Here is a 115,343-nt window from a genome sequence, read left to right as displayed (position 1 = left end):
GTTGCGCACCTTACCGGTAAAGGTGACTACCGCACCGTCTTCATCACGCTCCGCCAGCCACGGATACTCTTCTCCTACGCTGAATGGCTGCGGGCCGACAACAATTTTGGTTTCTGCCATCTTAACCTCCGGTTACCGGCGGGAAGAAAGCCACTTCGTCGCCGTCAGTCAGCGGATGGTCAAAACTCACCAGCGTCTGGTTGACGGCAGCCAGCAATTTGCCATCTTCCAGCGCCAGCGCCCAGCGATCGCTCTGCGCAGCCAGATGTTGGCGTAACGCTTCAACGGTTGGGAAATCCGCAGCCACTTCGCTTGCATCTGTTCCCACCAACTCGCGCACCTGGGCGAAAAAAAGAACTTTAATCATCCGCTTCCACCTTAAAGTCACCTGACTTGCCGCCGCTCTTCGCCAGCAAACGTACCGGACCAATTACCATATCTTTTTGCACCGCTTTGCACATGTCATAAATGGTCAGCGCCGCCACGGAGGCCGCGGTTAACGCTTCCATTTCAACGCCGGTTTTCCCGGTCAGGCGGCATAAGGTTTCTATACGCACCCGATTGTGCTCCGGCTCGGCCTGCAAATTGACTTCAACTTTACTGAGCATCAGCGGATGACACAGCGGGATCAAATCCCATGTGCGTTTTGCTGCCTGAATACCGGCGATACGCGCAGTGGCAAATACGTCGCCTTTGTGGTGGCGACCATCAATAATCATCGCCAGCGTCTCGCTGCGCATGGTGACAAAGGCTTCGGCGCGCGCTTCACGCACGGTTTCTGCTTTGGCGGAGACATCCACCATGTGCGCTTCGCCAGCGGCGTTGATATGGGTCAGTTGCGACATACTTATTTCTTCAAATGTGGATGGAAATTACACGGACGCGTACGGGCATCCAGCTGCGGTGCGATGATATTTTCCCAAGCGGTACGGCACGCTTTGGTTGAACCGGGCATGGCGAAAATCAGCGTTTTGTTAGCAACACCCGCTACCGCACGAGATTGCAACGTTGAGGTGCCAATCTCTTCGAACGACAACATCCGGAACACTTCACCAAAACCTTCAACTTCACGGTCGAACAACGGCAGCAGTGCTTCGGGAGCCTGATCACCTTCCGTCAGGCCAGTCCCCCCCGTAATCAACACCACTTGTACATCGTCGCTGGCGATCCACGCAGATACCTGAGCGCGAATAGCGTAGCGGTTTTCTTTCACAATGGCTTTATCGACAACGTGATGGCCCGCTTCTTGCGCCGAATCGCGCAGATAGTGACCGGAGGTATCGTCTTCTTCACCGCGACGATTAGAAACCGTAAGAATAGCAATACGGGTCGGGATAAATTCAGTGCTTACCTGACTCATCTGATCTCTCCTTTTGACGTTTTAGCCGCCAATGTACGATAAGTTTTGCGTAATACCGGTGTTGTTTTGATGCAGGAAATGGGTCTGTTTCTTCTCCCGCAGCGCCGCTGAAATACGCGCTTCCAGCGCCTGTTGCTGGGTATCGTCTTCCAGTAAATCGCGCAGGTTAACGCCGCCTTCACCGAACAGGCAGAGATGGAGTTTACCAATGGAGGAGACGCGCAGGCGGTTGCAAGTGGCGCAGAAGTCTTTTTCATACGGCATGATAAGGCCAATCTCTCCGGCGTAATCCGGATGACAAAAGACTTGCGCGGGACCGTCGCTGCGTTGACGTAATTGGTGGATCCAACCGCGACGCAGTAGCTCGTCACGCAGAACCTGCCCAGAGATATGATGCTTGCGGAAAAGCTCGCTGCCCTCGCCCGTTTCCATCAGTTCGATGAAACGCAGCTGGATAGGGCGATGCTGGATCCAGTTCAGAAAGGTGTCGAGCTGATGATGATTAACATCACGCATCAGCACGGTATTGACTTTGACCTTCTCAAAACCGGCCTCAAATGCAGCATCGATCCCTGCCATGACCTGGTTGAATTTATCCTGTCCGGTAATAGCATGAAACTGGCGAGCGTCGAGGCTATCGACACTCACGTTGATACCAGTAAGACCAGCATCACGCCAGTTCGCCACGTCGCGTTCCAGACGGTAACCATTGGTGGTGACCGCTATCTGGCGAATAGCGTCGTTTTCTCGCACAGCGGCGATGATATCGGTAAAGTCGCGACGCAAAGACGGCTCTCCGCCCGTCAGACGGACTTTTTCGGTGCCCAGACTGGCGAAGGCGCGCGTAACCCGGCGAATTTCATCGACGGTCAGAAAGCCTTTATTGGTGACGCCGCTCGGTTTGTAGCCATCCGGCAGGCAGTAGGTGCAACGGAAGTTGCACACATCGGTAATCGACAGGCGCAAGTAGTAAAACTTACGCGCAAATGCATCAGTCAGTTGTGAAGCCATGTACACCTTTCCAGATACGGGAGGCGAAGTCATTTCTTCCTTCGCCCTGGTGGCAATCTTTGTAAGCATTGTCACGGCCAAAGCACCGTATCAGTTGACCCAGGTGCAGAGGCTAGAGTGTTTAGTGGTTAAGCCGATACTAGCGTGTAAACAGGATTTTTACCATCCACACTTTCGCTATGTAATCATATATATAGCGTCATGATCGTGCTATTTCGCTACAGAATAAGGGAAAATAGCGGTTTTACTTTGATATACATCATCACGGATGCATAGCGTACATCGTCCTTTAGAGGTAGAAGAAAATAGTTTGTATCCTCAATATTGGCAGGTTAATTGCTGTTTCCCCGCAATTTGCGCTACTGTAACGCGGAAAATCTGACTCCAGGAAACTATAATGCGCAATCGTACGTTGGCTGACCTTGATCGTGTCGTTGCTCTCGGCGGAGGGCATGGACTGGGACGCGTTCTCTCATCACTTTCATCTTTGGGTTCTCGTTTAACGGGTATCGTGACCACCACGGATAACGGTGGTTCAACGGGGCGTATTCGCCGCTCAGAAGGTGGAATTGCCTGGGGCGATATGCGCAATTGCCTTAACCAGTTGATAACGGAACCCAGCGTCGCTTCCGCAATGTTTGAATATCGTTTCGGCGGTAATGGCGAACTTTCCGGGCACAACCTTGGAAACCTGATGTTGAAGGCACTGGATCACCTTAGCGTGCGGCCTCTTGAAGCGATTAATCTGATTCGCAATCTGTTGAAAGTGGACGCACATTTGATTCCGATGTCGGAGCATCCTGTTGATTTAATGGCGATTGACGATCAGGGGCATGAAGTTTACGGCGAGGTCAATATTGACCAGCTCACCGCGCCGATACAGGAGCTACTCTTAACCCCCAACGTACCTGCCACACGTGAAGCGGTGCTGGCGATTAATGAGGCGGATCTGATCATTATTGGGCCAGGGAGTTTTTATACTAGTCTTATGCCCATTCTGCTGCTCAAGGAAATGGCTCAGGCATTACGCCGAACGCCTGCCCCGATGGTGTATATCGGTAATTTGGGGCGAGAATTAAGCCTGCCTGCTGCAAATCTCAAGCTGGAAAATAAGCTGGCGATTATGGAGCAGTATGTTGGTAAAAAAGTGATTGATGCGGTAGTTGTTGGACCGAAAGCTGATGTATCCGCAGTTAACAACAGAATTGTGATTCAGGAAGTACTGGAGGCCAGCGATATTCCTTATCGTCATGACCGCCAGTTGCTGCATAACGCACTGGAAAAGGCATTACAGGCACTAGGTTAAGCGCCTGTGCCGGGGGCAGAAAAATACGACTGTGACTATGGCGTTTTAAATTATAGAAGGCCATAGTCACCTTTTTTTGGCACAACCCCATTGTTAGCAGCTCATTTATCTTTCCACTTTCTGGAATTTAGTTTTGCTTCTTGATGTTTCTTGTGCCATGCCTATTCTAAAAATGTTATAATCCCCATGCTTTGGGAGCCACCGAATCTAAATATTTATCAATATGATGAGAACGAGTATAATCTGCTATATTTTTTGATAAAATGGCCGTGCAATTTAAACCAGAGCCTAATCCCAGTAGTACCGTTAACCAGTTATCCAGAGCTTCAGATTCAACAATCGAGTTTTCCAGTTCATATGCTTTTAGTAAAAGAGCAGCAGAGTAAACTCTGAGGATTTGCGGAGAATTGTATTCCGTTCCTAAACTTGAAGCTGAAGAATATCTTGCGAACACGACAGCAAAACTTATCAGAAGCATTGCTTGTTCCGTTTTATTTGCATTTTCCATTCTGCAAGCCTTCATTAAATCTTTATAATGGTTTCCCTTAATATTTAAACAAGACTTATACTTCACTAGTTCGCTAACATTCTTTTTTTGTTTTATCTTTTTATTTTTACTTAACATTTCATAACCCGCACCTTCTATAGATTGCGCCTGCAATGAGTAATTATCTATGAGTTTCATAAGAGGCGCAAAAATTTCATTTAATTTTATTTGTTCATCAATACCATCCATTTTGGTTTGAGAACAACAACTTTGTGATGCAGTGACAAATGGTTCGTATAGATCACCAAGCTGAAGGATTTTGAGATAATTTTTTAATAAAATATTATGTTGTGACCGTTTCCATGGGTAGGAAAACACTGGGAATTCGGTCATCAATACGGTATTAAGATTAATATCTGCAAGCGAGCACACTTGTTCTGGTGCTGCATATAGATAAAAATGGTCCCAGTCCTTATTTTTAATAGTGGTATCCAACATTTTATTTAAGGCATTAGATGAAAGACGCATTGCACGATTATTTTGCTGTGCTGAAAACAATACGTACCAAGCATCATCATGATCTTGTTGTTTACGCCATTCCGAGAAGTCTGGATAATCATTTCCTTCAGTATAAGGTTTAACATCCTTATGTTGTAAATATGTTTTATAAATATTATATGCTTTTTCTGCCAATATATTATTTTTACTTTTTAGTGCCAGGTCAGTCATCATTACATATGCAGTACTAAATGATAACATTAATGTAGGTTGTTCTGTAAAGCGATCTAAATAATAATTAATCCTCTCTTCACTAAGATTAAACAAAAAAGAAGAAGAGATACAGCAATCAACTGTAATTAATGACAAAATAAAGTTATCAAATATATTTATATCATCATTTTGCAATATATCATTTAATCCCTCTGGTGGTCTGTTAGACGTATAGTATTTTGCTAAGCAATTAATTTCTGATACATCCTTTTTTAATTTTGCAAGGTCATAGATACAATTTTTTGTACTCAGTTCGTTGGCGAGGATTTTTTTTATTTCAGGCATTGAATCTTCAGAGATATCTTCAAAGATTTGATAAATTTTCTGGATATGTTCTTTTGCTTTACATATATCAACCCTGATTAAATCTTGTAATGGAGGAGTATCGTCAAAGAAAAATTTCCGCATAGATCCCGTATGCATTTTTATTATTTTCGCTTCACGCAACACTATATTTTTTAAAATACAAGTACTAAAGTCACCTCTCTCTATAGTTGCGTATTCAAAATTTACCCCCGACATATTCGTACCAGCAACATCACAGGAAAATAAAGTGGCATTCTTGAATGAACTATTTTCAAACTGTGCGCCATTCAATATGGCATACTCCATATAACATCCTGAAAAATCTGCACAACCCTTGGCTTCTGTTAGATCTGTCCTTACAAAACTAGCACCGCTCAATTTGCAATCCATGAGTGTTGCTCTCTTCATATTAGCATCATTAAAATTAACGTTAGAAAAATTTGATTCACCGAATTCAGTATCTTCAAAATTGAGCCTCGAAAAATCAAAGCGCCCATTGGGATCCTGCAAAATAATTAGTTGTCGAGTTCTGACTGGTTTATCTCCAATAAAATAAGTTGTTGTCATCACACTGTCTGAAAATTCTATCTTGCACTTAAAAAGCTCATGCATGTGCGGAGGACAAAAATTTTTCAGGGTCAAAAACTCATTACGTTCTTTATTATATTCTTTTTTTTCATCGGTAAGGTAAGGTGATAAAAACAATCCATAGCGAGAATGGATATCATTATACATTCTACTTAAAAAATCTTTTTTCGTTTCGAAACCCAAAATGAATCGCAGCACATCAAAAAGCCGCTCCCATTTACTCATATAAAAAGTATGGTCATTGTCAGCAAGAAGCAATTGCTCTGCGCGCTTTTCATCAATTTCAAAAGATGACTGTCGATGATTAACTGATAACATCATGCTGCCTCCATCAGATAAACAATTAATTGCTGCAGTCTTCCTGAATACAGTTTATTTACTATCAAAAATCGCTCATTTCAAATAGGCTTGTTCCCGATTACACAAATAAAAGCATATTATTTATTAACTTTTAAATAATTACACCTATAATTATAACAATTAATATATATGCATTATCATTATATTAAACTTAAGATAATTGAGATAAAGAGTATTGTCGTTAATATAAATTGAGTCCATTGGATAAACTTGACTCATGTTATGTCTTGCGTAGAAGGATCTAAACACACTTAACTTCGAACTTTCATTAACACATTAATTTTGTCCGACTAAATGAGCGATTTTTGATAGAAAAATATCTTTACTTGTTTAAAAAATTACTCAATTTGATAACAAACGATTGAGTAAGTAAGTACCCTCAAAAAGCAACGATTATCTTATTATGCGGCGAATTTAGTACTTTAACATTAAAAGGAAATAATTATGCACCCTAGATTTTTTACATCATGCACTCCCCGTCTTCCGGAAAGATTTCCAGAAAAATGCCCCCCAAAAGTTTTGCATTCATGGTTTGATAATGGCGCAAAAAAATTTAATGAGGAATTTGCACGCTGGAAAGAGCTCGGGCGTGAAAATGATTTCAATAATCAGTTTATAAGTTCATATATAAATAATAATATCAGCACCTACCAGAATATATCAAATGGTTTACATAATAATATTAATACAATACATGATTTATTAATTGAAAACACATCAAGAATGCCGCTTTCGGAAAGTTTAGACACATTATTAGTTATGGGACAGTTATTTGAAAGTGAATATAACAGAATATTCGCAAATATACCTTTGTTTGCAAACCTCTTTAAAGCAGCCCTAATACAATATATAACAAACAATAACACACTACTAATTGAAATATATAAAAACGCTCTAAATAAAATTCATAATAAAGAGGCCATAAGTTTCATTATTCAGAATATTTTTACTCAATCGATAGATGATCCCTGCTTTTACGAACCGTGCAATTTACATTTTTTACTTGATATCGCTAACAATTATGTCTTTTCTTTTAAAAAAGAGATGTTATTATCAGAACCACACTTACAAAACTCATTCCTGGAAATAATCAATCATTTTAATAATGATGAAGACAAAATAAGAGGTATTATTTTATTTATTTCTTATCTTGAAAATCTAGCTATTAAAATCAAGATTAACTTAAAGGATTTCCTGGAGAAGCTAAGATTTTCTAATATAAAAATTAAGATTGAACTCTATACCCATTTATTCAAAGCATTACCTGAAATAAAAGGGAGCGATATTATATCACTATATTTTACTATTGAATCAGCCTATAAAGAAGATATGCCAAAACAATTAACTGAACTATTAAATTTAGTTACAAACATTCCTGACATTGAAGATAAATTTCAATTCATAACTAAATTGGGTCATGCATACTGCCTCTCCGGAATTAATCTTTCAGATTACTCAACCTTTCTTTTAAAATTATTTCAGGATACTAAAGTAAACAGATTATGTGATTATTATAAGTTAAGAGTTCCTGGTGAACCAGAGTATAAACTTAGAATACCTTTAGATGGGTTGACATTTCAAATGCTTAGTGAACTGTACAGAGTATCGCCAGAAAACGTTTTCATTTTCGATGAACTTTTTCGAGAAATGATTGATTTCAGCACATTCGAAGGACGAGTGAGTTATTACAACACCATACTTTATTTAATAAACCAGAATACCGAAAGCATCAATAAAATAAATCTATTTAGCCATTTGATTAAACGTCTTCCATTATGTAATTTCAAAACTCAAGACTTTGAAACAAGATTAATACTTGCATTGCCTGAGTTAACAATCGAGCATGTGAATAAAACCGTATTAGAATATTTAAACGAGCTTACTGATATGTACAAAAGAAAACCATATTTAATTCTCACTGACCATGATAAATATTTTAGCTTTATCAAATATGCATTTAACAATGGAAATATTAAGATATCAAATGCCTTGATTGACGTCATAGAGAAAATAAATACAGAAAATCCTACTTCCCAGAGAACAAAAAGAAATCTTTCTGTATTAACGCAACCATTCAAAACATGCCAAATTTTATGAATAACGTAAATAAGTAATGAGTTTTAGTTTAGCACATCAACGTACCAGAGCCGCTTGCAACTCTGGTACGCTTCCTTTTTCACCAGTGTAACTGCACTATGCATGTTAACTGCTTTTGAACATAACAAGCGAAACCGAGCATTTTCCCATCTCCAACATCACGAAGCCGCAATGAACAACTCACGTAGCTGATGCAACTGGTCACGAATTTGCGCCGCTTCTTCGAACTCCAGATTTTGCGCGTGTTGCATCATCAGCCCTTCCAGTTCATGGATTTTCTGCTGCAACGCCTTCGGCGACATATCCATCGGCACATTATCCGGCTCAACAATCGGTCGTGATTTTCCTCTGCCCTTCGCTTTGGTTTTGGCAATGTTCTGCCCCAGCGCCAGGATATCGACCACTTTCTTGTTTAATCCTTGTGGCGTAATGCCGTGCTCTTCGTTGTAGCGTTGCTGTTTCTCGCGGCGACGTTCGGTTTCGCCAATCGCTTTCGCCATTGATGGGGTGATCTTATCGCCGTAGAGAATCGCTTTACCGTTAACGTTACGTGCCGCACGACCAATGGTCTGGATCAACGAACGTTCAGAACGCAGGAAGCCTTCTTTGTCGGCGTCGAGGATCGCCACCAGCGAAACTTCCGGCATATCCAGACCTTCGCGCAGTAAGTTGATCCCTACCAGCACGTCGAACTCACCCAGACGCAAGTCGCGGATGATTTCCATGCGCTCGACGGTATCGATATCTGAGTGAAGATAACGCACACGCTCGCCGTGTTCTTCGAGATATTCCGTAAGATCTTCCGCCATCCGCTTAGTCAATGTTGTGACCAGTACACGCTCGTTAATTGCCGCTCGCTGGCGAATCTCCGAAAGAAGATCATCAACCTGTGTTGCCACCGGTCGCACTTCGATAATCGGGTCAAGCAATCCGGTTGGACGTACGACCTGATCCACCACATCACCACCGGATTTTTCCAGCTCGTAATTACCCGGCGTCGCCGAAACATAGATGGTTTGTGGCGCTAATGCTTCGAACTCTTCAAACTTCAGCGGACGGTTATCCAGCGCTGATGGTAGGCGGAAACCGTACTCCACCAGCGTCTCTTTACGCGCCCGGTCACCGCGATACATACCGCCAATTTGTGGAATGGTGACGTGAGATTCATCGACGACCAGCAACCCATCGGCAGGCAGGTAATCAAACAGCGTCGGCGGTGGCTCACCTGGTCCACGGCCGGAGAGGAAGCGTGAGTAGTTTTCAATGCCCGAGCAATATCCCAGTTCGTTCATCATCTCCAGGTCAAACTGGGTTCGCTGAGTCAGCCGCTGCTCTTCCAGAAGTTTGTTGTTCTCTAACAGCACTTTGCGTCTGGCGGCCAGTTCTTCTTTGATCTCTTCCATCGCCTGTACGATGCGCTCGCGCGGCGTGACGTAGTGCGTTTTCGGGTAGATGGTAAAACGTGGAATAGTAGAAACAATCTGCCCGGTTAGCGGGTCAAATAACGACAATCGTTCAACTTCCTCATCAAACAGCTCCACGCGAAGTGCAATGTCATCCGATTCTGCCGGGAAGATATCAATCACCTCGCCACGAACGCGGAAAGTACCGCGCTGGAAGGCTTGATCATTCCGGGTGTATTGCAGCTCCGCCAGTCGACGCAGGATCGCGCGCTGATCGATAATCATACCGACCGTAAGATGGAGCATCATCTTGAGATATAAATCAGGATCGCCCAGACCATAAATCGCGGAAACCGATGCCACCACAACCACATCACGCCGCTCCAGCATCGCTTTGGTGGCGGACAAACGCATCTGCTCGATATGTTCGTTTACCGAGGCATCTTTCTCAATGAAGGTGTCGGAACTCGGAACATAGGCTTCCGGCTGATAATAGTCGTAGTAGGAGACGAAATATTCCACCGCGTTTTCCGGGAAGAACTCTTTCATTTCGCCGTACAGCTGGGCCGCCAGCGTTTTGTTGGGCGCCAGTACCATGGTTGGGCGCTGAAGGTCAGCAATGACATTGGCGATGGTGAAGGTTTTCCCGGAGCCAGTTACACCGAGTAACGTCTGGTGCGCCAGGCCATCTTCCAGCCCCTCTTCGAGACGTCGAATCGCCTCTGGCTGATCGCCAGAAGGTTTAAAAGCGGAATTCAGTTTGAACGGTTTACTCATGAGTCGCTACCTGAAGGAGTTGGGCGGGCAGGTATGTAATTTTACTCGTCGTACTTAATTATGCCAACAAATTATACTGGATAAAAAAACAGTTCCCCACCATAATATTTCTGTTACAGCGTAAACTCTGCTGTCAATCATGAGCAAAATTTACTCTGTGGCGAGATAAAACTCCGGCCTTACGGGGTTATCCCCAAAGCAACGGCTTTTTTAACATTTGTCAAGATGAGTGATGACAGTTTTATGGCAAGAGATGCCTCTTCAGTGACTGCCATTGCAATTATCTAACCAGTTAAAAAATAAAAGATATTTCTTTGAGCCGTCTTTAACGCCAATTCGCGTGCAAGCCGCGTATTCTCTCGCTTGCCTCGTGTTTTCTAACTCTAATACACATGGTTATCCACAGGAATAGTGGATAACTGTCTGCAGCCCCTATCCCCCGCCGCCTGGGCAATTCCCACATTCACCGCATGATGCGGAAGTAAAATTTTTTTCGTGATTATTTTAGAATTTAATTGGTTAAATTGCAGTCAACCGAAGACGCGATCTCGCTCGCAATTTAACCAAATACAGGATGGCTACAACAAGGCAAGGTTTATGTACTTTCCGGTTGCCGCATTTTCTGGATTTTCTGCAAGCCAGGGAATTTCGCCCAGCAGCGGCGCGGGAATCATGCGGGTGAGCGTGGTCATATATTCAGCGTGACGTTTTCCAGGAGGCGTGACATCATTCGCCACCCAACCCGCCAGAGTGAGTCCGGCGTGTTGTATTGCCTGTGCCGTCAACATCGCGTGATTAATACAGCCGAGTTTCACACCAACTACCAGTATCACCGGCAGTTGTTCCTGTGTTACCCAATCCGCAAAAGTGAAAGTGTCAGAAAGCGGCGTAAACCAGCCGCCAGCACCTTCCACTAACACCCAGTCAGCCTGTTGTTCAAGCGCGCGTAATCCGGCGCTCATTACCAATGATTCTATCGGCCTGCCCTCTTGCGCGCTGATGATGTGCGGCGAAGTGGGTTCTGCGAAGGTGTAAGGATTTACCGTTGCGTAATCCAGCTGCAGGCTGCCGTTGTGCTGTAACGCCAGCGCGTCACTATTACGTAAGCCGTCCGGGGTCTTTTCGCTGCCAGAGGCGACCGGTTTATAACCTGCCGTCCGATAACCTGCTGCCTTCGCGGCTTGTAAAAGTGCACAACTGGCGACAGTTTTCCCCACTTCGGTATCCGTTCCGGTGACAAAATAACGTTTACTCACGAGCAATCACTCCCAAAAAAAGATGATACGTCAGAGGATATCGCCCCTGTTGTTGCGGCCAGGCCAGTTGCAATCGCTGCAACTGCGAACGCGTTAATATTCGTGGGTAGCGCCCTTCATGAAGATGCGTGGCACCGATGCCTTTCAGCGAACGCATGGCACTGAGCGCATCAGCAAACCACAGCGTGATGGGCTGAATATGATGTTGATAATGCACGCTGTTCAGCGACTGTTCGATTTCATCTGGCGGTAAAAAGCGATTAGCATGCGGGCGCTCGTCCACCGCCTGCCACGCCTGATGCAATTCAGGGAGCGATCCCTGCACCAGCGTGGTAAACGCGACCACGCCTCCGGGGCGCACCACGCGATACAGCTCGCGAAGTGCCGTGGATAAATTACCGCACCACTGCACCGCGAGATTGCTCCATGCAAGATCGAAGGTTGCAGTCGCTAACGGCAGGGATTCGATATCTCCCGCCAGATAATGGTCTGCGGCATCCTTCTGGCGTGCCTGAACAAGCATTGGCGGCGAGAGATCTAACGCTGTCACCTGCGCGTGACGTTCCCGCCAGTGGCGACTCATCCAGCCAGGTCCACAACCCGCATCCAGTACGTGGGTGTATTTACGCTGTGGGAGCATTGCCAGTAAGACGTCAGCACTCTGGCGCTGTAGATCCGCATGTTGCTCATAATGTGCGGCTGCCCGACCAAATGCCGCAGCAATGGCTTGTTTATTAACCGTTGCCATGCAGCACCTCCAGCAGACGGTCGATATCCTGCATTTCATGCGCGGCGGTTAGCGTTAAGCGCAGTCGCGCAGTACCAGCGGGTACGGTTGGCGGGCGAATCGCCGTGACCCAGCAGCCTTGCTGGCGCAGTTTTTCTGCCAGTTGTAACGCACGGCTGTTATCACCGACAATCAATGGCTGGATGGCGCTGTATGAATCAGCAAGCGTAAACGGCAAATCCTGTACTCCGGCACGAAAACGCGTGATGAGTGCCGCCAGTTTTTCGCGCCGTGCATCACCCTCATCACGGCGAATGACCGCCAGCGACGCACGTAATGCCTGCGCCTGAGCGGGCGGCATACTGGTGCTGTAAATAAGATGGCGGGCAAATTGCAGTAGATAATCCGCCACCGTATCGGAGCAAAGCACCGCTGCCCCGCTGACGCCAAATCCTTTGCCAAAAGTCACCACCAGCAATTCTGGTTTTACCTTTTGCAGCCAGCAGTTGCCGCGCCCCTGTTCACCGATAACACCCGTGCCGTGGGCATCATCGACCATCAACCAGCCATTGTGCTGTTGCGTTACCTGCTGGATTTCCGCCAGTGGCGCACTATCGCCGTCCATGCTGAACACGCCTTCTGTCACCACCAGTTGCTGCCCCGGACAGGGGGAAGCAAGCAGTCGCGCCAGATGAGCGACATCGTTATGGGTAAAACGGCGAAGCTGCGACGGGCTTAAACTGGCAGCTTCAAGCAATGAGGCGTGACTCAGCCGATCGGCAACAATACGGTCCTCTTTCGCCGTCATCGCGGTAATGACTGCCTGGTTAGCGGCAAAACCAGAGATAAACAGCAGTGCCCGCGAATAGCCCAGCCACTCGGCCAGTTCTTCTTCCAGCGCCTGATGCGCCATGCTATAACCGCTGACGTGACCGGAACCGCCACTACCGACGCCAAATTGTTCCGCACCCTGCTTCCATGCACGAATGATGTCCGGATGATGGCTTAAGCCGAGGTAATCATTGCTGGAAAAGTTCAGATACTGGCGATCATCCACCACCAGCCAGCGTCCGGCCCCTTGCGCCACCGGATAACGGCGACGCAGGGCATCGGCAGTACGCCGCGCATCGAGCGCCGCGTTGATTTTCTCCTGCCAGCTCATAGTGCTGCCGCGTTGTAATATTCGTCAGTGTCCGGGGTCATCAGCGCCTGTTCAAGACGTTGCTGTTGTTCGTTATCGCCCGCCAGCACGGCGGTTTGCTGCGGATTTAACCCCAGTTTGCGGAACAGTTGCAGGTCTTTATCTTCTTCCGGATTCGGTGTGGTCAGCAATTTGCAACCGTAGAAAATCGAGTTTGCGCCAGCCATAAAGCACATCGCCTGAGTCTGTTCGTTCATCTGCTCGCGTCCGGCAGAAAGGCGCACGTATGAGGTCGGCATCATGATCCGCGCTACGGCAATGGTGCGAATAAAATCAAAGGCATCGACATCATCGTTATCCGCCAGCGGCGTGCCTTTCACCTTCACCAGCATGTTGATTGGTACGCTTTCCGGCGGCGTCGGCAGGTTTGCCAGTTGCAGCAATAATCCGGCGCGATCTTTTACCGTTTCGCCTAAGCCAACAATGCCACCTGAGCAGACTTTGATCCCGGCATCGCGCACTTTTTCCAGCGTGTCGAGACGTTCCTGATAAGTGCGTGTGGTGATGATATTGCCGTAAAACTCCGGCGAGGTGTCGAGGTTGTGGTTGTAGTAATCCAGGCCGGCGTTCGCGAGGCGCTGCGCCTGAGATTCACTCAACGTGCCCAGCGTCATACACGCCTCCAGGCCCATCGCTTTTACCCCCTGCACCATCTGTTCCAGGTACGGCATATCGCGTTCGTGGGGGTTCTTCCACGCCGCGCCCATGCAAAAACGCGTCGATCCCGCCGCTTTCGCTTTACGCGCCGACTCCAGCACCTGTTCAACTTCCATCAACCGCTCAGCTTCCAGTCCGGTTTTATAACGCGAGCTTTGCGGGCAGTATTTGCAATCTTCCGGACAAGCTCCGGTTTTAATTGACAGCAAAGTACTGACCTGCACCTGACGAGGATCGAAATGCTGACGATGCACCTGCTGCGCTTCAAACAGCAGATCCAGCAACGGTTTTTCAAATAATTCTGTGACTTGCGACAATGTCCAGCGTGGGTGGTGAGCCATGGGGCTTCTCCAAAACGTGTTTTTTGTTGTTAATTCGGTGTAGACTTGTAAACCTAAATCTTTTCAATTTGGTTTACAAGTCGATTATGACAACGGACGATCTTGCCTTTGACCAACGCCATATCTGGCACCCATACACATCCATGACCTCCCCGCTACCGGTTTATCCGGTGGCGAGCGCCGAAGGTTGCGAGCTAATTTTGTCTGACGGCAGACGCCTGGTTGACGGTATGTCGTCCTGGTGGGCGGCGATCCACGGCTACAATCACCCGCAGCTCAATGCGGCAATGAAGTCGCAAATTGATGCCATGTCGCATGTGATGTTTGGCGGTATCACCCATGCGCCCGCTGTCGAGCTGTGCCGCAAACTGGTGGCAATGACGCCGCAACCGCTGGAATGCGTTTTTCTCGCGGACTCCGGCTCCGTAGCGGTGGAAGTGGCGATGAAAATGGCGTTGCAGTACTGGCAAGCCAAAGGCGAAGCGCGCCAGCGTTTTCTGACCTTCCGCAATGGTTATCATGGCGATACCTTTGGCGCGATGTCGGTGTGCGATCCAGACAACTCAATGCACAGCCTGTGGAAAGGCTATCTGCCAGAAAACCTGTTTGCTCCCGCGCCGCAAAGCCGCATGGATGGCGAATGGGATGAACGCGATATGGTGGGCTTCGCACGTCTGATGGCGGCGCATCGTCATGAAATCGCGGCGGTGATCATTGAACCGATTGTTCAGGGCGCTGGCGGAATGCGCATGTACCATCCGGAATGGTTAAAACGAATCCGCAAAATGTGCGATCGTGAAGGTATCTTGCTGATTGCTGACGAGATAGCCACCGGTTTTGGTCGTACCGGCAAACTGTTTGCCTGCGAACATGCGGGGATCGCGCCGGACATTTTGTGCCTCGGTAAAGCCTTAACCGGCGGTACGATGACCCTTTCCGCCACGCTCACTACACGCGAGGTTGCGGAAACCATCAGTAACGGTGAAGCTGGCTGCTTTATGCATGGGCCTACTTTTATGGGCAATCCACTGGCCTGCGCGGCAGCAAACGCCAGCCTGGCCATTATCGAATCTGGCGACTGGCAGCAGCAGGTAGCGACTATTGAAGTACAGCTGCGCGAGCAACTCACACCCGCACGTGACGCCGAAATGGTTGCCGATGTGCGCGTACTGGGGGCAATCGGCGTGGTCGAAACCACTCATCCGGTGAATATGGCGGCGCTGCAAAAATTCTTTGTCGAACAGGGTGTCTGGATCCGGCCTTTTGGCAAACTGATTTACCTGATGCCGCCCTATATTATTCTCCCGCAACAGTTGCAACGTCTGACCGCAGCGGTTAACCGCGCGGTACAGGATGAAACATTTTTTTGCCAATAACGGGAAGTCAACGTGAGGGTTTCTGGCTACACTTTCTGCAAAAAAGAAAGGAGGTTTCATGAAACTCATCAGTAATGATCTGCGCGATGGCGATAAATTGCCGCATCGTCATGTCTTTAACGGCATGGGTTACGATGGCGATAATATTTCGCCGCATCTGGCATGGGATGATGTTCCTGCGGGAACGAAAAGTTTTGTCGTCACCTGCTACGACCCGGATGCGCCAACCGGCTCCGGCTGGTGGCACTGGGTAGTTGTTAACTTACCCGCTGATACCCGCGTATTGCCGCAGGGGTTTGGCTCTGGTCTGGTGGCAATCCCTGATGGCGTGCTCCAGACACGTACCGATTTTGGTAAAGCCGGATACGGTGGCGCAGCGCCGCCGAAAGGCGAAACCCATCGCTACATCTTTACCGTTCACGCGCTGGATGTAGAACGTATTGATGTCGATGAAGGAGCCAGCGGCGCGATGGTCGGGTTTAACGTTCATTTCCACTCTCTGGCAAGCGCCTCGATTACTGCGATGTTTAGTTAATCACTCTGCCAGATGGCGCTATGCCATCTGGTATCACTTAAAGGTATTAAAAACAACTTTTTGTCTTTTTACCTTCCCGTTTCGCTCAAGTTAGTATAAAAAAGCAGGCTTCAACGGATTCATTTTTCTATTTCATAGCCCGGAGCAACCTGTGAATACATTTTCAGTTTCCCGTCTGGCGCTGGCATTGGCTTTTGGCGTGACGCTGACCGCCTGTAGCTCAACACCACCCGATCAACGTCCTTCTGATCAAACCGCGCCTGGTACCTCTTCTCGCCCGATTCTGTCGGCAAAAGAAGCGCAGAATTTCGATGCTCAACACTATTTTGCGTCCCTGACGCCGGGCGCAGCATCATGGAATCCATCACCGATTACTCTGCCTGCACAACCTGACTTTGTTGTCGGCCCGGCGGGTACTCCGGGTGTAACGCATACCACGATTCAGGCGGCGGTAGATGCGGCAATTATCAAGCGCACCAACAAGCGCCAGTATATTGCCGTGATGCCTGGTGAATATCAGGGAACGGTGTATGTCCCTGCCGCTCCGGGTGGAATTACTCTGTACGGTACAGGTGAAAAACCGATTGATGTGAAGATTGGGCTTTCCCTTGATGGGGGCATGAGCCCTGCCGACTGGCGTCACGACGTCAACCCGCGCGGCAAATATATGCCAGGTAAACCAGCGTGGTATATGTACGATAGCTGCCAGAGCAAACGCAGCGACAGTATCGGCGTTCTCTGCTCTGCGGTCTTCTGGTCACAAAACAATGGCCTGCAACTGCAAAACCTGACCATCGAAAACACGCTGGGTGATAGCGTAGATGCGGGTAACCATCCGGCGGTGGCACTGCGTACTGATGGCGACAAAGTGCAGATCAATAACGTCAACATTCTCGGTCGTCAGAATACATTCTTTGTCACCAACAGTGGTGTGCAAAACCGTCTGGAAACCAACCGTCAGCCGCGTACTCTGGTGACCAACAGTTACATTGAAGGGGATGTGGATATCGTTTCTGGTCGCGGCGCAGTGGTGTTCGATAATACCGAATTCCGCGTGGTGAACTCACGTACTCAGCAAGAAGCGTATGTGTTTGCACCGGCTACGCTGTCTAACATCTATTACGGTTTCCTCGCCGTAAACAGCCGTTTCAATGCTTCCGGTGATGGCGTGGCGCAACTGGGCCGCTCGCTGGATGTTGATGCCAATACCAACGGTCAGGTGGTGATCCGTGATAGCGCCATCAACGAAGGTTTTAACACGGCTAAACCGTGGGCCGATGCGGTGATTTCCAATCGTCCGTTTGCGGGTAATACTGGCAACGTTGATGATAACGACGAAGTACAGCGTAATCTGAATGACACTAACTACAACCGCATGTGGGAATACAATAACCGCGGCGTGGGTAGCAAAGTGGTTGCAGAGGCGAAGAAGTAAAAGCGATTAACTTTTTGCCGGATGCGGCGTAAACGCCTTATCCGGCCTACGGTTCGATGCGATTTGTAGGTCGGATAAGATGCGTCAGCATCGCATCCGACAATAAGTGCCGGATGCGACCAACATTCACATGGCGCTTTTTACATCTGACGGTTTTTATTGAAGTTAATCAAACTACCCGCCTTGATAATCTCGCGCTCTTCAGCAGTCAGACTTTCCATATAGAGCGTAATCTCTGTTACCGGCGCATCTTCATGGATCACATAACCTTTAAACGTCGTCCCCGGATTATCCAGCGCCGCTTTAATGCCAAGGATGTAAATGTAATCCCCCACTTCAAACGTTGGTGCTTCCGCCATTTGCAGCGGTAACATCCCCCAGTTGATGACGTTAGAACGGTAGCGTTTAGTCGCGTATTCCTCGGCAATATTCGCCAGACCGCCAATCACACGCTGGCAGCTCGCCGCCTGCTCACGCGCAGACCCATCGCCTGGTTTCACCGCATAGACCATGCTGCCAATTTCAGTTTGCAGCGGATCAATATGCTCCTGACCAGCAATCTGCTTAATGCGCGCAAACACCTCTGTCAGCTCGCTGACATTGCCCGCCAGACGCTGATTTTCCAGCTCGGCAGTCGCTTTACTTCTGCCAACATAACCTGGATCGCGGCGTGACAGGGTAAACTCCGCCAAACCAATCGGATTTGAACGATAAGAAGAGGTTTCACCGGAAGGAATCAATTCGTCGGTGGTGGTCACTTCGTCGAGGATCTTCGAGCACACTTTGAGGACGATATTGTCAGTCAGCGCCCCCAATTCCGGCCAGTCTTTGATGTTCGGTCCGTAGATCAGCGATTGCTGGGTCGCCCCTTTCACAAAGCCCTGATAGACGCGATTTTTATACAGCGTGACATCGAAGGCATACTCCGGCACGATGTCCCAGCAGTCCAATTCACTTGCAGAGGTTAAATAACCACCGTTTGCGGCTGTTGCAGCGATAGAACGGGCATCCATCAACGCCACCGCTGACATCTGACCGTTGGCTGGCTTAGAGCCTTCGCGGTTCGGGAAGTTACGCGTGGTGTGGCGAATACTCAAACCGTTGTTGATTGGCGTGTCGCCCGCGCCAAAGCATGGGCCGCAAAACGCAGTTCTGATGATTGCACCTGCGCCAATCAAATCTGCTACCACGCCTTTTTTGGCTAAATCCATAAACACCGGCTGTGATGATGGATAAACCGCCAGCGAGAAGGTGTCATTGCCACAGGATTGACCGCGCAGCGCATTAGCTGCAGCGATAACGTTTTCATAGTTACCGCCAGAACAGCCCGCGATAATCCCCTGCTGCACTTTCAGGCGACCATTTTCGACTTTATCCAGCAATGAGAGTTTGGCTTTCCCGTGCGCCACGCGCTCGGACTCAATTTCAATCTCACGCAGAATGTCAGTCAGGTTCTGGTTCAGCATGTCGATTTCATACACGTTGCTCGGGTGGAACGGCAGCGCAATCATTGGTTTGATGGCACTCAAATCAACGCTGATGCAGCCATCGTAGTACGCCATCGGTTGAGGGTTAAGCTGACAATAATCCTGGCCGCGACCGTGCAGCGCCAGCCAGTTATGGACTTCTTCATCAGTTTGCCAGACAGAACTTAAACAGGTAGTTTCAGTGGTCATCACGTCAACGCTGTTACGGAAATCGGTAGAGAGCGCTGCAACACCGGGCCCCACGAATTCCATCACTTTGTTTTTGACGTAGCCGTTTTTGAACACGGCACCAATGATAGCCAGCGCCACATCCTGCGGCCCCACATACGGCGCAGGTTTTCCGGTCAAATGCACCGCAACAACTCCCGGATAGTCGATATCCCAGGTGTCATTAAGCAGCTGTTTTACCAACTCACCGCCACCCTCACCGACTGCCATTGTCCCTAATGCACCGTAACGGGTGTGGCTGTCTGACCCGAGGATCATTTTGCCGCCTCCTGCCATCATCTCACGCATATATTGATGGATGACCGCAATATGCGGAGGCACAAAAATACCGCCATAACGCTGCGCTGCCGATAAACCAAAAACATGGTCATCACCGTTAATGGTGCCGCCGACGGCGCAGAGTGAGTTATGGCAGTTGGTCAGCACATACGGCAGCGGGAAACGTTCCATACCGGACGCTTTAGCGGTCTGTACAATACCAACAAAGGTAATATCGTGAGAGGCTAATGAATCAAACTTAATTTTAAGTTTATCCATATTTCCGGACGTATTATGAGAAGAGAGAATAGACCAGGCAATAGTGCCTTTTTTTGCTTCTTCTTTTTTAATTTCGCCTCTGAAATGTTCTTCGGCAATTATTTCGTTATTACTGGCGAGAAATACGCCTTTTTCAGATAACTTGATCATCAAATGCTCCAGATATCTGCGCACCGTTAAGTGCGCAGAAAGATAATAAATGGATATACTCTAAATAATTCGAGTTGCAGGAAGGCGGCAAGCGAGTGAATCCCCAGGAGCTTACATAAGTAAGTGACTGGGGTGAGCGAACGCAGACGCAGCACATGCAACTTGAAGTATGACGAGTATATTTACAGCATGTTCCAGCCGATCAGCATATTCCACCACCACACGCCGAGGGTGATATGTACCAGGAAGGTTAATATCGTCAGTACCGCACCGACCAACCACCAGGATTTAATATCGTTATAGCCTACGCCGAAGATGACCGGACCTGCCGCACCGCCATAGTGAGTAACCATGCCGCCATAGGAGTTGGAGAAAAGCAGCGCCAGCGCAGTTAACATTAACGGTGCGCCGGAGACGTTCGCCAGCATGGCAAATACCGGTAACATGGCAACGATATAGGCACTACCGGAAGCAAAGAAATAACGCACGATGATGCTAAGGAAAATAATAACGAAGAAAGCTACGTTACCATGACCGTCAAATGCCAGGTTATTTTTAAAGACTTCAGCTAACCATTCGAAGAATTTAACTTTCGATAATAAGGAGCTTAAGCCGATAATACCGCCGTACCAGATTAAGGTATTCCAGCCGCCTTTATTTTTCACCACGTCTTCCCAGGTAACGATCCCCAGCAGCAGCATGGTCGCCATAACAACGATTGCCACAGTGGATTCATCTACCCCGAGCGTTTTACTGAAAATCCAGCCCAGCAGCGCCAGCACGAAGACACCGAGCAGCATTTTTTCGCGGATTTTCATCGGCCCCAGCTCAGCAAGGCCCGCTTTGGCGATGGTTTTGTTATCCACTTTCTTAATTTCTGGCGGATACATGGTGTAAATCACCAGCGGAGTGACCAGTAGCATAATGATGCCAGGCAATCCAGCAGCCAGCGCCCATCCACCCCAACTAATTTGTAGGTGCAGAATATCATTGATCATTTTCAGCGCCAGAATGTTCCCCGCCATTGCGGTAAAGAACATATAGCTGGTGGTTTTAGTGACCATGTAAATGGACATCATCAGGTAATGTCCAACACGACGTGGGCTTTTTTCAGGTTCTGACCCCAAAGCCACCGCCACGCTGTTGATGATCGGTAACACAATGCCGCCCGCACGCGCGGTGTTAGACGGTGTTGCCGGAGCCAGTACCAGATCGAGGAATACCGTAACGTAACCCAGCCCCAGGGTAGTGCTACCAATTTTGCCAATCAATAAATAGGCAATACGTTTACCTAACCCTGTGGTCACAAATGCGGCACTTAAGGTAAACGCCGAGAATACCAGCCAGGTGGTACCTGAAGAGTAACCGCTTAATACGGCGGTAGTCTTAAATGCACCATCGGATAAATTACCGACCACCACCATGGAGGCAGCAACGGCAATTAACAGTACGACAGGTTCCGGGAAAGGCTTGATAACCAGCCCCACAATGGCCGCCAGGTAAATACCAAAAAGCACCCACGCCAGTTCGCTTAATCCTGCCGGAGCTGGCATAAAGCCAATAATACATGGGATCGCTAATATCAGAATTAGCTTCCATAACGATTTCTTATTCATTTAAAATCCTGTTCTTTCTGTATGACTCATACAGAAGTCCTTTATTGATTGTCCTTATCCTGACAACGAATATTTTCAGGGAAGATAAACTTCACCGGAAAATATTTTTCTGGTTGTCCGAATAACAGATGCGCGTAACGTCGTGGCATCCTGACCTTCATTACTTAAATGAACGTCGAGTGCACCACTGGGGTGTTCAATATTGATATTGCCGTATCCTACAGAAGGGACGATTTGTCGGGTGACGGTGCCTTCCAATGCACAACTACTGGAAATAGCAATAGCACCGGTTATCGCCAGCGCGCGATGGCAAGAATGCGGCATAAAATAACGCACATTAATTGCCCCGCCTTTCTGCGCAGGAGAAATAAGCACAGGTTTAGGGATAACCATATTACTGACATCGCCTAAGCCCATTGCTTTACCCGCTTGTAGGCGGATAGATTCAATGCGGGCTAATAATGTTTTGTCGGCATCCAGTTCCGCCGGTAATTCATAGCCTGTTTTACCCAAATAATCAGCCGGAATAATGACGACTGGCATCGCCATATCGATACAAGTCACTGGAACATCGTCAAAATAATCAATCTGATTATCAGTCGGGAAGACTTTTCCGGTTTTGGTTCCAGCGGCATTCAGGAAAGTGAGCGCAACCGGTGCGGCAGTACCCGGTACGCCGTCAATTCTGGCGCTACCCTCGTACTCGACAACACCATTTGGCGTTTGCACATCAGCTTCGATGAACGTACCCGTATTGACGTTGCGGATACATACGCGGGTAACTGGCGAAGTCGCTGCAATCAAACCATTTTCAATGGCGAATGCCCCAACGCCAGACAGCATATTGCCGCAGTTAGGCGTGGTATCGACACGTTGCTCATGGACGATAACCTGAGCAAACAGATAATCGACGTCAGCACGCGGATCGCTGGAACGGCTAATTATGGCGACTTTACTGGTCAGTGGATTACCGCCGCCAATACCGTCAATTTCCAGATCGTTACCGGAACCCATAATTGCCATCAATATTTTATCGCGCTGCGTTTGATCTTCGGGTAGATGTTCCGCTAACAGGAACGCGCCCCTCGAGGTTCCACCTCGCATCATCACGCAGGGTATTTTTTTCATAATAATGCCCTCAATTTAAAAACATAACTTATTGCGATATGGTTACATTAAGGGCAAAGCATCTCTAATGACTTTAGCTCAACGATTAATAACATTTTTTCATTAATTTAAGTTGGCTAAATGCAGTTAAAATTTTTAACTGCCTGTCATCCAAAATCGTCGCATCCATTTTTCGGAGTAATAATGAAGCATGAATTATCAAGTATGAAGGCATTTGTCATACTGGCAGAGTCCAGTTCATTTAACAATGCTGCTAAATTACTCAATATTACGCAACCTGCATTAACGCGAAGAATAAAAAAGATGGAAGAGGATTTACATATTCAACTATTTGAGCGTACAACTCGCAAGGTTACGTTAACAAAAGCAGGAAAAAGGTTGCTCCCGGAGGCGCGGGAATTAATAAAGAAATTCGATGAAACGCTTTTTAATATTCGTGATATGAATGCTTATCATCGTGGTATGGTGACGTTAGCGTGTATTCCGACCGCAGTATTTTATTTTTTACCACTGGCAATCGGTAAATTTAATGAGCTGTATCCCAATATTAAAGTGCGGATTCTGGAACAAGGCACGAATAATTGCATGGAATCGGTGCTGTGTAACGAATCAGACTTTGGCATAAACATGAACAACGTCACAAATTCATCCATTGATTTTACCCCACTGGTCAACGAGCCGTTTGTGCTGGCCTGTCGGCGTGACCACCCATTAGCCAAAAAGCAGCTTGTAGAATGGCAGGAGTTAGTGGGTTACAAAATGATTGGCGTACGCTCCTCCAGCGGCAACCGACTTTTGATAGAACAACAGCTGGCCGACAAGCCCTGGAAGCTGGACTGGTTTTACGAAGTGCGTCATCTTTCGACGTCATTAGGACTGGTGGAGGCGGGACTGGGGATTTCGGCGCTTCCTGGTCTGGCAATGCCCCATGCACCCTATTCTTCGATTATTGGTATCCCGCTGGTGGAACCGGTTATACGTCGGACATTGGGGATTATTCGCCGCAAAGATGCCGTGCTTTCTCCGGCTGCAGAACGCTTTTTTGCCTTGCTGATTAATTTATGGACCGACGATAAAGACAACTTGTGGACCAATATCGTCGAACGCCAGAGACATGCGTTACAGGAAATAGGTTAATACACCGGCGCAGGAGAGACTGCGCCGGGTGAATCAGCGGTTAGTGTGCGTTCACCACTACCCACATTGGCCCCTGCCCGACCGCATAACGGCCTTTTTCATGCAGTAGACCCTGCTCGCCGACAATTTCGTAAACTGAGATGTGGTGAGATTTTTGCCCGGCGGCAATCAGATACTTGCCGCTGTGATCAACATTGAAGCCGCGCGGCTGGGTTTCCGTTGGCTGGAAGCCTTCTTTACTCAACACGCTGCCATCTTCCGAAACGCTGAAAACGGTAATCAGGCTGGCGGTACGGTCGCAGGCGTATAAATGACGACCATCCGGGGTGATATGAATATCAGCCGCCCAACGGGTATCGGAGAAGTCTTCCGGCATCATATCCAGCGTCTGGACACATTCGATATTGCCGTGCGGATCTTTCAGTTCCCAGACATCCACTGAGCTGTTTAACTCATTGACACAATACGCATATTGTTCGTTTGGATGGAATACCATATGACGCGGGCCGGCCCCTTCAACGGTAGTCACTTCCGCAGGGTCCTGCGCCACCAGATGACCATCATCGCTGACCGTAAACAGGCAAATGCGATCCTGCTTTAATGCCGGAACCCACAGCGTACGATTATCCGGTGAGATATTGGCAGAATGGCAACCGTCCAGCCCCTCGACCACATCGACGACGCCCACTGGCAGGCCATCTTCCAGACGCGTTACGCTCACGTTACCCGCATTGTAAGAACCTACAAAGACAAACTGCCCCTGGTGATCGGTGGAAATATGCGTCGGGCTACCCGGCAGCGCAGACTCTGCGGCAAAGGTCAGTGCGCCATCGTCCGGGGCGATACGATACGCCAGGACGCGAAACTCAGGGCGAACACCAACATAGAGATAACGTTTGTCCGGGCTGACCACCATCGGCTGCACCTGCCCCGGCACATCGACAACCTGTGTCAGCGTCAGTGCGCCTTCATGATTCAGGTTCCAGACGTGAATTTGCTGGCTCTCAGGGCTGGCGATATAAACTGTTTGCTTCATGAATGCTCCTTTGCATTTAGCAACTGACTGTAACAGCTAAAATTAGTCGCTTTTGGCGGTGAATGCTGAATTAAAACGCAGAATTTTGTCCGATAGTGGTATCGGTGTACCATTCGCGCAGACGAAAATTCTTAACCTTAATCTGGAATACGCCATGACCACACGCGTGATTGCACTCGACTTAGACGGCACCTTATTGACCCCGAAAAAAACCTTGCTTCCTTCATCGATAGAAGCCCTGGCCCGCGCTCGCGAAGCAGGCTATCAATTAATCATCGTCACGGGCCGCCATCATGTCGCTATTCATCCTTTTTATCAGGCGCTGGCGCTGGATACACCTGCTATTTGCTGTAATGGCACCTATTTGTATGATTATCATGCAAAAACAGTGCTTGAAGCCGATCCAATGCCCGTTAATAAAGCCCTGCAACTCATTGAGATGCTGAATGAACACCACATTCACGGTCTGATGTATGTGGATGATGCAATGGTCTATGAGCACCCGACCGGGCATGTCATTCGCACGTCTAACTGGGCGCAAACCCTGCCGCCGGAACAGCGTCCGACCTTTACCCAGGTTGCTTCACTGGCCGAGACAGCGCAGGAAGTTAACGCAGTATGGAAGTTCGCCCTGACACACGATGACCTGCCGCAATTGCAGCATTTTGGTAAGCATGTTGAACATGAATTGGGACTGGAGTGTGAATGGTCCTGGCACGATCAGGTTGATATTGCCCGCGGTGGTAACAGCAAAGGTAAACGCCTGACGAAATGGGTTGAGGCGCAAGGCTGGTCGATGGAAAACGTCGTCGCATTCGGCGATAATTTTAATGATATCAGTATGCTGGAAGCCGCTGGTACAGGCGTGGCGATGGGCAACGCTGATGACGCAGTAAAAGCGCGTGCCAACATTGTGATTGGTGATAACACCACCGACAGCATTGCCCGGTTCATTTATAACCACCTGATTTAATCAGGCGGTTATCGAGACACTTTTAATTTGCGCGTATAGCCATAGGCCAGGTTTGATCGCCAGTTCATCCCTGGCCCACGGGCTTATTCGCGCCCACAGCGTTTTACCGCCGACTTCCAATTCCACTTCCACCTGACCGTTGTCGTCATAGCTATTGACGACTTTGGCGCGCAATACGTTACGAATGCTGGTTTGTTGCGGCGGTTGTAAAACCAGAGAAACATCGGAAGCCTGGATGCGGATGCGTAGCGCGGCTTGCAGCGGTTCATCCAGCTTATTAACCCACAAATGCTGATCGCCCAGCGCCAGCGCGGTCATCGCGTAACGCGGATGATGTTCCAGTACCGTTACTTTCAGAATGCTGCTTTGTTGCTCTTTCGGCAACCATGGATTCATTACGCTACTGCCCCAGACTTCTTCCAGCGCACCGAACGCTTTCACCTGGCCGTTTTCCAGTACCATCACTCGGTCTGCCAGATGGAGGATCTCATCCAGCGAATGGCTGACATAGAGCATCGGAATGTTGATTTCCCGCGTCAACCGTTGCAGATAAGGCAATAGCTCGCGTTTTCGCGGAAGATCCAGCGAGGCCAGTGGTTCATCCAGCAATAATAATTCCGGTGCCGTCAGCAATGCCCGGCCAATTGCCACACGCTGTTTTTCGCCTCCGGACAGGCTGCCCGGTAAACGCTCAAGCAACGGATCAATGCCTAAAAGCGCCACCAGCTTATCGAACTGATCGACCATGCTTTTCGCCATGCCGTAGCGCAGATTTCCACGTACTTTGTAATGCGGAAACAGCCGCGCATCCTGAAACACATAACCAACGCGACGCTTTTCTGGCGAAAGGCAGATCCCTTTTTCGGCGTCATTTAGTACCCGACCATTGAGGACAATCCGCCCTTTTTGCGGACGTGTCAGCCCACTGATGGCATTAATCAGCGAGGTTTTTCCAGCTCCGGAGACACCAAAGATAGCGGTGATACCATTGGCGGGCAGCGTTTCATTAATGGCCAGGCAATGATTGCCCAACGTCTGGGAAAAATTCAGTTCCAGCATGATTAGCGCCCCGCCCGTTCACGGCTGATTCTGGCCAGCCATTCAGAAATCAACAGGGAGATCATCGCCAGCGCAATAGAGATAATGCACAGTCTCGCCGCACCACTTTCCCCGCCGGGGGTCTGGATCAGGGTATACATGGCTGAAGGAATGGTTCGCGTTTCGCCAGGAATGTTAGAAACAAAGGTGATCGTTGCCCCAAACTCACCAAGCGAACGAGCGAATGCCAGTACCGTACCGACGATAATTCCCGGTAAGGTCAGCGGTAACGTGATAGTAAAGAACACGCGCCAGCGCCCTGCCCCCAATGTTCTTGCGGCCTGTTCCAGTTTGACATCAACCCCTTCCAGCGCCAGACGAATTGCCCGCACCATCAACGGAAACGACATCACGGCGGCAGCGAGAACCGCGCCACGCCAGCTAAAGGCGAAGGTAATGCCAAACCAGTCATACAGACGTTCACCGATAAATCCGCGCCGTCCCATCGAAACTAATAACAAGTAACCGACGACCACGGGCGGTAACACCAGCGGTAGATGCAGTACGCTGTCGAGCAGAGCTTTGCCCGGAAATGTGCAACGCACCAGTAACCAGGCAAAAAAGATCCCAAACGGCAGGCTAAACAGCACAGCCAGGGAAGAAACTTTCAGGCTTAATAAAACCGCCTGCCATTCTGGATCGGTCAGTATCATTACTTGGTTGTAAATCCGTAGCGTTTAAAAATTTCCGCAGCCTGCGGTCCCTTCAGATAATCATAAAATGCTTTTACTGTCGCATTGTTATGTCCTTCCACAACAGCAACCGGATATTCCACTTTTTTATGTGAATCTTCCGGGAAGGTGGCAACCACTTTTACCCCTTTGCTGGCAACTGCGTCAGAACCGTAAACAATACCCAGCGGCGCTTCATTGCGTTCGACCAACGCCAGCGCGCCACGAACATCTTCCGCCGGAGCCAGTTTCGGGGAGAGCGTATCCCATGCGCCCAGTTTTTGCAGTGCTTCTTTTGCATAAATGCCAGCGGGAACATGTTCCGGATCACCAACCGCCAGGCGACCGCCATTCAGCAGCGAAGTCCAGTTGGTTTTGCTGTCAATGGAGAAATCTTTCTGCTCGCTGGCTTTCGGTGCTACAACAACCAGGCTATTACCGAGTAGAGTCTGACGCGAGGCCGTATCGATCGCTTTTTTATCAACCGCATAATCCATCCATTTCTGATCGGCAGAAATAAACAGATCCGCAGGCGCACCCGCTTCAATCTGACGGGCCAGGGTAGAAGACGAGGCGAAAGAAGAGACGACATCTACGCCTTTCTCTTTTTTATACTGCGTAGCGATGTCCTGCATTGCGTTAGTCAGTGATGCGGCGGCGAATACCGTGATTTTCCCTTCATCTGCCAGTACATTGCCAGCAGCAGCGAAAGAGAGTGCCGCCCCGGCAAACAAGTTCAACCATTTACGAGCCATTGGTAACCCCTTAATGCAACGTTATGTAGGCGATAATATAACGGCTAGCTCAGAATTTTCCCAGCAGTTATTGCTAACCTTTGTGAGGTAGATGAGAAAAATATCGGCAGGAAAAGCAGGAAGTTGAGAACAAGAAAATGCCCGACTAAGCGGGCATTCAGGGAATCAATGATTTTGTCCGGGCTGGTCTTTTTTACCAACACCAGAAAAGATGTTGAATACTTCACCAAGACCGTAAATCAGACCCAGGATGATGGCCATCACGACAGGTACCATGATTACGGCGAATACCAGACTTTTTAATAACTCTAACATGGTCAACTCCAGATATAGTCATGAGACTATTCTAACCGCTAAGCACAGAAAAGCACTCCCCTTTTGTGCGGTCAGCTTTGCGTGGCGTTCGTTTTCCGTCACAATAAGACTTTTGCCAGGACATTGTTATGCAGGCCGAAATCCTTCTCACCCTTAAGCTCCAACAAAAATTATTCGCCGACCCGCGCCGCATTTCGTTACTAAAACACATTGCGCTTTCCGGTTCCATTAGCCAGGGAGCGAAAGATGCCGGTATCAGCTATAAAAGCGCCTGGGATGCCATTAACGAGATGAATCAGTTAAGTGAGCATATTCTGGTTGAGCGCGCAACAGGCGGTAAAGGTGGCGGCGGCGCAGTACTGACCCGCTATGGTCAGCGACTGATTCAGCTCTATGATTTACTGGCGCAAATCCAGCAAAAAGCCTTTGATGTGTTAAGTGACGATGACGCCTTGCCGCTGAACAGCCTGCTGGCCGCGATCTCACGTTTTTCACTGCAGACCAGTGCCCGTAACCAGTGGTTTGGCACCATCACCGCCCGCGATCATGATGACATTCAACAACATGTTGATGTCTTACTGGCCGATGGCAAAACACGCCTTAAAGTCGCGATTACCGCACAAAGTGGCGCACGTCTGGGACTGGATGAAGGCAAAGAAGTGTTGATTCTGCTGAAAGCGCCGTGGGTGAACATTACTCAGGATGACACTGTCGCCCAGGGTGCCGACAACCAATTGCCGGGCATTATTCGTCATATAGAGCGCGGTGCAGAACAGTGCGAAGTATTAATGGCGTTACCTGACGGGCAAACTCTGTGCGCCACGGTGCCGATAAATGAAGCAGCTTCTCTTGAACAAGGGCAGAATGCCACGGCTTACTTTAACGCCGACAGCGTGATTATCGCTACGCTTTGCTAAGCGTGTTGACAATTTGTTATGAAACACGTATCCCTGTCAGTAATCGCTGCAAAAAATGGGATATAAAATGTCATCGTTGCAAATTTTGCAAGGCACGTTTCGTCTTAGCGACACAAAAACGCTGCAATTGTCTCAGCTAACGTTAAACGCGGGTGATAGTTGGGCGTTTGTCGGTTCGAATGGAAGCGGGAAGTCGGCGCTGGCCCGCGCGCTGGCGGGGGAACTTCCGTTTTTGAAAGGTGAACGACAAAGTCAGTTTTCCCACATCACTCGTCTCTCCTTCGAGCAATTGCAAAAGCTCGTCAGCGACGAATGGCAACGGAATAACACCGATATGCTCGGCCCTGGCGAAGATGACACCGGACGCACTACGGCTGAAATCATTCAGGATGAAATTAAGGATGCACAGCGTTGTGCGCAGTTGGCGCAGCAGTTCGGCATTACCGCCCTTCTCGACCGACGCTTTAAATACCTTTCCACTGGCGAGACGCGAAAAACCCTGCTGTGTCAGGCGCTGATGTCGGAGCCAGACTTGTTGATTCTTGATGAGCCGTTCGATGGCCTGGATGTTGCCTCACGTCAGCAGCTGGCTGAGCTGCTCGCCTCGTTACATCAGTCCGGTATTACCCTGGTACTGGTGCTCAATCGCTTCGATGAGATCCCGGAATTTGTCCAGTTTGCTGGCGTGCTGGCGGATTGCACGTTAGCGGAAACTGGCGCTAAAGAGGAACTGCTCCAACAAGCACTCGTCGCGCAACTGGCGCATAGCGAACAGCTTGAAGGTGTGCAACTGCCGGAGCCAGATGAACCTTCAGCACGTCACGCCTTACCCGCCAACGAACCGCGCATTGTGCTGAAAAATGGCGTGGTTTCTTATAACGATCGCCCCATTCTTAATAACCTTAGCTGGCAGGTGAATCCAGGCGAGCACTGGCAAATTGTCGGGCCAAATGGCGCGGGAAAATCGACGCTATTAAGCCTGATTACAGGCGATCATCCGCAAGGTTACAGCAACGATTTGACGCTTTTTGGACGACGTCGCGGCAGCGGCGAAACCATCTGGGACATCAAAAAGCATATCGGTTACGTCAGCAGTAGTTTGCATCTGGATTACCGGGTCAGCACTACCGTGCGTAATGTGATCCTTTCTGGCTATTTTGATTCGATTGGCATTTATCAGGCCGTTTCAGATCGCCAGCAAAAACTGGTGCAGCAGTGGCTGGATATTCTCGGCATTGATAAACGCACGGCTGACGCTCCTTTCCATAGTCTTTCCTGGGGACAGCAGCGTCTGGCGCTGATCGTTCGCGCACTGGTGAAGCATCCGACTTTGCTTATTCTTGATGAACCTTTACAGGGCCTTGATCCACTCAATCGCCAGCTTATCCGCCGTTTTGTTGATGTGCTGATTAGCGAAGGTGAAACGCAATTATTGTTTGTTTCACACCACGCCGAAGATGCGCCCGCCTGTATTTCCCATCGTCTTGAGTTCGTGCCGGACGGTGACCTCTATCGTTATGCGCTGACAAAAATAAACTGAGTCGGTAATGCTGACTGTACCGGAGGCGGCCTTAGCGCCCTCTCCGGCCTAAAGTTCGACGCATCCAGGCATGAAACCGCGACTTTTTTCAGATAAAAAGCGCAATCATTCATAAACCCTCTGTTTTATAATCACTTAATCGTGCATAAAGAACGGCTAAATTCTTGTGTAAACGATTCCACTAATTTATTCCATGTCACACTTTTCGCATCTTTGTTATGCTATGGTTATTTCATACCATAAGCCTAATGGAGCGAATTATGAGAGTTCTGGTTACCGGTGGTAGCGGTTACATTGGAAGTCATACCTGTGTGCAATTACTGCAAAACGGTCATGATGTCATCATTCTTGATAACCTCTGTAACAGTAAGCGCAGCGTACTGCCTGTTATCGAGCGTTTAGGCGGCAAACATCCAACGTTTGTTGAAGGTGATATCCGTAACGAAGCGTTGATGACCGAGATCCTGCACGATCACGCTATCGACACCGTGATCCACTTCGCCGGGCTGAAAGCCGTTGGCGAATCGGTACAAAAACCGCTGGAATATTACGACAACAATGTCAACGGCACCCTGCGCCTGATTAGCGCCATGCGCGCCGCTAACGTCAAAAACTTTATCTTCAGCTCCTCCGCCACCGTTTATGGCGATCAGCCCAAAATTCCATACGTTGAAAGCTTCCCGACCGGCACGCCACAAAGTCCTTACGGCAAAAGCAAGCTGATGGTGGAACAGATCCTCACCGATCTGCAAAAAGCCCAGCCGGACTGGAGCATTGCCCTGCTGCGCTACTTCAACCCAGTTGGCGCGCATCCGTCGGGCGATATGGGCGAAGATCCGCAAGGTATTCCGAATAACCTGATGCCATACATCGCCCAGGTTGCCGTAGGCCGTCGCGACTCGCTGGCTATTTTTGGTAACGATTATCCGACCGAAGACGGTACTGGCGTACGCGATTACATCCACGTAATGGACCTGGCAGACGGCCACGTCGTGGCAATGGAAAAACTGGCGAACAAGCCAGGCGTACACATCTACAACCTCGGCGCAGGCGTAGGCAGCAGCGTGCTGGATGTGGTTAATGCCTTCAGTAAAGCTTGCGGCAAACCGGTTAATTATCATTTTGCACCGCGTCGCGAGGGCGACCTTCCGGCCTACTGGGCTGACGCCAGCAAAGCCGACCGTGAACTGAACTGGCGCGTAACGCGCACACTCGATGAAATGGCACAGGACACCTGGCACTGGCAGTCACGCCATCCACAGGGATATCCCGATTAAGGAACGACCATGACGCAATTTAATCCCGTTGATCATCCACATCGCCGCTACAACCCGCTCACCGGGCAATGGATTCTGGTTTCACCGCACCGCGCCAAGCGCCCCTGGCAGGGGGCGCAGGAAACGCCAGCCAAACAGGTGTTACCTGCGCACGATCCAGATTGCTTCCTCTGCGCAGGTAATGTGCGGGTGACAGGCGATAAAAACCCCGATTACACCGGGACTTACGTTTTCACTAATGACTTTGCGGCCTTGATGTCTGACACGCCAGATGCGCCAGAAAGCAACGATCCTTTGATGCGTTGTCAGAGCGCGCGCGGTACCAGCCGGGTGATCTGCTTTTCACCGGATCACAGTAAAACGCTGCCAGAACTGGGCGTTGCGGCATTGACGGAAATCGTCAAAACCTGGCAGGAGCAAACCGCAGAACTGGGGAAAACATACCCGTGGGTGCAGGTCTTTGAAAACAAAGGCGCGGCGATGGGCTGCTCTAACCCGCATCCGCACGGACAGATTTGGGCAAATAGCTTCCTGCCTAACGAAGCTGAGCGCGAAGACCGCCTGCAAAAAGAATATTTCGCCGGGCAGAAATCACCAATGCTGGTGGATTATGTTCAGCGCGAGCTGGCAGACGGTAGCCGTACCGTTGTCGAAACCGAACACTGGTTAGCCGTTGTGCCTTACTGGGCTGCCTGGCCGTTCGAAACGCTACTGCTGCCCAAAGCCCACGTTTTGCGAATCACCGATTTGACCGACGCCCAACGCAGCGATTTGGCGCTGGCGTTGAAAAAGCTGACCAGTCGTTATGACAACCTCTTCCAGTGCTCCTTCCCCTACTCTATGGGCTGGCACGGCGCACCGTTTAATGGCGAAGAGAATAAACACTGGCAGCTGCACGCGCACTTTTATCCGCCTCTGCTGCGCTCCGCCACCGTACGTAAATTTATGGTTGGTTATGAAATGCTGGCAGAGACCCAGCGAGACCTGACCGCAGAACAGGCAGCAGAGCGTTTACGCGCAGTCAGCGATATCCATTTTCGCGAATCCGGAGTGTAAGTAATGAGTCTGAAAGAAAAAACACAATCTCTGTTTGCCAATGCATTTGGCTACCCTGCCACTCATACCATTCAGGCGCCTGGCCGCGTGAATCTTATTGGCGAACACACCGACTACAACGACGGTTTCGTTCTGCCCTGCGCAATTGATTATCAAACCGTCATTAGTTGTGCGCCACGTGATGACCGTAACGTTCGCGTGATGGCAGCCGATTATGAAAATCAGCTCGACGAGTTTTCCCTCGATGCGCCCATTGTCGCGCATGAAAACTATCAATGGGCTAACTACGTTCGTGGCGTGGTGAAACATCTGCAACTGCGTAACAACAGCTTCGGCGGCGTGGACATGGTGATCAGCGGCAATGTGCCGCAGGGGGCCGGGTTAAGTTCTTCCGCTTCACTGGAAGTCGCGGTCGGAACCGTATTGCAGCAGCTTTATCATCTGCCGCTGGACGGCGCACAAATCGCACTTAACGGCCAGGAAGCAGAAAACCAGTTTGTTGGCTGTAACTGTGGGATCATGGATCAGCTGATTTCCGCGCTCGGCAAAAAAGATCATGCCTTGCTGATCGATTGCCGCTCACTGGGCACCAAAGCGGTTTCCATGCCGAAAGGTGTGGCTGTCGTCATCATCAACAGTAACTTCAAACGTACCCTGGTTGGCAGCGAATACAACACCCGTCGTGAACAGTGCGAAACCGGTGCGCGTTTCTTCCAGCAGCCAGCCCTGCGCGATGTCACCATTGAAGAGTTCAACGCTGTTGCGCATGAACTGGACCCGATCGTGGCGAAACGCGTGCGTCATATCCTGACTGAAAACGCCCGTACCGTTGAAGCAGCCAGCGCACTGGAGCAAGGCGACCTGAAACGTATGGGCGAGTTGATGGCGGAGTCTCATGCTTCTATGCGAGATGATTTCGAAATCACCGTGCCGCAAATTGACACTCTGGTAGAAATCGTCAAAGCTGTGATTGGCGACAAAGGTGGCGTACGCATGACCGGCGGCGGATTTGGCGGCTGTATCGTCGCACTGATCCCGGAAGAGCTGGTGCCTGCCGTACAGCAAGCTGTCGCTGAACAATATGAAGCAAAAACAGGTATTAAAGAGACTTTTTACGTTTGTAAACCATCACAAGGAGCAGGACAGTGCTGAACGAAACTCCCGCACTGGCACCCGATGGTCAGCCGTACCGACTGTTAACTTTGCGTAACAACGCAGGGATGGTAGTCACGCTGATGGACTGGGGTGCGACTTTACTTTCCGCCCGTATTCCGCTTTCCGATGGCAGCGTCCGCGAGGCGCTGCTTGGCTGCGCCAGCCCGGAATGCTATCAGGATCAGGCCGCATTTCTTGGGGCCTCTATTGGTCGTTATGCAAACCGTATCGCCAATAGTCGTTATACCTTTGACGATGAAACCGTAACGCTTTCGCCAAGTCAGGGCGTCAACCAGCTGCACGGCGGCCCGGAAGGGTTCGACAAACATCGCTGGCAGATTGTGAACCAGAACGATCGTCAGGTGCTGTTTGCCTTGAGTTCAGATGATGGCGATCAGGGCTTTCCGGGGAATCTCGGCGCGACAGTGCAGTATCGTCTGACCGACGATAACCGTATCTCTATTACTTATCGCGCCACGGTTGATAAACCTTGCCCGGTGAATATGACTAACCACGTCTATTTCAACCTCGACGGCGAACAGTCTGACGTACGCAATCACAAGCTGCAGATTCTGGCAGACGAATATCTGCCGGTTGATGAAGGCGGCATTCCGCACGACGGCCTGAAATCTGTCGCCGGAACGTCTTTTGATTTCCGCAGCGCCAAAATCATCGCCAGTGAATTTCTTGCCGACGATGATCAGCGCAAAGTGAAAGGTTACGATCATGCGTTCTTGTTACAGGCTAAAGGTGATGGCAAGAAAGTGGCGGCGCATGTCTGGTCAGCAGATGAAAAATTGCAACTGAAGGTCTACACCACCGCTCCGGCTCTGCAATTTTACTCCGGCAACTTCCTTGGTGGCACGCCGTCACGGGGAACTGAACCTTACGCTGACTGGCAGGGACTGGCTCTGGAAAGCGAGTTTCTGCCGGACAGCCCAAACCACCCTGAATGGCCGCAACCGGACTGCTTCCTGCGTCCTGGCGAAGAGTATTCCAGCCTGACTGAATATCAGTTTATTGCTGAATAACTTTAAGCCCTCGTCATGAGGGCTTTATCCTTATATTGCTCAAATCACCAGCAAACACCGACATATTTGCAACTCAATATTCACAACAACCTTACACTGCGACACTATTTTCGCTATGGTTATGCGTAAGCATTGCCGTTGCTTCGTCACGGCAATATAATGAGAATTATTATCATTAAAAGATGGTTTGAGGAGTAAGTATATGGCTGTAACTAAGCTGGTTCTGGTTCGTCATGGCGAAAGTCAGTGGAACAAAGAAAACCGTTTTACCGGTTGGTACGACGTGGATCTGTCTGAGAAAGGCGTAAGCGAAGCAAAAGCAGCTGGTAAGCTGCTGAAAGAGGAAGGTTACAGCTTTGATTTTGCTTACACCTCTGTGCTGAAACGCGCTATCCATACCCTGTGGAATGTGCTGGACGAACTGGATCAGGCATGGCTGCCCGTTGAGAAATCCTGGAAACTGAACGAACGTCACTACGGTGCGTTGCAGGGTCTGAACAAAGCGGAAACTGCTGAAAAGTATGGCGACGAGCAGGTGAAACAGTGGCGTCGTGGTTTTGCGGTAACTCCGCCGGAACTGACTAAAGATGATGAACGTTATCCGGGCCACGATCCACGTTACGCGAAGCTGAGCGAGAAAGAGCTGCCACTGACGGAAAGCCTGGCGCTGACCATTGACCGCGTGATCCCTTACTGGAATGAAACTATTCTGCCGCGAATGAAGAGCGGTGAGCGCGTGATCATCGCCGCACACGGTAACTCGTTACGTGCGCTGGTGAAATATCTCGATAATATGAGCGAAGAAGAGATTCTTGAGCTGAATATCCCGACTGGCGTGCCACTGGTTTATGAATTCGACGAGAATTTCAAACCGCTGAAACGCTATTATCTGGGTAATGCTGACGAGATCGCGGCGAAAGCAGCGGCCGTTGCTAACCAGGGTAAAGCGAAGTAAACGTCATTCGCTTAAAAATGAGAAAGCCGACTGCAAGTGAGTCGGCTTTTTTGTTGCTAACAATGGAGCACATTGCCTGATGCGACGCTGCGCGTCTTGTCAGGGCTACGGTGATTCATCAGATACGCCACTCTGACGGCGCATCCGACAATTAAACCTTACCCGCGACGCGCTTTTACTGCATTCGCCAGTTGACGTAACAGAGCATCGGTATCTTCCCAGCCGATGCAGGCATCAGTGATGCTCTTACCGTAGGCCAGCGGCTCCCCGCTCTCGAGGCTCTGATTGCCTTCCACCAGATGGCTTTCCACCATCACGCCAATAATGGCCTTTTCGCCACCGGCAATCTGCTGGCAAACGTCAGCACAAACATCCATCTGCTTTTTGAATTGTTTCGACGAGTTAGCATGGCTGAAATCGATCATCACCTGTGCTGGCAGGCCTGCCTTGTTCAGCCCTTCTTTCACTTCAGCAACGTGCTTCGCGCTGTAGTTAGGCTCTTTACCGCCGCGCAGAATGATATGGCAATCGCCGTTACCGCTGGTGTTCACGATCGCCGAATGCCCCCATTTGGTTACGGACAGGAAGCAGTGCGGCGCACCGGCGGCATTTATGGCATCGATAGCCACTTTAATCGTACCGTCGGTGCCATTTTTGAAGCCGACCGGACAAGAAAGCCCAGACGCCAGTTCGCGGTGCACCTGCGATTCCGTTGTACGTGCGCCAATTGCGCCCCAGCTCATCAGGTCCGCGAGATATTGCGGGGTGATCATATCCAGGAATTCACCCGCCGCTGGCAGACCGCTGTCGTTAATATCGAGCAGCAATTTGCGGGCAATACGCAGACCGTCGTTGATCTGGAAGCTGTTATCCATATGCGGATCGTTAATCAGCCCTTTCCAGCCCACTGTGGTACGCGGCTTTTCAAAGTAGACGCGCATTACGATTTCCAGCTCATCTTTCAGCTCTTCACGCAGCGCCAGCAAGCGAGTGGCATACTCTTTAGCCGCGACGGGATCATGAATAGAACACGGACCAATCACCACCAACAGGCGATCATCATTACCTTTCAGGATCTTATGGATCGCTTTTCGGGCATGGGCAACCGTATTCGCGGCATTTTCAGTAGCGGGGAATTTTTCCAGCAATGCGACAGGAGGAAGTAACTCTTTGATTTCTTTGATTCGTAAATCGTCGTTCTGATAATTCATGTCTGTTCCAGTGTTGCCATACTTATCTTAGTGAATGCAATACTTCCAATCTATATCTTCCGTCAGAATGTGTAAACGGGGTTTTACACTATGAACGGATTAATCCTGGAATTAGCAAGAAAAACGCCAGATTGTCGCGAAAAACGAGATCTCTCCTACAATTTCTAACTGTAACTCCTTTGTTTGTTAATTATTTCAAGATTCTCTTCTGGGTATCTTTGCCTGGCTGAAATCTTAAACAATTACTTTATATTCACCTGCAAATGCACTGTTGGAAGAGGTTATCCGACATAACGACCATAACAGGAGCATCCTATGAAAATGACAAAACTGGCCACACTATTTTTGACTGCCACTCTAAGCCTTGCCAGCGGTGCCGCACTGGCTGCCGATAGCGGAGCGCAAAGCAATAACGGCCAGGCAAACGCCGCAGCTGATGCGGGCCAGGTAGCCCCTGACGCCCGTGAAAATGTCGCGCCAAATAACGTCGACAATAACGGGGTAAATACCGGTTCTGGCGGCACAATGCTGCATCCGGATGGTTCTTCAATGAACAATGACGGCATGACCAAAGATGAAGAGCACAAGAACACCATGTGCAAAGATGGTCGCTGCCCGGATATCAATAAAAAAGTCCAAACCGGTGATGGCATCAACAATGATGTCGATACCAAAACCGACGGTACCACGCAGTAACCCTGCGAAATAGCCAATAATGGGAGAGCGGAGTCTCTCCTTTTTTATTTTTCTCTTCTAAAAGCAGTATGATGTCATAAAGTTAAGTGAGAATAATTAAGGGATGACTCGTCATGGCACACTCACACAGTTCCTCACACCTGCCAGAAGATAATAATGCTCGTCGCTTGTTATATGCTTTCGGCGTGACTGCCGGGTTTATGCTGGTAGAAGTCATTGGTGGTTTTCTTTCCGGTTCTCTGGCATTGCTGGCCGATGCGGGTCATATGTTGACCGATACTGCCGCCCTGCTTTTCGCCCTACTCGCCGTGCAATTCTCCCGTCGTCCTCCCACCATTCGCCACACTTTCGGTTGGCTAAGATTGACCACGCTCGCGGCGTTTGTGAATGCCATCGCTCTGGTGGTGATTACCATTTTGATTGTCTGGGAGGCGATAGAACGCTTCCGCACGCCGCGTCCGGTCGAGGGTGGCATGATGATGGCTATTGCCGTGGCTGGGCTGCTGGCCAATATACTTTCTTTCTGGTTACTTCATCACGGTAGCGAAGAGAAAAACCTCAACGTGCGCGCAGCGGCACTGCATGTTCTCGGGGACCTACTGGGTTCGGTTGGGGCTATTATTGCCGCGTTGATTATTATCTGGACCGGCTGGACACCTGCAGACCCCATTCTCTCGATACTGGTATCGCTTCTGGTTCTGCGCAGCGCCTGGCGGTTATTGAAAGACAGCGTGAATGAATTACTTGAAGGTGCGCCCGTTTCGCTGGATATCGCTGAAATGAAACGCCGCATGTGCCGGAAAATCCCGGAAGTCCGCAATGTGCACCATGTACATGTGTGGATGGTGGGCGAAAAGCCAGTGATGACGCTGCATGTGCAGGTGATCCCGCCACACGATCACGACGCGTTGTTGGATCAGATCCAACATTATCTGATGGATCACTATCAGATTGCACACGCCACCATCCAGATGGAATATCAACCTTGTCATGGGCCAGAGTGCCACCTGAACGAAGGGGTGTCTGGCCATTCACATCATCATCATTAATGGGACAGCGCGCGTGAACCTCTTTCGCGTGCGCTGTTGATCCACATCCGGCTGCCGTTGAGGGCAATAAAGGTCAGGATGATGTACTCCAGAGACATGGCGTAAACGCCCTGAAGTGCAAAAATAACGACGCTAATCACGTTAATAATCACCCACAATAGCCAGTTTTCCACATACTTACGTGTCATCAGAATCATTGCCACGATAGATAACACCATCATGCAGGAATCCCAGAACGGGAAGGCATCCGGTTGCAGTTCAGGCATTGCAACCTGTAATCCTAACGCTTGCATGATCATAACTGCCACGCGGGTCAAAAATGCAAACACCGGATTGATAAATACCGTCATCAGACTAATCGAAACAACGCAAACCGCAATCCAGCTTAGCGCCTTCGGCAATGGCAACCAGCGAATTTTCAACTCCGCCTCGTTCTGACTGGTTTGTCGCGACCACGCATACCAACCGTAAATATTCGCGGCAAAGAAAAACACCTGTAATAGCAGGCTGGCATACAGCTGAATCTGAAAGAAAATAATGCCAAACAAGGTGACGTTGATCAGGCCAAAGAAGTAGTTGCTGATCTTCTCCAGACTGGCAAGGCCAATACACAGCAACCCGGCGATCGTGCCTACCGCTTCGATCCATGAGAGATCATAACCGCCTGCTCCTATTGGTATATGTACCAGGATATTCTGCACACTAAAAAAATCCATCTTTCCCCCAAAGCGTAACGTGACGCCTTATTATTAGTTATCCACGTAGTGTAGCCGCAAAATCCAGCATACGATTGAGCGGCACCAGCGCCTTCTCTCGCAGCCTTTCCTCAACATGAACCTCGTGATTGCTTCCTTCCTGTTCTAATGCCTCTGCGATGGCCTGAAGGCCATTCATGGCCATCCACGGACAATGCGCGCAGCTGCGGCAGGTTGCGCCCTCACCCGCGGTTGGTGCTTCCCGTAACTCTTTATCTGGCACCGCCTGCTGCATTTTGTAGAAAATACCCCGATCGGTTGCCACGATAAGTCGCTGATGTGGCAATGTTTTCGCAGCAGCGATCAGTTGACTGGTGGAACCGACCGCATCCGCCATATCTACAATAGCTTGCGGTGATTCTGGATGCACCAGTATGGCAGCATCCGGGTATTCTTCTTGCAAGCGGGTTAACGCCTGAGTCTTAAACTCATCATGCACAATGCAGGCACCCTGCCAGCATAAAATGTCTGCGCCCGTCTGTTTTTGCACGTAACGCCCCAGATGTTTGTCGGGAGCCCAGATGATTTTTTCCCCCAAACTATCCAGATGATCAATAAGTTCGACGGCAATGCTTGAAGTTACCACCCAATCTGCGCGCGCTTTTACCGCAGCAGAAGTGTTGGCGTAGACGACGACAGTACGATCGGGATGGGCATCGCAAAATGCGTTAAATTCTTCAACAGGGCAGCCGAGATCCAGTGAACATTCAGCCTGAAGTGTCGGCATCAGAATTGTTTTTTCCGGACTGAGAATTTTGGCGGTTTCTCCCATAAATCTCACCCCAGCGACTAACAACGTAGAAGCGGGATGCTTTGCACCGAAGCGCGCCATTTCCAGAGAATCAGAAATACAGCCACCCGTTTCTTCTGCCAGTTGTTGAATTTCGGGATCGGTATAGTAGTGGGCAACCATCACCGCATTACGTTCTTTTAGCAGACGTTTTATCTTCTCACGGTAATACGCTTTTTCATCAATACTTAACGGCGTCGGCTTCGGGGGGAAAGGATAAATCGCCGCTTCAGGATCAAACATCACGCTCATCTTACCATCTCGTTTTACAGGCTTAACATTAAAACCGACATAAGCGTGATATTCGCTATTATCGGCATGATTTGTTTTATATGCTAAACAAGATAGTCGAATGGTGGGGAAAAGTCACTCGAAATACGTATGAGATGACGAATGCCACACTTTGCGTCTTATTCCTCCGACGTAGAGTCGTTTACGCAGCAAGCGCGGAGTATGTCATCAGGGTCAAGAATTGAAATTGAGAGATGCCTGAATAGCAAAAAAGCGCCTTTAGGGCGCTTTTTTACATTGGTGGGTCGTGCAGGATGACTCACTTCGCTCGCCCTTCGGGCCGTCGCCGCGAGCGGCTCCGTTGTTTCGCTGCGCTCAACTCGAACCTGCTGCAGGTTCGAATCTTTGAATATCCCAGATAGCAAAAAAGCGCCTTTAGGGCGCTTTTTTTACATTGGTGGGTCGTGCAGGATTCGAACCTGCGACCAATTGATTAAAAGTCAACTGCTCTACCAACTGAGCTAACGACCCCTTGCGGGATTATGCTGCTTTAATCATTCAGGATGGTGGGTCGTGCAGGATGACTCGACTTCGTCTCGCCCTTCGGGCCGTTGCTGACGCAACGTTATCCTTCACATTCTCTACCAGTAACCACCTTTAAATTGGTGGGTCGTGCAGGATTCGAACCTGCGACCAATTGATTAAAAGTCAACTGCTCTACCAACTGAGCTAACGACCCATACGGGTGTTACCTGAATGATTTCTACTCGGGACCAATCTTTAATATTGGTGGATCGTGCAGGATGACTCGCTTCGCTCGCCCTACGGGCCGTTGCTGGCGCAACGTTATCCTTCACGCTTAACATCTGAGTTTGATGTTAAAACTGGTGGGTCGTGCAGGATTCGAACCTGCGACCAATTGATTAAAAGTCAACTGCTCTACCAACTGAGCTAACGACCCGAGTGGTGGGTGATGACGGGATCGAACCGCCGACCCCCTCCTTGTAAGGGAGGTGCTCTCCCAGCTGAGCTAATCACCCGATACTGCGCTGGATACTACAAACTACTTCCACCGAACCCACCGCATTAGTGGTGGGTCGTGCAGGATTCGAACCTGCGACCAATTGATTAAAAGTCAACTGCTCTACCAACTGAGCTAACGACCCGGTGGTGGGTGATGACGGGATCGAACCGCCGACCCCCTCCTTGTAAGGGAGGTGCTCTCCCAGCTGAGCTAATCACCCGATACTACGCTGGATACTACAACTAACTAGGTTAGTGGTGGGTCGTGCAGGATGACTCGACTTCGTCTCGCCCTTCGGGCCGTTGCTGACGCAACGTTATCCTTCACGTTTTACTACCGCTTCCACCTTAGCGATTGGTGGGTCGTGCAGGATTCGAACCTGCGACCAATTGATTAAAAGTCAACTGCTCTACCAACTGAGCTAACGACCCACTTTTTCGTTGCTTTCGGTTTGTTTGATATCCCGTGGCAACGGCGGCATATATTACTGATTTCAGACTTGAGCGCAACAAAAATTTCGATGTAGATCACTCAACTGCTTATGATTCGCACGACACGACCAGAAATAATGCGACTTCTGGTCGTGTGTTATGCATTACATCGCGTTCAGACGTTTTTGCGCCTGTTTTGCGCCATCAGTACCAGGGTATTTACTGATAACCTGCTGGTATACGGCTTTCGCTTTTGCGGTGTCACCTTTCTCCTGCATGATGACGCCGACTTTAAACATCGCATCTGCAGCCTTCGGTGACTTCGGATAGTTTTTCACTACCGAAGCAAAATAATACGCCGCATCATCTTTTTTACCCTTGTTGTAGTTTAACTGACCCAGCCAATAATTGGCGTTTGGCAGGTAAGTTGAATCAGGGTAATTTTTGATGAAATTCTGAAATGCCACCATTGCGTCATCCTGGCGGGATTTATCCTGCACCAGCGCAATAGCTGCATTGTAATCCGTGTTTGCATCACCGCTTTTCACCGGCGCGCCAGCATTCGCAGTACCAGCATCAGCTGTCGGCGTCGTTGATGCCGCCGCACCGCTTTGATCGCCGCTGGTTGATTGCGCCGCTGCACCACCGCTGCTGAGGCTATCGATCTGCAACAGGATCTGCTTTTGCCGCTCCACGACCTGATTCAGTTGATACTGATTTTCCTGAATCTGACCACGCAGGGAATCAATATCGGATTGATTATCAGAGAGTTGTTGCTGGAGTTGGGTTAAAAGCTGGCTGTGAGCATTAGAAATACGCTCAAGTTGAGTGACGCGGTCTTCGACCGAGCCTGAGCCGACACTACTGATTGGTGCCTGAGCAAAAGCGGCCCAGGGGGCCGCTATACCAACCAGTAACGACAGACTCAATAGTTGATGTCTGAAGTTACTGCTCATGCAATTCTCTTAGTAAACCAGTACCGCACGACGGTTTTTGGAGTATGCCGCTTCGTCATGACCCAGTACTGCAGGTTTTTCTTTACCGTAAGAAACGATGGAGATCTGGTCTGCAGAAACGCCTTTACCCTGCAGGTACATCTTAACGGCGTTCGCACGACGTTCACCCAGGGAGATGTTGTATTCCGGAGTACCACGTTCGTCCGCGTGACCTTCTACGGTGACTTTGTAAGACGGGTTGCTACGCAGGAAGTTTGCGTGTGCATCCAGCATTTGAGCGAAGTCAGAACGGATATCGTACTTGTCCAGATCGAAGTAAACGATGTTGTTCTGCTGCAGCTGTTGCATTTGCAGACGAGCCTGCTCTTCGGAAGACATGTTGCCATTGCCGCCGTTCGCATCCATACCAGTGCCGGCACCCAGCATGCCTTCGCTGCCGTCATTGCTGGCGTTCTTGTTGGAAGAACATGCCGCAATTGCCATAACAGGCAGAGCAATCATCAGCCCTTTCAGCACTTTGTTCAGTTGCATTTCAATGATTCCTTTACTATTCAATTAATTATTATCACAGATACGGCGACCAGGCAGGGAATTTGACCTGTCCATCAGTTGCCGGAAGACGCGCTTTGAAACGCCCATCTGTAGAAACCAAATTCAGCACGGATCCCATCCCCTGAGAAGAGCTGTAGATTACCATAGTGCCGTTAGGTGCCAGACTTGGCGTTTCATCCAGGAACGTGGACGACAGAACTTGTACGCCTCCCGTTGCCAGATCTTGTTTGGCAATGTGCTGCTGCCCACCATTGGAGCTGACCATTACCATAAATTTACCGTCGCTGCTGACATCCGCATCCTGGTTCTGCGAACCTTCCCAGGTAATACGTTGTGGCGCACCGCCGTTGATATTCACTTTATAAACCTGCGGACGACCGGCCTGGTCAGAAGTAAATGCCAGGTTCTGGCTGTCCGGGAACCAGGTCGGTTCGGTATTGTTACTGCGACCATCAGTCACCTGGCGGATCTGACCAGAAGCCAAATCCATTACGTACAGGTTCAGGCTACCGGTTTTCGACAAGGCGAATGCCAGTTTGCTGCCGTCTGGCGAGAATGCAGGGGCACCGTTGTGACGCGGGAATGAAGCCACCTGACGTACAGCACCATTTGCCAGCGTTTGAATAACCAGCGCTGAACGACCGCTCTCGAAAGTCACATAGGCCAGTTTAGAACCATCCGGTGACCATGCCGGAGACATCAGCGGCTGCGGAGAACGGTGAACGACAAACTGGTTGTAACCGTCATAGTCAGATACGCGCAGTTCATACGGGAACTGACCGCCGTTGGTCTGAACAACGTAGGCAATACGGGTACGGAACGCACCTTTAATGCCGGTCAGTTTTTCAAACACTTCATCACTGGCGGTATGACCAGCATAACGCAGCCACTGCTTGTTCACTTTGTACGAGTTCTGAGCAAGTACAGTACCCGGTGCGCCGCCAGTGTCAACCAGCTGATAAGCAACATTGTAAGAGCCGTCCGGATTCGGAGTGACCTGGCCGACAACCACAGCGTCAATGCCCAGCGCAGACCATGCTGCTGGTTGTACTTCCTGTGCACTACCCGGCTGCTGTGGCAGACGAGCGCGATCTAATGGATTAAATTTACCGCTGTTACGCAAGTCAGCAGCAACGATGCCGCCAATATCTTCAGGTGCTGCACCAGGACCCGCCCACTGGAAAGGAACAACGCCAATAGGACGACCGGAATCTACACCGCTGTCGATCACAATGCGGACTTCAGCATGCAGAACTGATGCCCACAGTATGAGAAAACCAAATGCTACTCGTAATGCCTGCTTCATCATATCTCCCTTATCTGGACCGATGGCCCACGATAATTTAGCAGAATGTTAACAAACTAAAATACACAAAACTACCAGAACCCCGTGGCAACCGGTGTCTGATGTTGACCGTCGGAACAGTCAGCATCGCGATTACGGTTTGAAGTCCAATGGCGCGTTTTTGAACACTTCATATACTGCCTGGCTTGGTGGTTTCGGGATCTTCGCAAGTTTAGCTGCTGCCAACGCAGCCTGACAAAGTGCGGGATCGCCACCTTCAGGTTTGATATCCAGTAACATACCATCGGGTGCCAGTTTTATGCGCAGCGTACAGGTCTTGCCTGCATAGGACGATGCGTCATAGAACTTACTTTCGATAGCAGATTTAATCTGCCCGGCATAGTTATTGATATCGGCCCCTGATGCGCCATTGTTTTTAGTATTACCACTCCCGGCAGGCGAAGCATTGTTCCCTTTCGCCCCTCCCCCCGTTTTCGGTGCATTCTTACCAGAGCTTAGCTCACCGAAAATATCATCTGCCTCTGCGGCCGCTTTTGCTGCAGCGGCTTTTTCAGCTGCAGCTTTTGCCGCTGCCGCTTTTTTGTCTGCGGCGGCTTTTTCTGCCGCTGCTTTCTTATCAGCTGCTGCCTTTTCAGCAGCCGCTTTTTCTGCTGCTTTTTTGTCGGCTGCAGCTTTCTCTGTCGCTGCTTTCTTATCAGCTGCAGCCTTTTCAGCAGCCGCTTTCTTCTCAGCTTCTGCCTTGGTTTTTTCAGCAGCTTCAGTTGCCGCTTTTTTTCTTGCTTCAGCTGCAGCTGCTTCTGCCGCTTCCGCTTTCTTCTTCAGCGCCGCAGCGGCTGCTTCGGCTTTTTTCTGCGCTTCGGCTGCGGCTTTGGCGGCTTCTGCTTCTGCTTTTTTCTTCGCGTCTGCAGCCGCTTTCTTCGCTGCTTCTTCCGCAGCTTTTGCATCCGCTTCAGCCTTCGCTTTAGCATCTGCCGCCGCTTTCGCTGCCGCCTCTTCCGCTTGCTTCTGCTTTAACTCGGCCTGTTTTGCGGCTTCTTCAGCCTGCTTTTTCTGCTCCTGAGCCGCTAACCGCTCTTTCTCAAGTTGCTTCAGGCGTTCCTGTTCAGCCGCTTGTTTCTCACGCAGTTCTTCCGCAGCCTGCTGTTCCTTCATCTTGCGCTGCTCATCAGAACGCTTCGCGCTTGATTCCTGGCTTTGCATGCGTTTGTACTGCTCAACTACCGCACCTGAATCAACCATTACAGCGTCGATGGACGAACCACCGCCGCCTCCGGCTGAAGCTTCTATATTCTCATCGAACGAACTCCAGATCAGCGCCGCAAATAAGATGACATGCAGCACTGCTGAAATAATTATCGCCCGCTTGAGCTTGTCGTTTTGTTCGGTTGCCTTTGACACTCTCGGTTTCCAAAAACTGTTCGCCTGTTACCCGCTCTCTTTCAAGCAAGGGAAACGCAGATGTTTAGATAGGCTGCGTCATTAAACCAACCGATTTCACACCCGCACTATGTAACAAGTTCAGTGCTTTAATTATTTCATCGTAAGGCACATCTTTTGCGCCACCGATCAGAAAGACCGTTTTCGGGTTGGCCTTGAAACGGCTGGACACTTCCGCCACCACCTGCTCTGGTGGTAAACGCTCCAGGCGATCTTTCTCAACCATCACGGTGTACTGACCAATACCAGACACTTCAACAATCACTGGCGGATTATCGTTACTGCTCACCGCCTGTGATTCAGTAGCGTCTGGCAGATCGACCTCCACGCTCTGGGTGATGATGGGCGCTGTCGCCATAAAGATCAGCAACAGCACCAGCAGTACGTCCAGCAACGGTACAATGTTGATTTCGGACTTGAGATCGCGACGACCTCGTCCACGCGCTCTGGCCATGGCTTACCCCTTGTTGCTCTCGCTAACGGTAAACGCCTGGCGGTGCAGAATCGCGGTAAACTCTTCCATAAAGTTGTCGTAATTCAGTTCCAGTTTGTTTACGCGCTGGTTGAGGCGGTTATAAGCCATTACCGCCGGAATTGCGGCGAACAGACCAATTGCCGTCGCAATCAACGCTTCTGCGATACCGGGCGCAACCATTTGCAGTGTTGCTTGTTTTACCGCCCCGAGGGCGATAAAGGCGTGCATGATCCCCCAGACCGTACCAAACAGACCAATATACGGGCTGATGGAGCCAACCGTACCGAGGAACGGAATGTGCGTTTCCAGATTTTCAAGTTCACGGTTCATGGAAATACGCATCGCTCGCGACGCCCCTTCCACTACGGCTTCAGGCGCATGGCTATTGGCACGATGCAGGCGCACAAACTCTTTGAACCCGCTGTAAAAGATTTGTTCCGAACCAGTGAGATTATCCCGTTTTCCCTGGCTCTCTTGATAGAGGCGAGAAAGTTCGATTCCAGACCAGAATTTATCTTCAAACGCTTCGGCTTCGCGCGCCGCTGCGTTAAGAATACGGGTCCGCTGGATAATAATGGCCCAGGATGCGATTGAAAAACCAATCAAAATCAACATGATAAGTTTAACCAGAAGGCTAGCCTTCAGGAACAAATCAAGGATATTCATGTCAGTCACTGCTTAAACTCCGCGACAATAGACTTGGGAAGCGCACGAGGCTTCATTTTGAGTGGGTCAACGCAAACAACCAGAACCTCTGCTTCATTCAGCAAAGTATTCTCGGCGTTGACAATACGTTGCGTGAAAACCAAAGAGGTGCCACGCATTGATGTTATTTCAGTCTGTATTTCGAGCATATCGTCGAGCCGCGCAGGTGCATAATATTCCACCGTCATTTTACGCACCACAAAGGCAACGCGTTCAGCCATCAGCGCCTGCTGACTGAAGTGATGATGACGCAGCATCTCTGTGCGTGCTCTTTCATAAAAAGCGACGTAACTGGCGTGGTACACCACACCACCGGCATCGGTATCTTCATAGTAGACGCGAACCGGCCATCGAAACAGCGTTGTATTCACTTTACATCCCGGTAATGCAACAAAAGTTAGAGCTTTTAAACGCTGCTACTATACGCGCGCGATTGAGGTTTGGGAATGAGGGCAAGTTAAGGGAGCGTAAAAATTTATGGGCCTGAAGCGGCCCATAAATTTTTAAAGAGAATTCTGATTTAAAAGAAGAAGAAAATCAGCCCGACAATGAGAACAATATCGGCAAGCAAAGGGCAAAAAATCCCTTGCCAGAGAACCTTCTGCGGACGAAAGCCCACGCCGTGAATAACACCAGCACAGACGGCCCACATCAGCAATAAACCATGCCAGATTTCCAGTTCACTGGTCTTCGCGGCGAAACGTGACGGGTCCCAAAACATACATCCTGCTAACAGAAGCGCCATCACGAAGGAAAGCGCCCGCAGGGGGCGCTTGTCCATTACCGCATACAAGGTTGCGATAATCTTACTCATCAGATGTCTTCTTGACCGGCTTTGCCTGATTCGACGTGCTCAAGCGCCAGCGCGGTGATTACCCCAAACGAACAGGCAAGAAGCGTTCCCAGAATCCATGCGAAATACCACATTTTTAGCTCCTTACTTAGTACAGAGAGTGGGTGTTACGTTCAATATCTTCTTTGGTGATACGACCGAACATTTTCCAGTAGCACCAGGCGGTGTAGAGCAGAATGATCGGTACCAGAACCACCGCAACCCAGGTCATGACGTTAAGCGTCAGCTGGCTGGAAGTTGCATCCCACATTGTCAGACTTGCGTTCATCATGGTGCTGGACGGCATCACAAACGGGAACATTGCAATACCGGCAGTCAGGATGATGCAGGCCAGCGTCAGGGAGGAGAACACAAACGCCCACGCCGCTTTATCCATACGTGCAGTCAGAATGGTCAGCAGAGGCAGAACCACACCCAGTACCGGAATAGCCCACAGAATCGGCGTGTTGTTGAAGTTCACCAACCATGCGCCAGCTTCACGAACCACTTCTTTATTCAGCGGGTTAGATGCCGCGTAATGGTCCATTGTTGATTTCACAACATAACCATCGATACCGTACATCACCCATACGCCAGCCAGTGCGAAGCAGACCAGTGTCACCAGAGCCGCCACCTGAGCCGTTGCACGAGTACGCAGGTGCAGTTCGCCCACGGTGCGCATCTGCAGATAAGTCGCGCCCTGTGTAATGATCATCCCTACGCTCACCACACCTGCCAGCAAGCCGAACGGGTTAAGCAGCTGGAAGAAGTTACCGGTGTAGTACAGACGCAGATATTCATCCACGTTGAACGGTACGCCCTGCAACAGGTTACCAAACGCCACGCCAATCACCAGCGGCGGAACGAAGCTACCAATGAAGATGCCCCAGTCCCACATGTTACGCCAGCGGGTTTCTTCAATCTTGGAGCGGTAGTCAAAACCGACCGGACGGAAGAACAGAGACGCCAGCACGAGGATCATCGCGACATAGAAGCCGGAGAACGCAGCGGCATAGACCATCGGCCAGGCAGCAAACAGAGCGCCACCCGCAGTGATCAGCCATACCTGGTTACCGTCCCAGTGTGGTGCGATGGAGTTAATCATAATTCGACGCTCGGTGTCGTTACGACCGAGGAAACGGGTGAGCATGCCCACCCCCATGTCGAAACCGTCAGTGACTGCAAAACCAATCAGCAGAACGCCAACCAGCAGCCACCAGATAAAACGCAATACTTCATAATCGATCATTTGACGACTCCTGTCTTAGCGTGCCGGCTGAGTAGTCGTGGAAGACTGCTCAAAGTGATAGCGACCGGTTTTCAGGCTGCTTGGGCCGAGGCGTGCAAACTTGAACATCAAGAACAATTCTGCCACCAGGAACAGGGTATACAGGCCACAAATCAGCACCATCGAGAAGATGAGGTCGCCTGCGGTCAGTGACGAGTTCGCTACAGCTGTCGGCAGCACTTCACCGATAGCCCAAGGTTGGCGACCATATTCAGCCACGAACCAGCCCGCTTCTACAGCAATCCACGGCAGCGGAATACCGTACAGTGCGGCGCGCAGCAGCCATTTTTTCTCGCCAATACGGTTGCGGATGACACTCCAGAAAGAGAGCGCGATGATTGCCAGCAGCAGGAAGCCACACGCCACCATGATACGGAACGCGAAGTACAGCGGCGCTACACGTGGAATGGAGTCTTTGGTTGCCTGTTGAATCTGCGCTTCAGTCGCATCCGCCACGTTTGGCGTGTAGCGTTTCAGCAACAGACCGTAACCGAGGTCTTTCTTCATGCTATTGAACTGGTCACGAACCGCCTGGTCAGTAGACCCAGAACGCAGTTGCTCGAGCAGAGAGTACGCCTTCATCCCGTTACGGATGCGTTCTTCATGCTGCACCATCAGCTCTTTCAGGCCGATAACCGGGGTATCCACGGAACGCGTTGCAATGATGCCCAGCGCGTAAGGGATCTGGATCGCAAATTTGTTCGTCTCCTCTTCCTGATCAGGAATGCCGAACAGAGTAAAGGCAGCAGGTGCAGGTTGCGTTTCCCACTCGGCTTCAATAGCAGCCAGTTTGGTTTTCTGCACGTCGCCCATTTCATAACCAGATTCATCACCCAGAACAATAACAGACAGAACGGCAGCCATACCGAAGCTGGCAGCGATAGCAAAGGAGCGTTTAGCGAAGGCGAAGTCACGACCTTTCAGCATATACCATGCGCTGATACCGAGGATGAACATCGCGCCAGTCACATAACCAGACGCTACCGTGTGAACGAATTTCACCTGAGCAACCGGGTTAAGCACCAGCTCGGAGAAGCTCACCATCTCCATACGCATAGTTTCAAAGTTGAAATCGGACGCGATTGGGTTTTGCATCCAGCCGTTCGCAACCAGAATCCACAGCGCGGACAGGTTTGAACCGAGCGCCACCAGCCAGGTGACACACATATGCTGAACTTTACCCAGACGATCCCAACCGAAGAAGAACAGACCTACAAAGGTGGATTCGAGGAAGAAGGCCATCAGACCTTCGATTGCCAGCGGCGCGCCGAAAATATCCCCTACATAGTGGGAATAGTAAGACCAGTTAGTCCCGAACTGGAACTCCATGGTCAGACCGGTTGCCACACCCAGAGCGAAGTTGATACCAAACAACTTGCCCCAGAACTTGGTCATATCTTTATAAATCTGTTTGCCGGAAAGGACGTAGACCGTTTCCATAATGGCCAGCAGGAACGCCATACCGAGCGTCAGTGGCACAAAAAGGAAGTGGTACATCGCGGTCAAGGCAAACTGTAAGCGCGACAGTTCGACTATATCTAACATCATGACTCCTTGCTCATCGCATGAAGACTCCGAGAGTGAACCCCGTTAGAAAGGGTCACACGCATGCCCCAATACAAAATTATTTGCTCGCCTCTATCGCTGCCTTTTCCTCAAAAGTGGAAAAGACAATGATAAAAAGTTACAAATATGTTAATGAATAAACCAAATTGATCCCGTAATTATATTACGCCGCAAAATCCTTACAATAAACAGGTTTTTATTGAGCAAATTTGCATTTTTCGACAGTGATCAATTTATAGCGAAATTGTCACGACCTCACCAATTTGATCTACGACAATTTATCGTGTTTTGCAGATTTTTTTCAAGAATTAAAAATTGATTTATATCAAAACCAATCAAATATGTTAATTATGTATAAACCATAGACCATTGGTAATTTTATTGTTAATTTATTGTGAAATATTTATGTAACACAATTATTACAATAAAAAGACATAGATAAAAAACCAGTGTTTTATTTAACAGAATCGCCTTATCAACTTTTTATAATACCAATTGATTAGAGTAGCCAATTTGTTGCTATTTTACATAACATATTTTTATCAAAGTTAATTGATTGTTGCCTTTATGAGCATCGCCGTAAGACCGCCATGTTATTGTTTCATTTGTAATAATCACCAATAAGTATCGATGAGAGAGATATCGCTTAACAGAGGCGACTGTGTCTGCATGAACACAGGCAACTTTCGCCTGATAAACGAAAAATGAGCGATTTTTGCAAGTTAGTTTTTCTATAGCTGGGTACGCTGAGCGCCTCGCTTGATTACAATGAGGTTGCTGCCATGGGTCTTGATAATATAGGTTCTGTTGTCAATCGCTTCTCTGGTTGGCCATCAAATGATCCTCTAAAAACAGATAACGAATCAATGACATCACCCGTGACTGTGCAGGTAATAAAGTTGATTGCCGCCATCCTTGACCCACATCGGATAGTCGTTGGTATCGATACACTCTATACAACGCAGCGCAAAACATTTACCTCAGAGGGTCAACAACTCATTGAATCAGCATTGAAAACACTTAATGTGATGAATTTAAATAACCTGGAAACAGATCGCGATGAGGAGGGTAACTATCTGGCTTTTGGATATAACGTTGACACTCCTGACAGAATAACCGTTTCTGCTTATAATGAAAAAAAACCTTTCTGTTATGGCCAATGTCTTTTAATACAGGATGAAGAACCAGATTTATTTAACCTGGTAAAAATTAAAACCTTTGAAGCCAGGCATAATTATGTTTCTAAATTGATGAGCGATCCGGAATTTATGTTTAAATTCAGTTATAGCGCCCAACAAAATAGATTAGAACCTCATCTTCTGGTTCCCACTTATTTCCCTCTGAAAACAAACCAACCGGTTACGCTAGAGGATTTACTGATACTTTATCGTTTCTTTAAAATGAATGGCGATTTTAATATATTAACATCAGATGAATACATGAGTATCATGACACCTCTGATGAAGTGTGAGCGTAGTGTCCACGACCATAACAGGTATGTGACGGGCAAAGATGCTCTTCTTCTGGACAATCCTCCGTCTGGTAACCAGATATATTTCCATATTTCCCCTGACGAATCAGCAACACTTGTCCTTTATTTTTCAGACAATAACCTTGAATCCTTCGTCTTTGAAAATGATATTCCGAGCCAGTATCGACATTTCAAAATGTTTACCAATTTAGCACTAGTTATTGATCAGTTAACCGACGCCAATCAAATACTTTAATTTTCTATACAGCCCTGTGTAAAATATTGCTAAACAGTGCCCGGGGTTGATTTTTATTCCTCACGGTGATATTTAAATCATGACACCATCTCAGCTCTCTTTTAATACTCTTCCTGTCAATGCAACATGCACTTCAGAGATAACAGTAAACACACAAAAATTCTCTGACATCCTCTACTCAGTGGGGTATTCCCTAAAGGATCTGGCTTATCTGAGCAGATGTCTGGCATCATTACACCCAACACTCGCCAAAAACATTTATGAAACGGAAAATCTCAGCGATCAAAAATTACTTTATATAGATTGCCGTAGTACAAATGAAATCAAGATAAATATATTTTTGGGTCAAAAAAGAGAAGAATTAATCGAAATTAGTTCTGATACAGTCATTTTTTCGATACTGTCTTCATTGATTGACTCAGCTATTTCTGAACATCGACATCAAATCACCGTTAATGATTCAAATAATTCTGAACTATTTTATGAGGATTATACTGATTAAATCCACTCTGTGCGAACCTGTCCTGCATTTATGCCAGAAGTATTAGAATCTTTGCTTAACGTTACTCATACAGTAGCACCTTCATGTGTCTCTCTTTTTTACGAACAATCAAAAGAACTAACAAGGGGCATAATTCGTATAAATTATTAACCATTTGTTATATTCAACATTTTTTTACATTAAGCAGAGATGAATTGCAGTGAAATTCAAGTTAAATTTTACGAAATGTATTACTCATGGCTAAAAAATCTTCCCAAAATGCAAATTAGAAGTTGATCACAATTATCTCAATCCATCAAATCAAGATAATTTTAAAAATTTAACATCAATGACAGCGGTTGGCATAACACACTGAATTAAAATGAAAATTTAAAAAACAATTTTTAAACAATCATTTCCCGAAAGACATTTTGAAAATAGATCAATTGCAACATTACGGTCAGATAAAGACACTCCTCTGATATTAAACCTGTGCCGTTATGAACGGCCATAAATACGACGTGTGTAACTTAATTTACTCTCTGTCTTACAAAGGATTACCCATGAAGAAAGCAACACTTGTGATTGGCGTTATTGGCGCGGACTGCCATGCAGTAGGCAATAAAGTTCTGGACCGCGTTTTTAGCAACCATGACTTCAGAGTCATTAATCTGGGCGTAATGGTCAGCCAGGACGAATATATTGATGCTGCCATTGAAACTGGCGCTGACGCGATTGTCGTCTCCTCTATCTATGGGCATGGCGATATCGACTGTCTGGGCATGCGCGAACGCTGCATTGAGCGTGGCTTGGGGGACATCCTGCTCTATGTGGGCGGCAACCTGGTGGTCGGAAAACATGACTTCGCTGACGTGGAAACCAAGTTCAAAGAGATGGGATTTGATCGCGTCTTCGCCCCAAGTCATGACTTAGAAGATGTCTGCCAGCTGATGGCCCACGATATCAACCAACGTCATGGCGTTGAAACTTGCATTCTTGAAGAGGCAATCTGATGCAAATCGTCTCTGTCGATATTGGATCGACGTGGACCAAAGCAGCCCTCTTCACCCGGGAGGGGGACGCGTTAACGTTGGTTAACCACGTTCTGACCCCAACCACCATCCATCATCTGGCAGAGGGATTTTTCTCCAGCCTTAACCAGGTGTTAAACGTAGATAATGCCCTCCCCCTGTTAAACCGCGGTGAGGTTGCATTGAAGTATTCCTCTTCTGCCAAAGGTGGGCTGGCGGTTGCCGCAATGGGAATAGTGCCTTCTATCACTCTGGAAACCGCGAAAGTAACCGCTCACTCTGCAGGTGCTAAAATTGCGCAATATTACTCCTACAAGCTGAACCGCCGTGATATCCAGGCACTAGAAGAAACGCAGCCCGATATTCTCTTGTTCACCGGCGGCACCGACGGCGGAGAAGAAAGCTACGGACTGAATAACGCCCGTGTGCTGGCAGAATCCAAACTCGACTGCGCCATTATTTATGCCGGAAACCGGGATATTCAGGACAAGGTGCAGGAGACCCTCGGGCATAAAGACCTGACCATCGTCGACAACGTTCTGCCCGATCTTGACCATCCGAACCCTTTAGCTGCACGCCAGGCTATCTGCGACATATTCCTTAAACGCATCGTTAAAGGGAAAGGGCTGGATGTCATTGTTGATAAAACAGGCGAAGAACCAATGCCGACACCATGGACGGTCTTTGAACTGGTGAAGGCAATCAGTAACGTCGATCACAGCTGGAAAGAGTTCATGCTGATCGACATGGGCGGCGCAACCACCGATGTCTATTCCGCCTGTGCCAACACGCTCTCGCCCGACACTGTTTTACATGGCGTACCGGAACCCTTCGTAAAACGGACGGTGGAAGGCGATCTGGGAATGCGCGTCTCGGCAATGGTGGTTGGTGAAAGTGCGAAAGAGTTAGTCAGTGTGAATTTTGCTCAGCAACCCGCACAGTTGGACGCTTTTTATCATTACCTCCGTCATCTAGTCGCTCATCCCGACTACTTACCCGCGAATGCAGATGAAAAATATTTCGATACCGTCCTGGCCGGACTGTGTGTGGGTTATGCCACCGAAAGACATGCGGGCACCAAAAAAGAGGTCTGCACCTGCGTCGGCAATGTCGATTTACAGATGGGACGTGACCTGACAACCGTGCGTAAAGTCGTGGGTTCCGGCGGATGGCTCTCGCGTGCCAGTCAGTTCGATATGCATCACTGGTTGAAATACCGCGAGTTAAACGACGACGGTAAACGCATTCTCTTACCGACCGAATTTGAATATTACCGCGATTCCCGGGGGCTATTACCACTGCTGGCAAACGTCGCCAGAGTCGATCCGCTGGCCGCCGCGCGCACCAGTATTCAATGCTTAACCCTATAACAATTAAGGCTGCAATCAATGGAACTTCGAAATAAGAAATTAACCCATGACGAATTCATGACCGAGCGGCAACAGGTATTGAAAACCTGGGAAACCGGCAAGGATGTTGAAAACTTTGAAGATGGCGTTAAATACCAACAAACCATTCCTGAGCATAAACGCTTCTCTCTTGCCCTGCTGAAAGCAGACAAGGAAGGTAAAACCCTTAGCCAACCGCGCGCAGGCGTGGCGCTGATGGACGAACACATCGAACTACTGAAAACACTACAAGAAGAGTGCGATCTGCTGCCGAGCACTATCGATGCATATACCCGTCTGAATCGGTACGAAGAAGCGGCTGTAGGGATTAAAAAATCCATCGAAGCCGGAACCTCTAAACTGAACGGTTTACCGGTAGTTAACCACGGCGTCGCAGCTTGCCGTCGCCTCACCGAAACTCTGCAAAAACCGCTACAGATCCGCCACGGCACGCCTGATGCGCGTCTGCTGGCTGAAATCTCGATGGCCAGCGGCTTTACCAGTTATGAAGGCGGCGGCATTTCCTACAATATTCCGTATGCCAAGCGCGTAACGCTGGAAAAATCGATCCGCGACTGGCAGTACTGCGATCGTTTAATGGGGATGTATGAAGAACACGGGATCCGCATCAACCGCGAACCGTTTGGCCCACTAACGGGTACGCTAATCCCGCCGTTTATCTCGCACTCTATCGCAATAATCGAAGGCTTGCTGGCACTGGAACAGGGTGTGAAGTCTATCACCGTTGGTTATGGTCAGGTCGGTAGCCTGACGCAGGATGTTGCGGCGATCCAGTCTCTGCGGGAACTTGCACACGAATATTTTCAGAGCTATGGCTATACCGACTACGAATTAAGTACCGTGTTTCACCAGTGGATGGGAGGCTTTCCGGAGGACGAATCGAAAGCGTTCGCCATTATCTCCTGGGGTGCTGCCGTCGCGGGGATGTCTGGTGCTACCAAAGTCATCACCAAAAGTCCGCACGAAGCCTGGGGCATCCCGACTGCTGCTGCCAACATTCAGGGGCTAAAAGCCTCCCGCCAGATGCTCAACATGGTCAACGAGCAGAAATTCCCGCCGTGCCCGGCGGTTGAACTAGAAATTGAACTGATTAAGAGCGAGGTTCGCGCTGTACTGAACAAAGTGTTCGAACTGGGCAATGGTGATATTGCGCGCGGTACGGTGCTGGCATTTGAAGCGGGCGTACTGGATGTGCCGTTTGCGCCAGCCGCCTGCAACGCAGGCAAAATTCTTCCGGTCCGTGACAACACCGGCGCGATACGCGTACTGGAAGCCGGAGCCGTTCCATTGCCAAAAGATATTCTCGACCTCCACCACGATTACGTTGCTGAACGCGCGCGCTTTGAAGGACGCCAACCGACATTCCAGATGGTTGTAGATGACATCAATGCTGTATCCCACAGTAAATTAATAGGAAGACCATAATGAAAATAAAACAGGCCCTTTTTACCGCTGGCTACTCCTCATTCTATTTCGATGATCAGCAGGCGATAAAAAACGGAGCGGGTCACGACGGCTTTTTTTATACCGGAGAGCCGGTAACACAGGGGTTTAACGCCGTACGTCAGGCCGGGGAGTGCGTTTCGGTTCAGTTGATTCTGGAAAACGGTGCGGTCGCCGTAGGCGACTGTGCTGCCGTACAGTATTCCGGGGCAGGCGGTCGCGATCCACTGTTCCTCGCAGAGCACTTTATTCCGTTCCTCAACGACCATATCAAGCCATTACTGGTAGGCCGCGATGTGGATGCTTTCCTGCCGAATGCCCGTTTCTTCGACAAATTGCGTATTGACGGAAACTTGCTGCATACCGCCGTACGTTATGGATTATCACAGGCGCTGCTTGATGCTACCGCGCTGGCAACCGGCCGTCTAAAAACTGAAGTGGTCTGTGATGAATGGCAGTTGCCACGCGTGGCGGAATCCATTCCATTATTTGGTCAGAGCGGAGACGATCGATATATCGCTGTCGATAAGATGATCCTTAAGGGCATCGACGTGCTACCTCATGCGCTGATTAATAACGTCGAAGAGAAACTGGGCTTTAAAGGAGAAAAACTGCGCGAATATGTCCGTTGGCTATCCGATCGGATTCTAAGCAAACGCACCAGCGCACGCTACCACCCTACCCTACACATCGATGTATACGGCACTATTGGTCTGATCTTCGATATGGATCCGCTTCGCTGTGCGCAATACATCGCCAGTCTGGAAAAAGAGGCGCAAGGCCTGCCGCTCTACATTGAGGGGCCGGTCGATGCCGGTAACAAGCCCGATCAAATCCGCCTGCTGACCGCGATTACCAAAGAGCTGACGCGCCTCGGTTCCGGCGTGAAAATTGTGGCCGATGAATGGTGTAACACCTACCAGGATATTGTTGATTTCACTGATGCCGCCAGTTGCCACATGGTGCAAATCAAAACCCCGGATCTGGGCAGTATTCACAACATCGTCGATGCAGTTCTTTATTGCAACAGCCACAGCATGGAAGCGTACCAGGGCGGCACCTGCAATGAAACCGATGTCAGCGCCCGCACGTGTGTCCACGTCGCCCTTGCCGCTCGCCCCATGCGTATGCTGGTAAAACCGGGGATGGGCTTTGACGAAGGCCTCGATATCGTCTTCAACGAAATGAATCGTACTATCGCGCTGTTGCAGGCTAAGGATTAACAAATGGCTCGTTCTTTTAAAGTCTTATCGCCAACGGCAATCCTCGGGTATGGATTCCCGGAAGAGAGCTTCCGCAAAGCGATGGCAGAATCGCCCGATCTGATCGCCGTTGATGCAGGATCTTCCGATCCAGGTCCCCACTACCTCGGGGCAGGCAAACCGTTTACCGATCGCGCAGGGGTCAAGCGCGATCTGCGCTATATGATCACCGCAGGCGTGCAAAATAATATACCGGTGGTGATCGGAACGGCCGGCGGTTCTGGTGCCGCTCCACACCTGGAGTGGTGCCGAGAAATAATTCATGAGATTGCCCGGGAAGAGCGCCTCGCGTTCTCGATGGCGCTGATCCCGGCAGACGTTGACAAAGCCATCGTCCACCAGGCGCTGGATAACGGCAAAATCACGGCGCTGGATTTTGTCCCGCCGTTAACCCACGACTCGATTGACGAAAGTACGTATATCGTCGCGCAAATGGGCATCGAACCCTTCCAGCGGGCGCTGAAAGAAGGAGCGCAAGTGGTGCTGGGCGGGCGCGCTTACGACCCGGCCTGCTTTGCTGCGCTTCCGATCATGCAAGGCTTTGATGAAGGTCTGGCACTGCATTGTGGGAAAATCCTTGAATGTGCGGCAATCGCTGCAACACCCGGCTCAGGCTCTGACTGTGCGATGGGCATCATTGATGACAACGGCTTTACGCTGAAGACGTTTAATCCGAAGCGTAAATTTACCGAAACGTCAGCTGCTGCACACACACTGTATGAGAAATCCGATCCCTACTTTCTGCCAGGACCTGGCGGCGTGCTAAACCTGAAAGGTTGCACATTTAAAGCGATCAATGATGGCGAAGTGTACGTCAGCGGTTCTAAGCATGAAGAAACGCCCTATGCCCTGAAACTGGAAGGTGCGCGGCGGGTGGGTTTCCGCTGTTTGACCATCGCCGGAACGCGCGACCCGATCATGATCGCCGGGATCGATAACATCATCGATGAAGTCAAAACCAGCGTTTCGCGTAATCTGTCCTTAGACGATGACAGCATTCGCATCAATTTCCACCTGTACGGCAAAAACGGGGTGATGGGTGACCATGAACCGATGCAAACTGCCGGGCATGAGCTGGGGATTGTCCTTGATGTAGTTGCACCGACCCAGGAAATTGCCAACAGCGTTTGCTCGCTGGTGCGCTCTACCATGCTGCACTACGGCTATGAAAACCGCATCGCTACCGCAGGCAACCTGGCGTTCCCGTTCTCCCCTTCTGATATCCAGGGCGGGCCGGTATACGAATTTTCCATATATCACCTGATTGAAGCCAACGACGCTCTGCGTTTTGATTTCCATATTGAACAGGTGACGCCAGAAGGAGTTCAGGCATGAAACAGTCAATTGTCTCACTGGCGCAAGTCATTCGTTCGAAAAATGCCGGACCTTACGAACTGGTTTTAGATATTTTATTTAAAACGAAAGAAAACTATGAGCGAGTAAAATCATCAGGGCAATTAACCCCAGAACTGATTGCGCGCTTATATCATGTTGAACCTGACTTTATTCATCGTATTGTCTGGTTTGATCCTTCTAACGCAGTAAAAATTGTCATGCCACGAGATATTATCTCCGGGAATGTAGGTGACAATGATGTCTATGGCGCACAGCAACATGCACCTTTATTAAATATGAGTTTCGATTTGTAAAAATCCGAACACTTTTAGCCAACTGACATCCCGTCACTTATTGCAGCTCAACACTTCAGCTATTTGTAAGGTTGTTATAGCAGGTAGATGCCTGAATCTCTATTCAGGCATCCACTTCTCCTGATTCTGATTTATCGCCGTGCACCTGATGGAGGAAAAAATGAAGAAAATAAGTTTAACTACGATGATTCTTTTGGCGCTGGTACTTGGAATGATTATCGGCGTAGTGCTCAATAACACTGCTTCACCGGAAACAGCAAAACTCTATGCGCAAGAAATATCGATATTCACGACGATTTTCTTACGACTGATAAAAATGATTATCGCTCCGTTAGTGGTCTCTACCCTGGTGGTAGGTATTGCTAAAATGGGCGATGCCAAAGCCCTTGGTCGTATTTTTTCTAAAACACTCTTTTTATTTATTTGCGCCTCATTGCTGTCAATTGCCTTAGGCTTGATAACGGTAAATTTCTTCATGCCAGGCACAGGAATTAATTTTGTTGCACACGGTGCCGAAACCACCGGAGTGGTCGCGTCAGAACCCTTTACACTAAAAGTATTTATTTCGCATGCTTTCCCCACCAGCATTGTCGATGCCATGGCGCACAATGAAATTTTGCAAATCGTGGTGTTCTCAATTTTCCTCGGCTGTAGCCTGACGGCGATTGGTGAGAAAGGCAGCGCCATCGTTCACGCCTTAGATTCGCTGGCACATGCCATGTTAAAGCTCACTGGCTACGTCATGCTCTTCGCTCCCCTGACCGTATTCGCCGCTATTTCAGCATTGATTGCTGAACGAGGACTGGCAGTTATGGTGAGCGCCGGGATCTTTATGGGTGAATTTTATTTCACCATGTTATTACTTTGGGTGCTGCTTATCGGTCTGGCCATCGTTTATGTCGGCCCCTGCATCAGACGCCTGACCCGCGCCCTTTCAGAACCCGCCCTGCTGGCATTTACCACATCCAGTTCTGAAGCTGCTTTTCCGGGAACGCTTGAAAAACTGGAGCAATTTGGCGTTTCCCCCAAAATTGCCAGCTTTGTCTTACCCATTGGCTACTCATTTAATCTCGTTGGATCAATGGCCTACTGCTCCTTCGCCACAGTTTTCATCGCCCAGGCCTGCAATATCCATTTATCCATCGGTGAGCAAATCACCATGCTGTTGATCCTGATGTTGACCTCGAAAGGAATGGCTGGCGTACCACGCGCCTCAATGGTGGTTATCGCCGCCACGCTCAACCAGTTCAATATTCCGGAAGCGGGGCTGATCTTGCTGATGGGCGTTGATCCGTTCCTTGATATGGGGCGTTCCGCGACAAACGTCATGAGCAACGCAATGGGCGCTGCGATGGTGAGTCGGTGGGAAGGCGAACATTTCGGCGAGGGTTGTCGGGGTAAAGCATTAAAACCCAATGAATCGAACGTTGCTCTGCCCTGAGGGGGATCTTAAGCAATCAGAAGCCAATGACTACGCATTTTTATAAGCCGGATCATGAAGTTAGACGGCAATTAAGTAACACTAACGTTTAAGGTGAAAAGTGAAATATGTCCAAACCATTTATCTGGCAAGAACCGTTTCTACAAAATAAAGACGGTACAGAATATACATTAATTAGCGATCAACATATTACAGTAACGGAATTAGACGGCGAAGAAGTGATAAAAATCGCTCCTGAAGCATTAACGCTGCTTGCCCGGCAGGCATTTTATGAAGCCTCTTTTTTCTTACGTTCCGCTCATTTGCAACAGGTCGCCAGCATTCTTAGCGATCCGCAGGCCAGTAGTAATGATAAATACGTTGCGTTGCAGTTATTACGTAATGCTGAAGTCTCAGCAAAAGGGGTATTACCCAACTGTCAGGATACCGGCACCGCAACTATTGTTGCCAGTAAAGGGCAACAGATATGGACGGGAGGTAACGACGCTGAAGCCTTAAGCAAAGGCATTTACAGTACTTTCCAGGAAAATAATCTGCGCTTTTCACAAAATGCGCCGCTGGATATGTATACCGAAGTCAATACGCAAACCAATCTCCCGGCGCAGATTGATATCAGCGCTGTCGCTGGTAATGAGTACCATTTTCTCTGTGTTAATAAAGGGGGCGGCTCCGCCAATAAAGCCGCGCTTTATCAGGAAACCAAATCCTTATTGCAACCAGAAAAACTGACCGCGTTTTTAATCGACAAAATGAAATCGTTGGGCACGGCCGCCTGCCCGCCCTACCACATCGCCTTTGTCATCGGAGGGCTTTCAGCCGATCAAACCTTAAAAGTTGCCAAGCTGGCCTCTACGAAATATTACGACAATTTGCCCACCAGCGGAAACGAGCAGGGACAAGCATTCCGTGATATTGAGCTGGAAAAAGCGTTGCTCGAAGCCAGTCAGCAATTTGGTATTGGTGCGCAATTTGGGGGTAAATATTTCGCTCATGATATTCGCGTCATTCGTCTGCCGCGTCACGGTGGCTCTTGCCCGATAGCTATGGCGCTCTCCTGTTCTGCCGATCGCAATATCAAAGCAAAAATTAACAAGCACGGTATCTGGCTGGAAAAACTCGAACACAATCCGGGGCAATATATTCCAGCCTCATTGCGGGAAGAAAATCACGCGCAACATGTACACCTGGATCTAAACCGTCCGTTGCGTGACGTGATGCAGGATCTCGCCAGATTACCGGTAGGTACCCGCGTGTCGTTAAGTGGTCCCATCGTAGTGGCGCGCGATATCGCCCACGCAAAAATAAAAGCGCGGCTGGATAGCGGCGAATCGATGCCGGATTACCTGAAGCATCATATTGTCTATTACGCTGGCCCGGCGAAAACACCGGAGAACATGGCCTGCGGTTCACTGGGTCCAACCACGGGCGGTCGAATGGACGGTTATGTCGAAACCTTCCAGGCGGCTGGCGGCAGTCTGGTAATGTTATCGAAAGGTAACCGCAGCCAGCAGGTCACCGATGCCTGTCACAAACATGGCGGCTTCAATCTGGGAAGTATTGGCGGTGCAGCTGCGTTACTGGCGCAAGAATATGTCAAAAGTCTGCGTTGCCTGGAATACCCGGAGCTGGGTATGGAGGCGGTGTGGATGATGGAAGTGGAAAATCTGCCCGCATTCATCCTGGTCGATGATAAAGGCAATAATTTCTTTAGTCAGTTTGAGCAGCAACACCGCTGCGCCAGTTGCCCTGCGGGACATTAAGGAAAATGAATGGAAGCGCGAATTTCAACTGAACGGCATGTGCAGCGCCAGCAGAAATTGAAGGAACAGGTCGATACGCGCGTCGCGGCGGCGATAGAGAAAAAAGGGATCTTGATTGTTTTCACCGGCAACGGCAAAGGGAAATCCACTGCCGCGTTTGGTACTGTGACGCGCGCGGTGGGTCATGGCAAAACGGTGGGGGTTGCACAGTACATCAAGGGGCAATGGGACAACGGCGAATACAACCTTCTCCAGCCGCTGGGGGTTGAGTTTCATATTATGGGAACCGGTTTTACCTGGGAGACTCAGAACCGGCAAGCGGATATCGATGCGGCGAAAGAGGTCTGGTCGGAAAGCAAACGGATGCTGGCTGACAAGCGTTACGACTTAGTGGTGCTTGATGAGCTCACCTATATGCTGGCTTACCATTATCTGGATACAGAAGAAGTGATCACTTCTCTGCAAAACCGTCCGGCACAACAAAGTGTCATTGTCACCGGACGCGGTTGCCACAGTCAGATATTAAAAATGGCGGATACGGTAGAAATCCGCCCCGTCAAACATGCTTTTGATAACGGCATTCAGGCCCAGCCGGGGATCGACTGGTAATAACTGCGCCTGGCATCCCGCCAGGCGCAGGTTTTACATCTCCTGCGGTACGACCGATTTCGCCAGCAACCATTCACGAAATTGCTGCAAGTGCGGAGAGTCAGACTTCTCTTCCTGCCACGTCATAATAAAACGATTACCGGTACGAATAGGCACATCACAGGGGATCACCATATCGCCACTATCCAAATCATGTTGAATAGCGAACCGTGGTAACAGCGCCACGCCGAGATTAGAGCGCACGGCGGCAATCAGCATTGAAAGCAAATCGAAACGTGGTCCGTTATTGACCAGCGGACTGCTAACGCCAGATAAAGCAAACCACTCTTCCCAGCCAGTAATACGGGTGCTTTGATGCAGAAGTGGTAACTCAGTAAGCAGTTCTGCCACTGACAGTTTTTGATCGGACATTGCAAGCAAACTGCCGCTGCATACCGGCAAAATCTCCTCTTCAAAGAGATATTCTACTTCCGCCCAGGGCGCGCAAAAATTTTCGCGCATAATGACAGCATCGTACTCCCGATTAAGAAAATCGCCGTTATTAGCTAAAGAATGAATATTAACAATAATATCGGGATGTAACTTTGTGAATTCATGTAAATTTGGGATTAACCAGTGGGTACTAAACGTAGGATTAACGGCAAGTTCAATAACCTGAACCGTAGGCTGCCAGGTCATAATCGTATTGGTATCGCGTTCCAGCTTATTTAATGTTTCTTTTACTATCCCCAGGTAATACTTCCCTGCATCATTAAGAAAAATGCGTTTTTTAGAGTGTGAAAATAACGGAGTATGTAAAAATTCCTCCAGCGCACTTACTTGTCTGAATACAGCACTTTGGGTTAACGCTAACTCCTCAGCCGCTCTGGTATAACTTTCATGTCGTGCGACGACCTCAAAAGTCACCAGCAGCTCCGTTTTAGGTATTTTTCCTCGCATAATGCCGTCCGTGAAAAAATAACAACTCAAAAATTATTTTATAAAAAACAGTAGCACTAATGAATATCATAATTCAAATAAACAAACCAGTCAGCTATATGTCTAACCAGGAAAATAAAGTGACAATAATCCTAAAACAGGAATTTCACCTCAGTTATCCGCATGCAATACTTTAAAGCTATTATTGCAAGAATATTATTCATATACATGAATATACTCTAAATAAGTCAAGTTGCAGGAAGGGAACAAATAATGAATTTCCAGAAGCTTACATAAGTAAGTGACCTGGGTGAGCGAACATCGATGCAGCACATGCAACTTGAATTATGACAAGTATACAATGATAAATTTATATACCCTATGTTATATATTATCTATGTCCGGTTAAATTGAATGAGTCATAGCCTTAAAAGACTTCACAAAAGATAATTCCTCTTTAACAATAAGCCAGATTTACCACTTGTAAAACTTGCTATCGCCACATACACTACGCGCGTTTTCTTTCCCTTTTGCTGGCTGCTGACCGGAAAGACAAAATTACCCTCGCAATACAGGGGGTTGTTTAACGTCTATATTTCAGGACAGCGTTATGCATCATCTTTTAAGGCTTGATAAAGCCTTTCTGCGCAAAGGGATCCAACTTTCCCGTGCCAACAATATTGTTTCATTATGTCGTCCATCAGGAGCCAGTGCCCGCGTACTGCTGCCGGACGAACTGCCGCTGGAAGAAAAAGCAGTGACACAACTGCTTGATTTTGCAGAAGTGAAGATACCAGGCCATCCAGGTTACGTACGCCAGACGTGCGCGACGCCAGATTTTCATCCCGGCAATGGCGTCCCCGTTGGCGCGGTGGTGGCCTCAACGCCGGATTTAGTCATTCCCGCCGCCATCGGCACCGATATTTCTTGTGGCATGCGGCTGCTGACGACCGGATTAACACTTGAGCAAGCCGAAGCGCATAAAGACGTCATCGCTCAGCGGTTAACGCAAGTGCTACTGCAAAATGAGCGCGATGTTCCGTTATCCGCACAGGCGTTCACCGCGCTTTTTGATGGCGGACCGGCAGATTGCGTGTCGACCTTGCCATCAGCAGGTCTCTGGACACGCACGAATATCCCCCGAATGGTACAAGAGATTGACCGCTGCATTGGGCTTAACGAGCATAACAGTCATTCGCGTTATGCCCCACCCGCCCTGCTGGCAACGGACCGCGCATTACTCCGCGATCCTTGTCTGGGTACGCCGGGTTCAGGTAATCATTTTATTGAACTTCAGGTCGTTGATAGCGTGGTTGATCGCCATGTAGCCTGGCAACAAGGGCTGAAAACAGGCGATATTGTGGTGATGATCCACAGTGGATCGCGAGATGTTGGCTTTTACGTCGGAAGACGCTGGATGGATCGCGCCCGTGCTGAATGGCCCACCGGACATAAACATCCACAAAGCGGGTTATATGGTCTGGCAGGCGGACTGGCGGAGGAATATCTACAAGCGATAGGAATGGCGGCGCGTTACGCGTGGTTAAATCGCGTGACAATTGCCGAAATGGTGCGCGTATGTCTTGCCAATCTCTTTCATCAGGACAATTCGCATCTGGTGGTGGATGTGCCACATAACATCATCCTTCGCGAGCATGAAATGAATATTCATCGCAAAGGCGCAACACCGGCACGAGTGGGCAATCTGGCGTTAATCCCTGGTTCAATGGGCGATTATTCGTGGCTTGCGGTAGGTTGCGGCAACCCGGAGTGGCTGTGGTCATGCAGTCACGGAGCAGGACGCAGCCAGCGTCGGCAGGCCATGCGCTCACGCGCGACTGAAGAGTCAACGCTGCCGTGGCAATGCGTCACATTGCGCGAAGAACGACGTCTTGAAGAAGCGCCAGCGGCTTATAAAGATATTGGTCCGGTTATCGAAGCTCAACAAGAAGCCGGATTAATTCAGCCAGCGGTCAGATTTCGACCGTGGTTAACGTTTAAAGCATAAAAAAGGCCATCATATGATGGCCAACCATGTCGAAACCGACAGCCCTTCGCCATTCCTGTAGAGGGAAGCGGCGAGGGCTATTTCTTATTACAAGTATTTATTTCAGAACAGTTTTCAGAGCTTCACCGATGTCAGCCAGGCTGCGAACGGTTTTCACGCCTGCGGCTTCCAGAGCAGCGAATTTCTCATCCGCAGTCCCTTTCCCACCGGCAATGATGGCACCCGCGTGGCCCATACGTTTGCCTTTCGGCGCAGTTACACCAGCGATGTAACCTACAACTGGCTTGGTAACGTGCTCTTTGATGTACGCAGCCGCTTCTTCTTCAGCGCTACCGCCGATCTCACCGATCATCACGATCGCTTCGGTCTGCGGATCTTTTTCGAACATTTCGAGGATGTCGATAAAGTTAGAACCAGGGATCGGGTCGCCGCCGATACCGACACAGGTCGACTGACCGAAACCGTAATCCGTGGTCTGTTTAACCGCTTCATAGGTCAGTGTACCGGAACGGGAAACGATACCCACTTTACCCGGTTTGTGAATGTGACCAGGCTGGATGCCGATTTTACATTCACCCGGAGTGATAACGCCCGGGCAGTTCGGGCCGATCATGCGTACGCCAGCTTCGTCCAGTTTCACTTTCACCGTCAGCATATCCAGCGTCGGGATGCCTTCAGTGATGGTGATAATCAGTTTGATACCTGCGTCGATGGCTTCCAGAATGGAGTCTTTGCAGAACGGAGCCGGTACGTAGATAACAGAAGCGGTAGCGCCAGTGGCAGCAACGGCTTCACGCACGGTGTTGAACACCGGCAGACCAAGGTGGGTAGTACCGCCTTTACCTGGGGTTACGCCGCCAACCATTTTAGTGCCGTATGCAATGGCCTGTTCAGAGTGGAAAGTCCCCTGGCTACCAGTAAAGCCCTGGCAGATAACCTTGGTGTTTTTATCAATTAAAATGGACATTATTTCCCCTCCACTGCGGCAACAACCTGCTGAGCTGCATCCGTCAGACCTTTTGCTGCAATAATATTCAGGCCGCTGTCAGCCAGTTTCTTCGCGCCGAGTTCGGCGTTGTTACCTTCCAGACGTACCACGACCGGTACGTTAACACCCACTTCCGCTACCGCGCCGATGATACCGTCAGCGATCAGGTCGCAACGAACGATACCGCCGAAGATGTTAACCAGAACGGCTTTCACTTTGTCGTCAGAGAGGATGATTTTGAATGCTTCGGTTACACGTTCTTTGGTTGCGCCACCGCCAACGTCCAGGAAGTTAGCCGGTTCGCCGCCGTGCAGTTTAACGATGTCCATGGTGCCCATCGCCAGACCTGCGCCGTTAACCATACAACCGATGTTACCGTCCAGCGCAACGTAGTTCAGTTCCCACTGTGCAGCCTGTGCTTCACGTGGATCTTCCTGCGACTGGTCGCGCATTTCGCGCAGATCAGGCTGGCGGAACAGTGCGTTGCCGTCAGCGCCCAGTTTGCCGTCGAGGCAAATCAGATCGCCCTGTTTGGTGATGACCAGCGGGTTGATTTCGATCAACGCCAGGTCGCGCTCCAGGAAAATGGTCGCCAGGCCCATGAAGATTTTGGTGAACTGCTGAACCAGTTTACCTTCCAGACCCAGTTTGAACGCCAGCTCGCGTCCCTGATACGGCATCGGGCCAGTCAGCGGATCAAGCGCAACTTTGTGGATCAGGTGCGGAGTTTCTTCCGCCACTTTTTCGATTTCCACGCCGCCTTCGGTGGAGGCCATAAAGACCACGCGACGGGAACTACGGTCTACAACGGCACCAAGATACAGCTCTTTAGCGATATCGGTCGCTGCTTCAACCAGAATCTGGTTAACCGGTTGACCATTGGCATCTGTTTGATACGTTACCAGACGCTTGCCCAGCCAGTTTTCTGCAAAAGCACGGATGTCTTCTTTGCTGTTTACAACTTTCACACCGCCCGCTTTACCGCGGCCACCAGCGTGAACCTGACATTTCACTACCCACGGACCGGCACCGATTTTTGAAGCGGCTTCTTCTGCTTCGCGCGGAGTAGTACAGGCATAACCCACCGGTGCTGGTAAGCCATAGCGGGCAAACAGTTGTTTTGCCTGATATTCATGTAAGTTCATGTGTTCTGTCCATCCTTCAGTAATCGTTATCTTTTAAACCGTAGACCGAATATTTCGTATCGCTTCCGGGTATTGTCGGTCACCCGTAGGCCTGATAAGACGCGCAAGCGTCGCATCAGGCATCGCGTGTCGGATGCGGCGCGAGCGCCTTATCCGACCTACATCGGTGCTTCCCGTAGGCCTGATAAGACGCGTTAAGCGTCGCATCAGGCTTCAATTGCCGGAGAAAGCGATAATGCCTCATCCGGTCTACAGTGCAGGTGAAACTTAAACTACTACACGTCCAGCAGCAGACGCGTCGGATCTTCCAGCAACTCTTTGATCGTTACCAGGAAGCCCACGGACTCGCGACCATCGATCAGACGGTGATCGTAGGACAGCGCCAGGTACATCATCGGCAGGATCTCAACCTGACCATTCACTGCCATCGGACGATCTTTGATAGCGTGCATACCCAGAATTGCGCTCTGCGGCGGGTTGATGATAGGCGTAGACATCAGGGAACCGAACACACCACCGTTGGTGATGGTAAAGTTACCACCGGTCAGATCTTCAACCGTCAGCTTGCCGTCACGGCCTTTAACTGCCAGCTCTTTAATTTTCTTCTCGATGTCTGCCATGCCGAGGGTATCGACATCACGCAGAACCGGCGTCACCAGGCCGCGCGGCGTAGATACCGCCATGCTGACGTCGAAATAGTTGTGGTAAACCACATCATCGCCGTCGATAGAAGCATTCACTTCCGGATAACGTTTCAGGGCTTCAACCACTGCTTTAACGTAGAAGGACATAAAGCCCAGACGGATGCCGTGACGTTTTTCAAACGCTTCACCATACTGCTTACGCAGATCCATAATCGGCTTCATGTTGACTTCGTTGAACGTGGTCAGCATGGCAGTAGAGTTTTTCGCTTCCAGCAGACGCTCTGCCACACGCTTACGCAGGCGAGTCATCGGAACACGTTTTTCGCTACGTGCAGCCAGAGCCGGTTGCGCCGCCGTAGTAGCTGCTGCTGGTGCAGACTCTTTCGCCGGGGCTTTCGCCAGATGTTTTTCCACATCTTCACGGGTCAGACGACCACCTACACCGGTGCCTTTAATGGCGCTGGCATCAAGATTGTGTTCAGCCAAAAGGCGACGGATCGCCGGGCTTAAGGCATCGTTGTTTTGCTCTTCCAGAGACGCCTGTTGGCGTTGTGCCGGAGTTGACGCTTTCTCTTCAGATTTGGCGCTGGTTTCTTTACCGGCGCTGTTGCCTTCACGCAGGCGACCAAGGATCTGACGAGACGTTACGGTTGTACCTTCATCTTCCAGAACCGCATCCAGAATGCCGTCTGCTGATGCCGGTACTTCCAGTACCACTTTGTCAGTTTCGATTTCTACCAGCACTTCATCACGTACGACTGCGTCGCCGGGTTTTTTATGCCAGGTTGCGACGGTGGCATCGGCTACGGATTCAGGCAGGTCAGGGACCAGAATATCTACGCTACTCATTGTGTATCCTTTATTTATTCGACGTTCAGCGCGTCATTAACCAGATCTTGTTGCTGTTTCTGGTGAACGGACATATACCCTACCGCCGGAGAGGCGGAGGCCGGGCGGCCTGCATAACGCAGAGAAGCCCCAAACGGAATCACTTCACGGAAATGATGCTGGCTACAGTACCATGCGCCCTGGTTGAGCGGCTCTTCCTGGCACCAGACAAAATCCTTGACGTGAGCAAACTGCTGCAACACTTCCTGCATCGCTTTATGCGGGAACGGGTAGAGTTGCTCGATACGCACGATGGCGACATCGTGTTGATTGTTCTTACGACGTTGTTCCAGCAGGTCGTAATAAACCTTACCAGAACACATCACTACGCGCTTCACGCCCTTCGGATCAAGCTCGTCGATTTCACCAATGGCAGGCAGGAAGGTGCCGTTCGCCAGTTCTTCGAGGCTGGAAACCGCCAGCGGATGACGCAGCAGGGATTTCGGCGACATCACCACCAGCGGACGACGCATCCCGCGCAGCGCCTGACGACGCAGCATATGGTAAACCTGTGCCGGGGTAGACGGTACGCACACCTGCATGTTTTGTTCAGCACAAAGTTGCAGATAACGTTCCAGACGCGCGGAGGAGTGCTCCGGCCCTTGCCCTTCATACCCGTGCGGCAGCAGCATTACCAGACCACACATCCGGCCCCATTTCTGTTCGCCAGAGGAGATGAACTGGTCGATAACCACCTGCGCACCGTTAGCGAAGTCACCAAACTGCGCTTCCCAGATGGTCAGCGTGCGCGGCTCTGCGGTGGCATAACCGTATTCAAACGCCAGCACTGCTTCTTCAGACAGTACGGAGTCCCAGACGCGGAACGCGCCCTGACCATTATGGATATGTTGCAGCGGCGTGTAAGTGGAACCGTTGGACTGATTGTGGATCACCGCATGACGATGGAAGAAGGTACCGCGACCGGAGTCTTCACCCGACAGGCGGACCGGAATGCCTTCATCAACCAGCGTGGCGTAAGCGAGGTTTTCCGCGCCGCCCCAGTCGAACAGTTTCTCACCGGCAGCCATTGCCTGGCGATCGCCATAAATCTTGGCAACGCGAGACTGCATTTCAACCGCTTCCGGCACCGTACTGATACGTTTAGCCAGTTCCTGCAGGCGCTTCATCTCAACTTTGTTCGGGTACTCTTCGTCCCATTCGTGGTTGAGGTACGGCGACCAGGTGAAAGAGTGCATGTTCATCGGACGCCACTCTGCTACCACGCAATCGCCAGCATCCAGCGCATCACGGTACAGGTTAACCATCTCGGTGGCATCTTCCAGCGTCGCGACTTTTTCCTGCTCCAGCTTGTCAGCGTAGATTTTGCGCGGCGTCGGATGTTTTTTGATTTTCTGATACATCAGCGGCTGAGTTGCACTCGGCTCGTCGGCTTCGTTGTGGCCGTGACGGCGGTAGCACACCAGGTCGATGAAGACATCACGTTTAAAGGTGTTACGGAAATCGAGCGCCAGACGGGTCACAAAGGCAACGGCTTCCGGATCATCCGCATTAACGTGGAAAATCGGTGCCTGTACCATCTTGCCGATATCAGTACAGTACGGCGTAGAACGGGCATCCAGCGGGTTAGAGGTAGTGAAACCGACCTGGTTGTTGATAACGATACGTACCGTACCGCCAACTTCATAACCACGCGCTTTCGACATGTTCAGGGTTTCCTGAACCACGCCCTGCCCGGTCACTGCGGCGTCACCGTGGATGGTGATTGGCAGCACTTTGTTGCTGCTCGGCTCATCGAGTCTGTCCAGACGGGCGCGAACAGAACCGATAACTACCGGGCTTACAATCTCAAGGTGAGACGGGTTAAACGCCAGCGCCAGGTGAACCAGGCCGCCGTCGGTCTGGAAGTCAGACGAGAAGCCCATGTGGTATTTCACGTCGCCCGTGCCGAGGTGTTCTTTATGTTTACCGGCAAACTCGTCGAACAAGTCTTGCGGTTTTTTACCCAGCACGTTAACCAGCACGTTCAGACGACCACGGTGCGCCATCCCGAGAACCACTTCACGGGTGCCGCTATTGCCAGCATGGCGGATAATCTCTTTAAGCATCGGGATTAACGCGTCACCGCCTTCCAGCGAGAAGCGTTTTGCGCCAGGGAATTTTGCGCCGAGGTAACGTTCAAGGCCTTCAGCGGCGGTCAGTTCGCTTAAGAAGCGTTTTTTCTCTTCGCTATTGAAAGTCGCGCGACCAGACTCGATACGCTGTTGGATCCAGCGTTTTTCTTCGGTGCTGGTAATGTGCATGTACTCGGCACCAATCGGGCCGCAGTAGGTTTGCTTGAGGGCTTCCAGCAGCTCGCCGAGTTTCATGGTTTCTTTGCCGCTGGCAAATGAACCGACGTTGAAGGTCTCCTGGAAGTCTGCTTCGGTCAGATCGTGGAAAGACGGATCCAGATCGGCCACTTTATCTTGCTGCCACAGTCCCAGCGGATCGAGATTCGCATGCTGGTGACCGCGGAAGCGGTATGCGTTAATGAGCTGCAGGACTTTAACCTGCTTCACATTGGTGTCAGGGTCGGAGATCGTTGAAGAGTAACGTGAAGCGTCTTTCGCCAGGCGGCGGAAATATTCACGCGTTTGAGAGTGGAATTGATCCGGTTTGACTCCCGTACCAGGTAACTGCTGGAACGTCGAACGCCAGTTAGCGTCAACCGAGTCAGGATCGGTTAAGAAGTCTTCATAGAGCTGTTCTATCCAGCTCTGGTTTGCGCCAGAGAGGTAAGAAGAGTCCAACCAGGCTTTCAAAGCGCTGTTCTGCATCGTGATCCCTTAAGCATCTTTTTTATGCTTACTTCGCCGTGGATACTACCACGCACAGTGATGTGCGTGCCGGGGTTCACTTGCGAGCTCTTGTCTACGTAGTGGCTCGCGAAGGAACCTTTAAAAACTGTCTTAGTGTCAGGGGCAGTTTTTAAAGATTTCCTGCATTTCTTTTGTAGGCCGGATAACGCATTCACGCCGCATCCGGCACTGGTTGCCTGATGCGACGCTTGTGCGTCTTATCAGGCCTGGGTTTACGCATTACGCTGCAACAACATCGACTTGATATGGCCGATGGCGCGCGTCGGGTTCAGCCCCTTCGGACATACACTGACGCAGTTCATGATGCTGTGACAGCGGAATACACTGAATGCATCGCTCAAACCGTCGAGGCGGCTGTCAGTCTCGGTATCACGGCTATCGATCAGGAAACGATATGCCGCTAACAAGCCTGCCGGGCCGATAAACTTATCGGGATTCCACCAGAAAGACGGACAAGAGGTTGAACAACATGCGCAGAGAATACATTCATACAGCCCGTCGAGTTTTTCGCGCTGCTCTGGCATCTGTAAATGCTCGCGAGCTGGCGGATTTTGTCCATTATTCAACAGGTAAGGCTTAATTTTCTCATATTGCGCATAGAATTGTCCCATGTCTACCACCAAATCGCGGATCACCGGTAAACCTGGCAGCGGGCGAATCACAATCTTCTTGCCCGGCTGGTTGAGTGCCGAAATCGGGGTAATACAGGCCAGACCATTCTTACCGTTCATGTTCAGACCGTCGGAACCGCACACACCTTCACGGCAGGAACGACGGAACGACAGGCTGGGATCTTTCTCTTTCAACTGGATAAGCGCATCCAGCAGCATCATGTCGCGACCTTCTTCCGCTTCCAGGGTGTAATCCTGCATACGCGGAGCATCATCAACATCCGGGTTATAGCGATAAATTGAAAACTCGAGTCTCATTTTCCTGTCTCCGCATTAGTAAGTACGAATCTTCGGCGGGAATGCCGGGCGCAGTTTCGGTTCCATGTTGACGCTTCGGCGCGTCATGGATTCCGACTCTGGCAGATACAGGGAGTGGCACAGCCAGTTTTCATCATCACGATCTGGGAAGTCGAAGCGGCTATGCGCGCCACGGCTTTCGGTACGGAAGTTGGCAGAAACAGCCGTTGCATACGCCGTTTCCATCAGGTTATCCAGTTCCAGGCATTCAACGCGCTGGGTGTTGAACTCGCTGGAAGTGTCATCCAGACGGGCATTTTTCAAACGCTCGCGGATCACTTTCAACTGCTCAAGCCCTTTTGCCATCGCATCACCTTCACGGAAGACCGAGAAGTTATGCTGCATACATTCTTGCAGTGCTTTACGAATCGCCACTGGATCTTCACCATTACGGTTGTTGTTCCAGCGATTCAGACGCTCCAGAGACGCTTCAACATCAGACTCGCTGGCATCGCGCAGTGCGCCCTGCTCGGCAATAGACTCTTGCAGATGCAGGCCCGCTGCGCGACCAAAGACCACCAGGTCCAGCAGCGAGTTGCCGCCAAGACGGTTAGCGCCGTGTACCGATACACAAGCGATTTCACCTACCGCGAACAGCCCCGGAACAACCACATCTTCGCCTTTCTCGTTCACCGTCAGCGCCTGACCGGTCACTTTGGTCGGAATACCGCCCATCATGTAGTGACAGGTTGGGATAACCGGAATCGGCTCTTTCACCGGATCGACGTGTGCGAAGGTACGGGAGAGTTCAAGGATACCCGGCAGACGGGATTCGAGAACTTCTTTACCCAGGTGGTCGAGTTTCAGTTTTGCATGTGGCCCCCATGGACCATCACAGCCGCGACCTTCACGGATTTCGATCATGATGGAACGCGCCACCACGTCACGGCCCGCCAGATCTTTGGCGTTCGGCGCATAACGCTCCATAAAGCGTTCGCCATGTTTGTTCAGCAGATAACCGCCTTCACCACGGCAACCTTCGGTGACCAGTACGCCCGCACCTGCTATACCGGTCGGGTGGAACTGCCACATTTCCATATCCTGCACAGGTACACCTGCACGGATAGCCATGCCGACGCCATCGCCGGTGTTAATGTGCGCGTTGGTGGTGGACTGATAAATACGCCCTGCCCCGCCGGTTGCCAGCACAGTCGCACGGGCTTTGAAGTAAACCACTTCACCGGTTTCGATGCACAGTGCGGTACAACCAACTACCGCGCCATCCTGGTTCTTCACCAGATCCAGCGCATACCACTCGGAGAAAATGGTGGTGTGGTTTTTCAGGTTCTGCTGATAAAGCGTGTGCAACAGTGCGTGACCGGTACGGTCAGCTGCCGCCGCAGTACGTGCCGCTTGCTCGCCACCGAAGTTTTTCGACTGGCCGCCAAACGGACGTTGATAGATACGACCATCATCAAGACGCGAGAACGGTAGCCCCATGTGTTCCAGTTCCAGAATCGCTTCCGGCCCGGTTTTACACATATATTCAATCGCGTCCTGGTCACCGATATAGTCCGACCCTTTTACGGTGTCGTACATATGCCATTCCCAGTTATCTTCATGGGTATTACCCAGCGCAACGGTAATGCCGCCTTGCGCAGAAACGGTATGGGAACGGGTCGGGAAGACTTTGGAGAGCAGCGCACAGGTTTGGCCGCTCTGGGAAATTTGCAGCGCCGCGCGCATACCTGCGCCACCGGCACCAATCACAACTGCATCAAATTCTCTGACTGGCAATTTCATCACACACCCCACACCACAACGAATCCATAAATCACGTAAACCACCAGTGCAACGACAATCACCAGTTGCAGCATCAGGCGCAAAGCCAGTGGTTTAACGTAGTCGGTCAACACCTGCCACATGCCGATCCAGGCATGGATCAAGATAGAAAACAGCGCCAGCAGGGTGAACACTTTGGTGAACGCAGAGGCGAAGAAACCAATCCAGACTTCATATGTCAGCTCGCCACTGGTAGCGAAAAAACCGACCATATAAATGATGTAGAGCGTCAGGACGATAGCGGTAGCGCGAACGAGGATAAAATCATGTACGCCATTGCGTCCTAATGCGGAGGCGTTGCTTACCATACGAGGACTCCTGCGAGAAGTGAAAGCACGACAGTAATAACAAAGGAGATTTTGGCGGAGCGTTTACCCGCTTCGAATGTTTCTTCCAGATAGCCAAAATCCATCATCATGTGGCGAATACCTACGACGACGTGATACGCCAGAGCGGTAAGGATGCCCCACATGATAAATTTGACGAAGAAGCTGCCCATAATCGCGGAAGCTTGCTCGAAACCTTCAGGGGAAGAGAGGCTGGTACCCAGAAGCCACAGCAGGATGCCCACTGCAACAAAGGTGATCACACCGGAAACGCGATGGAGAATGGACGCTATCGCCGTGACGGGGAACCGGATGGTCTGTAGGTCCAGATTAACAGGTCTTTGTTTTTTCACATTTCTTATCATGAATAACGCCCACATGCTGTTCTTATTATTCCCTGGGGACTACGGGCACAGAGGTTAACTTTCTGTTACCTGGAGACGTCGGGATTTCCTTCCTCCGGTCTGCTTGCGGGTCAGACAGCGTCCTTTCTATAACTGCGCGTCATGCAAAACACTGCTTCCAGATGCGAAAACGACACGTTACAACGCTGGGTGGCTCGGGATTGCAGGGTGTTCCGGAGACCTGGCGGCAGTATAGGCCGTTCACAAAATCATTACAATTAACCTACATATAGTTTGTCGGGTTTTATCCCGAACAGTGATCTGGGTCACGATAACAACATTTATTTAATTTTTAATCATCTAATTTGACAATCATTCAACAAAGTTGTTACAAACATCACTAGGAAAAGCATATAATGCGTAAAAGTTATGAAGTCAGTATTTCACCTAAGATTAACTTATGTAACAGTGTGGAAGTATTGACCAATTCATTCGGGACAGTTATTAGTGGTAGACAAGTTTAATAATTCGGATTGCTAAGTACTTGATTCGCCATTTATTCGTCATCAATGGATCCTTTACCTGCAAGCGCCCAGAGCTCTGTACCCAGGTTTTCCCCTCTTTCACAGAGCGGCGAGCCAAATAACAAACGGGTAAAGCCAGGTTGATGTGCGAAGGCAAATTTAAGTTCCGGCAGTCTTACGCAATAAGGCGCTAAGGAGACCTTAAATGGCTGATACAAAAGCAAAACTCACCCTCAACGGGGACACAGCTGTTGAACTGGATGTGCTGAAAGGCACGCTGGGTCAAGATGTTATTGATATCCGTACTCTCGGTTCAAAAGGTGTGTTCACCTTTGACCCAGGCTTCACTTCAACCGCATCCTGCGAATCTAAAATTACTTTTATTGATGGTGATGAAGGTATTTTGCTGCACCGCGGTTTCCCGATCGATCAGCTGGCGACCGATTCTAACTACCTGGAAGTTTGTTACATCCTGCTGAATGGTGAAAAACCAACTCAGGAACAGTATGACGAATTTAAAACTACGGTGACCCGTCATACCATGATCCACGAGCAGATTACCCGTCTGTTCCATGCTTTCCGTCGCGACTCGCATCCAATGGCAGTTATGTGTGGTATTACCGGCGCGCTGGCGGCGTTCTATCACGACTCGCTGGATGTTAACAATCCTCGTCATCGTGAAATTGCCGCGTTCCGCCTGCTGTCAAAAATGCCGACCATGGCCGCGATGTGTTACAAGTATTCCATTGGTCAGCCATTCGTTTACCCGCGCAACGATCTCTCCTATGCCGGTAACTTCCTGAATATGATGTTCTCCACGCCGTGCGAACCGTATGAAGTTAATCCGATTCTGGAACGTGCTATGGACCGTATTCTGATCCTGCACGCTGACCATGAACAGAACGCCTCTACCTCCACCGTGCGTACCGCTGGCTCTTCGGGGGCGAACCCGTTTGCCTGTATCGCAGCAGGTATTGCTTCGTTGTGGGGACCAGCGCACGGTGGTGCTAACGAAGCGGCTCTGAAAATGCTGGAAGAAATCAGCTCCGTTAAACACATTCCGGAATTTGTTCGTCGTGCGAAAGACAAGAATGACTCTTTCCGCCTGATGGGCTTCGGTCACCGCGTGTACAAAAACTACGACCCGCGCGCCACCGTCATGCGTGAAACCTGCCACGAAGTCCTGAAAGAGCTGGGCACGAAGGATGACCTGCTGGAAGTAGCTATGGAGCTGGAAAATATCGCGCTGAACGACCCGTACTTTATTGAGAAAAAACTGTACCCTAACGTCGATTTCTACTCTGGTATCATCCTGAAAGCGATGGGTATTCCGTCTTCCATGTTCACCGTCATATTCGCTATGGCACGTACAGTTGGCTGGATCGCCCACTGGAGCGAAATGCACAGTGATGGCATGAAGATTGCCCGTCCACGTCAGCTGTATACCGGCTATGAAAAACGCGATTTTAAAAGCGACATCAAACGTTAACTGCTGATTCCTAAGCTGTAAATTCTGTTAACCCGCCTTTAAAAGGCGGGTTAATTTTTATCTACCTGAACACAAAAAATGTAAAAATAAAATTAATTAACCGGCTGACATTAATATTGAAAAATAATAGAATTGTTCATTTTATCGGCAAAATAATAAATTTTAATTAAGGTATCTGCTTTTAGTTACATTTATAACCTCATGAAAATGAGGTATATCTCTCTCATTCCCCCCGATAACATTCATTAAATTATTAATTCATCACATCAATTAGTTAACCTTGCATTTAATATAATTAATAATATTTTTAAGTAAAACTAAAAACATTCGACAATCAAATAAGATATTCTGATATCGCTATACTTTTTCTATTTCTGTAAAGGACTCAGTTATGTTTAAAGGACAAAAAACATTGGCCGCATTGGCCGTATCTCTGTTATTCACTGCACCGGTTTATGCAGCTGATGAAGGTTCTGGTGAAATTCACTTTAAAGGTGAGGTTATAGAAGCACCATGTGAAATACATCATGATGATATTGATAAAGAAATTGAGCTAGGTCAGGTGACCACCAGCCACATTAATCAGTCTCATCACAGCGATGCGGTTGCTGTCGACCTGCGTTTAATCAACTGCGACCTGGAAAACTCTAATAACGGTTCCGGTGGCAAGATTTCTAAAGTCGCGGTCACCTTCGATAGCTCAGCGAAAACCACTGGCGCAGATCCGATACTCAACAATACCAGCACTGGCGAAGCCACCGGTGTCGGCGTGCGTTTAATGAATAAGGATCAAAGCAATATCATTTTAGGCACTGCTTCTCCGGATATCGACCTCGCACCAACGTCCAGTGAACAAACACTGAACTTCTTTGCCTGGATGGAACAAATTGATCAAGCGACACCAGTAACGGCAGGGGCTGTTACAGCGAATGCAACCTACGTACTGGATTATAAATAAGCGTTATTGGGCGGCATCACTGCCGCCTTTCTTAAAATATTTATCTGGTATGGACACCGTGAATATTTATCGACTCTCTTTTGTATCCTGCCTGGTCATGGCGATGCCTTCCGCCATGGCGGTTGAATTCAACCTGAATGTCCTCGACAAATCGATGCGTGAGCGCATTGATATTTCATTATTAAAGGAAAAAGGTGTCATTGCTCCCGGTGAATATTTTGTCAGCATTGCAGTAAATAATAACCAAATCAGTAATGGGCAAAAAATTAACTGGCAAAAAAAGGGTGACAATACCATTCCGTGCATCAATGATTTATTGGTCGATAAATTTGGCTTAAAACCTGAAGTCCGTCAGTCGTTACCCCTGATTAATCAGTGCGTCGATTTTAGCACCCGACCAGAAATGCTCTTCAATTTTGATCAGGCCAGTCAGCAACTGAATATCACCATCCCACAGGCCTGGCTGGCGTGGCACTCAGATAACTGGACTCCACCCTCCACATGGAAAGAAGGTGTCCCCGGTGTCCTGATGGATTACAACTTGTTTGCCAGCAGCTACCGCTGTCAGCGCCAATGATATAAGACAGTAATTCACCATTTGGATTGTCCGCTCCACCCAACATGTTGTTTCCTTAAGGTTCCTACACCACAAAGGGAACACTCATGCTGAGCAGAGAGGACTTTTACATGATAAAGCAAATGCGCCAGCAAGGTGCGTATATTGTTGATATTGCCACTCAGGTTGGTTGCTCTGAGCGGACTGTCAGACGGTACCTGAAATACCCGGAACCTCCGGCCAGAAAAACACGCCACAAAATGGCCAAACTCAAGCCGTTCATGGACTATATCGACATGCGTCTGGCTGAGAATGTCTGGAACGGCGAGGTCATCCTGGCGGAAATCAAAGCGATGGGTTATACCGGTGGCCGTTCCATGTTGCGTTACTACATCCAGCCCAAACGTAAGATGCGGCCATCGAAGAAAACGGTTCGCTTCGAAACTCAGCCCGGTTACCAGCTACAGCATGACTGGGGAGAAGTTGAGGCTGAGGTTGCCGGGCAACGATGCAGGGTTAACTTCGCGGTTAATACGCTGGGGTTCTCACGTCGCTTCCATGTCTTCGCGGCACCAAAGCAGGATGCTGAACATACCTATGAGTCACTGGTCCGCGCCTTTCGCTACTTCGGCGGCAGCGTGAAAACCGTGCTGGTCGATAACCAGAAAGCCGCAGTGCTGAAAAATAACAACGGGAAGGTGGTGTTCAACTCCGGGTTCCTGCTGCTGGCCGATCACTATGGCTTCCTGCCACGGGCCTGCCGTCCACGAAGGGCCAGAACCAAAGGTAAGGTGGAACGGATGGTGAAATACCTCAAGGAAAACTTCTTCGTCCGGTACCGCCGGTTCGACAGCTTCGCCCATGTTAATCAGCTACTGGAGCAGTGGATGGCTGACGTTGCCGACAGGCGGGAACTTCGCCAGTTCAGGCAGACACCGGAACAGCGCTTCACGCAGGAACAGGTGCATCTGCAGGCGCTGCCAGGTACGGACTTCGATACCAGCTACTTCGATATCCGTCATGTCTCCTGGGATGGCTATATCGAGGTTGGCGGGAACCGTTACAGCGTGCCGGAAAGCCTGTGTGGCCAGCCGGTATCAATACGGATCTCGCTGGATGATGAACTGCGGATCTACAGTAATGAGCAACAGGTAGCATCGCACCGTCTCTGTTCGGCTGTATACGGCTGGCAGACCGTGCCGGAGCATCACGCCCCACTCTGGCAGCAGGTCAGTCAGGTGGAACACAGGCCGTTGAGTGCCTATGAGGAGCTGTTGTGATGCATGAACTGGAGACACTGCTGGGTCGTCTTAAAATGGAACATCTGGGCTACCACGTTGAAAGCCTGCTGGAGCAGGCGGCCAAAAAAGAACTGAACTACCGCGAGTTCCTGTGCATGGCGTTGCAGCAGGAATGGAACGGGAGGCATCAGCGCAGTATGGAGTCCCGGCTGAAACAGGCCCGCTTCCCGTGGGTCAAAACGCTGGAGCAGTTCGACTTCGGCTTCCAGCCAGGTATCGATCGTAAGGTCGTCCGTGAGCTGGCCGGGCTGGCGTTCGTGGAGCGTAGCGAGAACGTGATCCTGCTGGGTCCGCCTGGTGTGGGTAAAACGCACCTGGCAGTCGCTCTCGGGGTAAAAGCGGCGGACGCTGGTCATCGGGTGCTGTTCATGCCACTGGATAAGCTGATCGCCACACTCATGAAGGCAAAACAGGAAAACCGGCTGGAAAAACAGCTACAGCAGCTTGGTTATGCCCGGGTACTGATACTGGATGAGATAGGCTATCTGCCGATGACCCGCGAGGAAGCCAGTCTGTTCTTCCGGTTGCTGAACCGTCGATATGAAAAAGCGAGCATCGTGCTGACGTCAAATAAAGGGTTCGCCGACTGGGGAGAGATGTTCGGCGATAACGTGCTGGCAACGGCAATCCTGGATCGACTGCTACACCACTCAACCACACTGAACATCAAAGGAGAAAGCTACCGGTTAAAGGAAAAACGCAAAGCGGGAGTGCTGGCAAAAAACGCCACGCCAATCAGTGATGATGAAATGGCGGCAAGCGGACAACATTAATGACCAATAGCGGACATTAAAAATGGCGAAAAACGGCCAATAATCTTGGCGTTGACAACCGCCCACAGGATGGCAGCAGCAGCACTAATCTTAACGCCTACGGAACAGCCGGAATTAACGCGGGGGCATGGCGCTTACGCAGTGACTATCAGTTGAATCAAAATGATGGCAATGATAACCATGAACAGTCAGGCGAAATATCACGTACCTATCTTTTTCGCCCGCTACCGCAATTAGGTTCAAAATTAACCCTCGGCGAAACGGATTTTAGTTCCAATATTTTCGACGGTTTTTCTTATACCGGCGCGGCACTGGCGAGTGACGACCGGATGTTACCGTGGGAACTGCGCGGCTACGCTCCACAAATTAGCGGTATTGCACAAACCAATGCCACGGTGACGATCAGTCAATCAGGCCGCGTCATCTACCAGAAAAAAGTCCCGCCAGGTCCGTTTATCATTGATGACCTTAATCAGTCCGTCCAGGGTACGTTGGATGTCAAAGTGACGGAAGAAGATGGTCGGGTGAACAATTTCCAGGTTTCGGCAGCATCGACGCCTTTCCTTACGCGCCAGGGGCAGGTTCGCTATAAACTTGCTGCCGGTCAGCCGCGAACATCTATGTCTCATCAAACTGAAAATGAAACCTTTTTTAGCAATGAAGTTTCCTGGGGGATGCTGTCAAATACCTCGCTGTACGGCGGCCTGCTGATTTCGGGTGACGACTACCATTCTGCCGCAATGGGTATCGGGCAAAATATGCTCTGGCTTGGCGCGCTATCGTTTGATGTCACCTGGGCCAGTAGTCAGTTTGATACTCAGCAGGACGAGCGGGGCTTAAGTTACCGCTTTAATTACAGCAAACAAGTGGATGCCACTAACAGCACGATTTCGCTCGCCGCTTATCGCTTCTCAGATCGTCATTTTCACAGCTACGCCAACTATCTGGATCACAAATACAACGACAACGATGCGCAGGACGAAAAACAGACGATCAGCTTATCCGTGGGGCAACCGATTACCCCACTGAACCTCAATCTGTACGCCAACCTGCTGCATCAAACCTGGTGGAATGCAGACGCCTCCACGACCGCCAACATCACGGCGGGTTTTAATGTTGATATTGGTAACTGGAGAGATATCTCTATTTCGACGTCATTCAATACAACCCATTACGAAGATAAAGATCGCGACAACCAGATTTACCTGTCGATTTCGCTTCCCTTCGGTAACGGTGGTCGGGTCGGTTATGACATGCAAAACAGTAGCCACAGCACCACACACCGCATGTCGTGGAACGATACGCTGGATGAACGAAATAGCTGGGGGATGTCTGCTGGACTACAATCCGACCGTCCGGACAATGGAGCCCAGGTGAGCGGTAACTATCAGCACCTGAGTTCAGCGGGTGAGTGGGATCTTTCTGGTACTTATGCTGCCAATGACTACAGTTCTGTTAGCAGCAGCTGGAGTGGTTCTTTCACGGCGACGCAATATGGTGCAGCCTTCCATCGCCGCAGCTCCACCAATGAACCACGCCTGATGGTCAGCACCGATGGCGTGGCAGATATTCCGGTTCAGGGCAATCTCGACTACACCAACCATTTTGGCATTGCAGTGGTACCGCTGGTTTCCAGTTATCAACCTTCCACCGTGGCCGTGAACATGAACGACTTACCCGACGGCGTGACGGTGACAGAAAACGTCATCAAAGAAACGTGGATTGAAGGCGCAATAGGTTACAAATCACTGGCATCCCGTTCCGGTAAAGACATTAACGTCATCATTCGCAACGCCAGCGGTCAGTTCCCTCCCCTCGGTGCGGATATCCGTCAGGATGGCAGCAGCATTAGCGTGGGGATGGTTGGCGAGGAAGGACACGCCTGGTTAAGCGGAGTCGCTGAAAATCAAAAGTTTACCGTGGTCTGGGGTGATAGTCAGCGTTGCTCGATCCATCTTCCTGAACATATGGAAGACACCGCAAATCGCCTGATTTTACCTTGTCATTAATTAAGGAAATGAAAATGACATTTATGAAAGGACTTCCCCTTTTGTTGTTGGTTACCAGTCTGTGTAGCCACGCTGCACTACAACCCGACCGCACTCGCATTGTGTTTAACGCTAATGATAAAGCTACCAGTCTGCGAGTAGATAATCGTAGCGATAAACTCCCCTACCTCGCTTATTCCTGGCTCGAAAATGAAAAAGGGGAGAAAAGCGACGATCTTCTGGTCGCCCTGCCACCGATACAACGTCTGGAACCGAAAGCAACAACGCAGGTGCGGATAGTCAAGCAAGCCTCGACCGCGAAATTACCGGGCGATCGCGAAACGCTATTTTTCTACAATATGCGTGAAATTCCTCCCGCCCCGGAAAAAAACAGCGACCATGCCGTTCTGCAAGTCGCCATCCAGAGCCGTATCAAGGTGTTCTGGCGACCGTCTGCATTACGCAAGAAAGCAGGAGAAAAGGTCGAACTGCAGTTACAGGTCAGCCAGCAGGGCAATCAGCTTAGCTTAAAAAACCCTACTGGCTATTATCTGACCATCGCGTATCTTGGGCGAAATGAGCAAAGCGTTCTCCCGGGCTTCAAAACTGTGATGATTGCGCCTTTTAGTACAGTAAGTACAACCACTGGAAATTATAGTGGCAGCCAGTTTTATCTCGGTTATATGGATGATTATGGCGCATTACGCATGACAACGCTCAACTGTAACGGGCAATGCCGTTTACAGGCTGTGGAGGCGAAGAAATGAGTGCTGGCAAGGGATTGTTGCTCATCATCTGTCTGTTATTTCTACCGTTAAAATCTGCGCTTGCCCTGAACTGTTACTTTGGTTCATCCGGTGGTTCGGTAGAAAAATCGGAATCTATTCAACCATTTGCTGTGCCAGGGAATGCCAAACCCGGCGATAAGATCTGGGAGTCTGACGATATTAAAATTCCCGTCTATTGTGACAACAATACTAACGGCAACTTTGAGAGCGAGCATGTCTACGCCTGGGTAAACCCGTACCCGGGAATTCAGGATCGCTATTATCAACTCGGCGTAACTTACAATGGTGTTGATTATGATGCTAACCAGGGAAAAAGCCGCATCGACACTAACCAGTGCATCGACAGCAAAAACATTAATATTTATACCCCTGAGCAGATCATCGCGATGGGATGGCAGAACAAAATTTGCTCTGGTGATCCCAATAATATTCATATGTCGCGTACGTTTCTCGCTCGCATGCGGTTATACGTCAAGATACGAGAGATACCGCCGCATGATTATCAAAGTACGCTCAGCGATTACATTGTGGTGCAATTTGATGGCGAAGGAAGCATTAATGAGGACCCAACCGCCCAAAACCTGAAATATCATATTACCGGTCTGGAAAACATTCGGGTATTGGATTGCAGCGTCAATTTTTCTATTACCCCAGCCAACCAGGTCATTGATTTTGGTAAATTTAATGTACTGGATATCCGGCGACACAACATGACAAAAACATTCGGTATTAAAACGACAAAATCACAAAACGATCAATGTACCGACGGATTCAAAGTCAGCTCCTCGTTTTATACCGAAGAAACGTTGGTTGAAGAAGATAAAGCATTGCTGATTGGTAATGGTCTGAAACTACGTTTACTGGATGAAAACGCTTCGCCCTATACCTTCAACAAATACAGCGAATATGCCGACTTCACCAGTGACATGCTGATCTACGAAAAAACCTATACGGCTGAACTTTCGTCTATTCCCGGCACTCCCATTGAGGCTGGCTCCTTCGATACCGTGGTGCTTTTTAAGATTAACTATAACTAATTTCCCATGATGCCCTTTGCAACCGAAAGGGCATCTCTTTCAGAAAATTGCTGATTTTCCCCTTTTCCTTGATTGCTGTTATTTTTTCCTGGCCCGGCTTTCTTTATGCTGTATCGATACACCAAAGAGAAAATAATGAGGAAGCGAAGGATGCCAGTTTTGCAGTGGGGAATGTTATGTGTGCTTTCACTTCTCCTTTCTATTGGCTTCCTCGCGGTACATCTTCCGGCGGCACTATTACTTGGGCCAATGATCGCCGGAATCATCTTTAGTATGCGCGGAATTACTCTGCAACTTCCCCGATCCGCTTTTCTCGCCGCCCAAGCCATTCTTGGCTGCATGATTGCACAAAACCTAACCGGTTCGATTCTCACCACGCTAGCGGTGAACTGGCCGATTGTGTTAGCTATTTTACTGGTGACGTTACTTTCCAGCGCCATCGTGGGTTGGTTATTGGTGCGCTATAGCTCACTGCCTGGAAATACCGGTGCCTGGGGTTCTTCTCCTGGCGGCGCGGCGGCAATGGTCGCTATGGCGCAAGATTACGGCGCAGATATTCGCCTGGTGGCATTTATGCAATATCTGCGAGTGCTGTTCGTCGCGGGGGCCGCTGTTCTGGTCACCCGCATGATGCTGGGCGATAACGCTGAAGCGGTTAACCAGCAGATCGTCTGGTTCCCGCCAGTGAGCATTAATCTCCTGCTTACAATTTTGCTCGCGGTCGCTGCCGGTACGGCGGGATGCTTGCTACGTCTTCCTTCCGGCACGATGCTCATCCCGATGCTGGCAGGCGCGCTGCTCCAGTCTGGTGAGTACATAACCATCGAACTACCGGAATGGCTTCTGGCGATAGCCTATATGGCAATTGGCTGGCGGATTGGTCTTGGTTTCGATAAACAAATATTACTGCGAGCATTGCGCCCGCTACCGCAAATCTTGCTGTCGATTTTTGCTCTGCTGGCTATTTGTGCAGGTATGGCGTGGGGACTGACCCGGTTTATGCATATTGATTTTATGACTGCCTACCTCGCCACCAGTCCCGGCGGGCTTGATACCGTGGCGGTCATCGCCGCAGGGAGCAATGCCGATATGGCGCTTATTATGGCGATGCAAACCCTACGCCTGTTCAGTATTTTGCTGACGGGGCCAGCCATTGCGCGGTTTATTTCAACCTATGCGCCGAAGCGGTCGGCCTAGTGCTGGCAGCCTGGACACCAGTAAAACGGGCGCGAGGACAACGTGGTTTTCTCAATGATGCTGCCACAACGTTCGCACGGTTCGCCATCACGATGAAAAACCTTAAAGCGAAACAGCGCCCCATGATGTTTATTCTCATCCACCTGCCCCCGCGTAGCGTAAGAAAGTCGAGGAATCTCCAGTAACGCGTGTGCGAGTGCATCCAGTTGCGCCGCATTGAGATCTTTCGCTTTATGATTGCCGGTTAACCCCACCTGCCAGAGGATCTCCACCCGCAAATAATTGCCAAGCCCAGCCAGAAACGCCTGATCGAGTAGTAATCCAGCAAACTGACGGTTACGAAAGCGCGGCGACAATAACCGTTCTTTCGCCGCCTCCGGCGTCAGTTTCGGATCCAGCACATCGGGGCCAACGCGTTGTAAAAACGGATGCGTGGTCAGTTGTTCCGGGGTCAACATCTCAATATCCGAGGCGCTATAAAGCAGAATGGTTTTGTCAGCCGTTTGCAGTTTTACCCGCAATACTCGCGTGGTCTGCGGCTCTTCGCCGGTATCAACCACGCGCCAGACGCCGTAAAGCTGATTATGGCTGTAGAGCGTTAACCCGTTGGAAAAATGAGTTAACAACGCCTTACCTCGCGTTTCCACATGGGTAACGTGTTGACCGATAAGTTGTGATTGATAAGGTTTTAACTGCGGGAAGGCAAACCAGACATCAGTTAGAGGTTTGCCTTTGATCGCCGCCTCCAGGTTATCCGCTGCACGGCGGATCTCCGGGCCTTCAGGCATGGTGATATCCTTTTTTCATTCTTTATTAAGCGGGGTTATGCTGCGACAACAATCCCCTTTTCGGCAAATGTAGAGCGTAGTCGGCGGGCGAACGCCAGTGCGTGTTCTCCATCGCCATGCAGGCAGACCGTTTGCGCCGTGACCGTTGCCCATTCGCCGTTGATACTTTTGACTCTGCCGTGTTGCACCATCTCCAACGTTTGCGCCAGCGCCTGTTCTTCGTTTTCAATCAACGCGCCTGGCTGGCTTCGCGGCACCAGCGAGCCGTCAGCCTGATAACCGCGATCGGCAAACACTTCCTCGCGCGTTGTCAGGCCATATTGCTTGCCTGCACGAATCAGCTCGCTTCCCGCCAGCCCGACGAGAATCAATGCCGGATCGCAAGCGTAAACCGCTCTGGCGATGGCGTCTGCCAGTTGTGCCTCTTTCGCCGCCTGGTTGTATAACATGCCGTGCGGTTTGACATGACGCATTACGCCGCCTTGCGCACGGGCAATCGCTGCCAGCGCGCCAATTTGATACAGCGTCTGGGCATAAACGGTTTCTGGCGGCAGCTGCATAGCGCTGCGACCAAAATTTTCCCTGTCGGGAAAACTCGGATGAGCGCCAATCGCGACACCATTTTTTATTGCTTCACGCACGCAAGCGTGCATGATTTGCGCATCGCCAGCATGAAATCCACAGGCAATATTGGCAGAGGAAACCAGCGTTAATAGCTCTGCGTCGCTGACACAGCCTTCGCCCAGATCGGCGTTCAGGTCAATTTTCATTGTGCAGCCGCCACGCTAATTGTTCGAAATAACGTTGCTGATCTTGCCGTGCTTTCAGTGCCTCTTCCAGTGAACACTGGACAAAATGAATCGGCTGACCGAGCGGAATTTGCGCCAGATGGTACATATCAGCCTCAATGATACAGGCAATACGCGGATAACCACCGGTGGTCTGTGCGTCGTTCATCAATACAATCGGCTGGCCGTTATGCGGCACCTGCACCACGCCCGGCAACAAACCATGAGATAACAGTTCGCGATCGGTGGTGCGTTTTAAAATTTGCCCCTGTAAGCGATAACCCATACGGTTACTTTGCGGACTAAGCTGCCACGGCGAACGCCAGAATGCATCCTGCGAGGCGCGATCGAACTCATGATATTCCGGCCCCGGCAAGGCGCGAATGCGGTTGCCCCACAGCAGCTGTTTAACGCCCTGCGCTTCCATAAAATCACGCTTCGATTTGCCCATCGGGAGTCGGTCACCATCCTTCAGTAAACGGCCTTCCAGCCCACCAATCCCCACTTTAAGATCGGTACTGCATGACCCCATTACCGGCGGAACATCAATACCACCCGCGACCGCCAGATAACTGCGCATCCCGTGCTGCGGGCGTTTAAGCGTTAAACGCTGGCCTGCTTTCATCGGCAATCGCCAGCCAGTCCAGACGGCATTATCATCCAGCCGCGCTTCGCAACCTGCCCCCGTCAGGGCAAACCAACCATCAGTTTCGAACTCTACCGTTAACTGACCGAGCGTTATCTCCAGCGCGGGGGCATTGGCGTCATTACCCACCAGCAGGTTAGCAATGCGTAACGCAGGCATATCCAGTGCGCCGCAGTGGCTGATACCAGACTGGCGAAAACCGTGACGACCGCCATCCTGCACAGTGGTATACATGCCCGCACGAATAATCTTCAGCATACTCCCTCCTTCTGCGGTACAAAGCGCACGCTGTCTCCCGGACGTAATAAGATGGGTTCGTCACGCGCCGGATCAAACAGGCTGAGTGAGGTATGACCAATCAACTGCCAGCCGCCCGGCGTTGCCAGCGGATAAACACCGGTCTGCGGCCCGCCGATCCCGACAGAACCTGCCGGAACGAGCAAGCGCGGTTCAGCGCGCCGTGGCGTGTGTAGTTGTTCCGGCAAACTCCCGAGATACGGGAAGCCCGGTTGAAAACCTAAAAACCAGACCACGTATTCCACAGAGGAGTGCAATTCAACAACCTGTTTTTCGCTCAATCCACAATGCGCCGCGACCACCGCCAAATCCGGTCCGCCTGCGCCACCGTAAACCACCGGAATTTCAATAAAACGAGACTCCGGCTCCAGCGCCTCACTCTCCTCCCACCAGCGTTGCAAACGCTCTATGGCATCCAGCGCCAGCGACTCAGGATTACGTAAAATCACCGTGATATTGTTCATGCCGGGAATGGCTTCAACCACATTCGGCATATCCACCAGACGCTGCGCCAGTCGCCAGATCCGTTTCTGGCTAGCCAGCGTCACCGGCGGTTCCAGCTCCAGCACTACCGCCGTTTCACCTATCAGATAACAACGCGCTCGTTGCACTTTCGATCCCTCTGATTATTCGTTATGCAGGATTAGGAATATCAATAAAGGTCACATCAAGATCGGTATTTTCATTCAGCCACTCACTCAATGCGCGAATACCACCGCGTTCAGTGGCATGGTGACCCGCAGCATAAAAATGCAATCCCTGCTCGCGGGCTGAATGAATGGTCTGTTCAGAAACTTCGCCAGTAATAAAAGCATCCACGCCAAAACGCGCGGCGCTATCGATAAAACTTTGCCCGCCGCCCGTGCACCAGGCAACGCGCTGAATCACCTCAGGTCCGGTATCGCCACACCATAACGGCTTACGTCCCAGACGCGCTTCAATCCAGGAAGCCAATTCCAGTCCCGGCACAGGCATAGTCAGTTCGCCCCACGGCACTAACGGCTCAATTTCACCCAAGACCGTAATCCCAAGTAACGCCGCCAGCTGTGCGTTATTGCCCAGCTCCGGATGCGCGTCCAACGGCAGATGCCAGCCATACAGGTTGATATCATTCGCCAACAATGTTTTTAAGCGGTTACGCTTCATACCGCGAATTACTGGCGATTCCCCTTTCCAGAAATAACCATGATGCACAATGACCGCATCCGCGCCCAGACGCACCGCTTCATCGAGCAAAGCCTGGCTGGCGGTGACACCGGTAACAATTTTTTGCACCGTCTCTTTGCCTTCCACCTGCAAACCATTCGGCGCGTAATCACTAATCGCCGCGCTGTTCAGTTTTTCGTTAATCAGTTGTTCCAGTTCGGTGTTTTTCATCTTCGCGCCTTCCGTATTCTGATAGCTACACCGTTAACATAGCGTTACCTCGCCTGTTCGTCGATAGCCAATCTTTTGACATATTAAGAAACAAACCCGACGCCAAAAGACGCAAATTGTTTATATCATCACGCTTCAGCTAATGTATATTTATGCAATCAGACAGCATATTGCATAAATAATCAGATCTGTATCAAAGTTTTAACTTTAAGGAAACACAAGCACGCCGCGCAACTATTACGTGACGTTGCAGTCAATTGTGGAATTATTATGAATAAACACGCATCACAGCCGCGCGCTATTTACTATGTCGTTGCGCTGCAAATCTGGGAATATTTTAGCTTTTACGGCATGCGTGCCCTGCTGATTCTCTATCTCACCAATCAACTAAAATACAACGATACTCACGCCTACGAGTTATTTAGCGCCTACTGTTCGCTGGTGTATGTCACGCCAATCCTCGGTGGCTTTTTGGCGGATAAAGTTCTCGGCAATCGCATGGCGGTGATGCTGGGGGCGTTGTTGATGGCGATCGGTCATGTGGTGCTGGGTGCCAGTGAGATCCATCCGTCATTCCTCTATCTGTCCCTGGCGATTATCGTTTGTGGTTACGGTCTGTTTAAATCCAACGTCAGTTGCCTGCTCGGCGAGCTGTATGAGCCAACCGATCCACGTCGTGATGGCGGTTTCTCGCTGATGTATGCGGCAGGTAACGTGGGGTCTATTATCGCACCCATCGCCTGTGGCTACGCCCAGGAGGAGTACAGTTGGGCTATGGGCTTTGGCCTGGCGGCGGTTGGCATGATCGCGGGTCTGGTTATCTTCTTATGTGGCAATCGTCATTTTGCTCATACCCGTGGCGTTAACAAAGACGTACTGCGTGCGACAAACTTTCTCCTGCCTAACTGGGGATGGCTGCTGGTTCTGCTGGTGGCAACACCTGCGCTGATTACCGTACTGTTCTGGAAAGAGTGGTCGGTATACGCCTTGATTGTCGCGACTATCATTGGCCTTGGCGTTTTGGCAAAAATTTATCGCAAAGCAGAAAACCAGAAACAGCGTAAGGAGCTGGGGCTGATTGTGACGCTCACCTTCTTCAGCATGTTGTTCTGGGCCTTCGCACAACAGGGGGGTAGCTCGATTAGCCTTTATATTGATCGCTTCGTTAACCGCGATATGTTTGGTTATACCGTTCCGACCGCTATGTTCCAGTCGATTAATGCCTTCGCGGTCATGCTGTGCGGTGTGTTCCTGGCGTGGGTAGTTAAAGAGAGCGTCGCAGGTAATCGTACCGTGCGCATCTGGGGAAAATTTGCTCTTGGCCTCGGCCTGATGAGCGCCGGATTCTGCATTCTGACCTTAAGCGCCCGCTGGTCCGCTATGTATGGTCACTCTTCTCTGCCACTGATGGTGTTAGGCCTGGCGGTGATGGGATTTGCGGAACTGTTTATCGACCCGGTTGCTATGTCGCAGATTACGCGCATTGAAATCCCCGGCGTGACCGGCGTATTAACCGGTATTTATATGCTGCTTTCCGGCGCGATTGCGAACTATCTGGCGGGCGTGATTGCCGATCAGACATCGCAAGCTTCGTTTGATGCTTCCGGAGCGATCAACTACTCCATCAATGCATATATTGAAGTGTTTGATCAAATCACCTGGGGTGCACTGGCGTGTGTAGGACTGGTACTGATGATTTGGCTGTATCAGGCGCTTAAGTTCAGAAACCGCGCGCTGGCGCTGGAGTCTTAACAGGCCAGCACCGATGCCTGATAAGACGCTTAATGCGTCTTATCAGGTCTGGATGTCCCTGCAATATATTGAATTTGCACTATTTGCCAGGCCGGAGAAGGCGTTCACGCAGTATCCGGCATCCGGGCAAGATTGCCTGACGCGTCTGTTATTTCCCCTTCCTCGCCGCCTCATACGCTGCTAACGTTCGTACTCTCGCTTCTTTGTGATCGACTATCGGTTGCGGATAATCCAGCGTCACACCTGCTTTCTGCGCCCACTTCCACGGTTCATGCACCGCTTTCCCTGGTACATCACGCAACTCTGGTAACCACTGGCGGATAAACTCACCTTCGTGGTCAAATTTCTCGCCCTGAGTTGTCGGGTTGAAAATACGGAAATACGGTGCAGCATCAGTTCCAGTAGAAGCCGCCCATTGCCAGCCACCGTTATTGGCTGCCAAATCACCATCAATCAGTTGCGACATGAAATATCGCTCGCCTTCCCGCCAGTCGATCAGCAAATCTTTCACCAGAAAACTGGCAGTAATCATCCGCAGGCGATTATGCATCCAGCCAGTGCTGTTAAGCTGACGCATGGCCGCATCAACAATCGGGTATCCCGTTTTGCCTTCCTGCCAGGCCTTTAAATGGGCGGGATTGCTTTGCCATTGCACGCGGTCGGTCCAGGCAATAAACGGTCGATGTTTACACAACGAGGGGTAATACGTCATCAGATGACGGTAGAACTCGCGCCAGATCAACTCATTAAGCCAGACGCTACCGGCCCCACCGTCCAGCGCCTGCGGCTGTTCCGCCAACAGGCGATGCAGACACTGGCGAGGCGATAACCCGCCCGTTGCCAGGCTGGCGGACAAACGGCTGGTGCCTTCCACTGCAGGAAAATCTCGTTGTTGCTCGTACTCCCCTGCTCCGCTCTGGCAAAACTGGCGTAATTGCGCAATCGCCGCTTTCTCTTCCACCGGGAAATGCGCAGTATCGAAAGGCTGACGAGGATAATTCAGCGTAATGGATGGCGCGGCTTCTATCATTACGCTACTACGTACTTTTGGCGCAGCGACGCACTCCGGCACCCCTTCTCGCAGCCGTTTCAGCCAGGCGTTTTTAAATGGAGTAAAGACTTTGTACATCTCATGATTACCAGTCATCACCGCCCCCGGCGGCAGGATCACGCTGTCATCAAATCCTTCACACACCACGTTACGCAGCGTTCTCTCAACCTGCACATCCCGCGCCCGCTCATTCACCTCATACTGATAGTTATAAAACAGATGAGTAACACGATTTTCCGCGCACACCTGTTTAACTATTTCGACGCTGGCGGCAAAGTCATCCACTTCATGAAACAGCAAAGGAATGCCTTTTTCCGCCAGCGCGATTTGTAGCCCGTTCAGTTGTGCATTGATAAATTCAGCCTGACGCGGCGACACATTATGCGCCGCCCACTGGCGTGGTGTAGCGATATACAACGCCAGCACGCGTGCAGACGAATTGCGGCAGGCGGCAGCAAGCGCGAGATTGTCGTGCAGACGTAAATCCTGGCGAAACCAGACCAGATGGGTAGTCATAAAACTCCTGCATGGCGCAAGTTAATCACCCGCGGCCAAAGTTCGAAATAACGCTGCTCTGAAAGCCAGGCGTCAGGATAAAGCGCCATATAGTGTTTGATACGCATCAGCGGCGCAAGAAGCGGTTGCTCGCCACGGCGATAACTGTCGATAAGCGCCGCCAGTTGTAGACGTGCTGCGGAGTCAAGGTGTGGGCGAAAATAACCCTGAACGTGCATCAAAACGTTTGTATGATCGCGCCGATTGGCGGGATGAGAAAGCAAAACAATGACGCGTTGGCGGTACTGGTTGTAATAATCATCCAGATTTTGCCACTGGTGAATATCTGCCACAAACGGGCCAAGTTTGCGGTATTCCGGCTGGGAATGGGCCAGAAAGACGAGTTTATAGCGGCTGTGATAATCGAGAAGCGCCCCGCGCGTTAAGCCGTGTGATTTCAGTCGATGTAACTCATGAAGGGCGAAGATACGGATTAGAGTGCTGTCATCAAATCGTTGCTGATTCATTACTGCTCCTGAACGGTTTACAGGAGTAAGTGTAGACGTTGGGAAATGATATTTGTGAAGTTAATCCTGTTGTAGCAGGGCAAGATTACGAAAGCCCGCTCCCCGCAAGGACTGACGTCAGCTAGTTTCTGTCCATAGCTGCCCTTTCCATTCAAACGTGAAATCAATAAGTTCATCAGGGACATCGCAAACAATGTGAAGACGGATTTCTTCTCTGCCGTGACTCTTTTCACTAATTGCGTAACTGTCATGCTCTGGATTATTTAATTCTTTCAGCGGAAATTTTTCCTCGAAGGCTTTATTTAGCCGCCCCTGGTTTCCTTTTACAGCGAATAAATAATCACCTCCCTGTTTTTGTATCTTCTCTGCAATATCTTTCTGGCAACCCATCGCATCAGTTGTGATGATTTTTCCTTTAATATCCAGCATGTTAAGAAGTTCCGGGGTAGCTGTAATCTCAATACCATTTTCAAAATCACCATATTGCTTCAAAAAATCGAGATGTGTTTCCCCAAAATCCTCTATATCTTCCCAACCTTCCGCACCCGAAATAACGGCACAAATAGTCAACAGTAGAATATCCGATAATTTATGTTCCACTTTCCAGGCTTGTCTGTAATCGGGGATAATAGAAATATGTTCCATCAATTTTTTAAGTTCCATTTTTTTCTCCTTAATTATGTAAGGAGTATTTGATCATGTATAAGCAATAAAAAACAGCTTCAGGTAATGAGGAATATCTCAATTTTTAAACATAAAATGCGAATTATTTAGTACAAAAAAGCAGCGTTAAGTGAGTAGGCCACCGGAACCTCCCCGACAGCCTCTCGCAGAACCGTACGTGAAACTCTCGCTTCATACGGCTCCCGTCAGGCAAACGCGCTTCCTGGTCCTGCTTTCCAGTGGGCAAACAACTCCGGCTTCTCTTTTGACAGCCTTTCCATTAGCTGACACGCCTTCGTCTTTCTATACCGCAGGGTTTTATATTTCTTTCTCGCCCACGCAATCAGCGTCAGATTAATATATCTGCATACTTTCTTCATCGCTGATTTGTGGTATCTCGCGTAATAATTCAGCCACCCCGATATTATCGGATTCAGCCACTTCGCAATATCTTCGAGACTCATCTCCACCCTGCGTCTGATCCACAGTTTCCTGAGTTTTCCAATCATGCCTTTCTGCGCACGGTTACTCGCCGCCGGGCTGAAACTCGTAAAGAGGTTTCCCCGCCGGTGGTTACGTGCTCTTCGCGCTCTGAACGTATACCCCAGAAAATCAAACTGCACTGTTTCATGGTTCGCCTGTCGTTCGCTGTCTTTGCAGTAAACTATTTTCGTTTTCTCCGGATGTAATTCCAGTCCACATTCCTGAAAACGTTTTGCCAGCTTATTCAGTAATTCCTCTGCCTGTTGTTTACTGCCACAATGAATTAATCCATCATCTGCATAACGGCACCAGGGAATTTCCGGATAATGTAACGTCAGCCATTTATCAAACACATAGTGCAGAAATAAATTCGCCAGTACCGGGCTGATGACTCCACCCTGTGGCGTACCTTTATTTCTTTCCTTCAGTGTTCCATCCGGCATCTGCACCGGCGCTGTCAGCCACCGGCGAATAGACAGTCTTACCCATTTATCCGCACAATGTTTATCTACTGCCCTGAGTAATAAATCGTGGGAGATATTATCGAATAACCCTTTAATATCAAACTCAAGACACCAGTCGTATTGCCAGCAACGTTTTCTGGTGACTGCTATTGCATCCAGCGCTGATTTTCCATGCCGGTATCCGTATGAATCATTCAGGAAATAACGCTCCACTAATGGTTCAAACGTTACCAGCACCGTCATCTGCGCTATTCGATCGCTTACTGTCGGTATTCCTAAAAGTCTTTTGCTGCCATCCTTCTTCGGAATTTCCACCGCACGCACTGGCGGCGGCATCCAGCTTCCCGACGATAACCTGTTCCAGATTTTGTACAGATTTCCTTTCAGATCCCGCTCAAAATCTTTCAGCGTCTGGTTATCTACTCCGGCAGCTCCGGCATTCGCCTTTATCCGCCGGTACGCTTCCACCACATGCAATTTACTGACCTGAAACGGTTTTGTCTGTTCACACACAGCCTCCTCCTGCCTACAGTTGGGCTGTGATGCAGACTGCCCGACGCTGTCCCTTCGCTCCACGTTCATTACAAACGCTTCCTCACTACTACGAACAGCTCTGCCCCGGTTTCGCACATCGATACTCTCATACTCATAATTTCGGTTATTTGTATTTCTCTCTTGACATTGCGACGACCGGTTCCCGTAGTTCCTGCAAAGAGCCTGATACAGCGTCATGCCTGCTATACACCGGACACCATTCACGCAGCATTCGGAATTCACCCGTAAATTAATCCCGGCGGTATCACGAAACCTCCGGTTTTGATGTCACTTAGGACTAACGACGTTTCAACACAGGTTCGGGTTTACTCATCTCACTGTATCTCACATAGGATCAGATCTCGTCTGATCGTTCCCCCTGCGCTCACTACCATGGCTCTTTACCACAGCAGCCGGGGTTGTTTGGGACCGACTTCCGACAGCAGATCCCGGTGGGCCTGCCACCATCTCTTCACAAGCTTATGCTTATTACATGCAAAACGTCCCGTTTTGCATCTTTGTGCCTACGGCACACGATGATCTTTCCCTGTACCACCTCCTCAGGAAGTGGTTTAAGGTTAATAACAAAAATACCAATCATTTTAATAAAATATGACGAGTATTTATTTTCATTATATTTTAAAGCATCCTAGCCCCTGCGATGCTCGCCATCGTTTTAACTCATCAACAATCCCTTGGGGACTATCTTCTCTATCTTCAGATGGATAGAATATCAAATCACTACCATCTGGGTGCTGAGTGATTCTAATAAAATGACTTACAAGATCATCAATAAACTTCGACAATTTATCGCCATGCAATTCCTCAGGTGGTTCAAAAAAATTATTTAGAAGTTCGATAAATTCATCTTCCGTATAATCTTCTAGATTATTTTTAAACTCCATTACTACCTCCTTTTTTATTTATGCAATCGTATGTGGTTTTTAGGTGTGTTTACTCTAAGATTATCAATATCATAGACTTCTCCCCCATATTGGATTTCGTCAATATGATGAATTTCAAATGTACCTCGCCCCCCAACTCTTTGTCTTGATATAGTATAAGGTGCGCGTCCACGCTTTATCAACGTTTGGTTAGCTTTATTAAATTGGCTCAATAGTTCTGGACATTCACCTACAGCAGTCCAGAAAGCTGCCCTGAATTCATCAAAATTGTTAAATGACTTACTCCGAAGTTTATTTGCGACCTGTTGTGGAATTGGCACTCCTAAGCTTTTCCCCGCCTGCGACAGCCATCTTCCTGTACCTGCTAACACCTCCCCCTTACCTGTTACTGTTCCCGCTTCATCCCTTGCAGTTTTCAGATACACATATATTGGTGTTAATTCCGCACCGTCAGGAAAGACAAGTATCCAGTCATTAAAATTTCGCTCCTCCGGCATTGGAGAAGGCGGCGTGGTGATATCTGTTTTTTCATCGGGTATCGGATTAACATAAATATCAGGTAGATCAACTGGTTCGACAGGAGTTCCGGTGTGTATGGGCTGCTCTGAACCTTCTGGCTTTGCAGGCGTCCAAAATATTTTTGGTCCCGAATCAGACACAGGTGAAAATTCATAACGGGAAAATTCCTTATTCCACTCCATCAATGCTACCCGAACACCTTCAAGTTCCGAACCTGCGGGTGTGTGGTATCCGTATGTTCTCAATTCACCAGCAGTATTCCGCTGAAAGAGAAAGCGCGCCCGCGTAGCTGCCGTCTCTCCAGATTGCGCTTTACGACGTAGCTCATTTTCGAGCCACTGTTCATCCCGTCCAGGAACTTTATCACTACCTTCACCGGCAGGTATTGGATATAGTGCTGATACTAGAACACCAAGGGCTGGCACCGTTTTTGATACACTTAAAAAACCTTCTCCACCCCATGCCCCTAATGTTCCCCATACGCGAGTTAAAACTCCCGCAGACTGTTCCGCCGCTAGTGGAACCGCAACACCCGCTGACGCAACTGTCATTTCCCCCGTCAGTGAGTTCGCTCCTGAAGTTTTTTTTGCTGACTGCGCAAGTTGCTCCACTTCATCGTCATGATAGTGTGTACCATAGCCGCAACAGTCATCCTCCACTGGCTGGGCAAATAGAGCCATATCACCAAAATGTTTCGATGGCTCCATGGTCGTACCAGCATCAGTGCAGCCTTTCTCCTTCAGACAAGATTTTGCGTATACAGGAATTACCAGTTCATCTGAATCGTCCTTGTCTTCTTCTCCACCTTCTGATTCATCCTCATCACTAGGCTCTCCGTCATTCCCGCCGCCAGCATTCCCTCTGTCATACTGCTCGTCAGCCAGAGCGTCCATAACTGCCGGTTGTAGTGTATTTATCGGCGTCCCCGGACTGCCCCCGCCATTCAGATTTATTTTCGGTCCGACAATATCCACACCACCAGAATGAACGACCACAAACGAGCCCCCCACCTTCAGGCTTATCCGGCTGCTGCTCTCCAGCACGATATCCCCGTCCACCTTGATCCCCAGCGCGCCACTCACCTTCTCCGCCAGGTCGCCCTTCACCTCCAGACTGTGCGTTCCCTCCACCAGACTGATATGGTTCCCCGTCGTCTTATGCTCCTGCTTCCCTTCCACCGTCACTTTACGGTCGTTTCTGACATACAGGCCGTCATCGTGACTCACGCTCACCGTCCGGTCATTCGTCACCTTCAGCGTCTGGTCATTACGTACCGTTATGCGCCGGTCGTTCGCCACCGTGATACTCTGGTCGTGACCCCCTTCTTTTCTGGTGCCGACCTCAACCGTCTGCCCCTTCACCACCCTTATCTTCTGGTCGTTACCGATGGTCTCCGTATGGTCATGCTTCACGTCCGTCCGCCGGTCGTTAAGCACCTCCGTGTCCATGTTCTTCTGCGCGTGGATATACACCTGCTCACTGTCCGTCGCATCCTCGAAACGCAGTTCATTAAAGCCGCTTCCTTTATAGGTCTTCGAGCGGATGGTCATCTGCGTCCGCGTGCCCGGTAAATCCCCCGGTGAACGGTTGTCCTCATGGTATGTCCGCCCCGTCACAATGGGCTGGTCCGGGTCGCCGTTCAGAAAGTCCACTATCACTTCCTGACCCACACGCGGTATCGCCAGATTGCCGAACCCCGGTCCCGCCCATGCCTGCGACACCCGTATCCAGCATGAACTCTCCTCCGTCATCCCGTGATAACGGTCCCAGTGAAACTTCACCCGTACCCGGCCATGTTCGTCGCAGAATATCTCCTCGCCCTTCGGCCCGGTCACAATGGCACTCTGCGGGCCGTCCACCTTCGGCTTCGGCAGCGGCGCGTGACGCCACGTCCTGTCTGCCGGTATCACCTCAAACTGATTGCTCAGTGTCGTCCCTTCACCGTGACTCCCGTGCAGCGCCTGCGGCTGTTCTCCCCGCAGTGTGCTTCCCACAACCTGCCATTCCCGGTTCAGCGTCCCTGACGGATGGCCCGTCAGCCGGAACCGCGTTCCCGGCCACAGTCGCGCCGTGTTACACACCCCGCTCGCCGTCTCCGCCCCGTTCCGCCACCCTTCCGTCTGGTAACGCGCAAAATCCTGGCCATGCTGCTCATCCTTGAAACGCCCCGGATAATCAAATATCTCGTACTGCGTTCCCTGCCCGTTCAGGCTCTCCCCGTCATGGCTGTAGTACCCCGGCCACCCCGGCGTTTTGAACGTATAATCCTGCGTCTCCACCGACGCCACGCTTATCTGCGCACGGTAACGGAAGTCGCTGATGTACTCTGTCGTGCCTCCGGTCGTGGTATTCGGGTTAAACGCCAGCGCCCCCATTCCCGTCAGCCCCGCCACGTCATCACACACCGCCAGCTTCTGTTCCGGCCCGTCCTGACTGCAGCGTTCATAAAAGAAGATACCTTCCTCCGCCCACAGCCGGGTCAGGAATGTCAGGTCGCTCTCCCCGTACTGCACGCAGAACTCCCGCGCCGGGTGCGCCTCATAGAACAGCGGCATCCACGCCGTCACCCCGTTCTCTCTCAGAAGCTGTGCTGATATCGTCCCTATGTCCTGCTGCTGGAAGATACGGAAGTTCTGCCGTAACCCTGCCCGCCACAGCGGCGGGCTGATGCTCAGGGAATAACGCATCTGCCAGTCGTTGTTCTCACCGAGCTGCACCTCCGTCACGATACCGCTGACGTAACGCTGCGGGATATCACCCTGCCAGACCGTCAGCACCGCGCTCTTCTCCAGAAAATCCTCCGCCGTCAGGTCAGACAGCCCGCTGGCGATATCCACATCCAGGATGAACGGCGTGCAGTGGTGCTGGTACAGACGGAAGCTCACCACCGCCGTCGCCATCTCCACGATACCGGCCACCGACAGCGTGAAACGTAATCCTTCTGAGGACATATAAACCCCATAGCTACCGCACTCATGGTGCAAACCATACGGGCTTATAAGAAAGGCTTAAGTGAGATATCTGCCAGATAGCAACTATTAGGAAAATATTTATATATATTTCATGAATATATATTTCGGTTGGTATAACGGTGTCTAAATATTCCTCTGAACATCTTCCTGATACAAAAAAACCGCCAGCGTTTCCGCTGGCGGTTTTCTTTGAACGTAATATTTAGCAATCAGTAAAAATCACCGGTTGCCTTTTCGGCCTGATCCATCCACACCGGTTTATCGCTGGTTTTCGACCAGACGCGGTGCAGGTAGCTGTAAAAGCGGGCGCGGTCTTTCCAGAAAAGCATGAAAGGCAGCGCCAAAACGCCCGCTGCAACCGCATAAGTACGGCGTAAAAAGATAAGCCATGCAGGATATTCTCTGTAGAGTTCCATACTTTTCTCCCCCTTTTGTATCTACCCGGTGAATGGCACCGGAAAAATGAATTTGTTTATCTGATGAAAATAGTACCGCCTTTTGTGTAATTTTACTACTCATCCGACCACTTATTTTTGCTTATTGATGGTTTATTTACATTCACCCCGTAATTAAGTTACATAAAAGTTAAATTAATACTAAACATTAGTTAAATCATGGCTTTTGCCATTTTTATACTTTTTTTACACCCCGTCCGCAGATTTTTGCGAAATCTTTGCAGCCAGAATTCTACCCTTCCGGTATCACTTTTAGGCCACTGGAGGTGCACTGTGAGTGCAGGCGTGATAACCGGCGTATTGCTGGTGTTTTTATTACTGGGTTATCTGGTTTATGCCCTGATCAATGCGGAGGCGTTCTGATGGCTGCGCAAGGGTTCTTACTGATTGCCACGTTTTTACTGGTGTTAATGGTGCTGGCGCGCCCTTTGGGCAGTGGGCTGGCGCGGCTGATTAATGATATTCCTCTTCCTGGTACGACGGGCGTTGAGCGCGTACTCTTTCGTGTACTCGGCGTCTCTGGCCTTGAGATGAACTGGAAGCAGTATCTCTCTGCCATTCTCGGCCTGAACATGCTGGGGCTGGCGGTGCTGTTTTTTATGTTGCTCGGTCAGCACTATCTACCGCTTAACCCGCAGCAGTTACCGGGGCTGTCGTGGGATCTGGCGCTGAATACTGCCGTCAGCTTTGTCACTAATACCAACTGGCAATCTTATAGCGGTGAAACCACATTAAGCTATTTCAGCCAGATGGTGGGCTTAACGGTACAAAACTTTCTTTCTGCCGCCAGCGGGATTGCGGTGATTTTTGCCCTCATTCGTGCATTTACCCGCCAGAGCATGAGCACACTCGGCAATGCCTGGGTCGATCTGCTACGCATCACGTTATGGGTGTTAGCCCCGGTGGCGTTGTTGATCGCGCTGTTTTTTATTCAACAAGGTGCGTTGCAAAACTTTCTTCCCTATCAGTCGGTTACGACTGTTGAAGGGGCGCAACAGCTGTTACCAATGGGTCCGGTGGCTTCTCAGGAAGCGATCAAGATGCTCGGCACTAATGGCGGCGGTTTCTTTAATGCCAACTCATCGCATCCGTTTGAAAACCCGACCGCACTGACCAACTTCGTGCAGATGCTGGCGATCTTCTTGATCCCAACAGCGCTGTGCTTTGCCTTTGGTGAAGTGGCAGGCGATCGCCGCCAGGGGCGCATGTTGCTGTGGGCGATGTCAGTGATTTTTGTCATCTGCGTAGGCGTGGTGATGTGGGCAGAAGTTCAGGGTAATCCTCATCTGCTGGCGCTGGGTGCGGACAGCAGCATCAATATGGAAGGTAAAGAGAGCCGTTTCGGCGTGCTGGTCAGTAGCCTGTTTGCGGTCGTGACTACGGCGGCTTCCTGTGGCGCGGTGATTGCGATGCATGATTCGTTTACCGCTCTCGGTGGCATGGTGCCGATGTGGCTGATGCAAATTGGTGAAGTGGTATTCGGCGGTGTCGGTTCTGGTCTTTACGGCATGATGCTGTTCGTTCTGCTGGCGGTGTTTATTGCCGGGCTGATGATTGGTCGTACACCGGAATATCTGGGTAAAAAAATCGACGTACGTGAGATGAAACTGACTGCACTGGCGATTCTGGTCACCCCGACGCTGGTGCTGATGGGCGCGGCGCTGGCAATGATGACCGACGCCGGACGTAGCGCCATGCTCAACCCTGGCCCGCATGGTTTTAGCGAAGTGCTGTACGCCGTGTCATCCGCCGCTAACAACAACGGCAGCGCCTTTGCCGGCTTAAGCGCCAACTCTCCGTTCTGGAACTGTTTACTGGCGTTCTGCATGTTTGTCGGTCGCTTCGGGGTGATTATCCCGGTGATGGCGATTGCCGGTTCGCTGGTGAGTAAAAAGAGCCAGCCCGCCAGCTCCGGCACGCTACCAACGCACGGCCCGCTGTTTGTTGGTCTGTTGATCGGCACCGTGTTGCTGGTTGGCGCACTGACCTTTATCCCTGCCCTGGCGCTTGGTCCGGTGGCGGAATATCTCTCCTGATGATATTGAGTGAGCACTGAATATGAGTCGTAAACAACTGGCGCTATTCGAACCAACACTTGTCGTTCAGGCGCTGAAAGAAGCGGTGAAAAAATTAAACCCGCAGGCGCAATGGCGTAATCCAGTGATGTTTATCGTCTGGATCGGCAGTCTGCTGACCACCTGTATTAGCATCGCGATGGCAAGCGGCGCGATGCCTGGCAATGCGCTGTTTAGCGCGGCAATTAGCGGCTGGCTGTGGGTCACCGTACTGTTCGCTAATTTCGCCGAGGCGCTGGCAGAAGGCCGCAGTAAAGCGCAGGCCAACAGTCTGAAAGGGGTGAAAAAAACTGCCTTTGCCCGCAAGCTGCGTGAGCCGAAATATGGCGCTGTGGCAGACAAAGTTCCTGCCGATCAACTGCGTAAAGGCGATATCGTACTAGTAGAAGCTGGCGATATTATCCCCTGCGATGGTGAAGTCATTGAAGGGGGTGCATCGGTCGATGAAAGCGCCATCACTGGGGAATCGGCACCGGTGATCCGTGAATCCGGTGGCGATTTTGCCTCCGTCACTGGCGGCACGCGTATTCTTTCTGACTGGCTGGTGATTGAGTGCAGCGTTAACCCCGGTGAGACATTTCTGGATCGGATGATCGCGATGGTGGAAGGCGCGCAGCGACGTAAAACGCCGAACGAGATTGCCCTGACCATTCTGCTGATTGCCCTGACTATCGTCTTTTTACTGGCAACCGCCACGCTGTGGCCGTTTTCCGCGTGGGGCGGTAATGCAGTCAGCGTAACGGTACTGGTGGCGCTGTTGGTCTGTCTGATCCCAACCACTATTGGCGGCCTGTTGTCAGCGATCGGCGTCGCCGGAATGAGTCGGATGCTGGGCGCGAATGTGATTGCCACCAGCGGACGTGCAGTTGAAGCGGCGGGCGACGTGGACGTCCTGCTGCTGGATAAAACCGGTACCATCACCCTCGGTAACCGTCAGGCATCAGAGTTTATCCCCGCGCAGGGCGTAGAGGAAAAAACGCTGGCCGACGCAGCACAACTGGCTTCGCTGGCCGACGAAACGCCGGAAGGCCGCAGTATTGTGATCCTCGCCAAGCAGCGTTTTAACCTGCGCGAGCGCGATGTGCAGTCGCTTCACGCCACTTTTGTACCGTTTACTGCGCAAAGTCGAATGAGCGGGATCAATATCGACAACCGTATGATCCGTAAAGGTTCTGTCGATGCCATTCGCCGCCATGTTGAGGCTAACGGTGGTCACTTCCCTGCCGATGTTGATCAAAAAGTCGATCAGGTTGCGCGTCAGGGGGCCACGCCGTTGGTGGTGGTGGAAGGTTCCCGTGTGCTGGGCGTTATTGCGCTGAAAGATATCGTCAAAGGCGGTATTAAAGAGCGCTTCGCCCAGCTGCGCCAAATGGGCATAAAAACGGTGATGATTACTGGCGATAACCGTCTGACTGCCGCCGCCATTGCTGCGGAAGCGGGCGTCGATGATTTTCTCGCTGAAGCGACACCGGAGGCCAAGCTGGCATTGATCCGTCAGTATCAGGCGGAAGGCCGTTTGGTGGCGATGACCGGCGACGGCACCAACGATGCTCCGGCGCTGGCGCAGGCAGATGTCGCGGTGGCGATGAACTCAGGTACTCAGGCGGCGAAAGAAGCGGGCAATATGGTGGATCTCGACTCTAACCCGACCAAGTTGATCGAGGTGGTGCATATTGGCAAACAGATGCTGATGACCCGTGGCTCGCTGACCACCTTCAGCATTGCCAACGATGTGGCGAAATACTTCGCCATTATTCCGGCGGCGTTCGCGGCAACGTATCCGCAGTTAAATGCGCTGAACATCATGCGCCTGCATTCGCCCGACTCCGCCATTCTCAGTGCGGTCATTTTCAACGCCTTGATTATCGTCTTTTTGATTCCCCTGGCGTTAAAAGGCGTGAGTTATAAACCGCTTACCGCTTCTGCCATGTTGCGCCGTAACTTATGGATTTACGGTCTGGGTGGGCTGCTGGTGCCGTTTATTGGTATCAAAGTCATTGATTTACTGCTGACCGTTTGCGGTCTGGTGTGAGGTTTACCATGCGTGGATTACGTCCGGCATTATCAACATTTCTCTTTTTGTTACTGATTACTGGCGGTGTTTACCCGCTGCTGACCACCGCGCTGGGGCAATGGTGGTTTCCCTGGCAGGCCAATGGTTCGTTGATTCGCGAAGGTGATACGGTGCGCGGCTCGGCATTAATCGGGCAGAATTTTACCGGCAACGGCTATTTTCATGGTCGCCCGTCGGCAACGGCAGAAATGCCCTATAATCCACAGGCTTCTGGCGGGAGCAATCTGGCGGTTAGTAACCCGGAGCTGGATAAACAAATCGCTGCACGCGTTGCCGCATTACGGGCCGCTAACCCGGACGCCAGCACGAGCGTTCCGGTTGAACTGGTGACGGCGTCAGCAAGCGGGCTGGACAATAACATTACCCCGCAAGCGGCGGTCTGGCAGATCCCACGCGTGGCGAAAGCGCGTAATCTCAGCGTTGAACAGCTCACGCAACTGGTCGCAAAATACAGCCAACAACCGCTGGTGAAATATATCGGCCAGCCGGTCGTCAATATTGTCGAACTCAATCTGGCGCTGGATAAGCTTGATGAATAACGAACCCTTACGTCCCGACCCCGATCGTCTGCTGGAACAAACTGCCGCGCCGCATCGGGGGAAGCTGAAAGTTTTTTTCGGTGCCTGTGCAGGCGTCGGGAAGACCTGGGCGATGCTGGCAGAAGCCCAGCGACTGCGGGCGCAAGGGCTGGATATTGTGGTTGGCGTGGTTGAAACTCACGGACGGAAAGATACCGCCGCAATGCTGGAAGGGCTGGCTGTTCTGCCGCTAAAACGCCAGGCGTACCGTGGGCGGCATATCAGCGAGTTTGATCTCGATGCCGCCCTCGCCCGCCGTCCGGCGCTGATCTTAATGGACGAACTGGCGCACAGTAATGCGCCAGGTTCTCGTCATCCTAAACGCTGGCAGGACATCGAAGAGCTGCTGGAAGCGGGCATTGATGTTTTCACGACCGTCAACGTTCAGCATCTGGAAAGCCTGAATGATGTGGTCAGTGGCGTCACCGGAATTCAGGTGCGGGAAACCGTGCCCGATCCCTTTTTTGATGCTGCCGACGACGTAGTGCTGGTGGACTTGCCCCCGGACGATCTGCGTCAACGGCTGAAAGAAGGCAAAGTCTATATTGCCGGGCAGGCGGAGCGCGCCATTGAACATTTTTTCCGCAAAGGCAATCTGATCGCTCTGCGAGAACTGGCACTGCGCCGTACTGCCGATCGCGTAGATGAACAAATGCGCGCCTGGCGGGGGCATCCTGGCGAAGAGAAAGTCTGGCACACGCGCGACGCGATTCTTTTATGTATTGGGCATAACACCGGCAGTGAGAAACTGGTCCGCGCGGCGGCGCGGCTGGCATCGCGCCTTGGGAGCGTCTGGCACGCGGTGTATGTTGAAACCCCTGCCCTGAATCGCTTACCGGAGAAAAAACGTCGGGCAATTCTCAGCGCCTTACGTCTGGCGCAGGAGCTGGGCGCGGAGACGGCAACACTTTCTGATCCGACGAAAGAGAAAGCCGTAGTGCGTTATGCCCGTGAACATAATCTCGGCAAGATTATTCTCGGTCGCCCGGCCTCGCGCCGCTGGTGGCATCGGGAAACGTTTGCTGACCGACTGGCGCGCATCGCCCCCGATCTCGATCAGGTGCTGGTCGCGCTTGATGAACCACCCGCCCGCCCGCTTAATAACGCGCCGGATAGCCGCTCTTTTAAAGACAAGTGGCGGGTACAGATTCAGGGGTGCGTGGTTGCCGCCGCGTTATGTGCCGTTATCACCTTAATTGCCATGCAGTGGCTGATGGCGTTTGATGCCGCCAACCTGGTGATGCTGTATCTGCTTGGCGTGGTGGTGGTGGCGCTATTTTATGGACGCTGGCCTTCGGTGCTTGCTACCGTCATTAATGTGGTGAGTTTCGATCTCTTTTTTATCGCCCCACGCGGCACGCTCGCCGTCTCTGATGTGCAATATCTGCTGACCTTCGCGGTGATGTTAACCGTCGGGCTGGTGATCGGGAACCTTACTGCTGGCGTGCGTTATCAGGCGCGGGTAGCCCGTTACCGCGAACAACGCACACGGCACTTATATGAAATGTCGAAAGCTCTGGCTGTGGGCCGCAGTCCGCAGGACATCGCCGCCACCAGCGAACAATTTATTGCTTCCACGTTTCATGCCCGCAGCCAGGTGTTGTTGCCCGATGACAACGGTAAATTGCAGCCGTTGACACATCCGCAAGGAATGACGCCGTGGGAAGATGCCATCGCGCAGTGGAGTTTTGATAAAGGCCTGCCTGCGGGCGCGGGCACCGATACGTTACCCGGTGTGCCATACCAGATTTTGCCGTTAAAAAGCGGCGAGAAAACCTACGGACTGGTGATGGTGGAACCGGGGAATCTGCGCCAGTTGATGATCCCGGAACAGCAACGCCTGCTGGAGACGTTCACGCTGTTAGTTGCCAATGCCCTGGAACGCCTGGCGCTGACCGCCAGCGAAGAACAGGCGCGGATGGCAAGCGAACGAGAACAGATCCGCAACGCCCTGCTGGCGGCGCTTTCGCATGATTTACGCACGCCGCTTACGGTGCTGTTCGGTCAGGCAGAAATCTTAACGCTCGATCTGGCAAGCGAAGGATCGCCTCACGCCCGCCAGGCCAGCGAGATTCGTCAGCATGTGCTGAACACGACCCGACTGGTGAATAATCTACTGGATATGGCGCGAATTCAGTCCGGCGGCTTTAATTTGAAGAAAGAGTGGTTAACGCTGGAAGAAGTGGTCGGTAGCGCGCTACAAATGCTGGAACCGGGATTATCATCGCCCATCAACCTGTCTTTGCCAGAACCGCTGACCTTAATCCACGTTGATGGGCCACTCTTTGAACGGGTGCTGATTAATCTGCTGGAGAACGCGGTGAAATACGCGGGTGCGCAGGCCGAAATTGGTATCGATGCCCACGTTGAGGGCGAAAATCTACAACTGGATGTCTGGGATAACGGCCCCGGTCTTCCACAAGGCCTGGAGCAGACGATATTCGATAAGTTTGCTCGTGGAAATAAAGAGTCGGCAGTGCCGGGCGTCGGGCTTGGGCTGGCAATTTGTCGGGCGATTGTGGATGTACACAGCGGCACCATTACCGCGTTCAACCGACCGCAAGGTGGTGCCTGTTTTCGTGTTACACTTCCCCAGCAAACAGCCCCTGAACTTGAAGAATTTCATGAGGATATGTGACAAACGTTCTGATTGTTGAAGATGAACAGGCTATTCGTCGCTTTCTGCGCACAGCGCTGGAGGGCGATGGGATGCGCGTTTTTGAAGCCGAAACGCTGCAACGGGGGCTGCTGGAAGCGGCGACTCGTAAGCCAGATTTGATTATTCTCGATCTCGGCCTGCCAGACGGTGATGGGATTGAGTTTATCCGCGACCTGCGCCAGTGGAGCTCGGTGCCAGTAATTGTGCTTTCCGCCCGCAGCGAAGAGAGCGACAAAATCGCCGCGCTGGATGCCGGAGCGGATGATTACCTGAGTAAGCCATTTGGTATTGGCGAATTACAGGCCCGTCTGCGCGTTGCTTTACGTCGCCACTCCGCCACCACCGCGCCCGAGCCGCTGGTGAAATTTTCTGATGTTACCGTCGATTTAGCCGCCCGCGTGATTCACCGCGGTGAGGAAGAGGTGCATCTCACCCCGATTGAATTCCGCCTGCTGGCGGTGCTGCTCAACAATGCCGGAAAAGTGCTCACCCAGCGCCAGCTTCTCAACCAGGTGTGGGGACCAAACGCGGTCGAACACAGCCACTATTTGCGTATTTATATGGGACATCTGCGACAAAAACTGGAGCAAGATCCCGCCCGCCCTCGCCATTTTATTACTGAAACCGGTATTGGGTATCGGTTTATGCCATGAATTATTATTCAATAAATACGCTTAACTAATTATTAATTCATTATTAAACCTGCCCCGAAAATTATTATTTGGCAGGTTTAATTTCTTAATGAAAATATAACCTACGAAATTACAACATTTAAACAACAAAACAGCATCTAATATGGCGCCACTCTTAATTAACGATTTATTATTTTGGGCGTGATCGTTTTTTGTTGATCTTCTTCACAGTTTATAGCCTTTTCATGGATAGAATAACTCTACCTTCAACTGACACAGCAAAAGGTAAAGGTAAATGGAAAATAATAACCGCTTAATGCCTCATATAAGGCGGACAACCCATATCATGAAGTTTGCCCATCGTAATAGTTTTGACTTTCATTTCTTTAATGCCCGTTAGTCTTCTGACTAAAGGGCACCCCAGCGTACAGGTCTCCCTGACTTTAAGCATTACAGGTTAATACCTGTATCCCTCGGTGCTCATATACTGCTAACCCTTTTAAACTCTAAATAATTCAAGTCGCAGCACTAGCAACTTGAAGTATGACGAGTATAGCCAGTTACCGGGCTGGTCTGGGTTATTGCATCTGCAAAAAGCAAACTACTGATTTATTTATCAGCGGTGGAGTTTTGCTTTTTTTCCGGCGTGATCGATTTCTCCTTTGAGAAATTGAGGACCTGCTATTACCTGAAATAAAGAGATGAACAAAATGTCAGAATTAAAAATTGCCGTTAGTCGTTCTTGCCCGGATTGTTTTTCCACTCATCGTGCATGCGTGAATATTGACGAAAGTAATTATATTGACGTTGCCGCCATTATTTTGTCGGTCAATGATGTTGAACGTGGAAAACTCGATGAAATAGACGCTACTGGCTATGGCATTCCTATTTTTATTGCAACGGAAAATGAAGAACGTGTACCAGCAGAATATCTGCCACGTATTACTGGTGTCTTCGAGCATTGCGAATCACGGAAAGAATTTTACGGACGTCAGTTAGAAACCGCCGCCAGCCATTATGAAACGCAGCTGCGCCCGCCCTTCTTCCGCGCACTGGTCGATTATGTCAATCAGGGCAATAGCGCTTTTGACTGCCCGGGTCATCAGGGGGGTGAGTTTTTCCGTCGCCATCCGGCAGGCAATCAGTTCGTGGAATATTTTGGCGAAATGCTCTTCCGCTCCGACTTGTGTAATGCCGACGTAGCAATGGGCGATCTACTGATTCATGAAGGTGCGCCATGCATTGCACAGCAACATGCAGCTAAAGTGTTTAATGCCGATAAAACGTACTTTGTTTTAAACGGCACCTCCTCTTCCAACAAAGTGGTTTTAAACGCCCTGCTAACACCGGGTGATCTGGTGCTGTTTGACCGCAATAACCATAAGTCTAACCACCACGGGGCCTTGCTACAGGCTGGTGCAACACCGGTTTATCTGGAAACAGCACGTAACCCGTATGGTTTTATCGGTGGTATTGATGCGCACTGCTTCGAAGAAAGTTATCTGCGTGAACTGATTAAAGAAGTTGCACCGCAACGGGCAAAAGAGGCGCGTCCGTTCCGCCTCGCTGTGATTCAGTTAGGCACCTACGACGGTACTATTTATAACGCCCGCCAGGTGGTGGATAAAATCGGTCATCTGTGTGACTACATCCTGTTTGACTCAGCATGGGTCGGCTATGAACAGTTTATTCCGATGATGGCGGACTGTTCGCCGCTGCTACTGGAGCTTAATGAGAACGATCCGGGTATTCTGGTTACGCAATCTGTACATAAGCAGCAGGCTGGTTTTTCCCAGACTTCACAAATTCATAAAAAAGACAGCCATATCAAAGGGCAACAGCGTTATGTCCCGCACAAACGCATGAACAACGCCTTTATGATGCACGCCTCCACCAGCCCGTTCTATCCGCTGTTTGCCGCACTGGATATTAACGCCAAAATGCATGAAGGTGTCAGCGGTCGTAATATGTGGATGGATTGTGTGGTTAACGGTATTAATGCCCGCAAATTGATCCTCGATAACTGTCAGCACATTCGTCCGTTCGTTCCTGAACTGGTGGATGGTAAACCCTGGCAATCGTATGAAACAGCGCAAATTGCGGTTGATCTGCGCTTCTTTAAATTTGTACCCGGTGAGCACTGGCATTCTTTTGAAGGTTACGCAGAGAATCAATACTTTGTCGATCCGTGCAAACTGTTGCTGACAACTCCTGGCATTGATGCACGTAACGGCGAATATGAAGCATTCGGTGTACCCGCGACGATTCTTGCTAACTTCCTGCGCGAAAATGGCGTAGTGCCGGAAAAATGCGATCTTAACTCCATCCTCTTCCTGCTGACTCCGGCAGAAGATATGGCCAAACTGCAGCAACTTGTTGCCCTGCTGGTACGCTTCGAAAAACTACTGGAAGCTGATGCGCCTCTGGCGGAAGTATTGCCTTCCATCTACAAACAGCATGAAGAGCGCTACGCCGGTTATACCCTGCGTCAGTTGTGCCAGGAAATGCATGATTTGTATGCCCGTCACAACGTGAAACAACTGCAAAAAGAGATGTTCCGTAAGGAACACTTCCCACGCGTCAGCATGAATCCACAGGAAGCCAACTATGCCTACTTACGCGGTGAAGTGGAACTGGTTCGTCTGCCGGATGCAGAAGGCCGTATCGCAGCCGAAGGTGCGCTTCCTTATCCTCCGGGTGTGCTGTGTGTTGTTCCGGGTGAAATCTGGGGTGGTGCTGTTCTGCGTTACTTCAGCGCTCTGGAAGAAGGGATCAACCTGCTGCCAGGTTTTGCACCGGAGCTGCAGGGTGTCTATATCGAAGAACATGATGGTCGTAAGCAAGTTTGGTGCTATGTCATCAAGCCTCGTGATGCGCAAAGCACCCTGTTGAAAGGGGAAAAATTATGAGTCAGGCTAAATCGAACAAAATGGGCGTCGTTCAGTTAACCATACTGACGATGGTCAACATGATGGGCTCCGGCATCATCATGCTGCCGACAAAGCTTGCCGAAGTTGGGACAATCTCAATAATCTCCTGGTTGGTGACAGCCGTAGGCTCAATGGCGCTGGCATGGGCATTCGCAAAATGCGGTATGTTCAGCCGTAAATCAGGCGGTATGGGCGGTTATGCCGAGTATGCTTTCGGTAAATCCGGTAACTTTATGGCGAACTATACCTACGGCGTCTCGCTGCTGATTGCTAACGTGGCGATTGCTATTTCGGCAGTTGGTTACGGCACCGAACTGCTCGGCGCGAGTTTGTCACCAGTGCAGATTGGTCTGGCAACCATCGGAGTGCTGTGGATTTGTACCGTGGCTAACTTTGGTGGTGCGCGCATTACCGGGCAAATCAGTAGCATTACCGTGTGGGGGGTCATTATTCCGGTGGTAGGCCTGTGCGTTATCGGCTGGTTCTGGTTTAGCCCGACACTTTACGTTGATTCCTGGAATCCGCATCATGCACCGTTCTTCAGTGCGGTAGGTTCTTCCATCGCCATGACGCTGTGGGCTTTTCTTGGTCTGGAGTCTGCGTGTGCGAATACTGATGTAGTGGAAAACCCGGAACGTAATGTGCCAATCGCGGTACTCGGCGGTACGTTAGGTGCGGCGGTGATTTATATCGTCTCCACCAACGTGATTGCCGGGATTGTGCCCAATATGGAGCTGGCAAATTCAACGGCACCATTTGGTCTGGCCTTCGCGCAAATGTTCACACCGGAAGTGGGTAAAGTCATTATGGCGCTGATGGTGATGTCCTGCTGCGGTTCGCTACTTGGCTGGCAGTTCACCATTGCCCAGGTGTTTAAATCTTCATCTGATGAAGGCTACTTCCCTAAAATTTTCTCCCGTGTAACCAAAGTGGATGCACCGGTTCAGGGGATGTTGACCATTGTGATTATTCAGAGTGGATTGGCACTGATGACCATTAGCCCGTCACTGAACAGCCAGTTCAACGTGCTGGTTAACCTGGCCGTGGTGACCAATATCATCCCATA

100 protein-coding genes, 7 tRNA genes, 1 other RNA gene, 4 pseudogenes and 1 riboswitch (2 of these 113 only partly in view) are annotated in these 115,343 nt (G+C 50.2%); of the genes and pseudogenes, 49 read left to right on the top strand and 63 right to left on the bottom strand.

The window, feature by feature from the left end; translation table 11 throughout:
* The 5 genes from moaE to moaA form a co-directional block, all read right to left on the bottom strand.
* Positions 1–120 carry the 5' portion of a molybdopterin synthase catalytic subunit MoaE gene (moaE, locus tag QUE74_RS04680; protein WP_000852287.1) on the bottom strand. 333 nt of this gene lie to the left of the window's left edge, so only the first 120 of its 453 coding nucleotides appear in the window; its start codon is at positions 118–120; its stop codon lies beyond the left edge, outside the window.
* 1 nt (position 121) lies between these two features.
* On the bottom strand, positions 122–367 hold the full coding sequence (gene moaD, locus QUE74_RS04675) for a molybdopterin synthase sulfur carrier subunit (RefSeq protein ID WP_000598604.1): 246 nt from the start codon (positions 365–367) through the stop codon (positions 122–124).
* Positions 360–845, bottom strand: coding sequence for a cyclic pyranopterin monophosphate synthase MoaC (gene moaC / locus QUE74_RS04670; protein WP_000080885.1), 486 nt, complete (start codon positions 843–845; stop codon positions 360–362). Before moaC ends, moaD begins: the two co-directional genes overlap by 8 nt.
* Positions 846–847: 2 nt before the next feature.
* Complete coding sequence (gene moaB / locus QUE74_RS04665; RefSeq protein ID WP_000084639.1) at positions 848–1,360, bottom strand: molybdenum cofactor biosynthesis protein B; 513 nt, start codon at positions 1,358–1,360, stop codon at positions 848–850.
* 21 nt (positions 1,361–1,381) lie between these two features.
* Positions 1,382–2,371 (bottom strand): GTP 3',8-cyclase MoaA, encoded by a 990-nt coding sequence (gene moaA / locus QUE74_RS04660; protein WP_001295301.1) that lies wholly within the window; start codon positions 2,369–2,371, stop codon positions 1,382–1,384.
* Positions 2,359–2,503, bottom strand: a riboswitch (molybdenum cofactor riboswitch). Its footprint overlaps the gene before it by 13 nt.
* Positions 2,504–2,768: 265 nt before the next feature.
* Here moaA and yvcK point away from each other — a divergent pair.
* The gene (yvcK, locus tag QUE74_RS04655; protein ID WP_001246025.1) at positions 2,769–3,677 is read left to right on the top strand and encodes a uridine diphosphate-N-acetylglucosamine-binding protein YvcK; all 909 of its coding nucleotides are present in this window, start codon (positions 2,769–2,771) and stop codon (positions 3,675–3,677) included.
* Positions 3,678–3,852: 175 nt separating this feature from the next.
* Here yvcK and QUE74_RS04650 read toward each other — a convergent pair whose 3' ends face one another.
* Positions 3,853–6,150: a pentapeptide repeat-containing protein gene (locus QUE74_RS04650; protein ID WP_000979677.1), complete on the bottom strand. Its 2,298-nt coding sequence runs from the start codon at positions 6,148–6,150 to the stop codon at positions 3,853–3,855.
* Between the two features lie 483 nt (positions 6,151–6,633).
* Between QUE74_RS04650 and QUE74_RS04645 the strand changes: the two genes are divergently transcribed.
* Positions 6,634–8,286 carry a hypothetical protein gene (locus tag QUE74_RS04645; protein ID WP_000553520.1) on the top strand — a complete coding sequence of 551 codons (1,653 nt, stop codon included), beginning with the start codon at positions 6,634–6,636 and terminating at the stop codon, positions 8,284–8,286.
* 158 nt (positions 8,287–8,444) lie between these two features.
* Here the strand turns inward: QUE74_RS04645 and uvrB are convergent, their stop codons facing one another.
* The 5 genes from uvrB to bioB all read right to left on the bottom strand — a co-directional run bounded on the left by uvrB (position 8,445) and on the right by bioB (position 14,648).
* Positions 8,445–10,466, bottom strand: a complete 2,022-nt coding sequence (gene uvrB / locus QUE74_RS04640) for an excinuclease ABC subunit UvrB (protein ID WP_000042543.1) — start codon at positions 10,464–10,466, stop codon at positions 8,445–8,447.
* A gap of 578 nt (positions 10,467–11,044) precedes the next feature.
* Positions 11,045–11,722: a dethiobiotin synthase gene (gene bioD / locus QUE74_RS04635; protein WP_000044827.1), complete on the bottom strand. Its 678-nt coding sequence runs from the start codon at positions 11,720–11,722 to the stop codon at positions 11,045–11,047.
* Entirely contained in the window at positions 11,715–12,470 is a 756-nt protein-coding gene (gene bioC / locus QUE74_RS04630) for a malonyl-ACP O-methyltransferase BioC (protein WP_000246780.1), read from the bottom strand. Before bioC ends, bioD begins: the two co-directional genes overlap by 8 nt.
* Positions 12,457–13,611: an 8-amino-7-oxononanoate synthase gene (gene bioF, locus QUE74_RS04625; RefSeq protein ID WP_000118862.1), complete on the bottom strand. Its 1,155-nt coding sequence runs from the start codon at positions 13,609–13,611 to the stop codon at positions 12,457–12,459. The genes bioC and bioF overlap by 14 nt, the downstream gene beginning before the upstream one ends.
* A complete protein-coding gene (gene bioB, locus QUE74_RS04620; protein ID WP_000930076.1) occupies positions 13,608–14,648 on the bottom strand; it encodes a biotin synthase BioB in 1,041 nt (346 codons plus the stop codon). The genes bioF and bioB overlap by 4 nt, the downstream gene beginning before the upstream one ends.
* 86 nt (positions 14,649–14,734) lie before the next feature.
* Between bioB and bioA the strand changes: the two genes are divergently transcribed.
* The 3 genes from bioA to QUE74_RS04605 all read left to right on the top strand — a co-directional run bounded on the left by bioA (position 14,735) and on the right by QUE74_RS04605 (position 17,994).
* The gene (bioA, locus tag QUE74_RS04615; RefSeq protein ID WP_001360525.1) at positions 14,735–16,024 is read left to right on the top strand and encodes an adenosylmethionine--8-amino-7-oxononanoate transaminase; all 1,290 of its coding nucleotides are present in this window, start codon (positions 14,735–14,737) and stop codon (positions 16,022–16,024) included.
* Between the two features lie 58 nt (positions 16,025–16,082).
* Positions 16,083–16,559: a kinase inhibitor gene (locus tag QUE74_RS04610; protein WP_000767386.1), complete on the top strand. Its 477-nt coding sequence runs from the start codon at positions 16,083–16,085 to the stop codon at positions 16,557–16,559.
* Positions 16,560–16,710: 151 nt separating this feature from the next.
* The gene (locus QUE74_RS04605; protein ID WP_001091589.1) at positions 16,711–17,994 is read left to right on the top strand and encodes a putative acyl-CoA thioester hydrolase; all 1,284 of its coding nucleotides are present in this window, start codon (positions 16,711–16,713) and stop codon (positions 17,992–17,994) included.
* 140 nt (positions 17,995–18,134) lie between these two features.
* Here the strand turns inward: QUE74_RS04605 and QUE74_RS04600 are convergent, their stop codons facing one another.
* The 3 genes from QUE74_RS04600 to QUE74_RS04590 all read right to left on the bottom strand — a co-directional run bounded on the left by QUE74_RS04600 (position 18,135) and on the right by QUE74_RS04590 (position 23,140).
* Positions 18,135–20,396: a hydratase gene (locus tag QUE74_RS04600; RefSeq protein WP_000593876.1), complete on the bottom strand. Its 2,262-nt coding sequence runs from the start codon at positions 20,394–20,396 to the stop codon at positions 18,135–18,137.
* Between the two features lie 182 nt (positions 20,397–20,578).
* Entirely contained in the window at positions 20,579–22,012 is a 1,434-nt protein-coding gene (locus tag QUE74_RS04595) for an anion permease (RefSeq protein WP_001036488.1), read from the bottom strand.
* 75 nt (positions 22,013–22,087) lie between these two features.
* Positions 22,088–23,140 carry a 4-oxalomesaconate tautomerase gene (locus QUE74_RS04590; RefSeq protein ID WP_000723634.1) on the bottom strand — a complete coding sequence of 351 codons (1,053 nt, stop codon included), beginning with the start codon at positions 23,138–23,140 and terminating at the stop codon, positions 22,088–22,090.
* Between the two features lie 183 nt (positions 23,141–23,323).
* Between QUE74_RS04590 and QUE74_RS04585 the strand changes: the two genes are divergently transcribed.
* Positions 23,324–24,277 carry a LysR family transcriptional regulator gene (locus QUE74_RS04585; protein WP_000679972.1) on the top strand — a complete coding sequence of 318 codons (954 nt, stop codon included), beginning with the start codon at positions 23,324–23,326 and terminating at the stop codon, positions 24,275–24,277.
* A gap of 40 nt (positions 24,278–24,317) precedes the next feature.
* Here QUE74_RS04585 and pgl read toward each other — a convergent pair whose 3' ends face one another.
* On the bottom strand, positions 24,318–25,313 hold the full coding sequence (gene pgl / locus QUE74_RS04580) for a 6-phosphogluconolactonase (RefSeq protein WP_000815429.1): 996 nt from the start codon (positions 25,311–25,313) through the stop codon (positions 24,318–24,320).
* A 154-nt stretch (positions 25,314–25,467) separates the two neighbouring features.
* On the opposite strand from pgl, the gene ybhA reads away from it, so the two are divergent.
* Complete coding sequence (gene ybhA / locus QUE74_RS04575; protein WP_001360505.1) at positions 25,468–26,286, top strand: bifunctional pyridoxal phosphate/fructose-1,6-bisphosphate phosphatase; 819 nt, start codon at positions 25,468–25,470, stop codon at positions 26,284–26,286.
* Here ybhA and modC read toward each other — a convergent pair whose 3' ends face one another.
* The 4 genes from modC to acrZ form a co-directional block, all read right to left on the bottom strand.
* Positions 26,287–27,345: a molybdenum ABC transporter ATP-binding protein ModC gene (gene modC / locus QUE74_RS04570; RefSeq protein ID WP_000891653.1), complete on the bottom strand. Its 1,059-nt coding sequence runs from the start codon at positions 27,343–27,345 to the stop codon at positions 26,287–26,289.
* A 2-nt stretch (positions 27,346–27,347) separates the two neighbouring features.
* Positions 27,348–28,037 carry a molybdate ABC transporter permease subunit gene (modB, locus tag QUE74_RS04565; RefSeq protein WP_000604034.1) on the bottom strand — a complete coding sequence of 230 codons (690 nt, stop codon included), beginning with the start codon at positions 28,035–28,037 and terminating at the stop codon, positions 27,348–27,350.
* Positions 28,037–28,810: a molybdate ABC transporter substrate-binding protein gene (modA, locus tag QUE74_RS04560; RefSeq protein ID WP_000101980.1), complete on the bottom strand. Its 774-nt coding sequence runs from the start codon at positions 28,808–28,810 to the stop codon at positions 28,037–28,039. Before modA ends, modB begins: the two co-directional genes overlap by 1 nt.
* 165 nt (positions 28,811–28,975) lie before the next feature.
* The gene (acrZ, locus tag QUE74_RS04555; RefSeq protein WP_000891515.1) at positions 28,976–29,125 is read right to left on the bottom strand and encodes a multidrug efflux pump accessory protein AcrZ; all 150 of its coding nucleotides are present in this window, start codon (positions 29,123–29,125) and stop codon (positions 28,976–28,978) included.
* 128 nt (positions 29,126–29,253) lie between these two features.
* Here acrZ and modE point away from each other — a divergent pair, with 128 nt between their 5' ends.
* The 7 genes from modE (at position 29,254) to gpmA (ending at position 37,056) form a co-directional block, all read left to right on the top strand.
* Positions 29,254–30,042: a molybdenum-dependent transcriptional regulator gene (gene modE / locus QUE74_RS04550; RefSeq protein WP_001147432.1), complete on the top strand. Its 789-nt coding sequence runs from the start codon at positions 29,254–29,256 to the stop codon at positions 30,040–30,042.
* A 67-nt stretch (positions 30,043–30,109) separates the two neighbouring features.
* Positions 30,110–31,582 (top strand): molybdate ABC transporter ATP-binding protein ModF, encoded by a 1,473-nt coding sequence (gene modF, locus QUE74_RS04545; protein WP_000096908.1) that lies wholly within the window; start codon positions 30,110–30,112, stop codon positions 31,580–31,582.
* 260 nt (positions 31,583–31,842) lie between these two features.
* Positions 31,843–32,859 carry a UDP-glucose 4-epimerase GalE gene (gene galE, locus QUE74_RS04540; protein ID WP_001265443.1) on the top strand — a complete coding sequence of 339 codons (1,017 nt, stop codon included), beginning with the start codon at positions 31,843–31,845 and terminating at the stop codon, positions 32,857–32,859.
* Positions 32,860–32,868: 9 nt separating this feature from the next.
* Entirely contained in the window at positions 32,869–33,915 is a 1,047-nt protein-coding gene (galT, locus tag QUE74_RS04535) for a galactose-1-phosphate uridylyltransferase (RefSeq protein WP_000191501.1), read from the top strand.
* Between the two features lie 3 nt (positions 33,916–33,918).
* The gene (gene galK, locus QUE74_RS04530) at positions 33,919–35,067 is read left to right on the top strand and encodes a galactokinase (protein WP_000053449.1); all 1,149 of its coding nucleotides are present in this window, start codon (positions 33,919–33,921) and stop codon (positions 35,065–35,067) included.
* Positions 35,061–36,101: a galactose-1-epimerase gene (gene galM, locus QUE74_RS04525; protein ID WP_000931380.1), complete on the top strand. Its 1,041-nt coding sequence runs from the start codon at positions 35,061–35,063 to the stop codon at positions 36,099–36,101. Before galK ends, galM begins: the two co-directional genes overlap by 7 nt.
* Positions 36,102–36,303: 202 nt before the next feature.
* Entirely contained in the window at positions 36,304–37,056 is a 753-nt protein-coding gene (gene gpmA, locus QUE74_RS04520; protein ID WP_001295305.1) for a 2,3-diphosphoglycerate-dependent phosphoglycerate mutase, read from the top strand.
* Between the two features lie 158 nt (positions 37,057–37,214).
* Here the strand turns inward: gpmA and aroG are convergent, their stop codons facing one another.
* Positions 37,215–38,267, bottom strand: coding sequence for a 3-deoxy-7-phosphoheptulonate synthase AroG (gene aroG / locus QUE74_RS04515; protein WP_001109196.1), 1,053 nt, complete (start codon positions 38,265–38,267; stop codon positions 37,215–37,217).
* Between the two features lie 315 nt (positions 38,268–38,582).
* Between aroG and QUE74_RS04510 the strand changes: the two genes are divergently transcribed.
* Complete coding sequence (locus tag QUE74_RS04510) at positions 38,583–38,963, top strand: YbgS-like family protein (protein ID WP_000784342.1); 381 nt, start codon at positions 38,583–38,585, stop codon at positions 38,961–38,963.
* A gap of 113 nt (positions 38,964–39,076) precedes the next feature.
* Entirely contained in the window at positions 39,077–40,012 is a 936-nt protein-coding gene (gene zitB, locus QUE74_RS04505) for a CDF family zinc transporter ZitB (protein WP_000951308.1), read from the top strand.
* On the opposite strand, the gene pnuC is transcribed toward zitB, so the two are convergent.
* From pnuC to cydA, 21 genes are all read right to left on the bottom strand, one after another.
* Entirely contained in the window at positions 40,009–40,728 is a 720-nt protein-coding gene (gene pnuC / locus QUE74_RS04500; protein ID WP_000345397.1) for a nicotinamide riboside transporter PnuC, read from the bottom strand. The two genes, zitB and pnuC, sit on opposite strands and share 4 nt — an antisense overlap.
* 37 nt (positions 40,729–40,765) lie before the next feature.
* Entirely contained in the window at positions 40,766–41,809 is a 1,044-nt protein-coding gene (gene nadA / locus QUE74_RS04495; protein ID WP_000115324.1) for a quinolinate synthase NadA, read from the bottom strand.
* Between the two features lie 277 nt (positions 41,810–42,086).
* Positions 42,087–42,212, bottom strand: a non-coding RNA gene (locus QUE74_RS04490) — RtT sRNA.
* Between the two features lie 31 nt (positions 42,213–42,243).
* Positions 42,244–42,319 (bottom strand) — tRNA-Lys (locus QUE74_RS04485).
* 132 nt (positions 42,320–42,451) lie between these two features.
* Positions 42,452–42,527: transfer RNA gene (locus QUE74_RS04480), tRNA-Lys, on the bottom strand.
* Positions 42,528–42,673: 146 nt separating this feature from the next.
* Positions 42,674–42,749, bottom strand: a tRNA-Lys gene (locus QUE74_RS04475).
* 3 nt (positions 42,750–42,752) lie between these two features.
* Positions 42,753–42,828 (bottom strand) — tRNA-Val (locus QUE74_RS04470).
* A gap of 50 nt (positions 42,829–42,878) precedes the next feature.
* Positions 42,879–42,954 (bottom strand) — tRNA-Lys (locus QUE74_RS04465).
* Positions 42,955–42,956: 2 nt separating this feature from the next.
* Positions 42,957–43,032, bottom strand: a tRNA-Val gene (locus tag QUE74_RS04460).
* 135 nt (positions 43,033–43,167) lie between these two features.
* A tRNA-Lys gene (locus QUE74_RS04455) sits at positions 43,168–43,243 on the bottom strand.
* Between the two features lie 164 nt (positions 43,244–43,407).
* Complete coding sequence (cpoB, locus tag QUE74_RS04450; RefSeq protein WP_000097570.1) at positions 43,408–44,199, bottom strand: cell division protein CpoB; 792 nt, start codon at positions 44,197–44,199, stop codon at positions 43,408–43,410.
* 9 nt (positions 44,200–44,208) lie between these two features.
* Positions 44,209–44,730, bottom strand: coding sequence for a peptidoglycan-associated lipoprotein Pal (gene pal, locus QUE74_RS04445; protein ID WP_001295306.1), 522 nt, complete (start codon positions 44,728–44,730; stop codon positions 44,209–44,211).
* 34 nt (positions 44,731–44,764) lie between these two features.
* On the bottom strand, positions 44,765–46,057 hold the full coding sequence (gene tolB, locus QUE74_RS04440) for a Tol-Pal system beta propeller repeat protein TolB (RefSeq protein ID WP_001295307.1): 1,293 nt from the start codon (positions 46,055–46,057) through the stop codon (positions 44,765–44,767).
* 132 nt (positions 46,058–46,189) lie between these two features.
* Positions 46,190–47,455 (bottom strand): cell envelope integrity protein TolA, encoded by a 1,266-nt coding sequence (gene tolA / locus QUE74_RS04435; protein ID WP_000030644.1) that lies wholly within the window; start codon positions 47,453–47,455, stop codon positions 46,190–46,192.
* A 64-nt stretch (positions 47,456–47,519) separates the two neighbouring features.
* Positions 47,520–47,948: a colicin uptake protein TolR gene (tolR, locus tag QUE74_RS04430; protein WP_000090092.1), complete on the bottom strand. Its 429-nt coding sequence runs from the start codon at positions 47,946–47,948 to the stop codon at positions 47,520–47,522.
* A gap of 3 nt (positions 47,949–47,951) precedes the next feature.
* Positions 47,952–48,644, bottom strand: a complete 693-nt coding sequence (gene tolQ / locus QUE74_RS04425; protein WP_000131314.1) for a Tol-Pal system protein TolQ — start codon at positions 48,642–48,644, stop codon at positions 47,952–47,954.
* Positions 48,641–49,045 carry a tol-pal system-associated acyl-CoA thioesterase gene (gene ybgC / locus QUE74_RS04420; RefSeq protein WP_001098384.1) on the bottom strand — a complete coding sequence of 135 codons (405 nt, stop codon included), beginning with the start codon at positions 49,043–49,045 and terminating at the stop codon, positions 48,641–48,643. The genes tolQ and ybgC overlap by 4 nt, the downstream gene beginning before the upstream one ends.
* Before the next feature lie 149 nt (positions 49,046–49,194).
* Entirely contained in the window at positions 49,195–49,488 is a 294-nt protein-coding gene (gene ybgE, locus QUE74_RS04415) for a cyd operon protein YbgE (protein ID WP_000034602.1), read from the bottom strand.
* Entirely contained in the window at positions 49,488–49,601 is a 114-nt protein-coding gene (gene cydX, locus QUE74_RS04410; protein ID WP_000270282.1) for a cytochrome bd-I oxidase subunit CydX, read from the bottom strand. Before cydX ends, ybgE begins: the two co-directional genes overlap by 1 nt.
* A 14-nt stretch (positions 49,602–49,615) precedes the next feature.
* Entirely contained in the window at positions 49,616–50,755 is a 1,140-nt protein-coding gene (gene cydB, locus QUE74_RS04405; RefSeq protein ID WP_000568277.1) for a cytochrome d ubiquinol oxidase subunit II, read from the bottom strand.
* A 15-nt stretch (positions 50,756–50,770) separates the two neighbouring features.
* Positions 50,771–52,339, bottom strand: a complete 1,569-nt coding sequence (gene cydA / locus QUE74_RS04400) for a cytochrome ubiquinol oxidase subunit I (protein WP_000884361.1) — start codon at positions 52,337–52,339, stop codon at positions 50,771–50,773.
* A gap of 803 nt (positions 52,340–53,142) precedes the next feature.
* On the opposite strand from cydA, the gene QUE74_RS04395 reads away from it, so the two are divergent.
* The 11 genes from QUE74_RS04395 (at position 53,143) to cobO (ending at position 65,172) form a co-directional block, all read left to right on the top strand.
* Complete coding sequence (locus tag QUE74_RS04395; protein WP_000522008.1) at positions 53,143–54,087, top strand: hypothetical protein; 945 nt, start codon at positions 53,143–53,145, stop codon at positions 54,085–54,087.
* Positions 54,088–54,166: 79 nt separating this feature from the next.
* Positions 54,167–54,589, top strand: a complete 423-nt coding sequence (locus QUE74_RS04390) for a hypothetical protein (RefSeq protein ID WP_072157015.1) — start codon at positions 54,167–54,169, stop codon at positions 54,587–54,589.
* Positions 54,590–55,131: 542 nt separating this feature from the next.
* The gene (gene glmS, locus QUE74_RS04385) at positions 55,132–55,581 is read left to right on the top strand and encodes a methylaspartate mutase subunit S (protein ID WP_000710391.1); all 450 of its coding nucleotides are present in this window, start codon (positions 55,132–55,134) and stop codon (positions 55,579–55,581) included.
* A complete protein-coding gene (gene glmL, locus QUE74_RS04380; protein ID WP_001167700.1) occupies positions 55,581–56,969 on the top strand; it encodes a methylaspartate mutase accessory protein GlmL in 1,389 nt (462 codons plus the stop codon). Before glmS ends, glmL begins: the two co-directional genes overlap by 1 nt.
* Before the next feature lie 18 nt (positions 56,970–56,987).
* A complete protein-coding gene (locus QUE74_RS04375) occupies positions 56,988–58,433 on the top strand; it encodes a methylaspartate mutase subunit E (RefSeq protein WP_000423321.1) in 1,446 nt (481 codons plus the stop codon).
* Positions 58,433–59,674: a methylaspartate ammonia-lyase gene (locus tag QUE74_RS04370; RefSeq protein WP_000695027.1), complete on the top strand. Its 1,242-nt coding sequence runs from the start codon at positions 58,433–58,435 to the stop codon at positions 59,672–59,674. The genes QUE74_RS04375 and QUE74_RS04370 overlap by 1 nt, the downstream gene beginning before the upstream one ends.
* Before the next feature lie 3 nt (positions 59,675–59,677).
* Positions 59,678–61,048 (top strand): acyclic terpene utilization AtuA family protein, encoded by a 1,371-nt coding sequence (locus QUE74_RS04365; RefSeq protein ID WP_000124271.1) that lies wholly within the window; start codon positions 59,678–59,680, stop codon positions 61,046–61,048.
* Positions 61,045–61,362 carry a DUF4387 domain-containing protein gene (locus tag QUE74_RS04360; RefSeq protein WP_000813947.1) on the top strand — a complete coding sequence of 106 codons (318 nt, stop codon included), beginning with the start codon at positions 61,045–61,047 and terminating at the stop codon, positions 61,360–61,362. The genes QUE74_RS04365 and QUE74_RS04360 overlap by 4 nt, the downstream gene beginning before the upstream one ends.
* Before the next feature lie 160 nt (positions 61,363–61,522).
* On the top strand, positions 61,523–62,803 hold the full coding sequence (locus QUE74_RS04355; RefSeq protein ID WP_000724204.1) for a dicarboxylate/amino acid:cation symporter: 1,281 nt from the start codon (positions 61,523–61,525) through the stop codon (positions 62,801–62,803).
* A gap of 107 nt (positions 62,804–62,910) precedes the next feature.
* Entirely contained in the window at positions 62,911–64,563 is a 1,653-nt protein-coding gene (locus QUE74_RS04350; RefSeq protein WP_000042489.1) for a class I fumarate hydratase, read from the top strand.
* 9 nt (positions 64,564–64,572) lie between these two features.
* Positions 64,573–65,172 (top strand): cob(I)yrinic acid a,c-diamide adenosyltransferase, encoded by a 600-nt coding sequence (cobO, locus tag QUE74_RS04345; RefSeq protein WP_286331899.1) that lies wholly within the window; start codon positions 64,573–64,575, stop codon positions 65,170–65,172.
* Between the two features lie 33 nt (positions 65,173–65,205).
* On the opposite strand, the gene QUE74_RS04340 is transcribed toward cobO, so the two are convergent.
* Positions 65,206–66,111, bottom strand: coding sequence for a LysR substrate-binding domain-containing protein (locus QUE74_RS04340; RefSeq protein ID WP_001214260.1), 906 nt, complete (start codon positions 66,109–66,111; stop codon positions 65,206–65,208).
* Positions 66,112–66,700: 589 nt separating this feature from the next.
* On the opposite strand from QUE74_RS04340, the gene QUE74_RS04335 reads away from it, so the two are divergent.
* On the top strand, positions 66,701–68,098 hold the full coding sequence (locus QUE74_RS04335) for an RtcB family protein (RefSeq protein ID WP_000546464.1): 1,398 nt from the start codon (positions 66,701–66,703) through the stop codon (positions 68,096–68,098).
* 97 nt (positions 68,099–68,195) lie between these two features.
* On the opposite strand, the gene sucD is transcribed toward QUE74_RS04335, so the two are convergent.
* The 8 genes from sucD to sdhC all read right to left on the bottom strand — a co-directional run bounded on the left by sucD (position 68,196) and on the right by sdhC (position 78,038).
* Entirely contained in the window at positions 68,196–69,065 is an 870-nt protein-coding gene (sucD, locus tag QUE74_RS04330) for a succinate--CoA ligase subunit alpha (RefSeq protein WP_000025458.1), read from the bottom strand.
* Positions 69,065–70,231 carry an ADP-forming succinate--CoA ligase subunit beta gene (sucC, locus tag QUE74_RS04325; RefSeq protein WP_001048602.1) on the bottom strand — a complete coding sequence of 389 codons (1,167 nt, stop codon included), beginning with the start codon at positions 70,229–70,231 and terminating at the stop codon, positions 69,065–69,067. Before sucC ends, sucD begins: the two co-directional genes overlap by 1 nt.
* 275 nt (positions 70,232–70,506) lie before the next feature.
* Positions 70,507–71,724, bottom strand: coding sequence for a 2-oxoglutarate dehydrogenase complex dihydrolipoyllysine-residue succinyltransferase (gene odhB / locus QUE74_RS04320; protein WP_000099835.1), 1,218 nt, complete (start codon positions 71,722–71,724; stop codon positions 70,507–70,509).
* A 14-nt stretch (positions 71,725–71,738) separates the two neighbouring features.
* Complete coding sequence (gene sucA / locus QUE74_RS04315) at positions 71,739–74,540, bottom strand: 2-oxoglutarate dehydrogenase E1 component (RefSeq protein WP_001181463.1); 2,802 nt, start codon at positions 74,538–74,540, stop codon at positions 71,739–71,741.
* A gap of 254 nt (positions 74,541–74,794) precedes the next feature.
* Positions 74,795–75,511: a succinate dehydrogenase iron-sulfur subunit SdhB gene (sdhB, locus tag QUE74_RS04310; protein WP_001235263.1), complete on the bottom strand. Its 717-nt coding sequence runs from the start codon at positions 75,509–75,511 to the stop codon at positions 74,795–74,797.
* Positions 75,512–75,526: 15 nt separating this feature from the next.
* A complete protein-coding gene (gene sdhA, locus QUE74_RS04305) occupies positions 75,527–77,293 on the bottom strand; it encodes a succinate dehydrogenase flavoprotein subunit (protein ID WP_000775547.1) in 1,767 nt (588 codons plus the stop codon).
* The gene (gene sdhD, locus QUE74_RS04300; protein ID WP_000254365.1) at positions 77,293–77,640 is read right to left on the bottom strand and encodes a succinate dehydrogenase membrane anchor subunit; all 348 of its coding nucleotides are present in this window, start codon (positions 77,638–77,640) and stop codon (positions 77,293–77,295) included. The genes sdhA and sdhD overlap by 1 nt, the downstream gene beginning before the upstream one ends.
* Entirely contained in the window at positions 77,634–78,038 is a 405-nt protein-coding gene (gene sdhC / locus QUE74_RS04295) for a succinate dehydrogenase cytochrome b556 subunit (protein WP_000263355.1), read from the bottom strand. Before sdhC ends, sdhD begins: the two co-directional genes overlap by 7 nt.
* A gap of 380 nt (positions 78,039–78,418) precedes the next feature.
* On the opposite strand from sdhC, the gene QUE74_RS04290 reads away from it, so the two are divergent.
* The 10 genes and pseudogenes from QUE74_RS04290 (at position 78,419) to QUE74_RS04245 (ending at position 88,613) form a co-directional block, all read left to right on the top strand.
* Positions 78,419–78,526 carry a hypothetical protein gene (locus tag QUE74_RS04290; protein WP_123057340.1) on the top strand — a complete coding sequence of 36 codons (108 nt, stop codon included), beginning with the start codon at positions 78,419–78,421 and terminating at the stop codon, positions 78,524–78,526.
* A gap of 205 nt (positions 78,527–78,731) precedes the next feature.
* On the top strand, positions 78,732–80,015 hold the full coding sequence (gene gltA, locus QUE74_RS04285; RefSeq protein ID WP_000785834.1) for a citrate synthase: 1,284 nt from the start codon (positions 78,732–78,734) through the stop codon (positions 80,013–80,015).
* Positions 80,016–80,406: 391 nt separating this feature from the next.
* A complete protein-coding gene (locus QUE74_RS04280; RefSeq protein ID WP_000472411.1) occupies positions 80,407–80,973 on the top strand; it encodes a fimbrial protein in 567 nt (188 codons plus the stop codon).
* Between the two features lie 49 nt (positions 80,974–81,022).
* Positions 81,023–81,541, top strand: a pseudogene (locus tag QUE74_RS04275) (FimD/PapC N-terminal domain-containing protein); the annotation flags it as partial.
* Positions 81,542–81,636: 95 nt separating this feature from the next.
* Positions 81,637–82,809 carry an IS21-like element ISEc62 family transposase gene (istA, locus tag QUE74_RS04270; protein WP_000952431.1) on the top strand — a complete coding sequence of 391 codons (1,173 nt, stop codon included), beginning with the start codon at positions 81,637–81,639 and terminating at the stop codon, positions 82,807–82,809.
* Complete coding sequence (gene istB, locus QUE74_RS04265) at positions 82,809–83,603, top strand: IS21-like element helper ATPase IstB (protein WP_000544800.1); 795 nt, start codon at positions 82,809–82,811, stop codon at positions 83,601–83,603. The genes istA and istB overlap by 1 nt, the downstream gene beginning before the upstream one ends.
* A 59-nt stretch (positions 83,604–83,662) precedes the next feature.
* A pseudogene (locus QUE74_RS04260) lies at positions 83,663–85,612 on the top strand (fimbria/pilus outer membrane usher protein); the annotation flags it as partial.
* Positions 85,613–85,626: 14 nt separating this feature from the next.
* Entirely contained in the window at positions 85,627–86,358 is a 732-nt protein-coding gene (locus tag QUE74_RS04255) for a fimbrial biogenesis chaperone (protein WP_000143540.1), read from the top strand.
* Positions 86,355–87,416 carry a fimbrial protein gene (locus QUE74_RS04250; protein WP_001272406.1) on the top strand — a complete coding sequence of 354 codons (1,062 nt, stop codon included), beginning with the start codon at positions 86,355–86,357 and terminating at the stop codon, positions 87,414–87,416. Before QUE74_RS04255 ends, QUE74_RS04250 begins: the two co-directional genes overlap by 4 nt.
* 150 nt (positions 87,417–87,566) lie before the next feature.
* Complete coding sequence (locus tag QUE74_RS04245) at positions 87,567–88,613, top strand: AbrB family transcriptional regulator (RefSeq protein ID WP_001354852.1); 1,047 nt, start codon at positions 87,567–87,569, stop codon at positions 88,611–88,613.
* Here the strand turns inward: QUE74_RS04245 and nei are convergent.
* From nei to ybgI, 5 genes are read right to left on the bottom strand one after another with little or no spacing between them, the layout of a single operon-like run.
* On the bottom strand, positions 88,610–89,401 hold the full coding sequence (gene nei, locus QUE74_RS04240) for an endonuclease VIII (protein ID WP_001113990.1): 792 nt from the start codon (positions 89,399–89,401) through the stop codon (positions 88,610–88,612). The genes QUE74_RS04245 and nei overlap by 4 nt on opposite strands.
* A gap of 35 nt (positions 89,402–89,436) precedes the next feature.
* The gene (gene pxpA, locus QUE74_RS04235) at positions 89,437–90,171 is read right to left on the bottom strand and encodes a 5-oxoprolinase subunit PxpA (RefSeq protein ID WP_000687167.1); all 735 of its coding nucleotides are present in this window, start codon (positions 90,169–90,171) and stop codon (positions 89,437–89,439) included.
* On the bottom strand, positions 90,161–91,093 hold the full coding sequence (gene pxpC / locus QUE74_RS04230; protein WP_000912727.1) for a 5-oxoprolinase subunit PxpC: 933 nt from the start codon (positions 91,091–91,093) through the stop codon (positions 90,161–90,163). Before pxpC ends, pxpA begins: the two co-directional genes overlap by 11 nt.
* Positions 91,087–91,743, bottom strand: coding sequence for a 5-oxoprolinase subunit PxpB (gene pxpB, locus QUE74_RS04225; protein WP_001188343.1), 657 nt, complete (start codon positions 91,741–91,743; stop codon positions 91,087–91,089). The genes pxpC and pxpB overlap by 7 nt, the downstream gene beginning before the upstream one ends.
* A gap of 22 nt (positions 91,744–91,765) precedes the next feature.
* Positions 91,766–92,509 carry a radiation resistance protein YbgI gene (ybgI, locus tag QUE74_RS04220; protein ID WP_000798863.1) on the bottom strand — a complete coding sequence of 248 codons (744 nt, stop codon included), beginning with the start codon at positions 92,507–92,509 and terminating at the stop codon, positions 91,766–91,768.
* Between the two features lie 270 nt (positions 92,510–92,779).
* On the opposite strand from ybgI, the gene dtpD reads away from it, so the two are divergent.
* Positions 92,780–94,261: a dipeptide permease DtpD gene (dtpD, locus tag QUE74_RS04215; RefSeq protein WP_001032684.1), complete on the top strand. Its 1,482-nt coding sequence runs from the start codon at positions 92,780–92,782 to the stop codon at positions 94,259–94,261.
* Positions 94,262–94,409: 148 nt separating this feature from the next.
* On the opposite strand, the gene phrB is transcribed toward dtpD, so the two are convergent.
* The 8 genes and pseudogenes from phrB to QUE74_RS04175 all read right to left on the bottom strand — a co-directional run bounded on the left by phrB (position 94,410) and on the right by QUE74_RS04175 (position 103,290).
* On the bottom strand, positions 94,410–95,828 hold the full coding sequence (phrB, locus tag QUE74_RS04210) for a deoxyribodipyrimidine photo-lyase (RefSeq protein ID WP_000207131.1): 1,419 nt from the start codon (positions 95,826–95,828) through the stop codon (positions 94,410–94,412).
* Entirely contained in the window at positions 95,825–96,334 is a 510-nt protein-coding gene (locus QUE74_RS04205) for a YbgA family protein (protein WP_001076012.1), read from the bottom strand. The genes phrB and QUE74_RS04205 overlap by 4 nt, the downstream gene beginning before the upstream one ends.
* A 141-nt stretch (positions 96,335–96,475) precedes the next feature.
* Positions 96,476–96,997 (bottom strand): annotated as a pseudogene (locus QUE74_RS04200) (ISAs1 family transposase); the annotation flags it as partial.
* Between the two features lie 206 nt (positions 96,998–97,203).
* Positions 97,204–98,526, bottom strand: a complete 1,323-nt coding sequence (gene ltrA / locus QUE74_RS04195) for a group II intron reverse transcriptase/maturase (RefSeq protein WP_001100278.1) — start codon at positions 98,524–98,526, stop codon at positions 97,204–97,206.
* Positions 98,527–99,110: 584 nt separating this feature from the next.
* On the bottom strand, positions 99,111–99,383 hold the full coding sequence (locus QUE74_RS04190) for a bacteriocin immunity protein (protein WP_000394623.1): 273 nt from the start codon (positions 99,381–99,383) through the stop codon (positions 99,111–99,113).
* Between the two features lie 14 nt (positions 99,384–99,397).
* A complete protein-coding gene (locus QUE74_RS04185; protein ID WP_241957718.1) occupies positions 99,398–100,453 on the bottom strand; it encodes a pyocin-S2/colicin E7-DNase domain-containing protein in 1,056 nt (351 codons plus the stop codon).
* 222 nt (positions 100,454–100,675) lie between these two features.
* Positions 100,676–102,853: pseudogene (tssI, locus tag QUE74_RS04180) on the bottom strand (type VI secretion system tip protein TssI/VgrG); the annotation flags it as partial.
* A gap of 230 nt (positions 102,854–103,083) precedes the next feature.
* On the bottom strand, positions 103,084–103,290 hold the full coding sequence (locus QUE74_RS04175) for a YbfA family protein (RefSeq protein WP_000424924.1): 207 nt from the start codon (positions 103,288–103,290) through the stop codon (positions 103,084–103,086).
* A gap of 312 nt (positions 103,291–103,602) precedes the next feature.
* Between QUE74_RS04175 and kdpF the strand changes: the two genes are divergently transcribed.
* The 10 genes from kdpF to potE all read left to right on the top strand — a co-directional run.
* Positions 103,603–103,692: a K(+)-transporting ATPase subunit F gene (gene kdpF, locus QUE74_RS04170; RefSeq protein WP_001272653.1), complete on the top strand. Its 90-nt coding sequence runs from the start codon at positions 103,603–103,605 to the stop codon at positions 103,690–103,692.
* Positions 103,692–105,365: a potassium-transporting ATPase subunit KdpA gene (kdpA, locus tag QUE74_RS04165; protein ID WP_000741142.1), complete on the top strand. Its 1,674-nt coding sequence runs from the start codon at positions 103,692–103,694 to the stop codon at positions 105,363–105,365. Before kdpF ends, kdpA begins: the two co-directional genes overlap by 1 nt.
* Before the next feature lie 22 nt (positions 105,366–105,387).
* Positions 105,388–107,436 (top strand): potassium-transporting ATPase subunit KdpB, encoded by a 2,049-nt coding sequence (kdpB, locus tag QUE74_RS04160; protein WP_000087981.1) that lies wholly within the window; start codon positions 105,388–105,390, stop codon positions 107,434–107,436.
* 8 nt (positions 107,437–107,444) lie between these two features.
* Positions 107,445–108,017 (top strand): K(+)-transporting ATPase subunit C, encoded by a 573-nt coding sequence (gene kdpC, locus QUE74_RS04155; protein WP_001354849.1) that lies wholly within the window; start codon positions 107,445–107,447, stop codon positions 108,015–108,017.
* Complete coding sequence (gene kdpD / locus QUE74_RS04150) at positions 108,010–110,694, top strand: two-component system sensor histidine kinase KdpD (protein ID WP_001354848.1); 2,685 nt, start codon at positions 108,010–108,012, stop codon at positions 110,692–110,694. The genes kdpC and kdpD overlap by 8 nt, the downstream gene beginning before the upstream one ends.
* Complete coding sequence (kdpE, locus tag QUE74_RS04145; RefSeq protein WP_000186090.1) at positions 110,691–111,368, top strand: two-component system response regulator KdpE; 678 nt, start codon at positions 110,691–110,693, stop codon at positions 111,366–111,368. Before kdpD ends, kdpE begins: the two co-directional genes overlap by 4 nt.
* A 164-nt stretch (positions 111,369–111,532) precedes the next feature.
* Positions 111,533–111,664: a TonB-dependent receptor gene (locus QUE74_RS29445; protein WP_071533241.1), complete on the top strand. Its 132-nt coding sequence runs from the start codon at positions 111,533–111,535 to the stop codon at positions 111,662–111,664.
* On the top strand, positions 111,643–111,747 hold the full coding sequence (speFL, locus tag QUE74_RS04140; RefSeq protein WP_001312672.1) for a leader peptide SpeFL: 105 nt from the start codon (positions 111,643–111,645) through the stop codon (positions 111,745–111,747). Before QUE74_RS29445 ends, speFL begins: the two co-directional genes overlap by 22 nt.
* Positions 111,748–112,057: 310 nt before the next feature.
* Positions 112,058–114,256, top strand: coding sequence for an ornithine decarboxylase SpeF (gene speF / locus QUE74_RS04135; RefSeq protein WP_024166238.1), 2,199 nt, complete (start codon positions 112,058–112,060; stop codon positions 114,254–114,256).
* Positions 114,253–115,343, top strand: the 5' portion of a protein-coding gene (gene potE, locus QUE74_RS04130; protein ID WP_000075850.1) for a putrescine-ornithine antiporter. Its footprint extends 229 nt past the window's final position; the window shows 1,091 of its 1,320 coding nt (coding positions 1–1,091); the start codon lies at positions 114,253–114,255; its stop codon lies off the right edge, out of view. Before speF ends, potE begins: the two co-directional genes overlap by 4 nt.

The organism is Escherichia sp. 10290 (assembly GCF_030295155.1).
GTDB lineage: Bacteria > Pseudomonadota > Gammaproteobacteria > Enterobacterales > Enterobacteriaceae > Escherichia > Escherichia coli_F.
This window is presented reverse-complemented; position numbering and strand designations above follow the sequence as displayed.

Excerpts from the sequence above, each read along its gene's own strand:
- moaD (WP_000598604.1), bottom strand. The coding sequence starts at position 367 with ATGATTAAAGTTCTTTTTTTCGCCCAGGTGCGCGAGTTGGTGGGAACA.
- moaC (WP_000080885.1), bottom strand. The coding sequence starts at position 845 with ATGTCGCAACTGACCCATATCAACGCCGCTGGCGAAGCGCACATGGTG.
- moaB (WP_000084639.1), bottom strand. The coding sequence starts at position 1,360 with ATGAGTCAGGTAAGCACTGAATTTATCCCGACCCGTATTGCTATTCTT.
- moaA (WP_001295301.1), bottom strand. The coding sequence starts at position 2,371 with ATGGCTTCACAACTGACTGATGCATTTGCGCGTAAGTTTTACTACTTG.
- yvcK (WP_001246025.1), top strand. The coding sequence starts at position 2,769 with ATGCGCAATCGTACGTTGGCTGACCTTGATCGTGTCGTTGCTCTCGGC.
- QUE74_RS04650 (WP_000979677.1), bottom strand. The coding sequence starts at position 6,150 with ATGATGTTATCAGTTAATCATCGACAGTCATCTTTTGAAATTGATGAA.
- QUE74_RS04645 (WP_000553520.1), top strand. The coding sequence starts at position 6,634 with ATGCACCCTAGATTTTTTACATCATGCACTCCCCGTCTTCCGGAAAGA.
- uvrB (WP_000042543.1), bottom strand. The coding sequence starts at position 10,466 with ATGAGTAAACCGTTCAAACTGAATTCCGCTTTTAAACCTTCTGGCGAT.
- bioC (WP_000246780.1), bottom strand. The coding sequence starts at position 12,470 with ATGGCAACGGTTAATAAACAAGCCATTGCTGCGGCATTTGGTCGGGCA.
- bioF (WP_000118862.1), bottom strand. The coding sequence starts at position 13,611 with ATGAGCTGGCAGGAGAAAATCAACGCGGCGCTCGATGCGCGGCGTACT.
- bioB (WP_000930076.1), bottom strand. The coding sequence starts at position 14,648 with ATGGCTCACCACCCACGCTGGACATTGTCGCAAGTCACAGAATTATTT.
- bioA (WP_001360525.1), top strand. The coding sequence starts at position 14,735 with ATGACAACGGACGATCTTGCCTTTGACCAACGCCATATCTGGCACCCA.
- QUE74_RS04610 (WP_000767386.1), top strand. The coding sequence starts at position 16,083 with ATGAAACTCATCAGTAATGATCTGCGCGATGGCGATAAATTGCCGCAT.
- QUE74_RS04600 (WP_000593876.1), bottom strand. The coding sequence starts at position 20,396 with ATGATCAAGTTATCTGAAAAAGGCGTATTTCTCGCCAGTAATAACGAA.
- QUE74_RS04595 (WP_001036488.1), bottom strand. The coding sequence starts at position 22,012 with ATGAATAAGAAATCGTTATGGAAGCTAATTCTGATATTAGCGATCCCA.
- QUE74_RS04590 (WP_000723634.1), bottom strand. The coding sequence starts at position 23,140 with ATGAAAAAAATACCCTGCGTGATGATGCGAGGTGGAACCTCGAGGGGC.
- QUE74_RS04585 (WP_000679972.1), top strand. The coding sequence starts at position 23,324 with ATGAAGCATGAATTATCAAGTATGAAGGCATTTGTCATACTGGCAGAG.
- pgl (WP_000815429.1), bottom strand. The coding sequence starts at position 25,313 with ATGAAGCAAACAGTTTATATCGCCAGCCCTGAGAGCCAGCAAATTCAC.
- ybhA (WP_001360505.1), top strand. The coding sequence starts at position 25,468 with ATGACCACACGCGTGATTGCACTCGACTTAGACGGCACCTTATTGACC.
- modC (WP_000891653.1), bottom strand. The coding sequence starts at position 27,345 with ATGCTGGAACTGAATTTTTCCCAGACGTTGGGCAATCATTGCCTGGCC.
- modB (WP_000604034.1), bottom strand. The coding sequence starts at position 28,037 with ATGATACTGACCGATCCAGAATGGCAGGCGGTTTTATTAAGCCTGAAA.
- modA (WP_000101980.1), bottom strand. The coding sequence starts at position 28,810 with ATGGCTCGTAAATGGTTGAACTTGTTTGCCGGGGCGGCACTCTCTTTC.
- acrZ (WP_000891515.1), bottom strand. The coding sequence starts at position 29,125 with ATGTTAGAGTTATTAAAAAGTCTGGTATTCGCCGTAATCATGGTACCT.
- modE (WP_001147432.1), top strand. The coding sequence starts at position 29,254 with ATGCAGGCCGAAATCCTTCTCACCCTTAAGCTCCAACAAAAATTATTC.
- modF (WP_000096908.1), top strand. The coding sequence starts at position 30,110 with ATGTCATCGTTGCAAATTTTGCAAGGCACGTTTCGTCTTAGCGACACA.
- galE (WP_001265443.1), top strand. The coding sequence starts at position 31,843 with ATGAGAGTTCTGGTTACCGGTGGTAGCGGTTACATTGGAAGTCATACC.
- galT (WP_000191501.1), top strand. The coding sequence starts at position 32,869 with ATGACGCAATTTAATCCCGTTGATCATCCACATCGCCGCTACAACCCG.
- galK (WP_000053449.1), top strand. The coding sequence starts at position 33,919 with ATGAGTCTGAAAGAAAAAACACAATCTCTGTTTGCCAATGCATTTGGC.
- gpmA (WP_001295305.1), top strand. The coding sequence starts at position 36,304 with ATGGCTGTAACTAAGCTGGTTCTGGTTCGTCATGGCGAAAGTCAGTGG.
- aroG (WP_001109196.1), bottom strand. The coding sequence starts at position 38,267 with ATGAATTATCAGAACGACGATTTACGAATCAAAGAAATCAAAGAGTTA.
- QUE74_RS04510 (WP_000784342.1), top strand. The coding sequence starts at position 38,583 with ATGAAAATGACAAAACTGGCCACACTATTTTTGACTGCCACTCTAAGC.
- zitB (WP_000951308.1), top strand. The coding sequence starts at position 39,077 with ATGGCACACTCACACAGTTCCTCACACCTGCCAGAAGATAATAATGCT.
- pnuC (WP_000345397.1), bottom strand. The coding sequence starts at position 40,728 with ATGGATTTTTTTAGTGTGCAGAATATCCTGGTACATATACCAATAGGA.
- nadA (WP_000115324.1), bottom strand. The coding sequence starts at position 41,809 with ATGAGCGTGATGTTTGATCCTGAAGCGGCGATTTATCCTTTCCCCCCG.
- cpoB (WP_000097570.1), bottom strand. The coding sequence starts at position 44,199 with ATGAGCAGTAACTTCAGACATCAACTATTGAGTCTGTCGTTACTGGTT.
- pal (WP_001295306.1), bottom strand. The coding sequence starts at position 44,730 with ATGCAACTGAACAAAGTGCTGAAAGGGCTGATGATTGCTCTGCCTGTT.
- tolB (WP_001295307.1), bottom strand. The coding sequence starts at position 46,057 with ATGAAGCAGGCATTACGAGTAGCATTTGGTTTTCTCATACTGTGGGCA.
- tolR (WP_000090092.1), bottom strand. The coding sequence starts at position 47,948 with ATGGCCAGAGCGCGTGGACGAGGTCGTCGCGATCTCAAGTCCGAAATC.
- ybgE (WP_000034602.1), bottom strand. The coding sequence starts at position 49,488 with ATGAGTAAGATTATCGCAACCTTGTATGCGGTAATGGACAAGCGCCCC.
- cydX (WP_000270282.1), bottom strand. The coding sequence starts at position 49,601 with ATGTGGTATTTCGCATGGATTCTGGGAACGCTTCTTGCCTGTTCGTTT.
- cydB (WP_000568277.1), bottom strand. The coding sequence starts at position 50,755 with ATGATCGATTATGAAGTATTGCGTTTTATCTGGTGGCTGCTGGTTGGC.
- cydA (WP_000884361.1), bottom strand. The coding sequence starts at position 52,339 with ATGTTAGATATAGTCGAACTGTCGCGCTTACAGTTTGCCTTGACCGCG.
- QUE74_RS04395 (WP_000522008.1), top strand. The coding sequence starts at position 53,143 with ATGGGTCTTGATAATATAGGTTCTGTTGTCAATCGCTTCTCTGGTTGG.
- QUE74_RS04390 (WP_072157015.1), top strand. The coding sequence starts at position 54,167 with ATGACACCATCTCAGCTCTCTTTTAATACTCTTCCTGTCAATGCAACA.
- glmS (WP_000710391.1), top strand. The coding sequence starts at position 55,132 with ATGAAGAAAGCAACACTTGTGATTGGCGTTATTGGCGCGGACTGCCAT.
- glmL (WP_001167700.1), top strand. The coding sequence starts at position 55,581 with ATGCAAATCGTCTCTGTCGATATTGGATCGACGTGGACCAAAGCAGCC.
- QUE74_RS04375 (WP_000423321.1), top strand. The coding sequence starts at position 56,988 with ATGGAACTTCGAAATAAGAAATTAACCCATGACGAATTCATGACCGAG.
- QUE74_RS04370 (WP_000695027.1), top strand. The coding sequence starts at position 58,433 with ATGAAAATAAAACAGGCCCTTTTTACCGCTGGCTACTCCTCATTCTAT.
- QUE74_RS04365 (WP_000124271.1), top strand. The coding sequence starts at position 59,678 with ATGGCTCGTTCTTTTAAAGTCTTATCGCCAACGGCAATCCTCGGGTAT.
- QUE74_RS04360 (WP_000813947.1), top strand. The coding sequence starts at position 61,045 with ATGAAACAGTCAATTGTCTCACTGGCGCAAGTCATTCGTTCGAAAAAT.
- QUE74_RS04355 (WP_000724204.1), top strand. The coding sequence starts at position 61,523 with ATGAAGAAAATAAGTTTAACTACGATGATTCTTTTGGCGCTGGTACTT.
- QUE74_RS04350 (WP_000042489.1), top strand. The coding sequence starts at position 62,911 with ATGTCCAAACCATTTATCTGGCAAGAACCGTTTCTACAAAATAAAGAC.
- cobO (WP_286331899.1), top strand. The coding sequence starts at position 64,573 with ATGGAAGCGCGAATTTCAACTGAACGGCATGTGCAGCGCCAGCAGAAA.
- QUE74_RS04340 (WP_001214260.1), bottom strand. The coding sequence starts at position 66,111 with ATGCGAGGAAAAATACCTAAAACGGAGCTGCTGGTGACTTTTGAGGTC.
- QUE74_RS04335 (WP_000546464.1), top strand. The coding sequence starts at position 66,701 with ATGCATCATCTTTTAAGGCTTGATAAAGCCTTTCTGCGCAAAGGGATC.
- sucD (WP_000025458.1), bottom strand. The coding sequence starts at position 69,065 with ATGTCCATTTTAATTGATAAAAACACCAAGGTTATCTGCCAGGGCTTT.
- sucC (WP_001048602.1), bottom strand. The coding sequence starts at position 70,231 with ATGAACTTACATGAATATCAGGCAAAACAACTGTTTGCCCGCTATGGC.
- odhB (WP_000099835.1), bottom strand. The coding sequence starts at position 71,724 with ATGAGTAGCGTAGATATTCTGGTCCCTGACCTGCCTGAATCCGTAGCC.
- sucA (WP_001181463.1), bottom strand. The coding sequence starts at position 74,540 with ATGCAGAACAGCGCTTTGAAAGCCTGGTTGGACTCTTCTTACCTCTCT.
- sdhB (WP_001235263.1), bottom strand. The coding sequence starts at position 75,511 with ATGAGACTCGAGTTTTCAATTTATCGCTATAACCCGGATGTTGATGAT.
- sdhA (WP_000775547.1), bottom strand. The coding sequence starts at position 77,293 with ATGAAATTGCCAGTCAGAGAATTTGATGCAGTTGTGATTGGTGCCGGT.
- sdhD (WP_000254365.1), bottom strand. The coding sequence starts at position 77,640 with ATGGTAAGCAACGCCTCCGCATTAGGACGCAATGGCGTACATGATTTT.
- sdhC (WP_000263355.1), bottom strand. The coding sequence starts at position 78,038 with ATGTGGGCGTTATTCATGATAAGAAATGTGAAAAAACAAAGACCTGTT.
- QUE74_RS04290 (WP_123057340.1), top strand. The coding sequence starts at position 78,419 with ATGCGTAAAAGTTATGAAGTCAGTATTTCACCTAAGATTAACTTATGT.
- gltA (WP_000785834.1), top strand. The coding sequence starts at position 78,732 with ATGGCTGATACAAAAGCAAAACTCACCCTCAACGGGGACACAGCTGTT.
- QUE74_RS04280 (WP_000472411.1), top strand. The coding sequence starts at position 80,407 with ATGTTTAAAGGACAAAAAACATTGGCCGCATTGGCCGTATCTCTGTTA.
- istA (WP_000952431.1), top strand. The coding sequence starts at position 81,637 with ATGCTGAGCAGAGAGGACTTTTACATGATAAAGCAAATGCGCCAGCAA.
- istB (WP_000544800.1), top strand. The coding sequence starts at position 82,809 with ATGCATGAACTGGAGACACTGCTGGGTCGTCTTAAAATGGAACATCTG.
- QUE74_RS04255 (WP_000143540.1), top strand. The coding sequence starts at position 85,627 with ATGACATTTATGAAAGGACTTCCCCTTTTGTTGTTGGTTACCAGTCTG.
- QUE74_RS04250 (WP_001272406.1), top strand. The coding sequence starts at position 86,355 with ATGAGTGCTGGCAAGGGATTGTTGCTCATCATCTGTCTGTTATTTCTA.
- QUE74_RS04245 (WP_001354852.1), top strand. The coding sequence starts at position 87,567 with ATGCCAGTTTTGCAGTGGGGAATGTTATGTGTGCTTTCACTTCTCCTT.
- nei (WP_001113990.1), bottom strand. The coding sequence starts at position 89,401 with ATGCCTGAAGGCCCGGAGATCCGCCGTGCAGCGGATAACCTGGAGGCG.
- pxpA (WP_000687167.1), bottom strand. The coding sequence starts at position 90,171 with ATGAAAATTGACCTGAACGCCGATCTGGGCGAAGGCTGTGTCAGCGAC.
- pxpC (WP_000912727.1), bottom strand. The coding sequence starts at position 91,093 with ATGCTGAAGATTATTCGTGCGGGCATGTATACCACTGTGCAGGATGGC.
- ybgI (WP_000798863.1), bottom strand. The coding sequence starts at position 92,509 with ATGAAAAACACCGAACTGGAACAACTGATTAACGAAAAACTGAACAGC.
- dtpD (WP_001032684.1), top strand. The coding sequence starts at position 92,780 with ATGAATAAACACGCATCACAGCCGCGCGCTATTTACTATGTCGTTGCG.
- phrB (WP_000207131.1), bottom strand. The coding sequence starts at position 95,828 with ATGACTACCCATCTGGTCTGGTTTCGCCAGGATTTACGTCTGCACGAC.
- QUE74_RS04205 (WP_001076012.1), bottom strand. The coding sequence starts at position 96,334 with ATGAATCAGCAACGATTTGATGACAGCACTCTAATCCGTATCTTCGCC.
- ltrA (WP_001100278.1), bottom strand. The coding sequence starts at position 98,526 with ATGAACGTGGAGCGAAGGGACAGCGTCGGGCAGTCTGCATCACAGCCC.
- QUE74_RS04190 (WP_000394623.1), bottom strand. The coding sequence starts at position 99,383 with ATGGAGTTTAAAAATAATCTAGAAGATTATACGGAAGATGAATTTATC.
- QUE74_RS04185 (WP_241957718.1), bottom strand. The coding sequence starts at position 100,453 with ATGACAGTTGCGTCAGCGGGTGTTGCGGTTCCACTAGCGGCGGAACAG.
- QUE74_RS04175 (WP_000424924.1), bottom strand. The coding sequence starts at position 103,290 with ATGGAACTCTACAGAGAATATCCTGCATGGCTTATCTTTTTACGCCGT.
- kdpA (WP_000741142.1), top strand. The coding sequence starts at position 103,692 with ATGGCTGCGCAAGGGTTCTTACTGATTGCCACGTTTTTACTGGTGTTA.
- kdpB (WP_000087981.1), top strand. The coding sequence starts at position 105,388 with ATGAGTCGTAAACAACTGGCGCTATTCGAACCAACACTTGTCGTTCAG.
- kdpC (WP_001354849.1), top strand. The coding sequence starts at position 107,445 with ATGCGTGGATTACGTCCGGCATTATCAACATTTCTCTTTTTGTTACTG.
- kdpD (WP_001354848.1), top strand. The coding sequence starts at position 108,010 with ATGAATAACGAACCCTTACGTCCCGACCCCGATCGTCTGCTGGAACAA.
- speFL (WP_001312672.1), top strand. The coding sequence starts at position 111,643 with ATGGAAAATAATAACCGCTTAATGCCTCATATAAGGCGGACAACCCAT.
- speF (WP_024166238.1), top strand. The coding sequence starts at position 112,058 with ATGTCAGAATTAAAAATTGCCGTTAGTCGTTCTTGCCCGGATTGTTTT.